The sequence below is a fragment of the Polyangiaceae bacterium genome (assembly GCA_015075635.1).
In the GTDB taxonomy this organism is placed as follows: Bacteria; Myxococcota_A; Polyangia; order Polyangiales; family Polyangiaceae; genus JADJKB01.
In genome coordinates this window covers 2,003,881-2,118,208 of record JABTUA010000001.1, presented here as the reverse complement: position 1 = coordinate 2,118,208, position 114,328 = coordinate 2,003,881, and the positions used below count along the sequence as shown (strand labels likewise).

At 70.4% G+C, this 114,328-nt stretch carries 99 protein-coding genes, 2 tRNA genes and 1 pseudogene (2 of these 102 running past the window's edge); 39 read left to right on the top strand and 63 right to left on the bottom strand.

Annotated features, from left to right (window positions below):
- Positions 1–173, top strand: the end of a protein-coding gene (gene lpxB / locus HS104_09490; protein MBE7480202.1) for a lipid-A-disaccharide synthase. 937 nt of this gene lie to the left of the window's left edge; the window shows 173 of its 1,110 coding nt (coding positions 938–1,110); the start codon falls outside the window, past its left edge; its stop codon occupies positions 171–173.
- Positions 161–1,744: a glycosyltransferase family 39 protein gene (locus tag HS104_09485; protein ID MBE7480201.1), complete on the top strand. Its 1,584-nt coding sequence runs from the start codon at positions 161–163 to the stop codon at positions 1,742–1,744. Before lpxB ends, HS104_09485 begins: the two co-directional genes overlap by 13 nt.
- Here the strand turns inward: HS104_09485 and bioB are convergent.
- From bioB to HS104_09470, 3 genes are all read right to left on the bottom strand, one after another.
- Entirely contained in the window at positions 1,651–2,607 is a 957-nt protein-coding gene (bioB, locus tag HS104_09480; protein MBE7480200.1) for a biotin synthase BioB, read from the bottom strand. The genes HS104_09485 and bioB overlap by 94 nt on opposite strands.
- A gap of 64 nt (positions 2,608–2,671) precedes the next feature.
- The gene (locus HS104_09475) at positions 2,672–2,935 is read right to left on the bottom strand and encodes a hypothetical protein (protein ID MBE7480199.1); all 264 of its coding nucleotides are present in this window, start codon (positions 2,933–2,935) and stop codon (positions 2,672–2,674) included.
- Positions 2,926–3,522, bottom strand: coding sequence for a hypothetical protein (locus HS104_09470; GenBank protein MBE7480198.1), 597 nt, complete (start codon positions 3,520–3,522; stop codon positions 2,926–2,928). Before HS104_09470 ends, HS104_09475 begins: the two co-directional genes overlap by 10 nt.
- Before the next feature lie 126 nt (positions 3,523–3,648).
- Between HS104_09470 and HS104_09465 the strand changes: the two genes are divergently transcribed.
- Positions 3,649–4,362, top strand: a complete 714-nt coding sequence (locus HS104_09465) for a hypothetical protein (protein ID MBE7480197.1) — start codon at positions 3,649–3,651, stop codon at positions 4,360–4,362.
- On the opposite strand, the gene HS104_09460 is transcribed toward HS104_09465, so the two are convergent.
- Entirely contained in the window at positions 4,341–5,834 is a 1,494-nt protein-coding gene (locus tag HS104_09460; GenBank protein MBE7480196.1) for a glycosyltransferase, read from the bottom strand. The two genes, HS104_09465 and HS104_09460, sit on opposite strands and share 22 nt — an antisense overlap.
- 40 nt (positions 5,835–5,874) lie before the next feature.
- Between HS104_09460 and HS104_09455 the strand changes: the two genes are divergently transcribed.
- Positions 5,875–6,474: a methyltransferase domain-containing protein gene (locus tag HS104_09455; GenBank protein MBE7480195.1), complete on the top strand. Its 600-nt coding sequence runs from the start codon at positions 5,875–5,877 to the stop codon at positions 6,472–6,474.
- On the top strand, positions 6,471–7,280 hold the full coding sequence (locus HS104_09450) for a ChbG/HpnK family deacetylase (protein MBE7480194.1): 810 nt from the start codon (positions 6,471–6,473) through the stop codon (positions 7,278–7,280). Before HS104_09455 ends, HS104_09450 begins: the two co-directional genes overlap by 4 nt.
- Positions 7,281–7,286: 6 nt before the next feature.
- Here the strand turns inward: HS104_09450 and HS104_09445 are convergent, their stop codons facing one another.
- From HS104_09445 to HS104_09435, 3 genes are all read right to left on the bottom strand, one after another.
- Complete coding sequence (locus HS104_09445) at positions 7,287–7,994, bottom strand: hypothetical protein (GenBank protein MBE7480193.1); 708 nt, start codon at positions 7,992–7,994, stop codon at positions 7,287–7,289.
- A 62-nt stretch (positions 7,995–8,056) separates the two neighbouring features.
- A complete protein-coding gene (locus HS104_09440) occupies positions 8,057–8,797 on the bottom strand; it encodes a glycosyltransferase family 2 protein (protein MBE7480192.1) in 741 nt (246 codons plus the stop codon).
- A gap of 2 nt (positions 8,798–8,799) precedes the next feature.
- Entirely contained in the window at positions 8,800–9,801 is a 1,002-nt protein-coding gene (locus HS104_09435; protein MBE7480191.1) for a glycosyltransferase, read from the bottom strand.
- Between the two features lie 49 nt (positions 9,802–9,850).
- Between HS104_09435 and HS104_09430 the strand changes: the two genes are divergently transcribed.
- Both HS104_09430 and HS104_09425 read left to right on the top strand, forming a co-directional pair.
- A complete protein-coding gene (locus HS104_09430) occupies positions 9,851–10,720 on the top strand; it encodes an ABC transporter permease (protein ID MBE7480190.1) in 870 nt (289 codons plus the stop codon).
- On the top strand, positions 10,713–11,468 hold the full coding sequence (locus HS104_09425) for an ABC transporter ATP-binding protein (protein ID MBE7480189.1): 756 nt from the start codon (positions 10,713–10,715) through the stop codon (positions 11,466–11,468). Before HS104_09430 ends, HS104_09425 begins: the two co-directional genes overlap by 8 nt.
- A gap of 4 nt (positions 11,469–11,472) precedes the next feature.
- Here the strand turns inward: HS104_09425 and HS104_09420 are convergent, their stop codons facing one another.
- Positions 11,473–12,684 (bottom strand): hypothetical protein, encoded by a 1,212-nt coding sequence (locus tag HS104_09420; protein MBE7480188.1) that lies wholly within the window; start codon positions 12,682–12,684, stop codon positions 11,473–11,475.
- Positions 12,685–12,713: 29 nt separating this feature from the next.
- Here HS104_09420 and HS104_09415 point away from each other — a divergent pair, with 29 nt between their 5' ends.
- The gene (locus HS104_09415) at positions 12,714–13,574 is read left to right on the top strand and encodes a class I SAM-dependent methyltransferase (protein MBE7480187.1); all 861 of its coding nucleotides are present in this window, start codon (positions 12,714–12,716) and stop codon (positions 13,572–13,574) included.
- A gap of 39 nt (positions 13,575–13,613) precedes the next feature.
- Here the strand turns inward: HS104_09415 and HS104_09410 are convergent, their stop codons facing one another.
- The gene (locus HS104_09410) at positions 13,614–14,681 is read right to left on the bottom strand and encodes a PilT/PilU family type 4a pilus ATPase (GenBank protein MBE7480186.1); all 1,068 of its coding nucleotides are present in this window, start codon (positions 14,679–14,681) and stop codon (positions 13,614–13,616) included.
- 95 nt (positions 14,682–14,776) lie between these two features.
- On the opposite strand from HS104_09410, the gene HS104_09405 reads away from it, so the two are divergent.
- The 3 genes from HS104_09405 to HS104_09395 all read left to right on the top strand — a co-directional run bounded on the left by HS104_09405 (position 14,777) and on the right by HS104_09395 (position 17,587).
- Positions 14,777–16,954, top strand: a complete 2,178-nt coding sequence (locus tag HS104_09405; protein ID MBE7480185.1) for a molybdopterin-dependent oxidoreductase — start codon at positions 14,777–14,779, stop codon at positions 16,952–16,954.
- 92 nt (positions 16,955–17,046) lie between these two features.
- Positions 17,047–17,119 (top strand) — tRNA-Phe (locus HS104_09400).
- Positions 17,120–17,278: 159 nt separating this feature from the next.
- The gene (locus tag HS104_09395) at positions 17,279–17,587 is read left to right on the top strand and encodes a hypothetical protein (protein MBE7480184.1); all 309 of its coding nucleotides are present in this window, start codon (positions 17,279–17,281) and stop codon (positions 17,585–17,587) included.
- Positions 17,588–17,596: 9 nt separating this feature from the next.
- Here the strand turns inward: HS104_09395 and HS104_09390 are convergent, their stop codons facing one another.
- On the bottom strand, positions 17,597–18,763 hold the full coding sequence (locus HS104_09390; protein MBE7480183.1) for a hypothetical protein: 1,167 nt from the start codon (positions 18,761–18,763) through the stop codon (positions 17,597–17,599).
- Positions 18,764–19,002: 239 nt separating this feature from the next.
- Entirely contained in the window at positions 19,003–19,416 is a 414-nt protein-coding gene (locus tag HS104_09385) for a hypothetical protein (GenBank protein MBE7480182.1), read from the bottom strand.
- 9 nt (positions 19,417–19,425) lie between these two features.
- Between HS104_09385 and HS104_09380 the strand changes: the two genes are divergently transcribed.
- The gene (locus tag HS104_09380) at positions 19,426–19,608 is read left to right on the top strand and encodes a hypothetical protein (protein MBE7480181.1); all 183 of its coding nucleotides are present in this window, start codon (positions 19,426–19,428) and stop codon (positions 19,606–19,608) included.
- A 631-nt stretch (positions 19,609–20,239) separates the two neighbouring features.
- Here the strand turns inward: HS104_09380 and HS104_09375 are convergent.
- The 3 genes and pseudogenes from HS104_09375 to HS104_09365 all read right to left on the bottom strand — a co-directional run bounded on the left by HS104_09375 (position 20,240) and on the right by HS104_09365 (position 24,830).
- Positions 20,240–21,433, bottom strand: coding sequence for an HNH endonuclease (locus tag HS104_09375; GenBank protein MBE7480180.1), 1,194 nt, complete (start codon positions 21,431–21,433; stop codon positions 20,240–20,242).
- Between the two features lie 323 nt (positions 21,434–21,756).
- Positions 21,757–22,980 (bottom strand): annotated as a pseudogene (gene ltrA / locus HS104_09370) (group II intron reverse transcriptase/maturase).
- A gap of 917 nt (positions 22,981–23,897) precedes the next feature.
- A complete protein-coding gene (locus tag HS104_09365) occupies positions 23,898–24,830 on the bottom strand; it encodes a hypothetical protein (GenBank protein MBE7480179.1) in 933 nt (310 codons plus the stop codon).
- 101 nt (positions 24,831–24,931) lie between these two features.
- Between HS104_09365 and HS104_09360 the strand changes: the two genes are divergently transcribed.
- The gene (locus HS104_09360) at positions 24,932–26,272 is read left to right on the top strand and encodes a hypothetical protein (protein ID MBE7480178.1); all 1,341 of its coding nucleotides are present in this window, start codon (positions 24,932–24,934) and stop codon (positions 26,270–26,272) included.
- Positions 26,273–26,495: 223 nt separating this feature from the next.
- Here the strand turns inward: HS104_09360 and HS104_09355 are convergent, their stop codons facing one another.
- The 14 genes from HS104_09355 to HS104_09290 are packed head-to-tail and all read right to left on the bottom strand — an operon-like array spanning position 26,496 to position 38,588.
- Complete coding sequence (locus tag HS104_09355) at positions 26,496–27,731, bottom strand: hypothetical protein (protein MBE7480177.1); 1,236 nt, start codon at positions 27,729–27,731, stop codon at positions 26,496–26,498.
- 25 nt (positions 27,732–27,756) lie between these two features.
- Positions 27,757–28,167, bottom strand: a complete 411-nt coding sequence (gene speD / locus HS104_09350; GenBank protein MBE7480176.1) for an adenosylmethionine decarboxylase — start codon at positions 28,165–28,167, stop codon at positions 27,757–27,759.
- Positions 28,168–28,180: 13 nt separating this feature from the next.
- Entirely contained in the window at positions 28,181–29,413 is a 1,233-nt protein-coding gene (locus tag HS104_09345; protein ID MBE7480175.1) for a DUF790 family protein, read from the bottom strand.
- On the bottom strand, positions 29,413–30,774 hold the full coding sequence (locus HS104_09340) for a DEAD/DEAH box helicase (protein MBE7480174.1): 1,362 nt from the start codon (positions 30,772–30,774) through the stop codon (positions 29,413–29,415). The genes HS104_09345 and HS104_09340 overlap by 1 nt, the downstream gene beginning before the upstream one ends.
- Complete coding sequence (locus HS104_09335) at positions 30,774–31,679, bottom strand: hypothetical protein (GenBank protein MBE7480173.1); 906 nt, start codon at positions 31,677–31,679, stop codon at positions 30,774–30,776. Before HS104_09335 ends, HS104_09340 begins: the two co-directional genes overlap by 1 nt.
- A complete protein-coding gene (locus HS104_09330) occupies positions 31,676–32,980 on the bottom strand; it encodes an outer membrane protein transport protein (GenBank protein MBE7480172.1) in 1,305 nt (434 codons plus the stop codon). Before HS104_09330 ends, HS104_09335 begins: the two co-directional genes overlap by 4 nt.
- On the bottom strand, positions 32,977–34,272 hold the full coding sequence (locus tag HS104_09325; protein ID MBE7480171.1) for a hypothetical protein: 1,296 nt from the start codon (positions 34,270–34,272) through the stop codon (positions 32,977–32,979). Before HS104_09325 ends, HS104_09330 begins: the two co-directional genes overlap by 4 nt.
- Entirely contained in the window at positions 34,272–34,754 is a 483-nt protein-coding gene (locus HS104_09320) for a hypothetical protein (protein MBE7480170.1), read from the bottom strand. Before HS104_09320 ends, HS104_09325 begins: the two co-directional genes overlap by 1 nt.
- Positions 34,755–34,802: 48 nt before the next feature.
- Entirely contained in the window at positions 34,803–35,117 is a 315-nt protein-coding gene (locus HS104_09315; GenBank protein ID MBE7480169.1) for a hypothetical protein, read from the bottom strand.
- 12 nt (positions 35,118–35,129) lie between these two features.
- Positions 35,130–35,591, bottom strand: a complete 462-nt coding sequence (locus HS104_09310; GenBank protein MBE7480168.1) for a hypothetical protein — start codon at positions 35,589–35,591, stop codon at positions 35,130–35,132.
- Positions 35,588–36,523 carry a hypothetical protein gene (locus tag HS104_09305; GenBank protein ID MBE7480167.1) on the bottom strand — a complete coding sequence of 312 codons (936 nt, stop codon included), beginning with the start codon at positions 36,521–36,523 and terminating at the stop codon, positions 35,588–35,590. Before HS104_09305 ends, HS104_09310 begins: the two co-directional genes overlap by 4 nt.
- A gap of 38 nt (positions 36,524–36,561) precedes the next feature.
- Positions 36,562–37,227 carry a histidine phosphatase family protein gene (locus HS104_09300; protein MBE7480166.1) on the bottom strand — a complete coding sequence of 222 codons (666 nt, stop codon included), beginning with the start codon at positions 37,225–37,227 and terminating at the stop codon, positions 36,562–36,564.
- A gap of 3 nt (positions 37,228–37,230) precedes the next feature.
- Positions 37,231–37,815 carry a hypothetical protein gene (locus tag HS104_09295; protein ID MBE7480165.1) on the bottom strand — a complete coding sequence of 195 codons (585 nt, stop codon included), beginning with the start codon at positions 37,813–37,815 and terminating at the stop codon, positions 37,231–37,233.
- Complete coding sequence (locus HS104_09290; GenBank protein ID MBE7480164.1) at positions 37,815–38,588, bottom strand: hypothetical protein; 774 nt, start codon at positions 38,586–38,588, stop codon at positions 37,815–37,817. The genes HS104_09295 and HS104_09290 overlap by 1 nt, the downstream gene beginning before the upstream one ends.
- Here HS104_09290 and HS104_09285 point away from each other — a divergent pair.
- The gene (locus HS104_09285; GenBank protein MBE7480163.1) at positions 38,488–39,582 is read left to right on the top strand and encodes a radical SAM protein; all 1,095 of its coding nucleotides are present in this window, start codon (positions 38,488–38,490) and stop codon (positions 39,580–39,582) included. The genes HS104_09290 and HS104_09285 overlap by 101 nt on opposite strands.
- On the opposite strand, the gene dinB is transcribed toward HS104_09285, so the two are convergent.
- Positions 39,583–40,824 (bottom strand): DNA polymerase IV, encoded by a 1,242-nt coding sequence (gene dinB, locus HS104_09280; protein MBE7480162.1) that lies wholly within the window; start codon positions 40,822–40,824, stop codon positions 39,583–39,585. It abuts the gene before it with no gap.
- An 88-nt stretch (positions 40,825–40,912) separates the two neighbouring features.
- Between dinB and HS104_09275 the strand changes: the two genes are divergently transcribed.
- The gene (locus HS104_09275) at positions 40,913–44,578 is read left to right on the top strand and encodes a S8 family serine peptidase (GenBank protein ID MBE7480161.1); all 3,666 of its coding nucleotides are present in this window, start codon (positions 40,913–40,915) and stop codon (positions 44,576–44,578) included.
- Positions 44,579–44,753: 175 nt separating this feature from the next.
- On the opposite strand, the gene HS104_09270 is transcribed toward HS104_09275, so the two are convergent.
- From HS104_09270 to HS104_09240, 7 genes are read right to left on the bottom strand one after another with little or no spacing between them, the layout of a single operon-like run.
- Complete coding sequence (locus tag HS104_09270) at positions 44,754–45,281, bottom strand: hypothetical protein (GenBank protein ID MBE7480160.1); 528 nt, start codon at positions 45,279–45,281, stop codon at positions 44,754–44,756.
- Complete coding sequence (locus HS104_09265) at positions 45,278–46,396, bottom strand: VWA domain-containing protein (GenBank protein ID MBE7480159.1); 1,119 nt, start codon at positions 46,394–46,396, stop codon at positions 45,278–45,280. The genes HS104_09270 and HS104_09265 overlap by 4 nt, the downstream gene beginning before the upstream one ends.
- Before the next feature lie 10 nt (positions 46,397–46,406).
- Entirely contained in the window at positions 46,407–46,898 is a 492-nt protein-coding gene (locus HS104_09260; protein ID MBE7480158.1) for an alpha/beta hydrolase, read from the bottom strand.
- A complete protein-coding gene (locus tag HS104_09255) occupies positions 46,895–47,800 on the bottom strand; it encodes a hypothetical protein (GenBank protein ID MBE7480157.1) in 906 nt (301 codons plus the stop codon). Before HS104_09255 ends, HS104_09260 begins: the two co-directional genes overlap by 4 nt.
- The gene (locus HS104_09250; protein ID MBE7480156.1) at positions 47,797–49,119 is read right to left on the bottom strand and encodes a CBS domain-containing protein; all 1,323 of its coding nucleotides are present in this window, start codon (positions 49,117–49,119) and stop codon (positions 47,797–47,799) included. Before HS104_09250 ends, HS104_09255 begins: the two co-directional genes overlap by 4 nt.
- Before the next feature lie 21 nt (positions 49,120–49,140).
- The gene (locus HS104_09245; protein MBE7480155.1) at positions 49,141–50,154 is read right to left on the bottom strand and encodes an S-adenosylmethionine:tRNA ribosyltransferase-isomerase; all 1,014 of its coding nucleotides are present in this window, start codon (positions 50,152–50,154) and stop codon (positions 49,141–49,143) included.
- A complete protein-coding gene (locus HS104_09240) occupies positions 50,151–50,855 on the bottom strand; it encodes an SDR family oxidoreductase (GenBank protein ID MBE7480154.1) in 705 nt (234 codons plus the stop codon). The genes HS104_09245 and HS104_09240 overlap by 4 nt, the downstream gene beginning before the upstream one ends.
- Positions 50,856–50,938: 83 nt before the next feature.
- On the opposite strand from HS104_09240, the gene HS104_09235 reads away from it, so the two are divergent.
- The gene (locus HS104_09235; protein MBE7480153.1) at positions 50,939–51,493 is read left to right on the top strand and encodes a helix-turn-helix transcriptional regulator; all 555 of its coding nucleotides are present in this window, start codon (positions 50,939–50,941) and stop codon (positions 51,491–51,493) included.
- Here HS104_09235 and HS104_09230 read toward each other — a convergent pair.
- The 3 genes from HS104_09230 to HS104_09220 all read right to left on the bottom strand — a co-directional run bounded on the left by HS104_09230 (position 51,460) and on the right by HS104_09220 (position 54,209).
- Positions 51,460–51,621 (bottom strand): hypothetical protein, encoded by a 162-nt coding sequence (locus HS104_09230; protein ID MBE7480152.1) that lies wholly within the window; start codon positions 51,619–51,621, stop codon positions 51,460–51,462. The two genes, HS104_09235 and HS104_09230, sit on opposite strands and share 34 nt — an antisense overlap.
- A 44-nt stretch (positions 51,622–51,665) precedes the next feature.
- A complete protein-coding gene (locus HS104_09225) occupies positions 51,666–51,947 on the bottom strand; it encodes a hypothetical protein (protein MBE7480151.1) in 282 nt (93 codons plus the stop codon).
- 1,305 nt (positions 51,948–53,252) lie between these two features.
- Positions 53,253–54,209: a sigma-70 family RNA polymerase sigma factor gene (locus HS104_09220; protein MBE7480150.1), complete on the bottom strand. Its 957-nt coding sequence runs from the start codon at positions 54,207–54,209 to the stop codon at positions 53,253–53,255.
- A 167-nt stretch (positions 54,210–54,376) separates the two neighbouring features.
- Here HS104_09220 and HS104_09215 point away from each other — a divergent pair, with 167 nt between their 5' ends.
- Entirely contained in the window at positions 54,377–55,429 is a 1,053-nt protein-coding gene (locus HS104_09215) for a hypothetical protein (GenBank protein MBE7480149.1), read from the top strand.
- Position 55,430: 1 nt separating this feature from the next.
- Here HS104_09215 and HS104_09210 read toward each other — a convergent pair whose 3' ends face one another.
- Both HS104_09210 and HS104_09205 read right to left on the bottom strand, forming a co-directional pair.
- Positions 55,431–59,885: a DEAD/DEAH box helicase gene (locus tag HS104_09210; GenBank protein ID MBE7480148.1), complete on the bottom strand. Its 4,455-nt coding sequence runs from the start codon at positions 59,883–59,885 to the stop codon at positions 55,431–55,433.
- A 4-nt stretch (positions 59,886–59,889) separates the two neighbouring features.
- A complete protein-coding gene (locus HS104_09205; GenBank protein ID MBE7480147.1) occupies positions 59,890–61,242 on the bottom strand; it encodes a thioredoxin family protein in 1,353 nt (450 codons plus the stop codon).
- Positions 61,243–61,410: 168 nt separating this feature from the next.
- Between HS104_09205 and HS104_09200 the strand changes: the two genes are divergently transcribed.
- The 4 genes from HS104_09200 (at position 61,411) to HS104_09185 (ending at position 64,685) form a co-directional block, all read left to right on the top strand.
- Complete coding sequence (locus HS104_09200) at positions 61,411–61,722, top strand: hypothetical protein (GenBank protein ID MBE7480146.1); 312 nt, start codon at positions 61,411–61,413, stop codon at positions 61,720–61,722.
- A 3-nt stretch (positions 61,723–61,725) separates the two neighbouring features.
- The gene (locus HS104_09195) at positions 61,726–63,105 is read left to right on the top strand and encodes a phenylacetate--CoA ligase family protein (GenBank protein ID MBE7480145.1); all 1,380 of its coding nucleotides are present in this window, start codon (positions 61,726–61,728) and stop codon (positions 63,103–63,105) included.
- A gap of 50 nt (positions 63,106–63,155) precedes the next feature.
- Positions 63,156–63,239 (top strand) — tRNA-Leu (locus tag HS104_09190).
- Between the two features lie 447 nt (positions 63,240–63,686).
- Entirely contained in the window at positions 63,687–64,685 is a 999-nt protein-coding gene (locus tag HS104_09185) for a hypothetical protein (protein MBE7480144.1), read from the top strand.
- A 1,177-nt stretch (positions 64,686–65,862) separates the two neighbouring features.
- On the opposite strand, the gene HS104_09180 is transcribed toward HS104_09185, so the two are convergent.
- The 3 genes from HS104_09180 to HS104_09170 all read right to left on the bottom strand — a co-directional run bounded on the left by HS104_09180 (position 65,863) and on the right by HS104_09170 (position 69,797).
- Complete coding sequence (locus HS104_09180) at positions 65,863–68,235, bottom strand: VWA domain-containing protein (GenBank protein ID MBE7480143.1); 2,373 nt, start codon at positions 68,233–68,235, stop codon at positions 65,863–65,865.
- Complete coding sequence (locus HS104_09175; protein ID MBE7480142.1) at positions 68,235–69,209, bottom strand: tetratricopeptide repeat protein; 975 nt, start codon at positions 69,207–69,209, stop codon at positions 68,235–68,237. The genes HS104_09180 and HS104_09175 overlap by 1 nt, the downstream gene beginning before the upstream one ends.
- Before the next feature lie 225 nt (positions 69,210–69,434).
- The gene (locus HS104_09170) at positions 69,435–69,797 is read right to left on the bottom strand and encodes a hypothetical protein (protein ID MBE7480141.1); all 363 of its coding nucleotides are present in this window, start codon (positions 69,795–69,797) and stop codon (positions 69,435–69,437) included.
- 363 nt (positions 69,798–70,160) lie between these two features.
- On the opposite strand from HS104_09170, the gene HS104_09165 reads away from it, so the two are divergent.
- From HS104_09165 to HS104_09155, 3 genes are all read left to right on the top strand, one after another.
- Positions 70,161–71,492, top strand: coding sequence for a serine/threonine protein kinase (locus tag HS104_09165; GenBank protein ID MBE7480140.1), 1,332 nt, complete (start codon positions 70,161–70,163; stop codon positions 71,490–71,492).
- A gap of 5 nt (positions 71,493–71,497) precedes the next feature.
- The gene (locus HS104_09160) at positions 71,498–73,456 is read left to right on the top strand and encodes a serine/threonine protein kinase (GenBank protein MBE7480139.1); all 1,959 of its coding nucleotides are present in this window, start codon (positions 71,498–71,500) and stop codon (positions 73,454–73,456) included.
- A gap of 660 nt (positions 73,457–74,116) precedes the next feature.
- Entirely contained in the window at positions 74,117–74,581 is a 465-nt protein-coding gene (locus HS104_09155) for a DUF1554 domain-containing protein (GenBank protein MBE7480138.1), read from the top strand.
- 106 nt (positions 74,582–74,687) lie between these two features.
- Here HS104_09155 and HS104_09150 read toward each other — a convergent pair whose 3' ends face one another.
- On the bottom strand, positions 74,688–76,820 hold the full coding sequence (locus tag HS104_09150) for a protein kinase (protein MBE7480137.1): 2,133 nt from the start codon (positions 76,818–76,820) through the stop codon (positions 74,688–74,690).
- A gap of 60 nt (positions 76,821–76,880) precedes the next feature.
- On the opposite strand from HS104_09150, the gene HS104_09145 reads away from it, so the two are divergent.
- Positions 76,881–77,108, top strand: coding sequence for a hypothetical protein (locus HS104_09145; GenBank protein ID MBE7480136.1), 228 nt, complete (start codon positions 76,881–76,883; stop codon positions 77,106–77,108).
- Positions 77,109–77,126: 18 nt separating this feature from the next.
- Here the strand turns inward: HS104_09145 and HS104_09140 are convergent, their stop codons facing one another.
- On the bottom strand, positions 77,127–78,440 hold the full coding sequence (locus HS104_09140) for a serine/threonine protein kinase (GenBank protein MBE7480135.1): 1,314 nt from the start codon (positions 78,438–78,440) through the stop codon (positions 77,127–77,129).
- Between the two features lie 1,113 nt (positions 78,441–79,553).
- Between HS104_09140 and HS104_09135 the strand changes: the two genes are divergently transcribed.
- Genes HS104_09135 through HS104_09125 form a run of 3 tightly spaced genes read left to right on the top strand, consistent with a single transcriptional unit; the run spans position 79,554 to position 83,783 of the window.
- On the top strand, positions 79,554–80,588 hold the full coding sequence (locus tag HS104_09135) for a PEGA domain-containing protein (protein ID MBE7480134.1): 1,035 nt from the start codon (positions 79,554–79,556) through the stop codon (positions 80,586–80,588).
- Between the two features lie 42 nt (positions 80,589–80,630).
- Complete coding sequence (locus HS104_09130) at positions 80,631–82,157, top strand: hypothetical protein (GenBank protein ID MBE7480133.1); 1,527 nt, start codon at positions 80,631–80,633, stop codon at positions 82,155–82,157.
- Positions 82,158–83,783 carry a hypothetical protein gene (locus tag HS104_09125; protein MBE7480132.1) on the top strand — a complete coding sequence of 542 codons (1,626 nt, stop codon included), beginning with the start codon at positions 82,158–82,160 and terminating at the stop codon, positions 83,781–83,783. It begins immediately after the preceding gene.
- A 108-nt stretch (positions 83,784–83,891) separates the two neighbouring features.
- Here HS104_09125 and HS104_09120 read toward each other — a convergent pair whose 3' ends face one another.
- Complete coding sequence (locus HS104_09120) at positions 83,892–84,959, bottom strand: tyrosine-type recombinase/integrase (protein MBE7480131.1); 1,068 nt, start codon at positions 84,957–84,959, stop codon at positions 83,892–83,894.
- 292 nt (positions 84,960–85,251) lie between these two features.
- On the opposite strand from HS104_09120, the gene HS104_09115 reads away from it, so the two are divergent.
- A complete protein-coding gene (locus tag HS104_09115) occupies positions 85,252–85,470 on the top strand; it encodes a hypothetical protein (protein MBE7480130.1) in 219 nt (72 codons plus the stop codon).
- A 104-nt stretch (positions 85,471–85,574) separates the two neighbouring features.
- Here HS104_09115 and ltrA (HS104_09110) read toward each other — a convergent pair whose 3' ends face one another.
- A complete protein-coding gene (ltrA, locus tag HS104_09110) occupies positions 85,575–86,921 on the bottom strand; it encodes a group II intron reverse transcriptase/maturase (GenBank protein MBE7480129.1) in 1,347 nt (448 codons plus the stop codon).
- Between the two features lie 676 nt (positions 86,922–87,597).
- Positions 87,598–87,792: a hypothetical protein gene (locus HS104_09105; protein MBE7480128.1), complete on the bottom strand. Its 195-nt coding sequence runs from the start codon at positions 87,790–87,792 to the stop codon at positions 87,598–87,600.
- Between the two features lie 119 nt (positions 87,793–87,911).
- On the opposite strand from HS104_09105, the gene HS104_09100 reads away from it, so the two are divergent.
- From HS104_09100 to HS104_09090, 3 genes are all read left to right on the top strand, one after another.
- Complete coding sequence (locus HS104_09100; protein ID MBE7480127.1) at positions 87,912–88,184, top strand: hypothetical protein; 273 nt, start codon at positions 87,912–87,914, stop codon at positions 88,182–88,184.
- 320 nt (positions 88,185–88,504) lie between these two features.
- The gene (locus HS104_09095; GenBank protein ID MBE7480126.1) at positions 88,505–88,837 is read left to right on the top strand and encodes a hypothetical protein; all 333 of its coding nucleotides are present in this window, start codon (positions 88,505–88,507) and stop codon (positions 88,835–88,837) included.
- Entirely contained in the window at positions 88,834–89,844 is a 1,011-nt protein-coding gene (locus HS104_09090; protein MBE7480125.1) for a hypothetical protein, read from the top strand. Before HS104_09095 ends, HS104_09090 begins: the two co-directional genes overlap by 4 nt.
- 202 nt (positions 89,845–90,046) lie before the next feature.
- Here HS104_09090 and HS104_09085 read toward each other — a convergent pair whose 3' ends face one another.
- The 4 genes from HS104_09085 to HS104_09070 form a co-directional block, all read right to left on the bottom strand.
- A complete protein-coding gene (locus tag HS104_09085; protein ID MBE7480124.1) occupies positions 90,047–90,229 on the bottom strand; it encodes a hypothetical protein in 183 nt (60 codons plus the stop codon).
- Between the two features lie 10 nt (positions 90,230–90,239).
- On the bottom strand, positions 90,240–90,560 hold the full coding sequence (locus HS104_09080) for an STAS-like domain-containing protein (GenBank protein MBE7480123.1): 321 nt from the start codon (positions 90,558–90,560) through the stop codon (positions 90,240–90,242).
- Complete coding sequence (locus HS104_09075) at positions 90,560–91,444, bottom strand: hypothetical protein (GenBank protein MBE7480122.1); 885 nt, start codon at positions 91,442–91,444, stop codon at positions 90,560–90,562. The genes HS104_09080 and HS104_09075 overlap by 1 nt, the downstream gene beginning before the upstream one ends.
- 992 nt (positions 91,445–92,436) lie before the next feature.
- The gene (locus HS104_09070) at positions 92,437–92,841 is read right to left on the bottom strand and encodes a hypothetical protein (GenBank protein ID MBE7480121.1); all 405 of its coding nucleotides are present in this window, start codon (positions 92,839–92,841) and stop codon (positions 92,437–92,439) included.
- 120 nt (positions 92,842–92,961) lie between these two features.
- Here HS104_09070 and HS104_09065 point away from each other — a divergent pair, with 120 nt between their 5' ends.
- Together HS104_09065 and HS104_09060 are read left to right on the top strand one after the other, a co-directional pair.
- The gene (locus HS104_09065) at positions 92,962–93,210 is read left to right on the top strand and encodes a hypothetical protein (GenBank protein MBE7480120.1); all 249 of its coding nucleotides are present in this window, start codon (positions 92,962–92,964) and stop codon (positions 93,208–93,210) included.
- A gap of 45 nt (positions 93,211–93,255) precedes the next feature.
- Positions 93,256–94,326 (top strand): hypothetical protein, encoded by a 1,071-nt coding sequence (locus HS104_09060; GenBank protein ID MBE7480119.1) that lies wholly within the window; start codon positions 93,256–93,258, stop codon positions 94,324–94,326.
- 27 nt (positions 94,327–94,353) lie between these two features.
- Here the strand turns inward: HS104_09060 and HS104_09055 are convergent, their stop codons facing one another.
- Together HS104_09055 and HS104_09050 are read right to left on the bottom strand one after the other, a co-directional pair.
- Positions 94,354–94,887 (bottom strand): hypothetical protein, encoded by a 534-nt coding sequence (locus HS104_09055; protein ID MBE7480118.1) that lies wholly within the window; start codon positions 94,885–94,887, stop codon positions 94,354–94,356.
- Between the two features lie 92 nt (positions 94,888–94,979).
- Positions 94,980–95,960 carry a hypothetical protein gene (locus tag HS104_09050; GenBank protein MBE7480117.1) on the bottom strand — a complete coding sequence of 327 codons (981 nt, stop codon included), beginning with the start codon at positions 95,958–95,960 and terminating at the stop codon, positions 94,980–94,982.
- Between the two features lie 90 nt (positions 95,961–96,050).
- On the opposite strand from HS104_09050, the gene HS104_09045 reads away from it, so the two are divergent.
- Positions 96,051–97,715 carry a hypothetical protein gene (locus HS104_09045; protein MBE7480116.1) on the top strand — a complete coding sequence of 555 codons (1,665 nt, stop codon included), beginning with the start codon at positions 96,051–96,053 and terminating at the stop codon, positions 97,713–97,715.
- Here the strand turns inward: HS104_09045 and HS104_09040 are convergent.
- Together HS104_09040 and HS104_09035 are read right to left on the bottom strand one after the other, a co-directional pair.
- Positions 97,705–98,631 carry a cyclic nucleotide-binding domain-containing protein gene (locus tag HS104_09040; protein MBE7480115.1) on the bottom strand — a complete coding sequence of 309 codons (927 nt, stop codon included), beginning with the start codon at positions 98,629–98,631 and terminating at the stop codon, positions 97,705–97,707. The genes HS104_09045 and HS104_09040 overlap by 11 nt on opposite strands.
- A complete protein-coding gene (locus HS104_09035; protein ID MBE7480114.1) occupies positions 98,624–101,362 on the bottom strand; it encodes a HEAT repeat domain-containing protein in 2,739 nt (912 codons plus the stop codon). The genes HS104_09040 and HS104_09035 overlap by 8 nt, the downstream gene beginning before the upstream one ends.
- A 45-nt stretch (positions 101,363–101,407) precedes the next feature.
- On the opposite strand from HS104_09035, the gene HS104_09030 reads away from it, so the two are divergent.
- The gene (locus tag HS104_09030) at positions 101,408–101,608 is read left to right on the top strand and encodes a hypothetical protein (GenBank protein MBE7480113.1); all 201 of its coding nucleotides are present in this window, start codon (positions 101,408–101,410) and stop codon (positions 101,606–101,608) included.
- A gap of 162 nt (positions 101,609–101,770) precedes the next feature.
- Here HS104_09030 and HS104_09025 read toward each other — a convergent pair whose 3' ends face one another.
- The 3 genes from HS104_09025 to HS104_09015 all read right to left on the bottom strand — a co-directional run bounded on the left by HS104_09025 (position 101,771) and on the right by HS104_09015 (position 109,618).
- Positions 101,771–102,184 carry a GNAT family N-acetyltransferase gene (locus tag HS104_09025; GenBank protein MBE7480112.1) on the bottom strand — a complete coding sequence of 138 codons (414 nt, stop codon included), beginning with the start codon at positions 102,182–102,184 and terminating at the stop codon, positions 101,771–101,773.
- Positions 102,185–102,249: 65 nt separating this feature from the next.
- Positions 102,250–104,277: a S9 family peptidase gene (locus HS104_09020; GenBank protein ID MBE7480111.1), complete on the bottom strand. Its 2,028-nt coding sequence runs from the start codon at positions 104,275–104,277 to the stop codon at positions 102,250–102,252.
- Between the two features lie 67 nt (positions 104,278–104,344).
- The gene (locus HS104_09015) at positions 104,345–109,618 is read right to left on the bottom strand and encodes a tetratricopeptide repeat protein (GenBank protein ID MBE7480110.1); all 5,274 of its coding nucleotides are present in this window, start codon (positions 109,616–109,618) and stop codon (positions 104,345–104,347) included.
- Between the two features lie 159 nt (positions 109,619–109,777).
- Here HS104_09015 and hutU point away from each other — a divergent pair, with 159 nt between their 5' ends.
- Positions 109,778–111,442, top strand: a complete 1,665-nt coding sequence (hutU, locus tag HS104_09010; GenBank protein ID MBE7480109.1) for a urocanate hydratase — start codon at positions 109,778–109,780, stop codon at positions 111,440–111,442.
- Between the two features lie 19 nt (positions 111,443–111,461).
- On the opposite strand, the gene HS104_09005 is transcribed toward hutU, so the two are convergent.
- Entirely contained in the window at positions 111,462–112,682 is a 1,221-nt protein-coding gene (locus HS104_09005) for a sensor domain-containing diguanylate cyclase (GenBank protein ID MBE7480108.1), read from the bottom strand.
- Entirely contained in the window at positions 112,679–112,915 is a 237-nt protein-coding gene (locus tag HS104_09000) for a hypothetical protein (GenBank protein ID MBE7480107.1), read from the bottom strand. Before HS104_09000 ends, HS104_09005 begins: the two co-directional genes overlap by 4 nt.
- A gap of 93 nt (positions 112,916–113,008) precedes the next feature.
- On the opposite strand from HS104_09000, the gene HS104_08995 reads away from it, so the two are divergent.
- Together HS104_08995 and HS104_08990 are read left to right on the top strand one after the other, a co-directional pair.
- Positions 113,009–113,242: a hypothetical protein gene (locus HS104_08995; GenBank protein ID MBE7480106.1), complete on the top strand. Its 234-nt coding sequence runs from the start codon at positions 113,009–113,011 to the stop codon at positions 113,240–113,242.
- The gene (locus tag HS104_08990) at positions 113,235–113,573 is read left to right on the top strand and encodes a type II toxin-antitoxin system PemK/MazF family toxin (GenBank protein MBE7480105.1); all 339 of its coding nucleotides are present in this window, start codon (positions 113,235–113,237) and stop codon (positions 113,571–113,573) included. Before HS104_08995 ends, HS104_08990 begins: the two co-directional genes overlap by 8 nt.
- Here HS104_08990 and HS104_08985 read toward each other — a convergent pair.
- Positions 113,550–114,328, bottom strand: partial view of a dicarboxylate/amino acid:cation symporter gene (locus HS104_08985; GenBank protein ID MBE7480104.1) — the 3' portion only. The gene runs 472 nt beyond the window's last position; 779 of the gene's 1,251 nt are visible here — the last part of the coding sequence; the start codon falls outside the window, past its right edge; it ends in the stop codon at positions 113,550–113,552. The two genes, HS104_08990 and HS104_08985, sit on opposite strands and share 24 nt — an antisense overlap.

The following is a 114,328-nucleotide window of genomic DNA, read 5'->3' as shown; positions in this document are numbered from 1 at the left end:
TCCTTCAGTCGGCCTTCACCGCGGACAACCTGGCCGAGGAGGCCGGTCGGCTGCTGGACGAGCGCGCGGCGTTCGTGCGTGCCTGCCGCGACGTCAAGGCCCGGCTGTGCCCCGGCGAGCGACCGGAGAGCTCGGCGCACGTGGCCCGGCTCCTCGCGCCGTGGCTGTCATGACGCCGAGCGACCGAGCGCCCTGGGCTCTGGCGCTGCTGTCGACGCTGGCGCTCGGCGCGGTTCGCCTGCACGTCGCGTGGGGCACGGGGTTCGGCGACGCCGAGGCGTTGTACGCGAGCTACGCGCTCCACCCGCAACCCGCCTACCTGGATCATCCGGGTCTGGTCGGCTCGATCGCGCGCCTGATCGGTCGCGGCGGCGCGCCGAGCCCGCTCGAGGCGCACCTCGTCACGGCTTGCGCGGCGGGGCTCGTGCCGTGGGTGGCAGGCTTCGCCAGCCGCGCCGCCGGCGCCACGACGCGCGGCGCGCTCGGCGTCGTCTTGGCGCTCACCTGGGTGCCGGAGCTCGCTATCGGGCTCTTCGGGCTGACCCCCGACCTGCCGCTGGCGCTCTGTTGGCTCGGCGCCCTCGCGCTCGCCGCCATGGCAGCCCGCGCTCCCGCCCAGAGCTTCCGCGCGCTCTTGTACACGCTCGGCGTCGGCGCGCTGGTCGGGCTCGCGACGCTGGCGAAGGTCAGCGGACTGCTGCTCGGCCTCGGCCTCTTCGCCGCCTCGCTCGGCCCGGGTCTGCGCTCCCGCTACCGCACGCTCGCGCCCTGGGGAGCGCTCGCCGTCGCGCTGGTGTTGATGGCCAAGGTGCTCCACTACGAGCTCAGCGAGGGCTGGCCGATGGCGCGCCACCGTTTGATCGCCACTCAGACCGCCTCGGGCTTCTCGCTCCGGAACCTGGGCGCGTTCCTGGGCGGACAGCTCGCCTACCTCACGCCTCCGTTCCTGGTCGGCGCTGCTCTCGTCGCCCGGGACCTGTTTCGCCGACGCCGGGAGGACGCCGTGAGCGCGCTGCTGTTCTGGTGCACGGTGCTCGTCGCGCTGCCGCTCGGCGGCATCTGCCTCTGGTCGCGGGTGGCGGAGCCGCACTGGTTCGCGCCGGCCTACCTCGCGCTCGCCGTCCACCTCGGGCGCGCGGAGGCGGTGGGGCCGAGGCTCTCCCGAGCCTCCGTCTACACCGGCGTCACCGTGGTCGCCTTCGCCTGGCTCTGGATCCGCACGCCCCTCGCCCCGCGCCTGCTCGGCGACGCGTACCGCGCGCGCTACGATCTGGCCAACGACCTGTACTCTTGGAAGCCCGGCGCGCTGCTCTTGGACGAGAGCCTCGAGGCCGCTCGGCGCGAGGGCGGTGGCAGCGTCGTGGTGGTCGGCCCGCACTGGATCGTGTGCGCCCAAGCGCACGCCCACCTGGGGCGGCGCGCGCTCGTGGGCTGCAACGGCCCGCGCCGCGACGATTTCGACGGCTGGCTGCCTCGGGCCCGCTGGGCTTCCGCACGCCACGTCCTCTACGTTCACGACAGCCGCTTCGCGCTCGACCCGGAGCGTGAGCTGCCGGGCCGCGTCGTGCGCAGCGTCCGCGAGGCGAACGTCGTGCGCGGGGGGCGCGTGGTCCGCACCCTCTGGGTCACGCACCTGGAGAGGCTCAGCGACTACGCCGGCAGCGCGGTCAGCCCGGCGCTCCGGAGCAAATCAGTGTCCTCGTCCGGGCCTGGATTCGGAGTGGTCAGGAGCTTCTCACCGTAGAAGATGCTGTTGGCGCCGGCGTACATGCAGAGAAGCTGTGCTTCGCGTCCCAGCTCCGAGCGCCCGGCCGACAGGCGAACCCGCGAGCGCGGCATCAGGATGCGCGCGGTGGCGATCATTCGCACCAGCTCCAGCGGATCGATCGGCGGCAGGCTCTCGAGCGGAGTCCCGGGCACGCGCACCAGCGCGTTGATGGGCACGCTCTCTGGATGGGGATCGAGGCGCGAGAGCTCGACCAACATGGCGGCGCGGTCCTCGACGCCCTCGCCCATGCCGATGATGCCGCCGGTGCAGACCGTGATGCCCGCCGCGCGGACGTGCCCGAGGGTCGCCAGGCGCTCCTCGAACGCGCGCGTCGTGACGATGGAGCGGTAGAACTCCGGCGATGTGTCCAGGTTGTGGTTGTAGGCGTCGAGGCCCGCCTGTTTCAGCCGCAGCGCCTGCTCGGCGCTCAGCATGCCCAAGGTGACGCAGGTCTCGAGGCCCTCGGCCTTCACGCGCCGGACCATCTCCAGCACCTGCTCGAAGGCCGGTCCTTCCTTCACCTCGCGCCACGCAGCGCCCATGCACAGGCGGGTTGCGCCGACCTCGCGTGCACGCTTGGCCGAGGCGACGACCTCGTCGACGCTGAGCATCTGCTCGCGGTCCACGGGGGTCTTGTAGTGGGCGGACTGCGGGCAATACGCGCAGTCCTCGGGGCAACCGCCGGTCTTGACGCTGAGCAAGGTGCAGAGCTGCACCTCCGACTGAGGGTGGTGCGCGAGGTGCACCGCGCGGGCGCGGTCGATCAGCTCGAACAGCGGCAGGTCGTGGATCGCGCGGACCTCGGCCCGGGTGTAGTCATGGCGGAAGCCGTCGGACATCGAGCGTGGAGATAGACCAGGACCGGCAACGGGTCCAGGTGAGTCGACGCAGAGCTTCGCAGTCTCAGAACGCGCCCGCGTCGTAGCAGTTGGCGACGCAGCCCTCGTAGGCCGACGGCAACGCAGTGCACTGGCACCAGCTCTCGCAAGCGGCGCAGCCCAGGCAGTCCACGCCTTTTTCGCACTTCGGCGCCGCCTCCCCCCCAGCGTCCGCAGGCTCCCCTTTGAGGCGGTCGAGGTCCGTGGTGAACGAGCACGCCGAGGCGACCAGTGTGATCGCCGCCGCGCACACCAGACGACGAACCGCCGCGGCGGGCCTCAGTTGCACAAACCGTTGGAGCTGCAGACCGCAAAGCCGGGACACGGCTTCTCACCGGCGGGACAGCAGCCCTCGTCCTTCTGGCCGTCGCAGTTCTCGTCCACGTCGTTGCCGCAGGTCTCGCTGGTGGCCGGCGTCTTGGCGCCCTTGCACTCGGCCTCCCACGTGCCGTTGGTGCAGGTCTGGGTGCCGCCGCAGTCGCCGGAGCCGCCGCAGGGCTGGGTCGAGCCATCCGGCAGCGTGGCGCCGGCGCCGTCCTTGCAGGGGCATCCTTCGTCGATCGAGCTGTTGCAGTCGTCGTCCTTGCCGTTGTCGCAGACCTCGGCACCGGACGGGATGGTCGGATCGTCGTCGTCGCAGTCGTAGACGGTACAGCCGGGGCCGACGCCCGCCTTGTCGCCGTCGTTGTCGATGCAGCCCTGCGCCACGCAGAAGCCCTCGATGCACGAGGCCGTCCCCTTCGGGCAGTCTTTCACCGTCGTGCAGGAGGTCGGCTTGGGGATGTCGTCGCCGACGTCGTTGTCACTACTCGAGCTGCAGGCCGCGACTACGATCGCGAACAGCCCGAACCAAAGCGAGTCTCTCGATGGGGCCACTGTTCAGATGATACCCTGAATCCGACCCAGATGTCGAAAGCGCCGCCGGACCGTGACATCGGGCTCGGGACCGCCTACGAAAGGCTGGCGATATACCGCCGCTTAGCCCGCTGGTTCGAGGGTGGCGTGGCAACTGCCGCCGAGGGGCCGGTGGACGGGTTCGCGGGCATCGGCGGGCTCCATCTCCTGCCCCTGGCGCGCCGCGGCTGCCGCGTCACGGTATGTGCGTCCGATGCCCGAGCCCTGGACGCGGTGGCGGCGGCGTATCGCCACGCCGGCGCGCTCGACCGCCTGACGCTGTTCCAAGGCGAGCGCCTGCCGGACGAGCGCTTCGACTTGGTGCTCGACTTCAACGGCCTGCCCCACGTCGAGAACTGGCGAGCCCACCTCGGCATGCTGGCCGCTCGGGCCCGCGAGCTGGTCGTGTTCGTGACCTACCCGTTCAGCTACGGGGCGTTCGTGTCCAGGGCGCTCTCGCTCCTCGAGCGCGGTCCCCGCGCCCCGCGGCAGTACCAGCACGAGACGACCCTCGCGAGCCGGCTCGTGCCGGAGCTCGAGCGCCTCGGGCGCATCCGCGAGCGGGCATGGGTGGACTGTCCCTGGTGGCCCGACTTGTTCGTCCAGCCGGGAGCCACGCTGGCCCAAGAGCTGCGCGACCGGCTGCACCTCCGCCTACCGGCCCCGAGCCCGCGCTTCGTCTACCCCGCCGACAGCTTCCCTTACGGAGGAGACCCACCGAGCGAGCTCGTGCGCGCGCTCGGCCGGCACCCGGCGTTCGACGACTCTGTCGTCGCGCCAGTGTTCGCGCACCACCGGGCCTACCGCGTGCTCGTGGACTGAGCCTTCTCCCCCACCCCGCGGCTGGCCAGAGTGGCGAGCCCGACCCAGCCGAAGCTCGCCGAGACGAGCCCGAAGAAGAAGGTGTAGGCGTGAATCCCCTGCTCGAGCGCCAACCACGCGAAGTATCCGTGCGCTGCGCCGAGCGCGAGCTCGAACAGCACCAGCGGGTCACGCGGGGCCAGATAACGCGGCCCTTGCCTGGTGCCTCCTTCGCTGCCCGCCTTGGGAGTGCGGACGAAGGAGCCGCCGCGGGCGCAGATGCCGCTGAAGAAGGCGACGGTGTAGAGCAGCGACATCCCCATGGCCAACGGCAAGATGAGCGGCACGAGCAGCGTCTCGGTCACCTTGGACCCGCCCCGCGCGAGCGCCGTGCCGTAGAACATCAGGCTGCTCAGGAGCACCAGCGCCACCAGGCCCGCGTTCCAGAACGTGCCGTAGTCCACCAAGAAAGGCATGCCCCAGAGGGTGGTGAACGGCGAGGTCAGGCAGGCGAGCAAGATCAGCGGATCGATCGCGTGCCTGCCGAGGTGCATGAACATCATCAGCTTGGCCCGCGCCGGCACCTTGGCCAGCAAGATGCGCGCGCCCAGCGTCCGGAGCATCTGCGCCGAACCGAGGGCCCAGCGGCGTTGCTGTGCGCGGAACGCCGCCATGTCTTCCGGCACCTCGGTGGGCACCGCGTAGTCGCTCATGTGCAGTACGCGGTAGCCAGCGAGGAAGGCGCGGAACGACAGGTCGGCGTCCTCTGCCAGGATCTCGGGGCTCCAGCCCCCGGCCGCGTCGATGGCCTTGCGACGCCACGCGCCGTTGGTGCCGTTGAACTGCAGGGGCAGGCGCGAGCTGGCGCGTGCGTGCTGGTCCACCACGAACAGTCCGTCGAGCACGATGGCCTGTAGGCGCGTCAGGAGCGAGTGCTGGCGATTGAGGAACCCCCAGCGCACCTGCACGCAGCCCACGGCGGAATCCTCGAAGTGCGGGATGACCCGGCGCAGGAAATCCCGCGGCGGTACGCAATCGGCGTCGAACATCGCCAGAAACTCGCCTTTGGCGCTCTCGAGGCCGTGGTTCAGCGCGCCGGCCTTGAAGCCGCTCGGGCGGGCCCGGTGCAGGTGAACGATGCTGAGTCCCTGGGCGGAGAGCTCGTCCACCAACTCGCGGGCTCGCTCCTTCGTCTCGTCGGTGGAGTCGTCGAGCACCTGGATCTCGAGCTTGTCTCGCGGGTAGTCGAGGGCGCAGGCGGCGCGGATCACGCGCTCCACCACGTAGTATTCGTTCTTCAGCGGCAGCTGCACCGTGACGCTGGGCCAGCTCCCCGGCGCCTTGGGCGTGACCGGCGGGCGTCGCCTGAGCGCGGCCCAGGCCGCGCGCAGGAAGTGGACCACGAGCACGACCAGGAGCCCGCGCAGCGCCAGCCGCAGCGCCTCGAACACGACCAGCAACGCAAAGGTCGCGCCGGTGGTCTGGGGATCCATGTGCCGAGCCGTTTAGCTCACGGGCGAATTCCTGTACACAATGCCGGACGTGGACGCCGTCCGGGAGCACTACGACCGCGCAGCTGGCGAATACGCGCGGCGCTTTTCCCGCGGTCCGCTCGGGGTCCTGCGCGCGCGCGAGTGGCGGGTCGTGCGCGCGCTGCTCGAGCCGCGGCGCGGAGAGAGCCTGCTCGACGCGGGCTCCGGCCCCGGCTCGTACGCGGTACGACTCGTCGCGCTCGGCCTCCGCGTTCGCGCCGTGGACCTGTCGCCGCGCATGGTCGAGGCCGCGCGCGATCGCGGGGTCGATGCCAGCGTCGCCGACCTCGGCGATCTCGACCTTCCCGAGCGCTTCGACAAAGTGCTCTGCGCCGGAGCGCTGGAGTTCTGCCCGGAACCGCTTCGGGTGCTCTCGCGCCTGGTCGCGCACCTCGCCCCCAGTGGCCGGCTGGTGTTGCTCTACCCGACCCAGACGCCGTGCGGGCGACTGTATCGCGCCTACCACTCACGCAGGGGCGTCCGCGTGCGCCTGTTCGACGTCCAGACCCTCGCCGGCACGCTCGAGCGGCTCGGCCTCGAGGTGCGGGCGTGCCGCGTCGCGACGCCGCTGTCCGCGGTCATTTCCGCCGAGCTGCCATGACGCGCGTCGTGTTCTGCGCGGACGACTTGGGCATGGGTCCGGAGCGAGACGAGGGGATCCTGCGCGCCGCGGCCACGGGCATCGTGCGCGAGGTGAGTCTGTGCGTGACGGGTGGCGGGGAGACGGCGGCGCTCGCGCGCGTGGCGAGGCAGAGCGACGCCCCAGGCATCGGCCTGCACGTCTCGTTCACCTACGGTCGCGCGCTGTCCGGCCCGATCGAGGGCCTGACCGACCCGAGCGGGCGCTTCCACGGCCTGCCGCGGGCCCTCGTCAGCACGGCGCTCGGGCGGCCTCGGCTCGATGCGGTGACGCGGGAGGTGCGCGCACAGCTCGCGCGCCTGCGCGCGCTCGGCGTCGAGCCGACGCACTTGAACGGCCACCACCACGCCCACGTCTTCCCGATCATCCGCGACGCCGTGCTCGAGCTCGCGCGCGAGCTGCCGGCGCTTCACCTGCGCGTACCGGCGAGCCCCGAGTGGTCGGCGCGGGGCGCCACGCTGAACGCCCTCGGGCGCGCCTTCGTGGGCCGGGCGCGCGCGCGTGGCGTCGCGCTCCGCAGCCTGCCCTGCCTGGGGCTCGATGCGGCGGGGGGCGACGCGCTCGACGCTTTCACGCGCACGCTCGAGCGGCTCGACGGCGCCGCCGAGTGGGTCTTGCACCCGCTCGCGGGGCCGGGCGAGGCCGACGGCGGCGGTGGGCTCGGAGCCCGCGCTCGGCAGGACGAGCTGCGCGTGCTCGAGAGCGCTGCCTTTCGCGCGCTGCTGGCGCGTCACGGCGTCGAGCCCAGCCGGTTCGGCGACGCCTGACCCGATTCAGGCGGCCACGCTCTGGACGGCGACGCTGGTCTCGGGCGCGGCGGCCCGGCGCAAGCCGAACAGCGGTCCCGGCACCGGGAACACCGCGCGCCCGACGACCGGGTTCACCAGCATCGCGAGAGCGATGTAGAGGGCGATGGCGCCGAGCACCAGCGTGGTCAGCGCGATCGGCAGCTCGAGGCCCGAGACGTGCCCGTAGCCGCGGGCGAGCTTGAGCACGTAGAGCACGTCGATGTCCAAGAGGAACGCGAACAGGATCTTCGAGTGGAAGCCGAACGCATAGGTGAGCGGAACGAAGAGCACCAGCGAGGCCGCCTCCGTCGCCAACAGGACGTGGTGATCCGGCGCGGTCCCCCGGCTGAGCGCCCAGAGCACCCAAGCGTTGACCGCCCAGTTGAAGGCGAAGGCGGTGAACACCGTGCCGCCGAGCAGGTTCTTGTTGGACAGGTTCAGGACGCCCGCCAGGAGCTGGCCTCCACAGCCGAACAGGATGCAGAACACCGCGCCGGTCTCCAGCGCCGCGCGGCTGCTGGTCACCCCGAAGGCCAGGGGCAAGAGGGCCGCGCAGGCCACGGCCAGGGAGATCAGCCCAAGCGGCGTGGGATCGGCGAAGGGCGGCGTCGCCGCGGCGGGGGGGGTCGGGGTCTCGTGCGCCTGCATGCTCAGCTCCTCGGGGCTCCTGCTGTTGCATCGCAACAGGAGCATTCCGGCCTATTTGCACGATACAGAGGCCTGGTCAAGGAAATTTGTTGCAGCGCAGCAAACCGTCAGCCCGGGTAGCGCCCCGAGAGCCGCCGGGCCAGCACCCGGATCACGTCGCCCAGCATGCGCGCGCTGTCCGAGCCGAGCTCCAATGTGCTCGGCTCGCTCTGGTACTCGAAGGTGACGGGCACCTCGGCGATCGCGAGCCCCAATCGGCGGGCCACCATCAGCAGCTCGACGTCGAACGAGAAGCGGTCCAGCGTGAGGTGCGGCAAGAGCGCCTCGACGGCAGGCGCCCGGAACCCCTTGAGCCCGGCCTGCGTGTCGTGGATGCCGGGGACCAAGGTGAGCCGCGTGAGCAGGTTGAAGGCGCGACCGATGGAGTGTCGGGTGTAGATGCGCCGGAAGAAGCGCGGCGACGTGACGTAGCGGCTCTCCGGATGGACTCGACTCGCGATGGCGAGGTCGGCGCCGCTCTCCAGTGCGTCCAGCACACGAGTGAAGTTCTCGACCGGGTAGGCCAGATCCGCGTCGGTGAAGATCGAGAGCTCACCGCGGGCCTCCGAGAGCCCCCGGCGCACGGCGAATCCCTTGCCGCGATTCTCGCGAGTTTCGATCAAGCGCAGCGAGATGCCCAGCGCGTCCTGCACGCCGCGCACGACGTCCGGCGTCCCATCCCGGCTGCCGTCGTCCACGACCACGATCTCGTGCTCGCCCGGCAGCTCGCGCAGGTAGCCCGCGATCGCCTCGAGTGAAGCACGCACCTGACGCGCGCCGTTGTAGACGGGGACGACGACGCTGACCACCGCTAAGCCTGCCCTTCCCGCACGCGCCAGCGCACCTGCCAGCGCTGCTCGAAGCGGCGCCGGTTCAGCTCGAAGGTGGCGAAATACTCGAACGGCGACAGCGCGCGCAGGGTCGTACCCGCCGCGTGGTGCACGAAGACCTCGGGCGCCAGCAGCACGCGCTTGCCGCGGGCCCCGAGCGCCATTGCCAGGTCGTCGTCCTCGAACATGCCGCGCCGGTAGCCCTGGTCGAGCCCTCCGACCGTCTCGAACGCGGCGCGATCTAGCAAGGCGCAGTAAAGGGCGAGCTTTTCGACCTCGCGCGGCGGACCGCTCGCCCGCGACGCGAAGGCCAGGAGCTCTTCCAGGGTCGAGTAGTCGGCGCCGACGCTGGCCTCGTCGCCCGTGTCGTTGCTGACCGGACCCACCCAGGCGACGCGCGGGTCGGCGCGGAGGCGCGCGAGGAGCGCGTCGAGCCAACCCGGCGTGACCACCACGTCGTCGTTCAACACCACGATGGACCCCGCCCGGCAGAGCGCCACCCCCGCGTTGACGCTGGCGGCGAAGCCGCGGCGCTGGTCACTGCGCGCGAGCCGAGCGCCCGGGTGCGCCGCGACGATCGCCGCCACCGCTCCGGCATCCGGCGTTGCGTCATCGATCACCACGACCTCGTAGCTGCCCGGCCGGGTAAAGGCGGCCACCGCGCGAAGGCACAGCTCGAGCCAGCGGACGGCTCCCGCCGTCGGCACGACGATGCTGACCTCCGGCGCCAGCGCGACCGGGACGCGCGCGTCGGCGAGCGCAGCGAGCGCGCGGCCGACTTCGATGCTCGCGCGCGGCCGGGCAAGCGGGACGCGCAGCGGGGCCGCGAGCCGGCGGAGCCGCCGGTGCGCGGCGCCGGGCAAGAGCGCGATCGCGAACGACACGGGCAGGTGGCTCGCTCCTAGCTGAAGCGCCGCGAGCCCCAGAGCGCGCGCGCGGGAGCGCCAGGGAAGCTCGGAGAAGCCAGGAACCGGGACCAGCACGAGGACGATTGTATACCGCGTCCGATCCCGCCTAAGAATCGGCGAGACGATGCAAGAGGCGCTGCTCTTCCGTCATCGCACGCGGTCGGGAACGACCCACGGCGACGAGCCGCGCCGGGCGGGCCCGGTGGTGCGCCTCCGGCGCTTCGTGCGCGAGCTCCGCCAACACCAGCACGCCCTCGAGGTGTTCACGCTCGGGCGCTTCCGCGCCACCTACCGAGCGCAGGCCCTGGGACTGCTCTGGCCCATGGCCAACCCGACCATCTTGATGATCGTGATGAGCGTGTTCTTCGGCATCGCCTTCCCCAGCGACCTGACGGCCTATCCCGTGTTCTTGATGCTGGGTCTCGTGCCTTGGCACTTCCTCTCCCACGCCTGGACGGACGGCACGACCTGCTTCTTGCACCACTCCGCGGTGATCAAGCACACGAGCGTGCCAGCCTACGTGGTGGCGAGCGGCACGGTCTTCTCGCACGTGTTCAACCTGGGCTTCGCCGCCTTGTCCCTGCTGCCGCTGATCGCCTTCTACCCGGAGGCGTTCCACGTCTCCTTCGCGCTCTTGGTGCTGCCGCTGGTCGTCGTGCTCCTGGTCGCGCTGGGGCTGGGACTGGCGTTGATTTCGGCCGTGCTCAACGTGGTGTTCCGCGACGTCGGGTACATCGTGAACTCGGCGCTGGTGGTGTTGTTCTGGGCGACGCCCATCGCCTACCCCATCGACCGCCTGCCGGGTCTCTGGAAGCAGGCCATGCTCTTGAACCCGATGGCGTCGCTGATCCACTGCATCCGCGACGTGATCCTGAAGGGTGCCTTTCCGCCCGGGAGCGTGCTGGGCGCCGCGGCGCTGTCGTGCCTGGGCCTCTTGGTCGTGGGTGTGCTCATCTACCGGCGCTTCGAGACGGAAATCGCCGACCATGTCTGAGCCCGAGCCGTGCATCGTGTTCGAGGCGGTCGACAAGGCCTACCGCCGCCAGCACATCAAGCCGTTCTTGCTGCGGGACATGCTGATGGGGCGGACCCGAGAGCTCAGCGAGCGCGACTGGTTCTGGGCGCTGAAGAAGCTCTCCTTCAGCGCGCGGCCCGGCGAGCGGCTGGCCGTGCTGGGCACCAACGGCAGCGGCAAGAGCACCACCCTGCGCTTGTTGGCCGGGGCGAGCTACCCGACCGCGGGCAAGGTCTCGGTGCGCGGTCGCGTGGCCCCGGTCCTGGCGCTGGGCGTCGGCTTCGAGCCCGACATGAACGCGACCGAGAACGCCTACATCAACGCCAGCTTGCTCGGCGTGCCTCGTGAAGACTGCGAGGAGCGCCTGAAGGAGATCCTGGCGTTCGCCGACCTCGGCGAGTTCGAGGACGTCCCGGTGCGCCACTTCTCCAGCGGCATGCTCGCGCGCCTTGGCTTCGGGGTCGCGATGCACGTGGACGCCGACGTGCTCTTGGTGGACGAGGTCCTGGCCGTGGGTGACGGGGCCTTCCAACAGAAGTGCCTGGCGCGCCTGCGCCAGCTCGGCAGCGAGGGGCGTACGCTGGTAATCGTGACGCACGATCTGCCGGTGGCTCGCGAGCTCTGCAATCGCGCGCTCTGGATCCGACGCGGCGAGCTGGCCCTCGACGGCCCCGCCGCCGAGACCATCGACGCCTACGAGACCGCGCTCGGTCGCGGCGAGGCCTGAGAGCTCAGAGGAGCTTCACCGGCGCGGGCTCGCTCTGCTCCGCGCTCTCGCCCATCTGCTGGGTCTTGTTGTCGCCCCAGCAGTAGAGCGCCTGGCCCCCACCGGTGAGCGCACAGGTGAACGCGGTGCCGGCCGCGACCGCCGAGACGTCGCCGAGCGAATGCAGGTAGGGCTGGAGCACGGGAGCGGTGACGTCGCCGTTGCCGATCTGCCCGGCGGCGTCGTCGCCCCAACAGGCGGCTGCGCCGACCGTGGTCACGGCAGAGCTGTGAGCGTCGCCGAGGGCGAGCTCCTTCGCGGCCAAGCCAGGCACCTGAGATGGCGCGACTGGCGCCGCTCCACTGGTGCCCAGGCCGAGCTGGCCTTTTGCGTTACTGCCCCAGCAGAGCACGCTGTCGTCGGTGGCGACGATGCAGCTGTGGCGTCCTCCGGCCGCGAGGCGTGCCGGAACGGCCGTCCCGAGGTCCACCAAGTGTGGCGCCTTCTGGTCCTGAAGCCCCGGCTCTCCGACCTGGCCGCTCTCGTTCGCACCCCAACACCAGACCTTGCCCTGGCCGAGGGCGCAGCTGTGGAGCGCGCCCAGAGCGAGCGCCCCGGCGGCGAGCGGCACGGTCTCGGGGCCCGCTGCGGTCGGATCCGCCACACCGAGCTGCCCGCGGGCGTTGTCGCCCCAGCACGTCACCGCGGTCTGCGACAGCGCGCAGGTGTGATTCGCGCCGGCGGAAACCGCGACCAGTGCTTCTTGGCCGGGCACCGCGGTCGGCGTCGGCGAGTCAGAGCTGCCGCTGCCGAGCTGCCCATCGGAGCCGCCGCCCCAACAGTAGACCGTTCCGGAGACCCCGATTGCGCAGCTGTGCCGTCCGCCACAGGCGATCGCCTTGGCCTTCTCGGGCAAGAGCGCGCGCCCGAGCTTGCCGCGCTTGCCGCCGAGCTCGCCGCTGCCGAGCTGCCCGTTCAGGTTGGACCCCCAGCAGAAGACGTCCCCCGCGCCGTCGAGCACGCAGCCGTGTTGGCCACCGGCGGCGAGCGCTGCGAGCGGCAACACCGGCTCGGGCTCCACCGGCGCGTCGCTGCCGGCGTCGCCGGGCGCGCCGGCGCTGCCGCCGCTCGCGACCCCGGCGTCCTGCCCCTTCAGGTCGTCCAGGTGATGGCTCAAGCTGCACGCCCCGGGGACCAGCAGCACGAGCGCTGCCGTCGGCAAAGTGCGGAGCCGCATCGAGCTTCAGCATATCATCGGCGGCCCCCTTGTCTCGAACCTCCGTGCTGCCCGCCTGCCCCGTGTGCCGCTCGCCGAGCCTCGTGTCGCGCTTCAGCGTCGGGGGCTTCGCCATCCTGCGCTGCCGCGGCTGCGGCGTGGGCCTCTCCTGGCCACGACCGCGGCAGGACGAGGTCAGCGGGCTGTACACGGACGCCAGCTACTTCCAGGGAGCAGGCTACTATCTCGACTACGTCGCCCACGAGGACAACCACCGGCGCCTGGCTCGACGCGTGCTCGCCGAGCTCGAGCCGCTGCTCCCGCCCGGCGGCCGCATACTGGACGTAGGCGCCGCCGCCGGCTTCTTCCTGGACGAGGCGCGCGCGCGCGGCTTCTCCGTGACCGGCGTCGAGCTGTCTCCCGAGATGAGCCGCCACGCCCGTGACGAGCTCGGGCTCGACGTCCGACGCTCGGCTTTCGAGCCGGGCCTGTTCGACCAGGCCCGCTTCTCTGCCGTCACCTTCCTCGACTCGCTCGAGCACTTCGTGGATCCCGAGGCGGCGCTCGCGGGAGCACGTTCGTTGCTCGAGCCCGGCGGGGTATTGGCCCTGCTCACGCCCAACGTGGGGAGCCCGCTCGCGCGCTTGCTCGGACCTCGCTGGCCCCACTACACACCGCCGGAGCACCTCTGGTATTTCAGCCCAGGCTCGCTGGCGCGCCTGCTCGCGCGGGTGGGCTTCGAAGAGCAGCGCCGCGGCTCGCTCGGTCACCACTGGTCCTTGGACGAGCTCTCGACCAAGCTCGCCCCGGGCGCGCGCCGCGCCGCTCGGGCCCTCGGTCTCGAGCGCCGGCTCGCTCGCTCGGTCTACTTGAACGTCGGCGATCTGTTCGTAATCGCGACGAAGGTCTGACTCGACTTGCGCCGTCTTGAAACCCGAGCCTGAGCCGCCTCAGAATCCGATGGCGGAGCGGGCGGTGTCCTTGTCCACCAGGCCCTCGCGCAGCATGGCCTTCACGGCCATCTCGAAGGTCTGCATTCCGTACATGTCACCACCCTCCATCAGGTCCTTCAGCGGCGGGTTGTTCGCCGGGCGCTTGATCGACTCGCGCACGATGCCCGTGGCGACCAGCACCTCGGCGCAGAGCACCATCCCCTGACTGTCCGCCCGCGGCAGGAGCCGCTGCGCCACCACGCCCTGGAGCACGTCTCCCAGGCGCTCGCGCACCTCGCTGGGATCGCCCCCGGACAGCGCCACGACGCGGTTCATGGTGCGCGAGACGTCCGGCGTGTGCAGCGTGGAGAGCACCAAGTGGCCCGTCTCCGCGGCCTTGAGCGCGATCTCCATGGTCTCGGAGTCGCGGATCTCGCCGACCTGGATCACGTCCGGGTCCTGGCGGAGCGAAGCGCGCAGCGCGTCGGCGAAGCTGGGCGTGTCGAGGTTCAGCTCACGCTGGCTGACCGAGCAGCGATCGTCGCCGTGCAGGTACTCGATCGGGTCCTCGATGGTGACGATGTGGCGCGACATGGCGTGGTTCATGTGCGAGATCATCGCGGCCAGCGTCGTGCTCTTGCCGTTGCCGGCGGCGCCGACCACCAAGACCAGGCCGCGGTCACGCTCGGCGAGCTCCTTGCAGGCTCGCGGCGCGCGCAGGTCTTCCAGCGTCGGGATTTCGAACGGGATGGCGCGCATCACGATGGCCAGGGTGCCGCGCTGCCGGTAGATGTTGACGCGAAAGCGCCCGATGTTCGGGGCCGCGTAGGACGTGTCGTACTCGGAGAGATGCGAGAGATCGTCCCGCACCGCAGGGTCGCGGATGATGTGGCGGGCCGCCGCCTCGGTGTCCTGCGGCCGGATGCGGTCGAGGCGGAAATAGACGAGCGAGCCACGGACCCGCGCGCCCGGCGGCTGGCCGACCTTCAGGTGGACGTCGCGGGCGCCCGCCGCGATCGCTTTGGCCAGGAGCTGATGCAGGTACGCTTCGCTCGAATAGGGGTTCGCTCCACTTCCAGGTGCCAGGCTCGCCAAGGGAGCGGCAGGATATCAGAACTCCAGGAGCCGTCATCGCCAAGGCGGCCCTTCTCGGGCACTATCCGTCCACCTGGGAGGGCTCGGTGCTCGAGACACGCACGACCTACTGCCGAATTTGCGAGGCGTGCTGCGGCCTGCTCGCCGACGTGGACGGCGATCGGCTGCTCGGGCTCCGGCCGGATCCCGAGCACGTGGTGTCCAAGGGCTTCGCTTGCGCCAAAGGCACTCGGTTCGGCGCTCTCCACTCGAGCCCCGATCGTCTGGATGCACCCCTGGTGCGGGACGGGGGCGCGCTCGTCCCCACGAGCTGGCAGCGGGCGCTCGCGGACGCCGGCTCTCGGCTCGCGCGCATCCGGAGCGAGCACGGACCCCACTCGGTGGCCGTGTACATGGGCAACCCCGCGGCCTTCGGTTACGCGCCGCCGCTCTTCACCCAGGCGTTCGTGAAGGCGCTCGGCACGCGGAACTTCTTCACCGCAAGCTCCCTGGACTGCAACAACAAGTTCGTGGTGGCGCGACGCATGCTCGGGTCCGCCATGACTCATCCGGTGCCAGATCTCGATCGAGCTCGCTTCGCGCTGCTGTGCGGCACGAACCCCGCGGTGAGCCAGAGCTCCTTCGTTCACGCCCCGCGCTTCGTCGAGCGCCTGGGCGAGATCGTCCAGCGCGGTGGACGCGTCGTCGTCGTCGACCCTCGCCGGACCGAGACGGCGCGCCTGGTGGGAGAGCACCTGCCCATAGTGCCGGACACGGACGCCGCGTTCCTGCTCGCGCTCTTGCAGGTCGTGTTCGCCGAGGGCCTCGAAGACGCGCGCTGCCTCGGCGCACACGCCCTCGGCACGCAGGCACTCCGCCGCGCGGTCGCGCGCTTCTCGCCCGAGCGCATCGCGGCCCTCACCGGCATCCCGCCAGAGCGCACGCGGGACGTCGCGCGGGCGTTCGCGGCGGCGGGCGGGGCGTTCTGCCATGTCTCGACCGGCGTGAACCAGGGCAGCTTCGGCAACCTGGCCTACGCGGCCAAGATCGCCCTGGAGCTCGCGACCGGGAACCTCGATCGCGCAGGCGGCGCGCTCGTGCCGCGAGGCGCCTTCGACACCGCGGCCCTGGCGCGGCGCCTCGGCGTCGACCGGGAGCCGGCCTGGACGAGCCGCATCGGAGGCTTCTCGCCGGTCTTGGGCGCGCTGCCCACCGGGATCTTGGCGGACGAAATCCTGACCCCGGGACCGGAGCAGATCCGCGCGCTGGTGGTCGTCTCCGGCAATCCGCTGTCGAGCGCCCCGGACAGCCTGCGCATGCGGCAGGCCCTGGGCGCGCTCGAGCTGTGCGTTTGCCTGGACCTCTTCGTGAACGACACCGCCGCGCACGGCACTCACGTCCTGCCTTGCACGGATTTCCTGGAGCGCGATGACCTACCGCTGCCGTTCCTGCAGCTCCAGCCCGAGCCGTACTTGCAGTGGACCGAAGCGGTCGTCCCGCCGGGCGGCGACCGCCGGCCAGAGTGGCGCATCCTGTCGGATCTGGCCGAGGCCGCCGGGCTCCACCTGCACGGCAGCCGCACGCTCGACCTGATCACCCGCGGCCTGTTGGCGCTCGGAGGGCCGCGGCGCTTGCTCGAGCCGCTGCTCTGGCCGTTGCTCGGTCCGCGGCCGCTCCGCGCGCTCGCCAAGCACCCCCACGGCCTACGCGTGCGCCGCGAGCGGCCCGGTGACTTCCTCGCTCGCCGCATCGCCACCCCTTCGGGCAAGGTCGAGCTGTTCCCGGAGGACGTCTTCGCGCGACTCGACGAGCTCGAGGCGGCGCTCGCCGTGCGCCCGCGGCGGAGCCTGCGCCTGTTCACCAAGCGCGATCGCCTGGGCCACAACAGCTGGATGCACGCCAACCCCAAGCTGCCGAGCGCCACGCACTCGGCCCACGTCTCGCCGGCGGATGCCGAACGGCTGGGTCTCTGCGAGGGCGATCGGCTGCGGCTCTCGACCCAGACCGGCAGCATCGAGCTGCCCGCCGTCGTCGATCCCGACGTCGGCTCGGGCAGCGTGGCGGTCCCGCATGGTTTCGGGCACGATCCGGCGAGCGGCTGGACCGACGCCACCCGGCGCGGCGGCCGGAACGTGAACGAGCTGGCCGCGTCGGGACCGGCCGCGCTGGACCCGCTCAGCGGGATGTGCCGCTTCGTCGGGCTCGAGGTCCAGGCCGAGGTCGTGGCGTCCGGGAACGTGGAGCGCGGCGACGCCGGAATGACGGGTGAAACCCAGGCGGACTGAGGAGAACCGCCAGGAAAACCCGCTGAACCTCGGCCTCGCTCGCGCCGAAGATTGCGCAGCCGGCCCCGGGTGCGCTAATAGCTCGCTCCCCCGCCCAGATAGCTCAGTTGGTAGAGCAGCGGATTGAAAATCCGCGTGTCGTTGGTTCGATTCCGACTCTGGGCACCGCGAGCGAAAGCCCCGCCGAGGGGCTTGAGATTCGGCCCGCTATCCGCGATAAATCGGAGGGTCATGCAGACCTGCGTTTCCTGCGGAAGACCCACCGACCGCCCGCGCCGGGGTCGCTGCCCAGCCTGCTATCGCCGCGCTCAACGCGGTCACGCCGTGGCCAAGCCCTGCGCGGTGTGCGGCATCGCCGACCTGCGCGTGCTGCGCAGGCACAAGCTCCGGGACGGCTTCGTCGTGCTGTGCGCGAACCACGCGGCGATCGCCGGGCGCCGCTCCCTCACCCTGACGGAGCTCCGAGGCGAGTGCGCGCCTCCGGGCGACCGGCGCGCAGGCGCGGAGCGCCGGCAGGCCGATCGGCGGCACGTCGATCGACGGCGCGTCGCCGCCAACCCGCCACCGGACGGAGTCGAGCGGCGCCGAACGGAACGTCGCGTCGCCAAGCGCGCCAGCTCCAGCCGCGCCTGAGCGCTGCGCTCAGGGACAGCTGAGCTTCACGATCGAGACATCGTCGACGTACCAGCCAGGCTTGTTCGGGTGGCAGAGCGGCTCCGCGCCGTAGCTCGCGAAATGGAACCGGAACTGGAAGGTCGAGACGGCGTAGCTCGAGATGTCGAACTCCACTTGTTGCCAGCCGGCCGTCGCGCCGCCGAAGCCCACCTGACCATCGAGCGAGCACGGCGAACAGGTCGCTCCCGCCTCGGGATCCAGGTAGTAGCAGTCGATGGCGGTGCCGTTGTAGCCCGTGGTCGGCGTGATCTTCGTCCAGGTCGAACCGTTGGTCGAAACCTCGACGACACCTCCGGAGTACGTGCTCTTGTCGAGCGCGCAGGGCAGCGCGCACAAGAACCCGCTGGGGTTACACGCGCGGAACTCGTAGAAGTGCCAGAACCTCAGCCGCAACGCCTGGCCGTTGTAGGCCGAGAGGTTCTGGATGGGCGAGGTCAGCGTCGAGTCCGCGCAGTTGTTGGCGTTGCCGGTGAGCTTCGTGCCCCAACACTGCCCGCCGCCGGTGTGATCGCCGTTGGGCGGGCCGACGGACGGCACGCCGCATTGCCAGTCGTTGTTGTTGCCGGCCGTCGTCCAACCGGTGGGACAGCCGGTGAACGGGTACGTGGTGATCGGACAGCCGCCGCTGCCGCCGCTGCCGCCCGTCGCTCCACCGGTTCCACCCGCGCCCCCGGTCGTGCCGCCGCTGCCGCCCGTCGCGCCGCCGGTTCCACCAGTCGTGCCGCCGCTGCCGCCCGTCGCGCCGCCGGTTCCACCGGTCGTGCCGCCGCTGCCGCCCGTCGCACCACCGCTGCCGCCCGTCGTGCCGCCGCTGCCGCCCGTCGCACCACCGGTTCCACCAGCGCCACCGCTCGCGCCGGTTCCGCTGCTGCCGCCGCTCGCGCCTGCGCTGCCCCCAGTGAGACTCCCGGCCGCGCCGGCCACGCCGCCGCTCGCCATTCCCGCGGCACCTCCCGTCGGCGCGCCACCCGCGCCGCTGCTGCCACCCAGGCTGGCGTCGCTGCCGCCGCCGCCGGCGGGTGGGTTGTCCGCGCCGATGCCCTCCGCTTGCGCGCACGCTTCGGCGACGTAGACCGCGGCGCCGAGGCCGATCAGAGCCCAGATCCGTCCGCGCCCGCGTTGCCCAACGCTCACTTCGCGGAGGATAGCGGCCGAGCACTGCCGGCGCCAGCCCAGTCTCGATCGGTTCTCCGCGAGTCGAACTGGGTCGCCACCACCGGCTGGGAAGTGGTGACCCGGGACGGGGCGGTAGAGAGGAGCCTGGGCCGCACAGGAGCAAGCGCCATCGAGCCGCTACGGGGGCAGGAGCCCGAGGGCAATGATCGAGGCGAAGTCTGTCAAAGAGCAGGTCGGCGCGAAGGCCTTGGGAGCGCTCACGCAGGCGCCGGCGGGAGCCGGCGGTCACTCGAGTTTCGAGGGGTCTCTGCGGTGGCCTTGACTGTGCAGAGCCAGATGTCGCGCATCAGGTCGCGCCAGGGCCGCCTACGCTGTTCGTCGCTGCGCAAAGTCACCCCGCGCCAGAGCGCGAGCAGCGTGTATGCGATGCGCCGCAGCACCATCACGACGACCGTGGCTCGCGGGTTCTGTTCGATCCACGGATGATGGTCCTCGGCGAAGGCGCCATCGAGAAGCTGATGGGCAGTCTCGACGCCCCAGTGGCGGCGCACGACGAGCAGCCATTGGACCTCGCTGAGTCGAGAGCGCGGCAAGCTGGAAACGAAGCAGCGGTTGTCGCTCGCGACCCGGACGCCCTTGGAATCGAGCGTCTCGACCTCGACGCGGAGCACGGTCCTGAGATGCTCCCAACCTTCCGGCGCGGCAAGGGCTTCACCGAGGTAGATGCGCCGCACGACGGAGCGACCGTGGTGGAGATCCGTGCTGGAGGCGGCGGCCTGGTCAGGCTCCAGGCCACCCTGGTCAGCGTGGCCGTGACGGTCCTGACCAGGCCGAGCAGGCGCGCCTCGGCCGGCGCCGTCTGACGCTGGGCGAAGAAGTCGTCGGCGGCAGGCACGCTGGTCGCCTTGCCGTCGAGCGAGACGACGCCGAAGGGTAAGCCATCGGGCTCGAGCGCCTTGCGGCGCTGGGCAGCGCGAGTCGCAGCGTGCAGCGCCGGGCGGACGTCGTCGGGCTCGAGCGCTGCGAGCGCGTCCCGCAACGTAGTGTCCGGAACACGACGTGCGATTCCGAGCTTCGCGCGCACCGCGGGCGTGAGCTCCGCGGTCAGCTGCTCGACCTCGCGCAGGCTCCTGCTCCCGGCCACCATCCCGAGCAGCGCGCTGGCGAGCAACCTGCCGAGCTCCCAGCGACGTCAAATGAGAGTCCGGCCGAGCCGGAGGAGTTCGCTCCCAGCGAGGCGTTTGTCGCGACAGCGCCACCTGGCGCGAGGCGCCGAACACGAAATGTACGGGTTGCGCGGTCGCGGACCTCGTCGAGGCGCGCGTCGCCGAAGCGTTTGACGAGCATGCCGATGACTCTGCGTTGAGTGCGACCTGTTCGAGGCACAGATGAGCTCCTTTCCTTCGTCCGCATGCGTGCCCACGGCGCTGCCGCTGACAAAGACCAATGAGGGCACTCCGAGCACACCCTTTGTCGGGGTGTGCCCGAACCGTCTCAGGGTGTGAGAATGGCGAGCGTCGCGCGAAGCATCGGCTCGAGCAGCGGCTCCACCTCGCGCAGCCGCGCTTGCTCGACGGCTCGCCGCGCGTCCGCTCGCTTGAACCCCATCCGAACCAGCGCTCCGAGCACCTTTTCGGACACGCCGCCCTCGGGCGCGGGCGTCGGCGCTGGTGGCGCCGGTGGCGTGCTCTGTCTTCGCCTCGCGCGCGCCTCCGAGGTCTTGTTCTGGATGTGGTCCTCACCGAAGACCTGGCGGGCTCGGTGGGCGTTGTGAGGCCTGCAAAGCAAGCAGCAGTTGTCCACCGTCGTGGGCCCGCCCTTCGCGAACGGGTCGATGTGCTCGATGGTGAGAAAGAGCTTGGCGGAGCACCGTCGCCCCTCGGCGTCGGTGAACGTACACTGGTTTCCGTCCCGCTCTCGCACTGCCCTCTCGACTTCCACCGGAACGTGTCTCGAGCCCGGCTTCGTCTCGCGGCGCTTGCGGGGCTTGCCCGCCCCGGAGCGGCGCTTCGTCTCCCGCTCGATGAGCAGGTCCAGCGCGCGCTCGAGGATCGTCGCGGGGTCGCCGCTGGGCACTTTGTGGCTGAGCAGAGCCCTGGCCTGCTCGAGCTTGTCGCGGAACGCGACGCTGGCTGTGAATTCCACGCGAACGCTCGCCGGCGAGAGCGGCTCGACGCGAGGGCGAGGCGCCGAGGCCGGCGGAGCCGGGTTACCTGCCCTGGACCATGTGGACAACTCCCCCTGCACCGGCTCGGGCGTGACCGGGGTGATGGTCGGCGGCACGTCCGGTCGCGGGAACCACCGCGCCAGGAGCTCTTCGAGCTGTCGCTTCGATTTCCCTCGCGCCTCCGCGAGGAGCTGCTCAGCGTTGTCGTCCGTCAGGTGGCCGGAGAGCAGGAACAGCCCCGTCAGGTGGAGCTCGCCGCTGGCGAGGTCATCGAGCACCTGGGGGAACTGCTGGGCCAGGCGGGCCACACGCACACGCTTGGTCGCGCTGTCCTCGGAATAGCCGAGGCGCTCGGTGCAGTAGGCGAAGAGGGAGGAACACGCATCGTCCAGGTACAGTTTGCGGCGGTCGAGCTCTGCCAGGTGGAAGATGACGTTGGCGCACGCCGACCGCTCCGAGCTCACGGCGGCCGAAAGTCGCTCGCGGAGCTCGTGGTCGGAGACCGAAGAGAGAGCGTTCATGCTTTCTGGCATATCACGCGATTTTTCGAGCTCGCTGCTGACACGCTGAGCGCGTTTCGGGCATCTGAACGCGTCGCGCGTCGTCGCGCGCACGAACGCGCACGAGCGCGTCACCACGCGCGAGCGAGAGGCCCTCACCCGCGTTGTCGTCGAACGCGAACGCGCGTCGCTCGAGAATGCGTCAAGAGAAATCGACGTCTCGATGCTCTTTCCTTCAGGTCACCGTACGCTGAAAATCGGGATAGGGGCGCCGGTTTCGCCCGGCGACCCCTCCCACACCACCGGACGTGCGGGACCGCATCCGGCGGTTCGAAAAGTTGAGGTCACGCGGCGAGCCGGGGTACGCCCAGCTCGTCGAAGAGCGAGTTTGGAAGTGCGATTTGGATGTCTCTGATTGCGCTCCGCCACCAACGGCGGTGGTTGGCAGCACCGCGACGAGAGCGCCACACGGTCAGACCGCGTGACACGAGCTCCCGAAACACGGTGCGACCGCGTCGCCACTGCTTGAGCTGGAGCATTCTCAGCCGGCGTCGAATCCAACGGTCGAGATCGGCGAAGACCTTCGGCGTTTTGGCCAGATCGAAGTATGCCTTCCATCCGGTTAGGAATGCTTTCAAGTCCTCGCAAACCCGCGCCAGGCTTCTTCCGCCGTTACGGCGGGTAGTCCGCCGCACTCGAGCTTTCATCGCTGCAACGGCCTTCGGTGCGACGCGGACTCGGATCTCGCGTTTGGGCGCTGCCCAGTATGCGAAACCGAGAAACTGTCGCTCGAAGGCATGTGCGACCGCGCTTTTCGACTCGTTGATTTGGAGCCGTTGCTTCGCGTAGAGCCGCCGGAGCAGCTCCATCACGCGCTCGCCGGCGCGCCGCGACCGCACGTAAACGTTGCAGTCATCGGCGTAGCGCACGAAGGCGTGTCCGCGCTTCTCCAGCTCCTTGTCGATGTCATCGAGCAGCACGTTCGCGAGCAACGGCGAGTGGCCCGCCTTGCGGCGTTCCCTCGTGCCGTTCCACCACCACTCCGCCGACCATGATGCCGGCGTTCAAGTAGCGGCGGATGAGTCCGAGCATCGTCTTGTCCGCGATCCGCTTCGCGAGCTTTCCCATCAGCACGTCGTGGTTGACGCGATCGAAGAATTTCTCCAGATCGACATCGACCACCCACCGCCGGCCCTCTTGCACGAAGCGTTGCGCTTCACGAACAGCGTCGTGTGCGCGCCGCCCGGGTCGAAAGCCGTGGCTGTGCTGCGAGAAGCTCGGATCGAACATCGGTTGCAGGACCTGAAGCAGGGCCTGCTGGATGAACTGATCGAGCACCGTAGGAATGCCGAGCTCTCGCATTCCGCCGGTTCCCTTTGGGAATTAGCTGCCGTCTCACCGGCGCGGGCCGATACGCCCCGTGAGCAACTGCTCGCGGAGCTCGTGCCAGTGAGCGCGCAGGTAGTCGGGCAACTCGCTTACGGTCATCCCATCGATACCAGGACTGCCCTTGTTCCTTTTCACTGGTTCAACGCGGCCTGAAGATTCTGGCGTTCACACACCTTCATCATCAGGTCGCTCGCTCCCGAGCGTACGAGCTCATGCGTCGCCATCGGCACTTCCTCGCTCCGCGGGTTGTTCGGGGCTTCACCCCTATCTGCCAGCGGGAGCTCCAGTTGCCCGGACATCTGAGACCTGGTGCCTTTGAGACCCACGTTCGTTCGCTCTCCTCTTCGTTCGGTCCTTCGTCGCCGAGCTCAGCGACTACTACGACCTCTGCTGACTTCTCGCTCCGCCGTTCGCACAGCGTCGCCCTTTCAGGCGCAAGGCGAGATCTCCCCAGGTAATGCACAACCCTTCACCGCACGACCGCCGGATCTACGTCGCCGGGTCTTGGTCATCCGAGCTTCGCAGAATACGGCCTGCTCGCTCACCCGACTCCGCCTCGTATCCGATTCCTGTTCGTCGGCCCACGGTTTCGCTCCCCGCTTCCTTCCCACGGTCGGTCACCCTTCCGCAGTTGCGGTTCGCTTCGATTTTGATGACCACCTTCGAGGACTTCCACCTCCAAGGTTGTGCCCATGCCGGGCGCACCGCTGCTCGCACGCCCGCAAACAAACGGGCGTGCACGGGATGCCCTTGGTGGTCTTTGTCAGCGGCAGCGCCGTGGGTCCGGAAGCTGCGCGTCGAGCTCGAGTCCGATGGCGCTCCCTCCAGGCAGCTGCACGCAGTGCCGCACTCGCGGTCATCGAGCTCTGCGTCGTGCGCTCGACCACTGCGCCGACGCCGCCAGCGCTTCACCAACGCCCGGCGCCACCCGAGAGCCACGCCCCGACCTCCAGCGCCGGCCCGTCCTGACCTCGAGTGCGAATTTGCGCCTGCTCGCGCGCCGTACCCGTGACCGTCCTCGACTCTTCGAGAACGCGTCGCTTCTCAACCTCTGTCCGGCCCGACACCGAGCGGGACTGGGCGCCAGCCCGCGCGCTCAGCTCAGCGGTTTGTCGGCGCCGAAGCTCCAGCTCTTGGGCGGAGCCGGAGAGAAATACGCCTCGGCCAGTGGGGCCGGCACCTTGTGCCAGCGCGTGTAGGCCTTCGCCACCCGCTTGCGCACGCTCCAGGCTGCCTCGTTCCGCGCGAGGCCCTGCGCCACGGCGTCGAGCACGTAGCCCTCGGAAGCGACCGGCCCGCGCGGCAAGAGGATCTCCCGCGACCCGCTGCGCTTCACCCAGGCGCCGAGCGTCTCGCGCGCGTGCGCCATGCTGGTGAAGATCGGGATGCCGGTGCCGGCGGCCGCCACGGGAAGCTCGAGCTTCTCCGGCACGCGGCCGTTCTTCAAGAGCGGGTTCCTGCCCATGAACCCCACCGCGTGGACGCGCTCCGATGCTCCGCCGACGCTGACGCTGCCGCCGCGGGCAGCGACCTCCAGGAAGCGCTCGAGCGCGTCACCACCGGAGTCGCCGTCGATGGCGTGGAGCACCACGTACACCTCCACGCTCCCGATGGTGCCCCAGGGCGCGCCGCTGACGCTGCGCTTGAACGCGACTCGCTCGAGCTCGAAGCTCTCGGCGGGGCCGGCCTCCACGCGCGCCCAGCCGGTGTCGCGGCGCGACAGGAAGCGATTGGCACCGAACACCGCGCCCCAATACAGGTTGTCCTCCAGGTTCCTCGGATCCCCGGCCCCTGGGTGCTTGCCGCAAGGCCCGCCCTTGGCGTCCGAGCACAGCGGAACGAACACCTCGATCACGAGCGGCTTGCCGGCCCGCACATCCTCGCCGATGCCATCTCGCTCCCCGAACGCCCCGGTCGCGGCCTTCGCCACCGCTACCGGCTTGGGCGCATCCGCGCCCGCCTCGGCCGACCAGAGCAGAACCGAGACCGAGAGCAACCCCAGAGCTTTGCGCAGGAACGATGAACCCACCCGAACCTCCTCCGAAACGTGACCCCCCCTTACGAGCGCTCGGGCCGACATCTTCCCCGGGCGATTGCAGGCAGCCCTGGGTTTGGAGGAGACTCGGGCCCATGCGTTCACACTGGCTTTCGGGCGTCCTCTTGGGTCTGTGTGCGGCGGGTGCCGCCATGAGCTGTGCGGGCGGCGACGACGCCGACGACAAGCCCAGCACCGGCGGCAAGGGGGGCACCGGTGGCAGCGGCGGGACCAACTTCGGCGGAGGAGGATTCGGTGGCGGCGTGGGCGCGACCGGCGGCAGCGGCGGCAGCGGCGGCAGCGGCGCGACCGGCGGCAGCAGCGGCAGCGGCGGCAGCGGCGCAACCGGCGGCAGCGGCGGCGACGCCTCGCTGGACTCCCCGAGCGACGTCTCCGCCGACGTGACGCCGGACGTCGAGGCCGGCCCCGACGCGGGCAACTGCATCCCTCCGGCAGACGCGGGCTCCGCGCCCGACGCCGGTTGCGCGACGGGGCAGTACTGGAATCCGTGCAAGCAGACCTGCGCGCCCTGCACCGATCTCTCCTGGCTCGCCTTCGGCGATCCGGTCGCCAAGGTCGCGGGCTTGAGCAGCAGCGCCGACGATCTCTTCCCACGCATCACCACGCTCACGAGCACCGATCGCGTCGTGCTGCGCCGGAACTCCTCCAACGAGCTGGATCTCTACACCGCGACGGCCCAAGGAACCGGCTGGACCGCGCTGACCAACAACCTCGGCAACCTGGTCAACTACCCGAACCAAGAGGACTCCGGCCCGGTGATCATCCCGACCGGCGCCGTCGATCCGTCGAACGGGACCACGACGACGGAGCCGTTCGTCTTGTTCGACAGCAAGCGCAACGGAAAGCTTCAGCTCTTCACGAGCCAGCTGTTCAAGAGCGCCGGCTCGCCGGCGCCGCTCGGCGCGCCGCTGAACCAGTCCACCTCGGGCTCGCGAGACTACAACCCCGCGTACGCCTACCTGGGCGGCAACGCGCGCCTCTACTGGATCAGCGATCGCAACAGCAAGCCGGGCCTGTACACCTTCCCGGTCGCCGGCGGCTCGGTCGCTCAGGTACCGCTGACGTTCGAGAACGGCTGCGCGGTGATCGACGAGGATCTCGAGCCTTGGGTGACGCCGGACGGCACGGTGCTCTTCTTCAGCTCGCCGCGCCACGATCAGCCGAACTGCGCGCTGGCCGTCAACGGCGGCGTGCGCGCGCTGTTCTACACCTACATGGATCCGACGACCGGCCAGCAGATCGGCACGGCCAAGGAGCTCAAGGCGGTGCGCACCGCCGTCGAGACGAGCGTCGCCAAGACCAACGTGTCGCTGCGCACTCCGTCTCTGAGCCCCGGCTTCTGCTCGCTCTACTTCTCGACGGACGCCCACGTCGAGGGCGGCGTGGACTTCGACGTGTTCACGGCGGCGCGCTAGTGGGGGGTCCCTAGTTCGGTCGGCGACCGAGCGGCTGGATTCGCGCCGCTCGGCGGTCAGCCGAGCCCCGGGATCACTCGAGCAGTCTTGCCATGATCAGATCTCGATCCGCCAATGAGACGTGAGTGCGAAAACCGGCTGGGCCCGGCGCCGGCCGTCTCGACCGCACGGAAGGGTCGCGTGGCGTTGGCGCTCGCCAGCGGAGCGCGAATTGGGGACCCCCCTAAAGCGGCACCACGATGAACGCGCGCAGACCCCAGAGCAGGTCCCAGTTGAGGGCCGGCGTGCTCTTGTCCTCTTCGCTGGTGGTCAGCGGCTTGAAATAGAAGAAGGTGGCGCCGCCCGCGGAGGCGGCGAGGCCGCCGAGCAGCGTGGGCCGGGTGCGCGTGAGCGGGTGGAGGTAGCCCGCCGTGAGCTCGCCTTGCGCGTAGCCGATGAGCCAGCCGTCCGGCAGCGTCTCGTTGACGGTGAAATTCCGGGTCAGGCGCACCTCGCCGATGCCGAGCTGGGTGGACACGTCCACGAAGAACGCCTCGGGCTTCTGCCCCGTCTCGAGCCCGAGGGCGAGCCCGCCGCCGCGCATGCGCGCGTCGAACAGGAGCTCGGAGAGCACCGCGCTGCCGACCCGAACCTGGTAGGGCTTGCTGTACTGCGTGAGGCCGACGCCGAAGTAGAGCTTGGGAAACGAGCCGCTCTCGCTGGAGATGATCCCGGAAGGATCGTTGTCGTGGTGGTAGCGCAGCCCGACCACGAACGTCTCGAAGGCGCTCGTCATGGTCAGCTCGGAGGTGGTCGCCGGGAACGTCGAGAGGTCGTCGTGCTTGCTGGCCGAGTGGGGGATCACGCGCACCGGCCGCTCGGGCTTCAGGTTGGTCTGAAAAGCGCGGGCTTCGTAGCGGATGATGGGCTCGAGCACCCAGTCGAACGGGAAGCCGATGGCGCCCAGAAACCAGGCTGCCGCGGGCGTGGCGGCGGCGGCGCGGGCGGCGACGCTGGCGCCGCCCCGGCGCGGCGACGAGAGGCCGTTGGACTCGTAGTAGGCGTGGTTGATGGAGATGAAGAACAGCTTGGCGCGGGCTCCCACGTGCCAGGTCAGGGCGTTCTCAGTGGAGACGTCCATGTCCTGGTAGCTCTGCGGGCGCCAGCCGCGGTAGGCGAGGCCCGTGGTGGGGTCGAGCTGGAACTTCTTGCCGAAGATCCGATGCGGGAGCTCGGACTGCTTGGGCTTCGGGCGCGGCGGCGCAGGGCCGGGCGGCGGCGCGGGGCCCGGCTCGGGCCCGGGACGCGGCGCGGAGTGGTGCTTCTTCTTCTTGTTCGACTTGGGCTTCTTCTTGCCGCCACCGTTCGGCAGGTTCTTGTCCACGTGCCGATCGACCTGCCCGCCGATGCTCTGCGCGGCGGCCGGCGGGGCGAACGCGAGCCCCGCGAGGGCGACGGCGACCGGTCCGAGTCCCCTCACCTGCCGCCTCGGCCTCCGAGCTCCCTCAGCCCTCGGCTCGGGGTAGCACCGGCCCGCTCCGCCGTTCGACCAGCTGCATCGAGCCCGTCACCAGCCGGAGCCCCCGCTCGACCAGCGCGACCTCCGCGTGCTTGGCGCGAAGCGCCCGGCGCAGCACCTCGTCGGCGCGCTCCGGCTCACAGTCGCCGCAGGTGTAGAAGTCGAGCGCCGCATACCCGTGCTCCGGCCAGGTGTGCACGGAGAAGTGGGACTCCTCGATCACCAGGACGCCGGTGACCCCCTGGGGTCGGTAGCGGTGGAACGCCTCGGCCACCACCGTCGCGCCGGCGGCCACGGCGGCCTCCCGCATCAGCGCCGTCATGCGCTCCAGGTCGTCCAGAATCGCCGGATCGCAGCCCTCGTACTCGACCAAGAGGTGCTTCGCGCGAGTGCCGATCACGCCGTCAGTTCTACACGACCCGCCGCTCGGCGCAAAGCCGTGCGCGGAGCTCGTCCAGGCGGCGCTCCACCGCCCGGGCGCTCATCACCCCCTTGTACACGTACAAGGCGCTCGCGCTCCGCTCGTCGAGGATCTCCTCGCTGACCCGGAGGCGGCTCGAGAGCGCGAACACGATGGGCTCGCGGAGCCCACCCAGGCAGAGCTCCGCCCGCCGAAACGCCGCGTCCCGACTCCAGTAGCCCAGCGCCTCGAGGTGGACCTGCTCGCCGGTCTCGGCGTGGGTGAACGTGAGATCGGGCACGCACACGCCGAGCCCCGGCACGTCGAAGACGCACTCCGCGGGAGCGGCGCGCCAGGGCGTGGAGAGCGACGCGAACGCCTCGAGCAAGGCCGCCACGTCGGAGCTCAGCGCGGGGGCCTCGTCGGCGCCGCTGTCGCTCCGCATCTCGTAGCGGAACGTGAGCCGCTCGCGGCGGCGACCCCAGCGGAGCTCCGCCGTGAGCCGGAGCTCGTCCACGGCCTCGAGCGCCGGCAAGACCAGCGCCAGGCCGAGGCCATACTTGGTCACGGAGTCGAACAGGCTGTGCGGTCCGTCGATGACGATCCGGTAGCCGCGCTCGGTGCGCTCGATGCGGTGCAGCAGGCGCCGGAACTTGAGCTTGCCGAACAGCGTTCGGTACGCGTTCGGCGAGCGGCACACGACGTCGGCCGTGACCCGCACCGCCCTGAGCAGGATGGCCTGGCGGCTCGAGCGCTCGTAGTCCTCGGCCAGGTGCTCGGCGCGCAGGCTCGGCACGCGCACCACCCGCTCCTCGCTCGCCAGATCCGAGTAGAGCGCCTCGTCCACTGCCTCGGCGCTCAGCCCGAATTCGGCGCCGGCGGCGTCGAGCATCACCTGACGGTCGAGCTTGGCCCCGGCATCGAGCGCGCGGCGCTCGCGAGCAGCGCGCTCGAACAGCGCGCGCCGGAGCGCGACCGCGTCCACGCCCGTCGGCATCTGGGTCTCGCAGGCGTCGAGCAGGAGCTTGCCCAGGCCGTCGAGCATGCGGCGCTCGCTGGGCTTGTGCTCGACCGCGGCGAAGGCCTCGGTGAAGACGCTCTTCCGCTGCCCGCAGAGCTCCTGGGCGATGAGCAGGATCTCCTCCGCCAGCGCCAAGGCCCGCGCCCGGCGCTTCTTGTCGAAGGCCGGCAGGATCAGCTCGTCGCCCTTGCGGCGCACGCGAACGTGGTCGGGGCCCAGCATCAGCGGTACGCCTCGTGGTCGCGGCGCCGCTCGCTGGTGGAGGTCTCGCTGGTGCCGCCGCTCACCAGCTCGTACAGGAGCGCCTGCTTGCCCTCGCGCTGGCGCAGGATGCGGCCCAGGCGCTGCACGTGCTCCCGCACCGAGCCGGAGCCGCTGATCACGATGGCCACGTTGGCGTCCGGGACGTCCACGCCTTCGTTGAGCACCTTGCTGGTCGCCACCGCGCCGTACACGCCGCTGGAGAAGCGCTCCAGGATCTCGCTGCGCTCGCGGATCTTGGTCTGGTGGGTGATCACCGGCACCAGACAGCGGCGCGACACGGCGTAGGCGGTGGCGTTGTCCTGGGTGAAGATCAAGACCCGATCGCGCCGGTGCTCGTGGAGCAGGTGCTCGACCAGATCGAGCTTGCCGGCGGAGGCGAAGGCGATCTCGCGCTGGCGCCGGTAGGCGCGCATCGCGCGGCGACCGTCGGTGCGCTGCGCGGACCGCATCACGAACTCGCTCCAGCCGCTCGGCGTGCCCATTCGGATGCCGTTGGCGCGCAGGAACCCGAGGTAGACGGCGCGCTCTTCCTCGTACTCCGCGCGCTCGGCGGCGCTGAGCTCGACGGAGAGACGCACCGTGTCGTACTCGGCCAGGAAGCTCCCGGCGATCGCGCCGATCTCGACCCGGTGGACGACCGGGCCGATCAGCTCGGAGAGGGCGGCCTCGCGACCGTCGGCGCGCTCCGGGGTGGCCGTGAGCCCGAGCCGGAAGGGCGCGATGCACTGCTCGGCCGCGAGCTGGTAGGTCGCCCCCGGCAGGTGGTGGCACTCGTCGAACACCACCAGGCCGAAGCGCGCGCCCAGGTGCTCCATGTGCAGGTAGGCGCTGTCGTAGGTGGTCACGGTCAGCGGCAAGACGCTGTGCTCGCCGCCGCCCACGATGCCGACCTCCGTGCCGAAGCTCGTGCGCAGGAGGTCGTACCACTGCCGCACCAGATCCAGGGTCGGCGCCACGACCAGCGCGCTGCGCTGCTTGTCCGCGATGCAGAGCACGGCGACGTGGCTCTTGCCGGCGCCGGTGGGTAGGACGACCACGCCGCGACCTTGGGCCTTGCGCCAGGCCGCCACCGCCTCCGACTGGAAAGGGCGCGGCTCGCGTCGGACCCGGAGCCCCTCGGCGAGCTCCACGTACCCCCGCGCTCGGTCGTCGAAGGGCACGCCGGCCCGCGTCAGCCCAAGCACCAGCTCGGCGTAGGCGCTGGCCGGGGCGCGGTGGCAAGCGGTGCGTGCGTCCCAGCGCACGCTCGCCGGCAGCGGCGCCCCCTCGGGCAGGTCTCGGATCTCGAGCGTGCCCGCTCTGAACTCGAGCGCGAGCATCAGCCGTCCCAGTACGCCCCGAACAGCTTGCTGGCGTTCACGCTGATCTCCGGACAGGAGACGTTGCCGTTGTCGTCCACGTCCTCGGCCTTTCCGACGCGCACCGCGCGGAACGGGCTGCCGGGCTCCACCAGGATGTTGATCTGCGCGGCGCTGGTCAGGCAGTCGTCGGAGAAGCCGATCACGGACTGATCGAGATCCACCTCCGCCTTGCCCTCGATGTGATCCGGGGTCATCACCTTGCCGGTCAGCTTGACCCCGGTGCGCAGCGCCACGAAGAGCTTCTCCAGCTTGTCCTCGCCGCAGGTGACGACGCTCGCCAGCAGCGTCACGCCGGGGTTGCCGTCCTGGTCCTCGTCGAAGGCGTTGGTCAGGTCGTCCTTGGTCGGCAGCTTGTCCTTCACCGGGTCCTTCAGGTTGGCCCCCACCACCAGGAGCGACGGCGGTGGCGTGTAGCCGGCGCCGATCAGGCTCTCGCTGGTCAAGAACTCCCCGCTCGACTCCACGTGTTTGGTCGCCATCAGCGCCTGGAGCTCCGGCGGGATGATCAGCGTGGCCAGGCCCTCGACCTTCGGCAGCTTGAAGGCGCAGAGCGTGGTCTTCTGCTGGAGCGTCTTGCCCAACTGCCGAATGCGCAGCCGAAAGAGCTGCCGCGTCTCGACCGGGATGCCCACCCGCGCGTTGATCGTGGTCTCGACCGCGAAGATCCCGCTGAGCAAGCCCTGCCCGGTCTCGTCCCATGGCTCCAGGGGCTCCGGCGGGATCACCACCGGGCCGCCGTCGCCGACGGTCGAGGCATCCTTGCAGCCGCCGACCGGGCAGTGGTCGTCGCGCAGGACGCGGACCTCGTCCTTCGGACCACAGGCGAGGAGGAGCAGCGCGGAGAGCAGCAGCGCGCGCTTCAAAACTTCGCCTCCAGGCCGAACGAGATCGCGAGCACGCTGCCGCCGTACACGTAGGAAGGATAGCCCGGGTTCTTCTGGAGCGCTGCGTCGCTCGGGAAACGCCGATAGTCCTTGGTCTCGCTCCGCTCCACGAGCACTATTTGCTCGAACGCGAGGTTCGCCTTGGCGTCGAAGCCCGGCGTGAGCCAGCGCTCGAGCTCGCTCTCGAGTCCCAGCGAGAGCACGTGCCGGTCGTTGTCGAGCAGGTTCGACGGGCCGCCGAAGTTGCCGAGGGGGGACTTCTGGAAGCGGTAGCCGCCGAGCAGCGAGAGCGCCTGGTTCGCGCGCCAGCGGCTGCCGAGGGCCGGCGTCCAGGTGTCGCCCCACACCGGGGAATTCTGCGCGTTCTGGTTGGTCGAGAGCGCTCGCGACCAGCGCGCCCAGGTCAGATCGAAGGAGACGTCGAGCTCCGGCAGGACGTCGGCCGAGACCGCCGCGGTGACCTGAGTCGGCTCGAAGTAGTGGGCAAATCGGTGGGTGTAGCCCATGTTGCTCAGAATCGGCACGTCGCGGATGCGCGTGTCGCCCCAGTCGTCCACGTAGCTCTCGTGGCGGTAGGTGAGCCCGAAGCGCAGCTCGTCGGCTGGAGTGATCAGCACGCCGGCGAGCGGGGCGACCCGGCCGAACACCTGCGCGTCGGTGCCGAGCTCGGTGTGCGTGCGCACCTTGCCGGTCTCCTGGTCGAGCTCCACGCTGGTCACCCGTCCGCGGGTCAGCGTCTGCACGTCGAACATGACGCGCAGGCCCGCCCCGAGCGATAGCCAGGGCGTGACCCGGTAGCCGAGGGAGGCGTTGGCGCTCACCACCTGGGTGCGATCGGTGAGCAGCGCCCACTGCACGTCGTCGTCCGGGCGAATCGTCCAGCGGAACAGGTGCTCGGGCACGTAGACGCTGAGCCCCATGTTCAGGCCATCGAGGTCGAAGGGCTGACCGACGCTGAAGCGCGCGCCGGCGACCACGCCGGTGTTCGACGGCACCGCCGGCGTGGCGATCTCGGCGCCGTCCGCCCCGGTGACGTAGAGGCTGGGCGACGCGTACAGGTACGCGAGCGAAAGCTCGAAGTACCCGCCGCGCTCCCCTTGCGAGCCGCCGGGCGCGAGGCCCGCCGGGTTGTAATACGCGGCGGCGAAGTCGCCGGGCCGCGCCGCGTAGGAGCTCCCGAGGGCCATGGCCCGGGGCCCGAGCCCGAAGGTGTCCTCGACCCCCGCGCGGGCAGGGCTCGCCGCGAGCAGCAAACCGAGGGCGAAGAGGACCCTCCTCATCGCGACTTCTCCCTGCCCACGAACAGCGTGAGCGAAAGGCCGATCTGCCAGAAGCTCGCGGTCGAGCTGAAGCCTGGGTAGCCCAGGTTGTCGATCTGCTGGCCGGGCAGCGACTCGCTCGCGTCGCTGAGCTCGGTCGGATCCTTGCCGGCCTGCTGCTTGCCACTCAGGTGCATCCGACCGAAAACGTCCACCGCGACCGGCACGCGAGGCCAGAGCTCTCGCAGGTTGGCCCCCGCGCCGAGCGCCACGACATGGGTGTCGGCGCCGAGGTAGTTCTCGTCCCCGGTCTGCTCCGGGATCGGCGACGGCTCGAGGGACCAGCCTCCTCGCGCGGCGAGCCACGGCAGCGCCTGCCACTCGAGGCCGGCCCGCAGGTTCAGCGTGTCCTCGAAGGGCGCGTCGATCTCGCGGTTGAACCCGCTGCGAAACTTGCTCCAGCGCGCCCAGCCGGCGTCCGCCGACGCGCTCAGGCCCGCGAACGGACCGGCGGCGACGCCCAGCACGACCTCCGCCGGATCCCAGAACTGGTAGTAGTCGATGGGATCGTCGGCGAGGATGCCGCCGGCCACCGTGCGCTGGTTGCCGCCCGCGCGGCTGACCGAGGCCGCGCGGTAGGTCAACCCCACGCCGAGCTTCTCGAGCGGCTGCGCGCGCGCCCCGAAGAACGGCGAGACGTCCATCTCCAGATCGCGGTCGAGCCGCACCATCACGTCCTTCTCGACGCCGTCGGCCCGATCCGCGTCGTAGGAGACCTCCGTGGGTGTCGCCAAGCTCGGCGCCATGACCACGCCGGCGCCGAGCTTGAGCTGCGGCAGGATCTCGTAGCCGAGCGCCGCGAGCGCGCTCATGCGATCCGGGCGCCCGTCGTAGATGGGGCTCTTGGGTTCATCGACCCGCTCGTCCACGGAGACGCGCAGCGCGTACTCCGCGGGCATGTAGAGCGCGAGCCCCACGCGCAGGCGCCGGAGCCAGTCTGGACCCGGCAGCGGCGTGGCGACCGCGAGGCCGAAGCCGCCCAGCCAGCGCGCGCGCTCCGACTCGGCCTCGCCGTCGCGCGCAAAACCGATGCTCAACCGGCCCACGCTCGCGCCCAGCATCACCTGCGGCTCGGACACGTCGCCGAGTCCGCCGGGGTTCTCGCGGATGGAACCGGCGTCCCCGGGACGCCCGACCACCGAGGTCCCGAGCGCCGCGACCCTCGCGCTCTCGCCGAACGCCGTGCCGCTGGTCGCGCGGGCCTCGGACGCACCGAGCGTGAGCACCAGGGCGAGGAGGGCAGCGCGCTTCATCAGAGTCCTGCGGGTCCGATCGCGAGGCAGTCGTCGCTCGAGTCGTCGATGGGAGCGGGCAGCGGACACGCGCCTTGTTCGTCGAGCGGCGTCACCGAGATGGTCTTGAGCGCTTCGCTGACGCCGCCCGCGGAGTTCTCCACCCGGAGGCCCACGTGCAGCGGGCGGTCGGCAGCCATGCTCACCAGCACGTCCGGCTGCGTCGCCACCCCGTCATCGTCGAACAGCCAGGCCGAGCCGCTGAACGACCAGCGCACCTTCAGGGGCGGCTCGTTCGGATCCGGGGGCGCCTGCACCAGCGTGAGCCGCGGCGCGCTCTTGGTCGCGTCCAAGTGAATGCTGGTCGCGAAGTCGTCGCCGACACACAGGCTCGACGGACAGGCTCGGATCACCGCCGAAGGCGCCGGCGGCGGAGGCTCACCGCAGCCCGCGAGGGCACAGAGAGCGACGCACACCGCGAGCCACGACCGTCCCCGGACCATTGCTGCCCGATGAATGCCTGCGTTTTCGCCTCGGCACAAGCCGGGTGATCACTTGCCGAGCAGGGTCATCAGCTGGTTCAGGCCCTCGGTCATCGTGGAGGTCGAGGCCGCCCCGCCCGAATAGCTGCCGAAGCCCTTCCACACGATCTTCATGGTCTTCAGATCGATCACGTAGGTCCACTCGCGGCTGACCAGCTGGCTCAAGGTCTCGCCGTCCTTGGGCTTCACCACGCTGATGTGCAGATCGTAGGCGGTGCTCCAGGCGACCAGATCCCCGGAGTGGAGCACGTCCACGACCACGCCCCCGGCGAGGACCGCCGCTTTCCCCTTCTGCTGCGTCCCGCCGAGGACCTCGGCGGCCAACTTGCAGCCGGGTCACGTGAACGCGGAGATGTGGATCAAGCCATAGGGCTTGCCGCTCTTCCGCATCTCGTCGGTGGAGTAGTCGCCGTAGGGCAGCGTGTGGGCCGGCGCCGCGCCCGCGGTGTTCACGTAGCCTTCCCAGGCCAGGTTGGCGATCGTGTCGCCGACCTCGTTGCCGTAGGGGCCGGCCGGGTACGGACCGTAGTTCACGGGCGCATCGGTGCCCGCATCCATGCTGCCGCCGCTGCCCGCCGCGCCGCCGCTCGCGAGCCCGCCGCTGCCGGCGCCGCCGCTCGCGAGGCCGCCGCTCCCGCCGGACTGTTGCGTGCCGCCGCTGCCGCCACCGGACTGCGCCGTACCGCCGCTCCCGCTGCTGCCGCCGCCGTCGTCGGAGCCGCACGCCGCCGCGCCGAGCCCGAGCGTCATGGCGAGCGCGAGGCCCGCGGAGACTCGACGCAAGAGCTTGGGCGTCATGGCTTCTTCCGCACTCCCAGCCAGGTAAGGTAGCGGACCCCCTGCCCCGCGTCCATCTCGATGCGCGTGCCGTCGGTGCTCACCTTGCCACTGGCCACCACCTCGAAGGCCGCGGGCTTCACCCAGTCCGCGAACAGGTAGCTGCCGAGCGCGAGCCACTCGACGGCGGTATCCGCGGGCAGCCCCAGCGTGTTGTCGGCACTGATGCGGGCGAGCGCGGGCGAGCCGCTCTGCTCGTCGATGACGGCGGCTTCGAAGGGCGTCAGCGCCCAGAGCGCGCCGAGGCCGAGCGCCTCCCCGGCGAAGGCCGGGCGCTTCGCCGCCGGGATGCCGAGCGCGCGGAACTGCTTGCCCTCGTCACCGAGGGCCACGTCCTCCACGTCGAGCTTCACCTGAGTCCCCGCGCCGATCTCGAGCGTCAGCTCACCGCTCGTCACGGTCTGGGCCGGCGCGCCCTGCTTCTCGTGCCAGACCACCAGTGACGGCCCGCTCGGCGGCAGGTCGAGCAACGGCAAGTCCCCGACCTCGACGCTCTCCGAGGTGACCTCCGGCAGCGCGAAGTAGAAGCTCGTGCGCGTCGGGCGACCGTGCGGCAGGGTCGAGAACTCCGTCGGCACGATGCGCTCGCCGATGCTCACGCTGAACGCGCCGGTCGCGTCCGACTCGCCGTACCAGCAGATGAAGCCGCACACGCTGGTGGAGATCTGCCCGAGCGGCGCGCCCTGGGCGTCCACGGTGCGCCCCTTCACCTCCATCACGCACACGGCGCCGGGACCGTGGTCCTCGCTGCACGGGGCCTTGCCCGCGCTGCCGCCGGTTGCAGCGCCGGCGCTCCCGCCCGCGCCGCCGGTGCCCCCGGACGTCGAGGCGGACTCTCCGTCGCCGCAACCGAGGGCCAGGAGACACGACGCGATCGCGAGCCGCCCGAGCATGCGACAGAGAGCGTAGGGCCCGAGGCTGGGAACGGCAACTACCGGAACAGCGCCCCGGTGTCCGCCGACTCGACCATGCCCATCATCTCGATGGGCAGGTGGAACACGAGCTCCCCCATGAACGTGCCGCGGCGTTCCCGCAGCTTGACCTGCGTCACGCTGCAGTTGCCCATGCGCACGATGGCGACGCGGGGTACGGGCAGGCAGATCAAGCGCTTCAAGAGCTGGAAGTTGATGCCGCCGTGGGCCACCACCAAGAGGCGCGCGTTCGCCGCCCGGTAGTCCCGGGTCCAGCGTTCGATGAGCCGCGTGGCGCGCTCTTGCACCTGGTCGTAGCTCTCGCCGCCGAACTCGGAGAAGTCGCCGAGCTGGGTGACGCTGCGCTTCATCCACTCCGGGTGCTTCTCCTGCATGTCCTCCCGGGTGAGCCCTTCGAGGGCGCCGGCCCGGAGCTCCGCCAGATCCGGCTCGATGCTGGCGGCGGGACGCCCGTCGATGGCGCACAGGATCTCCGCCGTCTGCTTGGCGCGCAGGAGCGGCGAGCAGAACGCGAAGTCCCAGCCCACGCCGTTCTTGTCCAGCCAGCGTGCGAGCTGCCCGGCCTGAGCGCGGCCGCGCTCCGAGAGCGGGTAGTCGAGCGACCCCTGCAAGCGGCCCTCGGCGTTGGCCTCGCTCTCGCCGTGTCGAACGAGCAGAAGGTCCATCGGCTAGGCGCAGGTCCCGAGGCTCGGTGTCCCCGCGCAGCTCGGCACCGCGGGCGCCGGAGCGGAGCCGCAGCTCAGCACGTACTCGTGGTCGGTGCCGTTGCAGCTCTTCTTCGTCACCACGCCGCCGGCCTTGAGCGTCGCGAAGTCCTGAGCGGTGAGCGTGACCTGATGGCAGTGGTTGGCGCTGCCCTTGGCGCTGTACGTCTTCTCGACGCCGGCCTCGATGTCCGCCATCGGTACCGTGAGCGCGTGACCATGGTTCTGCGAGATGGCCGCCACGACGTCGCCGCTGCACCCAGCGCCGCCGCCGCCCGCGCCGCCGCTCGCGCTGCCCGCGCTACCGCCGGCGCCCCCCGGCGCGCCTCCCCCACCCGGCGAGCCACCGCCGCCGGCCGCGCCGCCACCGCCCGGCGAGCCGCCGCCGCCCGGCGAGCCGCCGCCGCCCGGTGCGCCACCGCCACCGGACGCGCCACCGCCACCGGAAGCACCCCCGCTGCCGTCGCCGCCGTCGTCGTCACCACCGCAGCCGCTCGCGACGAGCAGGCCGACGCAACCGAGGAGGAATTGCTGGCGCGAGAGCTTCATCAGCGGGCCCTCGGCTCGAGCTCGGGATCGGCTTCCTGCGCGGTCGCGACGCCGCTGCACACGAAGCCCTTGCCCTTGGCGGCGCAGTGCAGGTCCACCACGTCGGAGGCGCCCATGCGGCCGGCAGCGGCCAGCAGCCCGAGCCGCGCGCCGTCCTTGCTGCAGCCCTGGCGGCAGCGCGTGACGATGTCGCCCAGGCGCAGGTTGGCGCCGGGCATGTAGGGCACCTCGCGGACCAGATCGGCGCGGCGCGGCGGCCGGAGGGGAACGCCCGGGGCCGCCGCGAAGTGCACGCGGATGTGCCACGCCTCCTCCGCCCGCGGCGCGTCGTCCTCGCCCAAGACGCTGGAGACCAGGGGCCGGCGCACCAGCGAGTCGCCGGTCGGGCGCGCGACCTCCGCGTCGCAGCTGATGTCCAGGGTGGTCGAGCGCTCGTCCTGCCCGGAGATGCGCGAGCGGCAGCGCCGGCCAATCAGCACCTCGCCGCCCACCTCCGCTGCCCGCTCGCGGATCGCGGTCATGAGCCGACTCTCCGTGCAGTCCACGTCCACCAACCGGCTGCCGTCGTCGGGGCGCGCGCCCTCGACCAGCGTGCAGCGCGCGACCAGGCGGCCCACGCGCTCGTAGCCCTCCGGCAGGGTCTCGAGCTCGGTCAAGTCCTGGGCCCGGGCGATGCGGGGCTCGGCGTGGCCGTCGAACAGGACTCCCTGGGTGGCGCAGGCGGACAGGCCGGTCGCGGCCAGCGCGAGCGCGGCGAAGCGGAGCAAGGTCATTTGCGCGGAGCATAGCGGCTTGCGCCGCGGAAGCGAAGCCGTCACCTTCTTCGCCGTGTCCGAAGCGAGCGCTGCCTACCTCCGGCTGGGGAGCGGGGAGCTCCTGCGGCGCGCGGACGAGGCGCTGGCCGCGCTGGCCCGGTGCGAGCTCTGTCCGCGCAACTGCCGCATCGACCGCCTGAAGGACGAGAAGCGGGTTTGTGCCACCGGACGCTACGCCACCGTCAGCACCTGGTTCGCGCACCACGGCGAGGAGGACTGCCTGCGCGGCACGCGCGGCTCCGGCACCATCTTCTTCGGGTTCTGCAACCTGAAGTGTGTGTTCTGTCAGAACCACGACACCTCCCAGGCCGGCCGCGGCGCGGAGCTGTCACCGGAGCGGCTGGCTTCGGCGATGCTCGATCTCCAAGATCAGGGCTGTCACAACATCAACTTCGTCACGCCCGAGCACGTGGTGCCGGAGATCCTCGAGGCGCTGCCGATCGCCGTGGACCGAGGGCTCCGGCTGCCGCTGGTCTACAACACCAGCGCCTACGACGCGCTCGAGTCGCTCAGATGGATGGACGGCGTCGTGGACATCTACATGCCCGACTTCAAGGTTTGGACCCGGGCCAGCGCGATCCGCTACCTGAAGGCCAAGGACTACCCGGAGGTCGCCTGCCGCGCGCTCCGCGAGATGCACCGGCAGGTCGGCCCGCTCGAGCTCGACGAGCGCGGCCTCGCCAGACGCGGCGTGCTGGTGCGACACCTGGTGATGCCCGGGCTGCTGGAGGAGACCCGGGAGATCTTCCGCTTCCTGTGCCGCGAGATCTCGCCGGACACCTACGTGAACGTGATGGGCCAGTACCGGCCCGAATACCGCGCCAGCGAGTACCCGGAGATCAATCGCCGCCCCACCCGGCACGAGCTGGAGGAGGCCCGCCGTCTGTTCTTCGAGGCGGGGCTCCGCCGCATCGACGAGCGCAAGCAGTCCCGGTTCTTGGACCTCTTCTGATCACTCCCCGCGCTTCTTCGTCATCCCGGGCGTGAGCTTGCCCGGCGCGTCCACGGCGCGCCGGATCGCACCCTTGCCGAAGCGCTCCTCGATGGCGTCGAGGGCGGGGCCCAGGCGGTCCAGGGGGCGCCTGGGCGCGAACAGGTCGAGCTGCGCGTGATCTCGGCGCTCGAGGCCGGACAGCGACACTCCGAGCAGCCGCACCGGCTCTTCGAGGGCGGTCTGGTCCCAGAGCGCGAGGGCGGCCTGGCGGATCACGGCGCCGTCGTCGGTGGGCTCGGCCAGGGTTTTCCGTCGCGTCAGGAGCGGGTAGATCGGCTCGGCGTCCTCGCCGGCGAGGCGCGCCCCGCGTGACCCGCGGCGCGTCCCGAGCTTCATCTTCAGCGTGACCACGCGCCCGCGATAGCCATCGTGGCGCAGGCGCCGCGCCACCGCCTCCGCGTGGGCGGTGAGGGCCGCGCTCACCAGCTCGCGGTCGAGCACGTCGCGCTCGAAGGTGCTCTCCTCGCCGTAGCTCTTCGGCTCGCGATCGCTCACCACGTCCCGCGGGTCCTCGCCGCGAGCCAGCGCTTGGAGCTCGTGCGCTCGCTCGCCCAGCTCGCGCTCCAGGGTCTTCGGATCGAAGCGCGCGAGATCGGCGATGGTCTTGATGCCGAAGCGCTCGAGCTTCTGCGCGAGCACCGGCCCGACGCCCCAGATGCGGCGCACCGGCAGCGGGTCGAGCATCCAGCGCACGGCCTGTCGCGGCACCAGCAAGAGGCCGTCGGGCTTGCCCAGGGTGCAGGCGATCTTGGCGACCTGCTTGGTCGGACCGAGGCCCACGCTGATGGGTAGGTCCAGCGCCTCTCGCACCCGCCGCTTGAGGTGCCGAGCGAGCGCGAGGGGCCCGCCGAAGAGCCCCACCGAGCCGGTGATCTCCAGGAACGCCTCGTCCAGGGCCACCGGCTCGATCTCGGGGGTAACCTCGCCGAACACCGCGTGGACCTCGGCGCTCACCCGCGAGTACTTCTCGATGTCGCTCGGCAGGAACACCCCCTCGGGACACAGGGCCCGGGCGCGAAAGCCCGGCATCGCCGAGCGCACGCCGAAGCGGCGCGCCTCGTAGGAGGCCGCTGCCACCACGCCCCGCGCGCTCACGGCGCCCACGATCACCGGTCTGCCACGGAGCTCCGGCCGGTCGCGCTGCTCGATGGACGCGAAGAAGGCGTCCATGTCCGCGTGCAGGATCCAGCGCTCGGCCATGGCCGCGAGGGAGGGTTCCCCGGCCGACCCGCACCGTCAACGCGCCGCGTCTCGCCTCGCGGCCATTCCTGCTTTATACCGCCTCGCCATGCGCCGACTCCGGACCGCCCTCCCCCTCGCCCTCGCCCTCGCCGCCGGAGCCTGCGCCGACGCCCCGCCGAGGGAGCCCGTGACCCGCTCGGCCGCGGCGCTGGGCGGCCCGCGCGCCGCCTACTACGTGGTGCTGACGGGCGCGCCGGCGGTGGCGCGCATCCCGGCTGGGGTCGATCCCCGCTCCGACGAAGCTGCGCACGTCGCCCAAGCACGCCTGCGCGAGCTCGACACCCAACACGCCGCGCTCCGGCCGGAGCTCGAGCAGCACGGCGCCGTGGTGATCGCGGAGATGTCGCGGCTCGCCAACGTGATCCAGGTCCTGGCCACGAAGCAGCAGGTGGAGCGGATCCGACGTCTCCCCGGGGTGAGCCGCGTGGAAGAGGTGCCGCTGGTCTACCCGACCCTCGCGTCGCTCATCCCGGTGGTCGGCGCGCCCACCGCCTGGGCCATGACCACGCCGCTGCAAGGCGACGGGGTAACGATCGGGATCATCGACTCGGGCCTCGACTACACCCACGCCCACTTCGGCGGCCCCGGCACGGCGGCCGCTTACACCAGCAACAACTCGACGCTGATCGAGGCGGGCACGTTCCCCACCGCGCGCGTGTTCGGCGGCTGGGATTTCGTCGGGGACGACTACAACCCCACCACCAACAACGACGTGCCCGCACCGGACCCCGATCCGCTCGACTGCACCAAGCCCGAAAACACCGTCGTCGCCGGCGGGCACGGCACCCACGTGGCCGGGATCGCGGCGGGGAACGGCGTCGCCAAGAACGGCTCTGCCTACCTCGGGCCCTACGAGGTCAGCTTCAACCCCACGGCCTTCAAGATCGCGCCGGGCGTCGCGCCCAAGTCCAAGCTCTTCGCGCTGCGCGTGTTCGGCTGCGACGGCGCGACCACGATGCTCGGCTCGGCGCTGGAGCGCGCGGCGGATCCGAACCAGGATGGCAACTTCACCGATCGCCTGGACGTCGTGAACGGCTCCCTCGGCACCGGCTACGCGCTGAGCTCGCCGATCACCGGCGAGCTGGTGGCGAACCTGACCAAGGTCGGCACGCTGGTGGTCGCCGCCGCCGGCAACGACGGCCAGACCTTCTTCGCCACGGGCTCGCCGGGCTCCGTCCCGGAGGTCTTGAGCGTGGCGGCCAGCGCGGACAACGAGTTCTTCGCGCTCAGCATCACCTCGACCTCGTCGGGCGCCGCGAAGTACGCCGCGGCTGAGGGCGGCTTCAGCAAGCTCTTGAACGACAACGGTCCGCTGAGCGGCGAGCTGGTCGCGACCCAGCCCGCGAACGGCTGCACGAGCTTCTCGAACGCCGCCCAGGTCGCCGGCAAGATCGCGCTCATCGACCGCGGCACCTGCCCGTTCGTGCAAAAATTCCAGAACGCTCTCGGCGCCGGGGCGCTCGCGGTCGTGATCGTGGACGACGAGGACGAGCTCTTGCCGTTCGCCATGGGCGGCGGCGATCCGGGCTCGGTGCCGATCCCGGGCGTGATGATCCGCATGGCCGACGGCCAGACCGTCAAGCAACTCCTGGCGCAAGGCAGCGTCACCGCCGGCCTCGATCCGAGCGACAAGTACACCGGCGTCGGGGCGGAGCTCCTGGCGAACTTCAGCTCCCGCGGCCCGAGCGCGACCGACGGGCGGCTGAAGCCGGAGATCGCCGCGCCCGGCTTCTCCATCGACTCGGCTCGGGTCGGCTCCGGCAACGAGGCGCGGCGCTCGCAGGGCACGAGCCAGGCCTCCCCGGTGGTGACGGGCGCGGCAGCCTTGGTGCGGCAAGCGCGCCCCGGCTACTCGCCGATGGAGGTCAAGGCCGCGCTGATGAACAGCACGGAGCCGCTCTTCGACCTGACGTCGCAGCTCTATCAGACGTCGATCGTCGGCAGCGGACGCGTGGCCGTCGAGCGCGCCGTCGCGCAGCTGATCACGGCCGGCGCCGACGTCGCCGCCGGCGAGATCGGCGTGGCCTTCGGCGCGGTGGTCAGCGACGTGCCGACCAGCGTCGAGCGCAGCATCACGCTGACCAACCATCACCCGAGCGCCGAAGCGGTGCTCGATGCCGAGGTGAAGCCCACCCACTCCCTGCCCGGCGTGACCGTGACGGTGGAGCCAGCGCAGGTGAAGATCCCCGCGGGCCAGAGCGCCAGCGTGAAGCTCGTGCTCGCGCTCGATCCGGTCGCCCTCGGCGGACCCGGCCCGGACCCCGGGACGGCGCCCATTCAGAGCCAGACGCCTCGACAGTACTTGAACGAGGCCAGCGGCAACGTGCGCTTCTCGCACGGCGCCCCCGGCGCCGAGGACGTGCAGGTGCCGTATCACGCCAGCCTGCGAGCCGCCGCCAAGCGCCAGGCCAACGCCTCGAAGAGCTGCGGCTCGCTCGGCTCCACGGTGGACGTCGAGCTGGAAGGCGACTCGGCTCACCCGAACCCGGTGGTGACGGCGTTCCAGCTCGGCATCCTCGACGACGAGCACAGCGACTCGGCCACCGATCCGGCGGTCGCCACGGTAGACCTCCGCGCCATCGGCGCGGCGACGGATCTGGCGACGGCCGCGAGCTTCGACGACGCGCAGGTCTTCTTCGCGGTGGCGGTGACCGGTCAATGGACCACGCCCGCTCGCGGACCGCTCAGCGTCGTCAACGTCGAGATCGACTCCGACAACGACGGCAGCTCCGACTACGAGGTGCGCGCCGAGCCGCGCAACAAGCAGTTCGGATACCGCGACGCCCTCGCCTCCGCGACCTACAAGAAGGGCAGCGAGCAGCGCCTGCGCCGCCTGCCGCTCAACCTGGTCACGCCGGACGTCGCTCAGACGCACCCGTTCAACAACTCCGTGCTGGTGTTCACCGCGCTGCTCAGCGACCTCGGATTGACGGAGGACAGCGCGGCGTTCTCCTATTTCGCGGGCAGCGAGAACCCGGCGAAGCTCCTGGTCGGCGAGGAGACGGGCTGGGCCACCTTCGACGCCAAGAAGCCGCTGCTCGACGCCGCTCCGCACGGCAAGGACGGCCTGCCGCTGTTCATCGGGCCCGGGCCGGTGAAGGTGAACGTCTCGCCGGAGGGCCGCGCGGGCCAGGGACCGCTCGATCTCCTGCTCCTGCACCACACCAACGTCCAGGGCTCGCGCTTCCAGGTGGTGAGCCTGACGCCAGGCGCGCCCGGAAACCTGACCCTCGCGGCCAGCGCCGGCGAGGGCGTCACCGCGGGAGAGACCGCGGAGATTTCGTTCACCGTCACGAACACCGGCGCCGAGCCTGCGCCCAGCGTGAAGCTCTCCGGCAGCGTCAGCGACGCCAGCCTGGTGTCGGCCAGCGCGAGCGCCGGCTCCTGCGCCACGGGCGAGGCGCTCGACTGCGATCTCGGTGAGATCGCCGCCGGTGCGAGCGTCAGCGTGAGCGCGGTGGTGCGCGGGGCTGCCGACAAACCGTCCGTCGTGGCCAGCGCCAGCCTCGAGGGCGACCTGGGCTGCGAGTCCACGACCGACGACAACTCTGCGCAGGTCACCCTGGCGATCACCGACAAACCCAAGGCGCCCGAGCTCCGCGCCGCCGGCGGCTGCGACTGCCGGGCTGCGGCTCCCAGCGGAACGACTCCATGGGGCTGGCTGTCGCTGGCGGTCGCCGGTCTCTGGGGCCTCCGCCGTCGCTGCACCTGACTCGGGTTTCGCGCTTTCGCGCCCCGCGTTTGCGGCCGCGCTCCTGCTTCTTAGTACTCGTCGAGACCCGCTCAGGAAGCGCTCGGCGAATACCTCCACCTGACGACGGAGTGCGCCGGCCTCGCCGGCATTCTCGTGGGTCTCGACCTCAGTGGCAGATCGCGATCTGCTCGTGTCAAGACGGCGAGAAGTCGAGCCTGAGCTTGGCGAGCTCCGCCTCGGCGGCGAGACGCGCGCGAGACGCCTGCCCGAGCGCCTCGAGGGCCTGCTCGAGCGCGCGCCGCGCCCCTGCGATCTGCGCGTCGGCGGCGCGGATCTCTTCTCCCGCGCCCTCGACGCCGGCTCGCGCGGCATCGAGCTCCGCGCGCACGTCGACCGTCCTCGGCTCCGTCAGCGCGGGACCCGGATCCACGCCACGCTCCCGGAGGAACGCGGCGCGCTCGGCCTCGATGCGCTCGACGTCCGCTCGCCTCGCCTCCGGATCCTGGCGCTCCTGCACCTTCCCGAGCGCCTCCAGGTGCCGCACCAGGTTCACGTGCGCGCCGAGCTTCTGTGACGCCGCCTCCCTCGAGGCCTGGGCGCGGACGAGGCCGACCTCTGCGTGGTGCTTGTCCGCCAGCGCTCGTGCTTCGCGCGCGTGGGCCTCTTGGAGGAGCTCGAGGGCGATCTCTCGGGGATCGCGCCGCTCGCGGTAGCCGCTCATTTCACGCGCGTGATGCAGCCGAGCTGAACCTCGATCTTCGCCGTGTAGTCCTGCTTCACCTTCGCGCAGGTGCTCGGGCAGAGCACGATCTTCTTCGGGGTCGTGCTCGTGTAGTACCAGTCGCCGCCGGCGTTGCAGTCCTGGGTCTGGAACAATTTCTGCGAGCTGCCACTGCCGGGGGTCAGCACGACGTTGACCATGTTGTAGGCGATCTCGCCCTTCTGCACCTTCTCCGGGATCTCGTACTCGCAGGGCAGCGCCTGCCCGCGCACCTTGGCCAGCGCGTCCTGGAACTCCTTCTGCACGTTGGTGTTCGAGACCAGGATCGCGCTCGTGCTGCCGCCGGCTTGCGCCACGGCGTTCGCGAAGGCCTGATCCACCCCGGGCAGACCGATCACGTAGGTCGAGACCGGCGGGTTGAAGGCGAGGCCCGTGGCCGCCAGCTTGGCGATCTCGGAGGTCAGCGTCGGATCGACGCCCTGGCAGGTGGCCGCCGGGCCCTGGGGCACGCCGTCCGTCACCAGGAGCACCGCGGAGGTGTGGCCCGGGTTGTTCTGCGCGAGCTCGATGCCCTTCAGGATGGCGCCGCCGAGCGCCGGGTAGACCGGAGTGCTCAGCCCGTCGGGCGTCGCCGCTGCGAGGGCAGCCTCGATCGCGCTGGCGTTGCCCGGCAGGATCGCGAACGGCGTATCGGTGATCGAATACGCCTGCTGATCGCAGGCGGGCGTCGCGTCCGGCGCGCGCGGGAAGAACTTCAGGCCGACGTACACGCCGGCGGAGGCTTGGTCCTTGACGAACGCGGTGAGCCCCGCCTTCGCCGCATCCCACTTGAAGCCGAGCATGCTGCTCGACTTGTCCATGGCGATGAACAGGTGGAGCGGCGTGCTGGTCCCTTGCTCGGAGGTGTAGAAGCAGCCGCCGTCCGGATCGATGGCGTCGTTGACGCCGGTGTCGTTCAGGCCGCCGCCGCTGCCCGACGTCGAGCCGAAGCCGACGAGCCCGCCGCTGCCGGAGCTGCCACCCGACCCGCCGGAGCCGGGGGCTTCGTCCGCCTCGGAACCGCAGGCGAAGAACGCCGCACCGGCCCCGACCAGTGCCAAGACGCGCCAATCCATACCCGCGAGCTTAGCCGCGATCGCTCCCAGCTCCCAGGGCCCGCACGAAATCCGCGAGAGCATCGCCCTCGAGCAGCGATCCGAGACGGTGCTCGTCGTCCACCTCGACCAGCCGGACCAGCGCCGGGCTACCCGTCCGGGCGAGCGCGCGGCTCCACTCGATGGGGCAGATCTCGTCGCGCGTACCGTGCACCAGGGTCACGCGAACACCGTCCGGGATCCGGCCCTCGACGCCGAAGTGCCCGACCGCCGGCGCGAGCAAGAGGGTAGGCCCCCGCCAAAGCCCGCGCTGCATGAGCGCCAGCGCCACCGCCCCGCCGAACGACGAGCCCACCAGCACTTCTGGTCGGTGCTCCTGCACAGCGGCGGCCTGCGTCGCGACCGCGCCCTCGAAGTCTCCGGTGTCCATCCCAGGTGCCCTGAGCTCGAAGTGGCGCCCGAGGTACTTCGCCTTGGCGCCGGTGGGGCTGCCCTCGAGGCCGTGGATCAGCTGCACCTTCACGGGGCGCGCTCTTCGAACGTCGCAGCGCCGGCGACGAAGCGCAGCGGCACGATTCCCGTCGGACCGGTGTGGTTCTTCTTCACCACCAGCTCGACCGGACGCGCGCCGAGCGTGAGCTGGCGCTCGTTCAGCGGCGACCCCGAGGTATCCACGCCGCGGAGCTCGGCGCTGATGGTGGCTGCCGGCGCCACCAGCTCCATGTGCCGAGCCTGAGCGGTGACCAGCACGGCGCAACCGCCCTCGGCGATGCGGCGGAGCTCGAGCGCGACCTCGCTCACGCGGTTCTCCAGGCTGGAGTTCGCATGTCCGGCGCGCGTCGCGTCGCCGCCCACCGATGCGCTGAAGGCCTCGATGCCGTCGAGCACCAGCACCACGCGCTCGTGGCGCGCCCAGAGCTGCGCGGCGACCGCGGCGATCGAGGCCGTGGCCTCGAAGGGCTCGCTGCGGTGGACGTGGAACATGCTGCCCACCTTCTTCACCACCGTCTCCACCGCCGCGCTCACCGCGCCGTGCGTGGCCTCGTCCTGCCAGGCCTGGCCGGTCCAGAGGGCGCCGTAGCTCACCTTGCTGTCCGGGTGATCCCGGTGCAAGGCCCGGGTGGCGAGCCGGGCCACGACCTCCGTCTCGTCGAGCACGGGGCTCGCGAACACGGTGGCGGCCCGGGCCCGCGCCGCCATGTACGCCACCAGGAGCGCGAAGGCCGTCTTGCCCACGCCCGGCTGCCCCGCGATGGCGAACAGCGTCCCGGTGCGGAGCCCGCCGGCCAGCATGCGATCCAGGATGGGCAAGCCCGTGGCCGTCGCCGGGTGCAGCGCGCCCATGCGCGTGGTCACGTCGACCTGCATGCTGGCGAGCGACTGCGGCGCGCGGCGAGAAGGCGGGAGATCCGACGGCGTGGTCACCCCGGCAGGATAGGCCGCGAGTCCTCGCCGTACAACATGCGCCTGAGATCGGAGCGGGTGACGATGCCGACGAGCTGGCCATCTCTCAAGACCGGGAGCCGCCCCACGTCGTGCTCCTGCATCAGCTCGAGCGCGCGCTCCGGCGCCGCTTCGGCGTCGATGGTATGGAGCGCGTGGCTCATGGAGCTCGACACCGGCAGGTTCAACCTGCCGTCGCGCTCGGCGCGCTCCACGTCGCGGCGCGACACGATCCCCACCAGCGTTCCGTCGCGGACCACCGGGACGCCCGTGTGACGCCAGGTGGCGAGGGAGCGGGCGACCTCGTGGAAGGGCAGCGACGGCGGCACCGTGCGCACAGGGCTCGACATCAGCTCCGCGACCCGACGCGCCTTCGGCGGGTGGGCGCGCACGCTCTGGCGCAGCTCCTCCAGCACCGCCAGCGAGTCCCCGCGCCTCAGCATGCCGGAGGCAGCCCCCGGATGGCCTCCGCCGCCGACCTCCGAGACCCGAGCGCCAGCGTCCACCAGCGGCGAGCGCGAGCGCGCCACGACCTGCACCCGCTTGTCCCCCACCCCGAACACCGCGAACACCGCGGCGTGGCCCGACAGGTTGGTGAGCTCGGTGATCACCTCGGCGAAGCCGTCCACTGCCCGAGCCAGATCCCGGTGCACGAAGGCGATCTCCAGGTGCCCGACGCGCTCGGCCTCGAGCGCGCCGAGCAGATCGGCGAGCAGCGCCCGCTGCTCCACGGAGAACGCGGGTCTGAGATAGCGGCTCATCACCGGCAAACGCGCGCCTTGCTCGAGCAGCCGCGCGAGCGCCCGGGCGTCCCGCGCCGTCGTGCCGGAGTAGGTGAGCGAGCCAGTGTCGGCGTGGATGCCGAGCGAGAGCAGCGTCGCCTCCACCTCGTCGAGTTGCACGCCCTGCTCGTCCATCAGCTCGACCAGCAGCGTCGTCGCCGAGCCCACGGGCTCGACCACCACGCGATCGGCCCGGAGGTCGTCGTCCGCCGCGGGGTGATGGTCGTACACGGTGACCCTGACCTCACCCCGCTCGGCGCGCTCGATCACGCGGGAAAAGTCGCCGAGCCGGCTCTTCTTGCGGACGTCCACGACGATCAGGTGCTCTACGCTCTCGGGGTCGAGATCGGTGTAGAACGAGGTCGCGATGCGGTCGTCGTGCAGCGACAGATAGTCGCGGACCTCCCGGCCCAGACGCCTGCCGAGGACGATCACGGCGCCCGGATGGAGCTTCTGCGCGGCGACCGTGGCCGCCAGCGCGTCGAAGTCCGCCATGTCGTGCGTGACGATGATTTCCATCGCTCGGCCGCAGCGTATCACTCACGCCGCGCGGGCGTCGGAGCGGCTCGGCGGCAGGAGCAGCCACGAGTCCCCGAGCTCGTGCGCCAAGTAGCCCGCGCGCTCCGAGTGGGCGAACGCCTGCTCGAGCAGCGCCCTGGGAGCGAAGGCCTCGAGCAGCTCGAAGTGGCTGGTCCCGGGCTCGTGGACGCCGGTCAGGAGCCCGGTCACCACGCGCGGGACGTGGCTCCGGTCCAGTCGCAGCCGCGCGATCCCCGGCCCCGCTCGGAGCGCGCCGTGCTCCGCGAACGAGGCCTCGAGCGCGCGCACCACGCTGGTCCCGACCGCGATCAGCCGCCCCGCCCCGCGCACGAGCGCGAGCGTCCGCGCCGGGATCTCGTAGCGCTCCGGCAGCGGCAGCGACCCGTCGAGCGCCTCCGACCCCGTCGACGACAGCCCCGCGGCGTGGGTCAGCGTGGCGAGGCGGACGCCGCGGCGCGCGAGCCCGCTGAGGATCCCGAAGGAGAGCGGCCGGCCGGCGCTGGGCATCTCGACGGCCCAGGGCCGCGCGGCGAAGCGACTCTGCACGTGCCAGAGGGCCAAGTCGCCGACCAGATACGAGTACTGCACGGGGCGCCCGCTCGAGTACAGGCCGCGGTAGAGCGCTGCGCCCTCTTCCGCGAAGCGCAGCCGGACCAGGCGCTCGCTCTCGACCTGCTCCACCCGCGCCGAGAGCGCAGCGAAGTCGAGGCGATCGCCGGGCGCGAGGACCGGCGCGGGGCTTCGCCGCTCGGTCGGCGTGCGCCAGCTGCCGGCCCCGAACACCACCGCCAGGGCGCGGGAGCCGTCGAGACCCGTGAGGCGGGCCTCGAGTCGCTCGCCACGCGCCGTCACGCCGCGTAGCGCTGCCGGCAGCGTCGCGGCGTCGTTCAGCACCAGGACGTCGCCGGGACCGAGCAGCGACCGCAGCTCGCCGAGGCGCGTGTCACGGAGTGGATCCACGACCAGGAGACGCTCGGCCTCTGGCGACGAGCGCGGCCAGGTTGCGGGCCTCATGCGACCTCCAAACGCGCGCCATTCGCCGGGGCCCGTCCGAGCAAGCTCAGAACACGCTCGGCGACCGCCTCCGGCCGCGCGAGCGCGGCGCGATCCGCGTCGGGCAGAGCGGCGGCGTGCATCTCCGTGTCCATCTCGCCGGGATCGATGCTCACGAAGCGCACCCCCAGCTCGCCGAGCTCCACCGCGAACAGCCGGCTCAGGTGATCGAGCGCAGCCTTCGACACCGAATACGCGCCCCAGCCCTCGTAGGCGCCGACGGCCGCGTCGGAGCTCACGTGCACCACCAGCCCCTCCCCGCGCACCGCCATCGCGCCGGCGACGGCCTTGGTCAAACGGAACGGCCCGAGCAGGTTCACGCCCAGCACGCGCTCGAAGTCTTCGCAGTCGGTGTCCAGCAAGTGCCTGAGCGGGGTCGGCCCGAGGGTGCTGGCGTTGTGGATCAGCACGTCGATGGGTCCGACCAGCGCTTGGGCCGCGCCCGCGAGCGGGTAGATCGCGTGCTTGTCGGCGACGTCCGCCGGAAGCGCGTGGGCCTCGCCGCCCTCGGCACGGATCCCCGCGACGACCTGGTCGAGCTCCGCCTCGCCCCGCGCCACCGCCACCACCCGCGCCCCGCGCTTGGCGAAGCCCCGCGCCAGCGCCGCGCCCAACCCGCGGCTCGCCCCCGTGATCAGCACTGCCTTGCCTTCGAGCACCATGGACCTACCTCCTGGCTCCCAGTCTGGGGCGGCCCTGAGATTCTGCTGTCACTCTTGCCAATGCATTGGCAGAATGCTCCGCGATGGGCGACGACCTGGCCTCCCGGCTGGCCGAGAACGTGAAGCAGCTGCGCCAGGCCCGCGGCATGACCCAGGCGCAGGTCTCGAAGCTCGCCGGCTTGCCTCGCGCGACCTGGGCGAACTTGGAGTCGGGCCTCGCCAACCCCACCCTGGCCGTGCTGCACGGCGTCGCCGCCGCCCTCGAGGTCCCGCTCGAGGAGCTGGTCGCCGCGCCGCGCGCGGACGTGGCGCTCTACCCGAAGGGTACGCTGCCGAGCCGAACGCGGGGCCGCGTCCTCGTGCGCTCGCTCCTACCCGACAACCTGCCCAACACCCAGATCGAGCGGCTGGAGCTGCCCGCCGGCGCGCGCCTCAGCGGCGTGCCCCACACGCCCGGGACCCGCGAGTACCTGACCTGCGAGAGTGGTGAGCTCGACCTGACGGCCAGCGGCGAGACTCTGCGGCTCGCGCCCGGCGACGTCGCGGTCTTCCGGGGCGACCAGAAGCACTCCTACGCGAACCCCGGAAGCAAGGCGGCCATCGGCTACTCGGTGGTGCTCTTGAAGCCGGGACGGTAGCTCAAAGGGCTCCCCCGCACGCCGAACCGCACGCCGAACCGCACGCCGAACCGCACGCCGAACCGCACGCCGAACCGCACGCCGAACCGCACGCCGAACCGCACGCCGAACCGCACGCCGAACCGCACACTTCGCTCTCGCCAGCCTCTCCCCCGCGGGCCGAGCCGCACGCTCAACCGCACACTTCGCTCGCGCGGGCCCCCCGTGCACACCCAGCGCGCACTTCGCTCCCGCGCGACTCCCCCGTGAACACCGAGCGCGCGTTTCGCTCTCGCAAGCCTCTCCCCCGCGGGCCGAACCGCACGCCGAACCGCACGCCGAACCGCACGCCGAACCGCACGCCGAACCGCACGCCGAACCGCACGCCGAACCGCACGCCGAACCGCACGCCGAACCGCACGCCGAACCGCACGCCGAACCGCACGCCGAACCGCACGCCGAACCGCACGCTCAACCGCACACTTCGCTCGCGCGGGCCCCCCGTGCACACCCAGCGCGCACTTCGCTCCCGCGCGACTCCCCCGTGAACACCGAGCGCGCGTTTCGCTCTCGCAAGCCTCTCCCCCGCGGGCCGAACCGCACGCCGAACCGCACGCCGAACCGCACGCTCAACCGCACACTTCGCTCGCGCGGGCCCCCCGTGCACACCCAGCGCGCACTTCGCTCCCGCGCGACTCCCCCGTGAACACCGAGCGCGCGTTTCGCTCTCGCAAGCCTCTCCCCCGCGGGCCGAACCGCACGCCGAACCGCACGCCGAACCGCACGCCGAACCGCACGCCGAACCGCACGCTCAACCGCACACTTCGCTCGCGCGGCCCCCCCGAGCACACCCAGCGCGCACTTCGCTCCCGCGCGACTCCCCCGTGAACACCGAGCGCGCGTTTCGCTCTCGCAAGCCTCTCCCCCGCGGGCCGAACCGCACGCCGAACCGCACGCTCAACCGCACGCCGAACCGCACGCCGAACCGCACGCCGAACCGCACGCCGAACCGCACGCTCAACCGCACGCCGAACCGCACGCCGAACCGCACGCCGAACCGCACGCTCAACCGCACACTTCGCTCGCGCGGGCCCCCCGTGCACACCCAGCGCGCACTTCGCTCCCGCGCGACTCCCCCGTGAACACCGAGCGCGCGTTTCGCTCTCGCAAGCCTCTCCCCCGCGGGCCGAACCGCACGCCGAACCGCACGCTCAACCGCACACTTCGCTCGCGCGGCCCCCCCGTGCACACCCAGCGCGCACTTCGCTCCCGCGCGACTCCCCCGTGAACACCGAGCGCGCGTTTCGCTCTCGCAAGCCTCTCCCCCGCGGGCCGAACCGCACGCCGAACCGCACGCTCAACCGCACGCCGAACCGCACGCCGAACCGCACGTTCAACCGCACACTTCGCTCGCGCGGGCCCCCCGTGCACACCCAGCGCGCACTTCGCTCCCGCGCGACTCCCCCGTGAACACCGAGCGCGCGTTTCGCTCTCGCAAGCCTCTCCCCCGCGGGCCGAACCGCACGCCGAACCGCACGCTCAACCGCACACTTCGCTCGCGCGGCCCCCCCGTGCACACCCAGCGCGCACTTCGCTCCCGCAAGCCTCTCCCCCGCGGGCCGAACCGCACGCTCAACCGCACGCTCAACCGCACGCCGAACCGCACGCCGAACCGCACGCTCAACCGCACACTTCGCTCGCGCGGCCCCCCCGTGCACACCGGGCCTCACTCTTCTGGTTGCGCGGTCAGATGGAGGCGCAATCGCTCCCTGAAAGTCGGTCAGCCCGGCAGGTCACCGATCATCTCCCGGATCCTGTTCACGAAGCGCTCGCTCGGCTCGGCGTCGCTCGCGCCCAGCGCTGCGGCGAACGCCGTCGGCGGCGCGGCGATCTCCAGGGCCGGCCCGGCGAAGAAGTCGCGCACGCGACCGATGAAGCCGCCAGCCTTCGCCGCGCTGCGCGCGGGAGCTCCCGCCAACGGCGGCGGCGGCGGCGCGCCGGTCGGGTAGGGCGCACCGGGCGCGGGCGGCGGCGCTCCGCGCGGCGGTGGCGCATCGGCGCGGGGGCGCCGCGAGCGCGGGCGCGGGGCCGCGGACGCCGGCGGGATGTGCGCGGGGGCGCGCGGGCGTGCCGCGCCTTCGGGCAACGACGCGCGCGGCGCTGGGGCCGCTTCGCCGAGCTCGCGCTGCTCGAGCCGCTCGCGCATCTTGGTGAGCGCGCGCGACAGGCGCATGCGCACCGTGCCTTCGCGCAGTCCGAAAACGCTGGCGAGCTCCGGGTACTCGAGCCCGTGAGCGAAGCGCAGCACGACCAGCGCGCGCTCGTTCTCTCCGAGCTCGCCCAGGGCGGCATCCACGTCGCCGCGCCGGCCGAGCAGCTCCGCCGGCAGCGGTGCGTCGTCGGAGAACAGATCCGGCTCGTTCGACTCGTCGGCGTCGTCCCAGGGCTCGCGCTGGGTGCGCCGCAGGTGATCGATGCAGCGGTTGCGGGCGATGCTGAGCAGCCAGGTGCGCGGCGCCGCCTCGGCGCGGTAACCCCGAATGTTCGTGAACGCCTGGGCGAACACGTCCTGCGCCAAGTCTTCCGCCAGCTCGCGCTCACGCACCATGCTGCGGCAAAGACCGATCACGTCTCGGGCGTAGCGCGCCACCAGCCACTCGCCGGCGCGGCGCAAATCGCCCTCTGCGAGCAGAAGAGAGAACTCTCGGGCCGGCGCCGGGGCGTCCACGGAGAGCACTAGACGACGGAGCGCCGGATCTGTCACACCCCGCGCGATTCGCCCCGACCGCGCGCTGCGATTTCGAGCACTTGCGCGAATGACGGGGAACCCCGGTGACGGGCTGGGGGCGGGGCCCGTCGGTTCTCGGGAGAGGCCACGAAGGCCCTCGTGAAGGAGACACGAAGATGAAGCTCGACGTTCAGGTGAAGAACGACTGCGTGTCGTTCGGCGACGATTTCAGCATCCGCTTCCAGCGCACGCTGCGCATCCCGGACGACGGGCGCACCTACCCCTTGCCCCCCGGACTCGGCGCCTTCCCCGTGCGTCGCGTGGACGACTACAAGGACCGCGTCCCGGCGGAGTGGGTCGAGCAGGGCGGCGTCTTCTTGCCGATGTACCAGCGCGAGGCGATGTGGCTCTCGTTCGGCAGCCTGGTCCCCCACGCGGTGAAGATCGCCGTGGGCAAGGTCTGCGCGCTCACCGGCAAGAGCTGGTCCGAGAGCCTGCACGAAGCTCCGCAGGACTACCTGGTCGCGCCGCCGCAACCTTGGCTCGACGGCATCGCGGTGGGCGACGGACGCATCAAGCAGTTCATCGCGATGCCCCTCGGCATGGGCTACACCGTCGAGGGCCAGGTCACCGGCGAGGAACGCTTCGGCGGGATCCAGATCAAGGTCCACGCACCGAAGGCCGGTCGCTTCCGCAAGGTCACCCCGCCCGCTCCGACGGGGACCTTGTACGAGTCTCTCGGCGCCTGCCCCCCTCCCCCGTGCTGCGCCGCACCCGCGCCCGCCGGCCCGTACCGCAGCTCCTCCGCGCCGAAGGGCGGTCGCGCTCGCGGCGCCGGCTCGATGGGGCTCGCCGCCGGCGGCAGCATGGAGCAGAAGGTCTATCCCGATCCGCATGGCATCGACAGCTGGGATCTGGAGCGGAGCGCGCGTGTGTTCGTGCACATCGTCAACAGCGAGCTGTGGCGCGAGATCACCGGTGAGCGGCCGCCGGAGTCGCCGGTCACCGCCAAGGAGTACAAGAAGCACGGCCTGCCCTGGTTCGAGCTCTACGACGAGCACCTGCCCACGCTCGGCGGGACTTCGGCGCTGAAGCAGGTGAAGAGCGTGAAGGAGCTCGATCAGGACAAGAGCGCGCTTCCGCTCCAGGACGACGACAGCGTCGAGCCCGGCGTGGTGAAGAAGCTCTACCTGATGGCCAAGCACATGGTCCGCGACGGACAGTGGTGAGTCACGACGACTCGAGCTCGGCGCCGATCGGAGCGCGCCCGGCGGCCCGCGCGTGCAGGCCGCCGCTCGACGGGCTGAAGCCTGCGTCGGTGAAATACGGCGCGAGCGCGGAGTGCTCCGCGGGCGCGCCGTCGATCTCGGCGATCAGGAGCGCGCGCCGCCCGCGCCCGAACAGGTCGAAGAGCGCCCGCCCGAGGGCGCGTGCCGAGAGGGTGCGCTCCGGATCGCGCTCGGGCAGGTAGGTGAAGAGCCGCGCGTCGCCCCGCGCCAGGTAGCCGACCAGCGCACCGTCGAACAGGACGACGCTCGCGCCCGCGGCCCGCGCGGGCCGCAACGCCTCGCCGCGGTCGGGCCAGGGGATCACCGCGCCGTAGGGATTCGCCGGGTCCGTCGCCGCGAGCACATGCGCGCGCGGGCGCTCACCGGGCGCGCGCAGGCTGCGCAGGCGATCTTCGGCGCCGGGCCGCGCGAACTGCGTGCCGCCGAGCCCGGCCACGAAGTAGCCGCGCCGCACGCGACCGCGTTCCTCCAGCTGCTTCAGCACGTCGTAGACCAGTGAGAACCCGCCGGCGAGGCCCTCGGAGTGGACCGCCTCTCGGGTCAAGACGCCGTGGCGCTCGAGCAGCGACTCCGCCAGCCCGAGGCGTCGCTCCGTCTCCGAGCGCGCGCCGACCGGCGGCAGGAGCGACCAGCGCCCCTCGCTGCCCGGCGGTCCCAGCCGGTGCGAGCGCCGCGTCGCGATGCGCTGGCGCCGGCCCTTGTTCGGGTCGTCGGCGAGCCGCGAGCGCAGGGGCCCCAGCGTGTCGTTCGTCACCTCGCCCGCCCAGACCATGTCCCAGAGCGCGTCGAACACCTCGGGCGCGAAGCCGCCGCTCGACGCGACCAGATCCTGGAAGAACGAGGCCCCGCGGTTCGCGATGTGCTCGCGCAGCTTCGCCGCCAGCTCCCCCTCGACGCGCCCGGGCTCCGGCGCGAGCAGCGCGTATTGATCGGCGAAGTAGAAGGCGACGCGCCCGTCCTTGTCGCCGATGGGCTCGAGCCCGCGCCACACCAGCTCGCCGCTCGCGCACAGTTGATCCAAGAGGGCGCTCGAGTAGCCCGCGAGCCGAGCCGGCAAGATCTCGCTCTCGACGACCGAGGCCACCAGCGGCGCGCCCTGCAGGCGCTCGAGCACCGTGGCCAGCGAGTCGGGGCCGACCGCGTGCCGGCCGAGCTCGTGCCACTCGCAGAGGAACCGGCCCAGCGTCGCGCCGTCGACGGGCTCGATCTGGTGCCGCAGCTTGGCCAGCGAGCGCCGCTTGAGCAGGCGCAGGACCTCCGCGTCGCAGAGCTCGCGCCCACGGCCGCCGGGCAGAAACTCGCCCTCCACCACGCGCCCCTGAGCGATCAGGCGCCCGAACGCCTCGCGCACCGGATCTGCGCCGATGCCGAAGCGACGCGCCACCGCCTCGGCCAGGAAAGGCGTGTGCGTGCGGGCGTAGCGCGAGCACAGATCGCCGAGGGCGTCCGCCACGGGCTCGAGGAACGTGCTCGGCACCCCCACGGGGGGCACCGCCCCGAGCGCGTCGCGCAGCCGCGCCATGTCCTCGACCGCAGCCAGACGCCGCTCCCCGCCGACGGCCAGCTCGAACACGCGGCGCTCCCGCGACAGCTCGCCGACCAGCGCCCCGAGCTCCGCGCCCGCCGCCGCCCTCTGGCCGAGCTCCGAGTGCGAGAGCGGGCCGAGGGCGAGCAGCAGGTCGTGCAGCTGATCGGCGTGCGCCACGTTGGGCAGCGCCAGGCGCTGGAGCTCCCGCTCCGTGGTCTCGATGGCCTCGGCGTCGAGCAGCTCCCGGAGCTCCGCCTCGCCGAGCAGCTCCCGGAGCTCCGCCTGGTCGATGCTCAGCGCCCGCGCCCGGCGCTCGGCCAGCGGCGCGTCACCGTCGTAGATGAAGTTGCCGACGTAGGAGAAGAGCAGCGCCGAGGCGAAGGGCGAGGCCCGGCGCGTGTCCACGGTGTGCACGCGGACGCGGCGCGAGGCGATGCGGCGGAGCAGCTCCGCCAGCGCGGGCACGTCGAACACGTCGCGCAGGCACTCGCGATAGGTCTCGAGCAGGATCGGGAAGCTGCCGTAGCGGGCCGCGACCGAGAGCAGATCCGCAGCCCGCTTGCGCTGCGCCCAGAGCGGGCTGCGCTTGCCCGGGTGGCGCCGCGGCAGGAGCAGCGCGCGCGCCGCGTTCTCGCGGAAGCGCGCGGCGAAGAGCGAGCTTTGGCCCAGGCTCTTCACCAAGAGATCCTCGACCTCGTCCGCGCTCGGGATCAGCGCCGCCACGTCCGGAGGCGCATCGCTCTCCGGAAAGCGAAACACGATGCCGTCGTCCGACCAGATGCTCTCGATCTCGGCGGCGCTCTGCTGCCGGAAGCGCTCCACCATGCAGAGCGAGAGCGGCGCGTGCACCCGCGAGCCGAGCGGGCTCAGGAGGCAAACACGGTAGTCGCCGATCTCGTCCACGAAACGCTCGACGACCAGGTGCTCGTCGCTCGGCACGACGCCGGTGGCTTCGTGCTGATCGGCGACGTAGGCCGTGAGGTTCGTCGCGGCCTTCTCGTCCAGGGCGTGCTCGGACACGAGCCGCGCCGCCGCGTCGCCCTCGGGATCGCCGAGCTCCCGGCAAAGCGCGCCCATCGCGTAGCCGAGCTCCGGCGAACGTCCGGGGCGGTCCCCGTGCCAGAACGGCATGCGGCCCGGCTCCCCCGGCGCCGGCGTGACCAGCACGCGGTCGTGGCTGATGTCGTCGATGCGCCAGGACGACGCGCCGAGCACGAACACGTCCCCGGGTCGCGACTCGAACACCATCTCCTCGTCCAGCTCGCCGACCCGCACGGGCTTGTCCTCGGTGCCGGCCAGGAACACGCCGTACAGGCCCCGATCGGGGATGGTGCCGGCGTTGACCACGGCCAGACGCTTGGCGCCGCGGCGCGCGCGCAACACTCCGCCGACGCGATCCCAGGTCAGGCGCGGGCGGAGCTCCGCGAACTCGTCGGACGGATAGCGCCCGGCCAGCATGTCGAGCACGCCCTCGAAGGAGCCACGCGGCAGCTCGGCGAACGGCGCCGCGCGCCGCACCAGCGAGAACACCTCGTCCACGCTGACCGCGTCCATGCTGGCGATCGCCACGAGCTGCTGCGCCAGCACGTCGAGCGGGTTGCGGAGGTAAGCCGTGGGCTCGACCTTGCCCAGAACCATGCGCGGCACCGCGGCCGCACAGGCCAGGAGATCGCCCCGGTACTTCGGCACGATCACGCCCTTGGACGGCGCGCCCACCTGGTGCCCGGCGCGGCCGATGCGCTGGATCCCAGAGGCGACCGAAGGTGGCGCCTCGATCTGGATCACCAGATCGACCGCGCCCATGTCGATGCCGAGCTCGAGGGAGCTGGTGGCGACGATGGCCGGTAGCTTGCCTGCCTTCAGCCGGTCTTCGATCTCGCGGCGCCTCTCCTTGGCGACGGAGCCGTGGTGCGCCAGCGCCAAGGTCTCCCCCGCGGTCTCGTTCAGCGCGCCGGCCAAGCGCTCCGCCAGGCGCCGGTTGTTCACGAAGATCATCGTGGAGCGGTGCGCCCGCACGAGCTCGACCAGGCGCGGGTAGATCGAGGGCCAGATCGACGGATCGCCGTCCTCCGCCACGCCGCGCAGGCGCGCCATGTCCTCGATGGGCACCTCCACGCGAAGCTCGAGCTGCTTGCCCGCCGACGCATCCACGATCTCGACGGGCCGAGGCGTCCAGCCCTCGCCCGCAGGTTCTCCGCCGCCGAGCAGGCGCGCGATCTCCTCGAGCGGGCGCTGCGTCGCGGACAACCCGATGCGCTGGAGCGGCGGGCGGCCCGCGCGCAGCGCTTCGAGCCGCTCCAGCGACAGGAACAGGTGGCTCCCGCGCTTGGTCGCGGCCAGCGAGTGGATCTCGTCCACGATCACCGAGTCCACGCTCGCCAGGCGCGCCCGTGCCTCGCTGGTGAGCAAGAGGTACAGCGACTCCGGCGTCGTGATCAGGATGTCCGCCGGCGCCCGGGCGAAGGCGCTGCGCTCCTTGGCGGGCGTGTCTCCGGTGCGCACCGCGACGGCGAGCTCGCGGCACGGCACGCCGAGCCGCTGGCTGACCGCCCGGATCCCGGCGATGGGCGCCCGCAGGTTCTTCTCGATGTCGGCGGCCAGCGCCTTGAGCGGCGAGACGTAGAGCACGCCGAGACGCTCCTTCTTCGGCGGCTCCGTCCGGAACGCCAGTCGATCGAGCGCTGCCAAGAACGCAGCCAGCGTCTTGCCCGAGCCGGTCGGCGCCAGGAGCAGCGCCGAGCGCCCCTCGACGATTGGTTTCCAGCCGCGTTCCTGCACGCGCGTCGGCGCCCCGAGCGCCTCTTCGAACCAGACGCGCACGGGCTCGTGGAATCGAGCGAGCGGAGCCTTCGACACGGGGCCGATCAGCGTATCACTTCGACTGGAGCAGCGGCATGAGCTCCCGCTCCAGATCTTCCAGGGTCGTCACGGTCGCGCGCCGCTTGCCGGAGCCGTCGAAGATCCAGAGCTGCGGCAGGCTGTTCTCCTTCGGCAGGTGCTCGACGGCCGCCCGCGAGTCGAAGTCCGGCACCTCTACCCGGCGCACCGCCAGGTTCGGGTGCTTCGCCGCGAGATGATCGAGCCGCGCGTCGATGTGCTTGCACGGGTGGCACCAGGTCGCCCAGAAGTCGACGACGGTGACCTTCCCGGGCGCGAGCGCCTGGCTCAGCACGAAGCTCTCCCCTCCGCGGGCCGCGTCGCGCACGTCCCCCGCCTTGGCGGGCTCTTCCCCGTGGTCGTGCTCGTCTGCGTGCTCGTCTGCGTGCTCGTCACCGTGCTCGTGCCCGCTCTCACCCTCGTGGTCGTGCTCGTCCTCGCCACCGCCGCCGCCGAACGACACGCTGAGCGACGCCATCAGCGAGAACGTCTCGCTGATCTGCTGTCCCTGCACCTGGGTGTGGACCGGCACCCGCCCGCCCACGCCGAACGCGACGCGCTCGCTCGCGCGCACGCTGGCCGACGCCGTCGCGAACACCGCGCGGCCGCCCGAGTTCAGGATGCGGCCCTCGACCTCCTCCTCCGAGTGCGGTCGCACCTGGAGGAGCCCGCCGGCGCTCACCACCAGCCACGGCACGGGTACCGCGAGCGCGTCGAGCCCCATCAGGTACGTGCCCCCCATGGTGAGCCCCGACTCGCTCGCGCCGAAGGGCTCGCGCGCGGAGACGCTGGGTGAAACTCCGAAGTAGCGCGAAGCGAACTGCGTGAGCCGCAGCTCGGCGCTGCCGCTGTACGCCCCGTAGCCAATCGCCAGGATGTTCGGCGGCACGCTGCCGTGCCCATCATCGGTGTGCCCGGGATCCTCCTCGCCGATGGTGCCCTGGCGCCCGGTGGGCAGCCCGAGCCCCAGCCGGAGCGTCAGGCTCGGCTGGTACCCGCCAGCGCCCCAGACGGCCGCGAAGTCGTAGCTCGCGCCGAGCTCCAGATCGCCGAAGCCGGACAGCCGTCGGGTGGGCTCTCCATGGCCGGGCTCGACCCAGATGGTGCCCGCCGGCAGCGCCAGGTCGGCCGCGAAGCCCTGGCCGAAGTAGTGCCGCAGCGACAGCTGCGTGATGAAGGCGTCGAGCTCCGGCTCATCCTCGTGGACCTTCTCGCTGCCGCGGTACTCGTCGGCGAAGCGCGCATAGGAGAACGCGAGCCCGAGCTGAGTCAGGCTCGCGGGCAGCGCTTCGCGCGCGCCGAGCTGCAGGTTGAGAGCGGACCCCCCGACCGGGAGGTTCGGATTCACTCAAGCCGTTCAGGTGGCGAAGGCTGGCGCCCAGACCAGCAGCGCCGCCACTCCACCCGCGATGGCCACGAATACGTGCTTCAAAACCCGCTGCTTCTAAGGCTCTCCCCCCGAAGGCGCAAGCGTCGATTGCGGACCACCTGGGACTGTGGGATGGCAACCGGCGGGATGGGACTCTCGCTCCGCGCGCTGATCGCCTGGATGACGCTGACGGCGTCGGCGCTCGCGCAGGGGGCGCCGCCGCGGATGGATCCGCCACCCGCCCAGGAGCCCGCGCCTCCCGAGCGCCACGGCGCCAAGGCGAAACACGCCGGCACGGCGACGACCAAGGCGAAGCCGAAGGCGAAAGCCAAGGCGAAAGCCAAGGCGAAGCCCAAGCCCAAACCGGCGCTCGCGCACAAACCCAAGCCCAAACCCAAGAAGCCGCTCGCCGCGAAGCCGAAGGCCAAGCCCAAGAAGCCGGCGACCCGGCGCAGCTGACGCATGCTCGGCGCCTGGCTCGAGCGCGCTCGGAACATCGGCTGGGCCCTGGCCAATCAGCGCGCCCATGACGCCCGCACGCGTCTTCCCCGCCCGGATCTCGAGGCGCTCCAGCGTGCCCGCGTCCGCGAGCTCGTCTCCTACGCGAGAGCCCACTCCAGGTTCTACCGCGACCTCTACGGTACGGCCGAGCTCGAGCTCGGCGAGCTGCCGGTCGTGACCAAGGACATGATGATGGCGTCGTTCGACGACTTCGTCACCGACCCACGCCTCCGGCTCGACGCGCTCCTCTCTCACGTGCAAGGCGTCGAAGGCGACGACCGCTACCAAGGCGAGTTCCGGGTGATGGCCTCGAGCGGCAGCTCGGGCAGGAGCGCGGTCTACGTCTACGACCGCGCCGCCTGGCGTGAGCTCGTCGCTGCCAGCCTGCGCATGGGCACGATGGGTGGCCTCGCGCCGCGCCTGCCGCGCCGCACGCGCATCGCCACGGTGGCGGCCCCGAACGGCAAGCACATGACCTTCCGCGGCGGGGCCTCGATGGACGTCGGCCTCTACCGAACGCGGCGTTTCTCCGTGCTCTCGCCGCTCTCGGAGATCACGCGCGGGCTCGACGAATACCAGCCGGATTTCCTGTTCGGTTACCCTTCGGCCCTCGCGCGCCTGGCGGAGGAACAGCTGGACGGTCGCTTGCACATCGCGCCCCGGGCGGTGACCACGTCGAGCGAGGTGCGCACCCCGGAGATGACCGAGCGCATGCAGCGCGCGTGGGGCATCACGCCCTTCAACTGCCTCGGGCTGACCGAGACCGGCATCACCGCGATGGACTGTGCCGAGCACCGCGGCCTGCACCTGTTCGAGGATCTCTGCATCTACGAGGTGGTGGACGCGGAGAACCGCCCGGTACCGAGCGGGCACCCAGGCGCCAAGGTGCTGGTGACCAACCTCTACAACCGCGTCCAGCCCATCATCCGCTTCGAGGTGAGCGACTTGGTCACGGTGGAGGACGACCCTTGCCCCTGCGGTCGGACCCTGCGGCGCATCGTCGCCCTCGACGGCCGCAGCGACGACATCCTCGAGCTCCCCGGGCCCTCCGGTCCCGTGCGCGTCTTCCCATTCACGCTGCGGAGCGCCATCGGCAAAGAAGAGTCCGTGGTCGAGTACCGCATCACCCAGGACCAAGCCGGGCTGACCGTGGAGGTCGTCCTCGGCCAGAGCGCCCCGCACGACGCCGCCGCGCGCGTCGAGCAGGCGCTCGCTGCCGCCCTTCGGGCCGAAGGCTCGACCGCCACGGTCCGCGTGCTCCCGGTCCCGGCAATTCCGCGGGAAACCGGCGCAGGAAAGCTGAAACACGTGCGAGCGCTCGGGCGGGCGAGGCCGGCTTGAACTCCTCGCTTGCACCAGTCCCCACGAGTGAGCTAGATCCGCGGCCCCTCGCGAAGGTGGCGGAACTGGCAGACGCGCTGGATTCAGGTTCCAGTCCTAGTAATAGGGTGGAGGTTCAAGTCCTCTCCTTCGCACTGAATGATCTCGTGGTGATGCGCGACGCTGAGTGAGCGTCGCGCTGAGACTGCCCCGGAATTCTGCCCCGAAACTCTGCTCGCGGGTCTGCACCGTGGTGCCGGCGCGACCCCTTTGTGGGGGGTCGCGCTGGAGGCGTCTTGGGGCATGCGAACGCGCCCCGCCTCTGTTGTCGCGCGCCGCTGCGCCCATGCAGTCGGTTCGCGCCGCCTGGATGAGCCCGGCGTCAGCGTGTGGCGCCGCGTCCTTACCCTGATGCCCACGACATCGCCACCACGACACGTGCAGACCGCCTCGAGCCCGAATCCAGGGACCGAAGCGGACAGCAGGGGCGGCCCCCGCGGGGAGACGCCCCCTCTGCCCTTGCGCCCGCCCTGCCTGCCAGCGATGGTTCTCGTGGCCCTCCTCGGATGCCTCTCCCCCCCTTTCCCCCGTATCCCCCGCCGGTGGACTTCGACCACCGTGGCCACTCCCGCGCCGCGGGGACATCCCCCGCGCGGCTGCTGGTGAGGCTGATGATGCTGGTACTTTGCGCGATGCTCCTGTCTCGCGTCGCTGTCGCCCAGAGCGCAGATGCGGGGAGGGCAGACGCCCTGTTCCGCGAGGGGCGCGCCCTAATGAAGAAGAACGACTTCGAGCCCGCCTGCCAGAAGTTCTCCGAGAGCCAACGACTCGACCCAGCCGCGGGCACCCTGGTGAATTTGAGCGAGTGCATGGAGGAGCGGGGACGCCTCGCAGACGCGATTCGGGCTCTGCGCGACGCGCTGACTTTGCTCAAGGCCGGCGACGACCGAATCCCGAAAGTGAGGCAGCAGATCGCCACGCTCAGCGGGCGGGTTCCGCGGCTCATCCTGAGGGTACCCCCTGACTCCCTAACGGGGACCAAAGTCTTTGTGGATGGCGTCGAGTACGACGCGGAAAGCTTGGGCGCCTCCATCGAGGTGAACCCGGGCGAGCACGTCGTGGAGCTCGCCGTCCCTGGGAAGCCACGGCAGCGCCGAGGCGTGGACGTGAAGGAGGGGCAAGAGCTCGACGTGGCCGCTGGCGACGCGGAGAAAAAGCCCGTCGAGCCTTCGGGGCGGAAGCCACCATATCGGACTCTGGGATACGTACTCGGTGGCGTCGGGCTGATCGCACTCGCGCTCGGCACCGGCTCATACCTCGAGTTCAGGGACACAGAGTCCGAGCGGGAGGGGATCTGCCCATCGGAGCAGAACTGCACGAAGGAGGAAATCGCACAAGACGCACGGCTCGAGCAGGATGCGGATGCCGTCGGGCGCCTCGCCGCAATCGAGATCGGAACGGGTCTGGTCGCCGTGGGCGCCGGAGTATTCCTTCTGGTGTACACGCCGAGCGGTGGAGATAAACGACGGGTGGGATCGGTCCGCGTGGCACCTGTCGTTGGTCGCTCCAACCTCAGCGCCGTCCTCGAGGGCACGTGGTAGCGCGGACTGTCGTAACGTGACTGCGTCAGCGATGGCCGTCGCATGCAGTAGCAGGGAGCGGGATCCTGCGTGGTTGGTCGCGTCGGATGACTGCACCCTGTGGCTGTCGAGCGACATGATCTACGAGGCATCCCGTGGCACCTGAGGCACCGGCACGGGTCGTCGCACGATGGGCCGCGCTGGTCGTGCTTGCGGCCCCAGCATGCAGCGCATCGGACCGCTCTCTCCAAGAAGGCGACGCGGGCGATGACGGTTGCGGTCCGCTGATGTTCAGGTCCGGAGCGATCTGCATCGACCAACGCCCAGCGCTGCTCGCCGACGGCTCTCAGGCGCCCGCGCTTTCATGGGATGCAGCCTCCGCCGCATGCGCTACTCGCGGGGCGCGGCTCTGCACGGAGGCGGAGCGCGAGGCGGCGTGCCCCGGCGGACCGGAGCCCTCGAATGGCGCCAACTACACCTTCTGCAACGGTCCGGCAGACACGTGGGAGTGGTCGAGCGCCGCCTGCTCGAGCGCGGGCCACTGTCGGTCGCCGTGCTGCAACGGGGGGTCGGCTTCTGGGTACGCCTGCAACTACGACGCGTGCGATCAGACTACGCCCGCGGCCAGCTACCATTGTTGCAGGACGTGGCCGTGATGAAGCTGCGGGGCGGCGGCGTGGGCACTTCGGTTGCCGCGCGAAGACCCGGAACTGGGAGACGTTGTGCTGAGACCAGGCATTCCGCGTTCGCCCCGAGAAGTCAGTGGCTTGCCGAGGAGCAACACCACCACCAATTGCTGGCGACGTACCCGTGACTCTCGCAACCGGTCATGGCGCTGCATTTCACCGGGCAGGAGCAGCAGAAGCTCTTGCTCGGCGGGCACAATTCCGGGTCGGCAGGGGCGCATTGTTGCGACTGCTTGTACGTGCACGTGCAGGGCGGACAGGTGGGCACGCCGGAGTCCACATCAGCACTCGCATCGGCGACGTCCACGGAAGCATCGAGCGCCCCGCCCCCGAACCCAGCGGAGGCGCCCATGCCACCACCAGCAGCGCTGCCTCCGCCGCCATCAGGCGCAGCATCGGACGCGCTCAGGTTGCGCTCGGACGCACTGCACGCAGCAATGCCCACCACGGCCAGAGGCAGGGCAAAGCGACTCACTGCGCAGGCTCCCCACGGACAGACGCAGGGTCGATCATCACGGGCAACCGAAGCTCACCTTTACCCGCGAGCCCGCCGCTGCGTTCAGGTCGTCGCAGCTCTTCGGGCAGAGCGCGACCTTCGCGGGCGTCACGTTGTTGTCGTAATACCAACCCGTGTTCGAGCCGCAGGCCGCCTTGTCGGTTCGCTTTGCCAAAGCGCTCGCGGAACCTTGGGTCGGCTCGAACACGACCGAGGTCTTTCCCACGTCGTAGAAGCCGGCGGGCGGAACATCGGACTCGCACGCCATTGCGGAGGCGGCGATGTTACCGAGCGCGGTCTGAAGTTCGCTGGCCATGTTCGCCGCCGACACGGAGATCGCGGCGATCGTGCCACCGGCAACCGCGACGGGGTTCAAGTACGTGGTCGATGAGCCTGGCATTGCTATCGCATAGGTTCTTACTCCCTTGGTGGTGTAGGCGTTTGCGGCCAGCGCCGCGGCGGCCGTTGAACTGGTGTCGCAGTTGGACGGGTCTCCATCGGTGAGCAGGACCACGTCGAACTGCTCGGTCGGCGCCGCGGTCACTTTGGCCATCGCCCAATCAAGCGCGCCCTGGAGCGCCGGATGCGTCGGCGTGCCGTACCCAGTTCCCGCGGCAGCGTCTCCCGGGTTGACCAAGGCGAAAGCATCGATCAAGGCCTTCTCCTGCGCGTCGGTCGGCGCCGCCGCGGAAGTCAGGACACCCAAGGGGACCATCGGGTTGCTGCACGGAGGCGCGTTGCAGTTTCCGGCTGCGCACCCGTCTCCGCGCGCGCCTCCAGACGACATCGGGAAGAACTCCATCGCAACGCCGAGGCCGGCGTTGGCTGCGGACTGGAAGAATGCGGTCATGCCCGCGACCGCCGGGTTCCAGAGGCCGGAGCTGACCATCGAACCGGAGCGGTCCATCACAACGAACAGACGTCGCTGCTTCGCCTGAATGACGTTGATGGTCTCGTATCCGCAGACGGCGGCGACGCACGCGCTCCCCGAGTAGACCGTCCAGTTGTCCTGGCAGCCGCACTCCGTGATGTAGCCGGCGTACCCAGACGGCGTCGGCTTTCCGCTCTGAGCCTGGGGGTTCACCATCATCTCGCGATTCCCAGCCAGCTGGTCGCAGCCCGGCGTCCACGCCGAGCCGTTCCAGTACTGAAGGTCGTTGACGCACTGGCCCGGCGGAATCGGCTTCGTCGTGAAGCACTCGACCATCTGCGGATGCGCCTGGTCCGGGCTGCACTTCGGGTACTGGTTCGAATTCGCAGGATAGTGAACGACGCGGATTCCGGCAGGCGCCGTCGAACTCCCGTGGTTGCACACTGGGATGCCATTCGCGCACGTGATCCCGAGCGCGAGGTCCACACCTGCGCAAGTTGGGTCCTTCTGGCCGGGCACCCACGGCTTGCACTTTCCTTCCTCGGGTAGGGGCGCGCCGGTCCCACAGATTGCGTCGCAGACCGACGCAACTTTGCTGACGCATGCAGAAGTCCAAGTTCCGGTTGGCGGCAACGGACAGCTCAAGCCGCAGGCCGACCCGACAGCGGCGACGCAGCTCGCATCCCAACTCCCAGCATTCTGGCAGCAGTACTCCAGGCCGGTCGTGTTGCAGATCTTGGTGGTGCAGTCTGCAGACGCCGAGTCGCAGCCCTTGACGAGACGCGCGCCGGTGCTGCACGGGCTGTGGCTGCAACTGTGGTTGTACGTGCAGCAACTCGGGTCCGCGTCGCAGATCTGCTTGACGCACGGGTCGCAGGCCCAATCGAGCTTCGCACCGGTTTCACACTTGCTGTGTGCGCAGGTCGCGGCCGTCTTGGGATGCCAGCAGTAGGTGTGCGCCTGGCAGTCCGAACCGCTCGAGCAGGGTTGGAAGAAGGCCTTTGCGACCAGTCCACTCGGCAGGTCGAAGTAGTCGCCGGTGACCCAACCACCCGAGCCGCCCACGCCCCCGGTGCCGCTCGAGCCGCCCGACGCTCCCGCGCCCGCGGCACCGCCGGTGCCACCGCCACCGCCACCGCCAACGCCACCGGCACCTCCGACTCCAGCGGCTCCACCGCCTCCGTCGGCACCACCAGCAGCTCCGGATCCGGCGACTCCGCCCGCGCCACCAGCAGCGCCAGCCCCTGCGGCTCCGCCCGTGCCCCCGCTTCCCCCGGTGGCAGATGTTCCACCTCCTCCGGGTCCCGCGTCTCCGCCGCCTCCCGAGACGGCTCCCGTGCCCGCGGTTCCACCTGCCGCGCCGCTGCCCCCTCCGCTGGTCGATGTCCCGCCGCTCCCGCCTGCACCGCCGGCCGGTGCGCCGCGTTCGTAGTCGAGGTCGTGACCAAACGGGCAACCGCTCAGGACGAGCGCCGAGAGTCCTCCGATGATGATCGGCCGGGCTCGCCGAATGGACATCAGAACCGCCTCGAAACGCTCAAGAACGCGCCGTCGCGGGAGGCCACTCCGTTCACCGCGGTGGCGGGCGCCTTCGAAGGGCCGGCCAGGAAGAGGAAATATCCCCCCGCAGCGATCCCCGCGAGCCCGATCCCCCAGCCGACGAAACTAACGGTCCGAAGCGTCTTGCCGTCCTGCGCTGCGGAGTACCCTTCATCGTTGCAGAGCTTCGTCGTCGAGTCGCAGTTCGCGTCCACTGTCGATTGACGCTCGTCCAGCATCAACCCCGTGACGACTCCGGTACCCAGTGCGACCACGCCGACTCCGCCGAAGATCCACCCGACCGTTCGTGAGGAATCGGGGGCGCTCGATGTGTCCGGTGCCGCTGCCTTCGGCGTTGGACTTGCCGCTGCGGGCGGCGGCGCAGGCCCGAGTTCTTCCGTGCTCGCTCCGGGCGACAAGACCTTGCCAACCGTCACGGTGATCTCGCGCGCCTGTCCTTCGGAAATCGCCACTGGATAGGCCTTCTTGGCGCGGCCGGAAGCCGTAACGACGATCAGATGCTCGCCGGGGTTCACCGGAATTGGCATGCCCAGACTCGCTGCCCCGTACTCCACCTGGTCGCGCAACACCCTGGCGTCCTCGGGAGTGTCAGGCGCCAGGCGGATCGTGAGCCTCGGGACTCGCTTCTCCAGCGCCGCCATTTCCTCCTTCACCGGCCCGACCCGCGAGTCCGTCGGGGACAGCATGTCGAGTGCATCACGAAGAGCCTGCAAGGCGCTCGCAAGCTCGCCGGTCTTCTGGAAGCAGTCGCCGAGATTAATCAAGGTCCCTGCGGCCGGGTCCAAGCGCTGGCTCTCGGCGAGCTTCGGACACGCGGCCGTGTACTTCCCCTCCTTCATCAGCGAGCGAGCTTCTCGGAACAGCGCGTCCGCGGCCGCTGGATCACGAACTTGCGCACTCACCCACGATGCCGTGGTCAGCGCAACCGCCAAGACCATGGGTCGAATGGCGAACATGGCGTCTGCTGCTTTCATCGTGTCCCCGGTCGAGCCAAGCGCTGGCCGTTCGTGACCAGCGTCACTCCATCAGGCGATGGTCGCAAGGCCTGACGGCGCAACTCCTTCGGGCCCGTTCTGCCCGCGCCTCCGCCCGCGCCCTCCGTGACTCAGTCGCTGCTCCTGACGGGCTGCAGCCACTCCTCGTGAGTGGCGCCCAAGTCAGATGCAGGGTCCCGGCTTGCAGGAGCAGAAGTTGCCGGAGCAGGACCCACCCGCGCAGGGGCACTCTCCCGAAAGGCCGCAGTTCGCCCAGCAGGTCACCGTTCCGCCGCAACCGTCGGAGGCCGTACCCGCGCACTGGTTCGAGGGACAAGGATCGGGGTTCGGCACGCATGTTCCACCTTCTCCGGGTCCCGCGTCTCCACCCGCCGCGCCTGCGCCTCCACCGCTGGGTGCAGTCCCGCCGCTTCCGCCTTTTCCCCCGCCCGGCCCGCCGCGCTCGTAGTCGAGGTCGTGACCGAACGGGCAACCGCTCAGGACGAACGCCGAGAGTCCACCCATGATCGTCCGTCGAATCGCCATCTGAACCACCTCGAGACGCGGCGGTAATTATCAGGGTCCCCGCGGTCGGGTCCAAGCGCTGCCTCTCGGTGAGCTTCGGGCGTGCGACATCATGGGTCGCATGGCGACCATTGCGCCGCCCGCTCGTAACCAGCGCAATTCCATCAGTGGATGGTCGCGAAGCTCGCGCCCAGGCGCGCACGCTCCCGCCACATTGCACCCCCGTGCCGCCGGACTTGCATTCTCCGGTCCGAGGGGGGACCCTTGAACGGCGTGCATTCCGAGCTCGAGGGCGTTGACCCGGCCGTGTCCCGCGCGCGCCAGCGAACGGGGACGGTCCTCCATGGCAAGTGGCACCTGGACACGCTGCTCGGCGTGGGAGGCATGGCGGCGGTCTACGCCGCCACACACCGAAATGGCACCCGCGCAGCGGTGAAGGTCCTTCACCCGGAGCTCGGCGGCTACGGCCACGTTCGCTCTCGCTTCCTCAAGGAAGGCTATGTCGCGAACAAGGTCGATCACCCCGGGGTGGTTCGCGTGCTCGACGACGATACCGCGGACGACGGTTCGCTGTACCTGGTGATGGACTTGCTCGAGGGAGAGTCGCTCGAGACTCGCCGTCTTCGGAAGGGGGGCAGTCTCGTGGTCGATGAGGTCCTCTCCGTCGCCGACCAGGTGCTCGACGTGCTGGCGGCCGCACACGCCAAAGGCATCGTCCATCGAGACATCAAGCCCGAAAACGTGTTTCTGACCCGGCAGGGCGTGGTCAAGGTTCTCGACTTTGGGATCGCGAGGCTACGGGAGCTTTCGACCGCCAGCAACGCGACTCAGGCGGGAACGACCATGGGGACTCCGGCGTTCATGGCACCCGAGCACGCGCGTGGACGATGGGAGGAAGTGGATGTCGAGAGCGACTTGTGGTCGGTGGGGGCGACCATGTTCACGCTTGCGACGGGCAAGTTGGTCCACGAAGCGAGCACCCCCAACGAGCAACTCGTCGCTGCGGTGACGCAGGCAGCTCGGCCGATGAGGGAGGTCGCGCCGGAAACCCCCCTGCCCCTCGCCGAGGTCATCGACAAGGCGCTCATGTTCCGGAAGTCCGACCGCTGGCCGACCGCCGCAGCCATGCAAGACGCCGTTCGCACCGCCTACGATCGCATTCGACACGCCCCGATCCACAGCTACCCTCCCCTCGCTGTTCCAGAGTCGGTCGATGACGAGCCCGTGACGACAATCGATGCCCGTCCGGTCGGAGCGCCGAGCCCGACCGGGTCGGAGGCGGCAGTGACGTCGGGGCGGACCGGAGTCCCGCTTCAACCCACACGTTCGCCGCGTCCTTCTCGCAACGTCGTGCTAGCGGCCGCAGCTGCCGCTGGCGTGTCCGTGCTCGTCGTCATCGGTGTCGGGGTGACCTTCTTGGGATCGCGAATGCAGGCGGAGTCACCCTCACTCTCGGCGTCTGTGCCGTCCGTGCAAACACCCGCGATGCAGACCCAGCAGCCGACCCAGCTCGCCGTGCAACGCGACTCGGGGGCAAATGAGCCGACCGTAGCTCCGTCCGCATCGACACCGGTGGTCTCCTTGACCGACCTGCCCACGACGCGGACGCCGATCGCCAAGCCACCGGCGGCGGGCGCGGCAGGCGCCAAGCCACCTCTGGTTCCAGTCGCGCCGCAGCCGAAGCCGCAGAGCGACTGGAAGGACAAGCGTCGATAGCCGCGATGATTGCGCTCTCACCTCGCGACGACGTGCTGGCCGGTCTCGAAGGCCAGTCGTTTGCCTCGGAGCTCGAGCCCGCCGTTCGGTATCGGCTCGACCGGGTCCTCGGGGCCGGCGGAATGTCCGTGGCATTCTTCGCTCTCCGAATCGCGCCCGACGGCGAATCCCCCGTCGTCATGAAGATCATGCGCCCGGCGATCGTGGCTGGCTCGCAACGCGCGGCAGCACTGCTCGTCGCCAAGGAAGCGGTTGCGCTCGGTCGCTTGAACGAGCAGGTGCCGACGACTCCATTCGTCGTGCGGCTGGTCGATACGGGTGCGCTGCCGGTGTCGCTCGGGCAGTCGCGAGCCGACCTGCCCTGGATCGTGGTCGAGTACGTTCACGGCGGGCCAGACGGCACTACGCTGGAGCAGCGGGTCGGAACCAGCCTACGCGTCACCGGGCAAGCGTTCGATCCTGAACGCGCCAGTCTGGCCATCGAGTGCCTTGCGAGCGGCCTCTCCGCAATCCACGACGTCGGCGTGATTCATCGTGATCTCAAGCCGGCCAACGTCTTGTGTTGCGGCTTCGGGGACAGCGAGATCTTCAAGATCGCCGACTTTGGGATCGCACGACCGACCGGAATGATCGCCACGTTCGGCGGGGTGTCGATCGGCACTCCCGGCTACGCGCCTCCCGAGCAGTTCGGCAACGACTCCGCGCAGGTTGGTCCCTGGAGCGACGTATTCAGCTTCGGCTGCGTCATCTACTACTTCCTGACGGGCGAGGATTACTTCGCCGTCCAGACTCCCGCCGAGGGTGTCCTCGCCGCGCGGGAAGCGGGCCGGCGGCGCTTGTTGGAGGCGCGCGCTCTCTGCTCCGAGCTTCGCCAGCGCCAGTCCGCATGCGAAGCCATCGACGCCGCGCTGGCGCAAGCGTCTTCGTACAACTTCGAGCATCGCCCTCCGAGCGCGAAGACGCTCGCCCAGCTAGTGGTGCCATCGTTGCGGCCGCCGAGCAGGGCTCGTCCGACCGCACGCAAATACTCGACGTTCGCCGGCGAGGACTTGACCGTGGCTGGCGGATGGCGCTGGACCGTGCGTCACACACCGGGCGGCGATCGGGTCGTGCGTTGCGTCGCGTGGGAGAGCGGCGGCAGGTGCCTGGCGGCCACCAGCCACGGGCTCGACTTCTGGAACGGAACGTCGTGGCAGCTCACCAAGGCTGCCGGCCTTCCCGATGCTTCGAGCATCCGCGTCGTGCGTCGCCTGCCAGCCGGACAGTGGCTAGTCGGTGGCGACCGTGGCTACCTCTCGGTGCTTGGACCTGACGGCGTGAAGGAGGAGCTCTCCAGCGGCGATGCCGAGATCTCGTTCACGGATGCCGACGGCGACCTGGCCGACTTGGCTGTGCTAGTCGGGTCTCGGGAGTCCGCGACTCCACTTCTGTACTCGGTGTGCGGGCGCCGCTGGCTGCGACCCGCGGCACTCAGCAAAGCCGCCCGCGTCTCCGCGGTATGCCGCACGGAGGACGAAGCCTGGCTCGTGGCTGGGCGCGGCCCCGATGGTGGGTTCTTGGCGCGTTTCGAGCCGTTGATGTGGAACGTGACGCTTCTCAAGGCCCCAGACTGCCGAGCCTACCTGGCCGCCGCCGCCAGGCCCGACCTCGGAGTGGCCGTCGCCGTGGGCTCGCAGGGTCGGACTCTCATGTTGCTGCCGAACGGGCGGATCGACGCGACCATTCCCGGAGAGCCGGACGTGTCTGCGGTTGCGATCGACCCCGGAGGCGGCGTCTGGGCCGCGAGCGCCGGCAGGCTCTGGCTGCAACGCGCCCACCACCCGCAGGCGTGGAACTCTGTCTGGCACGACGCCACGTGGGAGGGCGTTCCAATCGTGAGCGTCCACGCCGACCTCGGGGTGGTCACGGCGATGACGGTCGATGGCGGGATCATAGAGGGAAGCCTGCCGAATCGGGTTCAATAGAACGGATGCTCGATGCCGCGCGCTATTCCGCTTGTTCGCTTCTTGCACGCAGCCGCCGTGGCCACCCTCATGAGCGGATGCCCGTTGGGGCACGACTTCTCGGGGTACGAACACCGCAGCGAACAGGCTGGGGGAATCGGAGGCGCTAAGACGGGCGGAGGCGGTGCACCGGTGACCGGAGGAGCAAGCTCCGGAGGAGTCGTCGGTGTCGGTTCTACGGGTGGCGAGTCGGGGACAGGCGGCCTCGGAGGCGCGGGCGCCGGCGGAGTTGCAGGGGATGGAGGACCTGCGGGCGGAACGGGGGGTGCCGGTGGGATCGCGGGAGGCGGTGGCAGTGGGGGAGGGACAGGCGGGAGCAGTGGTTCGGGCGGTGCGTGCGGCAATCAGTTCAAGCAGTGCGGCACAGGGTGCCCAAACGGCTACTTCCCGAGCGCGGTCACCTGCTCCGGAAGTTGCGGCAGCCCAAGCGGTCCACAAGCCACGTGCGATCCCTTCTGCAGCGCGAGCGCTAGCATTACGGTCTGCGCGGTGACGTGCCCACCCGGCTGGCACCAATCATCACAGTCCCAATCGTCGGCGTGCGGTTGCCCGACCGGGACCTTGACAGGTTGTGCGCGCAACAAGCGGGTCTTCGTCACGAGCACGACATGGAACGGCAACATGGTCGCTGCGGGCGGGCTGCCCAACGGACTAGAAGCGGCGGACAAGCTCTGCCAGAACGCTGGCAGCGCCCTCGGTGGATCGTGGCGCGCGTACCTCTCCGGCAAGGGCTCGAACAATCTGGCGACCAATGCCATCGACCGAATCATCGACGTGAGTCCATGGTACTTGCTCGACGGCACAAGTCTGGCGTTTCCGAGCAAGCAGAGCCTGACCACCGGTCCCACCGTCCCGGTGAAGATCGACGAAAAGCTCAAGGTCTACGACGTATCCGAACCTGCCAAGTGGGTCTGGACCGGAACGGCCGCAAACGGGACGCAGTCATCCGAGCGCTGCGGCGAGTGGGCGAATCAATCGACCATGCTCGGTCGGTACGGAACCTTGATGGCGACGGACGCCACTTGGGTCACGCTGAACACGCACTACTGCTCGGACATTGGCAGGCTCTACTGCTTCGAGCAGTGAGCGCTATCACTGTCAGCTTCAGCGAAGGATTGGCCGACCCGACCCGCCGCAGGGTAGCAACCGACGGCAGCGTAACCCGGGAGGCTCATCCAGTTGAACAGATCATTCACAACCCCGACGCCGGCAAGCGTGTCGCCGAGGCCGTGGGACGGGGCGCCCTTCGCGCCGCCGGCACATCCGCCGCCGGACGCGTCTCTTTGGGCTTCGGAGCGACTACGGAACTTGCGGAATCACTAGGTCGCGGCTCAGCCACGCTTGCTGTCGGCACCGCGCTCGCGATCGGTGGCGGGGGCGTTTCCGCGCGCTCTTCCTCTGCGGCCGACGCTTCGGGCGCCGCCGGCGCGTTGGCGCGCGACTTCATGGCGAACCCACCCGCGAGCACGAGCCCCGATGCCAGAGCGCCGATCCCGATCACCCATCCGATCTTCGCCGGTGCTGGCGGCGGCGACGCTTTTCGCACCGGCTGAGCCATTGCCAGGGGCGGTGATGCCACCGTCGGCGCCATTGGCGTGGCAGCGGGACGCCGGGGTGCGACCGGTACTGCGGCGACCCGCGGCGGCGCGGGACCACTTGCGGCGGCCGCGTTCAGCACGAACTGCGCGAGCTCCGAGTGAGCGAGCTCCGAGTCCTCGGGGCCGCCGAGCAAGAGCGCGAGGAGGGCCCCGCGTGGCGCGGGGTGCAGCGCAGCCGGCGTTCGCGCGAACGCGACCATGACCGAGACCGCCAGGCTCTGCACATCGTCGCCGAGGTCTCGCAGGCGAACGAGCGCGTTCTCGGCGGAGTCGAGGCGTCGTTCGGGGTCGAGCAGCATCACGGCGCCGAGCGCGAGATCCGCGTGCCACAGTGGCTCGATCCGATCGCCGGCGGGTTTCCAGCCGCGTTTCTCGAGCGAGCGCACCAACTGCTGGAGGGCTTGCTCGTGCTCGGGACCCTCGGAGCGCCCGATCCAACAAATCACGCGGCGCACAGACTCTCGCCACTTCGGATTGGCCTCCGCGGACGCGTGCGCGATTACGCGCAGCATTCCGCGTCGCGCCGGATCCGCGACCTCGGCTAGCGCGGTCGCTTTCAGGCCCTTCTCGAGCTCATCCGGCTCTGTCGACCCAGCGGCGAATCGCGCAGCGCCACAGACCAGGAGCGCATCGATACGCGCGCGATCCTCGAAGGCTTGCTGCGGCGGCCTCGATGCCACCCAAAGAGGCTGCTCGCGTGTGGTCGCCTCAACCGTTTCGCCTGCCGGCGCAGCGGTCTGAACCCTGCGAGGTGGTTCGACTGGGTGTTCGCGCTTGTAGCGCTCGAGTGCAGAGCGGAGCGCCGCGGCCATCTCCTGCATCGTCTGCTGCCGGTGATCCGGATCCTTTGCAAGCGCCGTGAGCACCAGCGCCTCGATGAACTCCGGGACGTCGGGGGCGTGCTCTCGCAGCGGGCGGGGGATGGTGTAGATCTGCCGGAGGCCGAGCTCCTGCGGCGGCGGGAGATCGAGCGGGCCCGGGCCTTCGCTCCAACAGTGCCGGCCCGCGATCATCTCGTAGAGCATGTGACCGACCGCGTAAACGTCGGCCCGCGCGTCGGCGAGCCCGGCGCGCAGCCGTTCGGGCGGCATGTACGCCTGGGTGCCGATGAGTCGGAAGCGATCGGTGGTCTTCAGCATCTGTGACCGCCGCTGCTTGCTCGTGATCTTGCTGGTGCCGAAATCGAGGATCTTGATGCTGTCGCTCTCGGCGACCACGAAGATATTCTCGGGCTTAAGGTCGCGGTGGATGACACCAGCGGCATGAGCGACCGCGACTCCCTCCGCGACTTGCATCCCGAAGCGCAGGGCGCGCGCGATGCTCAGCGGGCCTGCGCGGAGGATCTCCTCTCGTAGCGTGCGCCCGTCGAGCAGCTCCATCGTGAACCACACCGTGCGGTCGGTCACTCCACCGTCGGTGATCTGCACGATGTTTGGGTGTCGCATCTCGGCGAGCGTTCGGGCCTCGGCTCGCATGCGCTCCGGGTTGTCCCCGCTCTGGTTGTGCAGGGCCTTGAGCGCGACGTGCATGCCGGTGAAGGCGTGCTCGACCTCGTAGACTGCACCGACTCCGCCGGCGCTGAGGCGCCGGATCACCTTGTAGCGGCCCTCGACGACATCCCCGGGCTTGAACGGGTCATCACCTCGGTCGGAGTAGCCGCTCGCGTCCACCATCACGCCCACGTCCCAGGTGCCGAGCGAGCATACTCCTGTCGCACGGCACGACAATCAGCGCGCGAATCTCGCGGCGATCGTCGAAGAAGCTGCGTGGTGATAGATTTCAAGGCGATGAGGCACGCGCATATCCACCCACTGCCCCGGGAGCCCCGGGTCGGCGACATCGTGTCGTTCCCCTTCGGGAGCTACACGGCGCGCGGTGACGTCATCGAGGATCGAGGGCATCTCGGTCGCGATGGGGAGCGGATCATTCGCGTGCGTGTGGAGGTTGGCAACGATCTCGAGCCGCTATTGACCGAGATCCCGTCGCGAGTGGCGACGGTCGTGCGCTCCCGCTGATCGCGGTGGGATCGAGACTCAGCGCGCGAATCTCGCGGCGATCGTCGCCGCCAGCGCGGCGGCCACGACGCTGGCCACGAGCACTCCGAGGATGGCGAAAGCCGACGGCGCCTGGACCACCCAGAGCCCCACGAAGGATGTCGCGATCGCAGCGAAGATCCCGGCCGCATAGGTGCTGGCGGGCGTCGAACCCGAAGCGGGCGCGGGCGGGGGGTCGGGCACCGGCACGGGTGAAGGCGGGACGCCCGGGGCGGTCCGCGTCGAGACCTCGGGAGCTGACGGCGGCGGGCGGTCCTCCAGGACTTCCGTCGGCACGACTCGGCGGGCGGCCGGGCGGTCTTGCACCGTGTCTTCGAACACTGGCGCGCCGGTTCGGATCGTGGCGGTTGGTAGGGCCGTCGCCGCAGCCGGCGTTGGGCTTGGCTCGGTCTCGAGCCATCCCATCGGCGTGCTTCGCTTCGAGGCGATCGATGCCAGGGCCACCTCGAAAGCCTGCGCGGTTTGAAAGCGGTCGTCCGGCGACTTCTGGAGCGCACGCAGAATCGCGGCGTCCAGCTCGTGTGGCACAGCCTGCTCCGAGTATTTCGACGGCGGCTCGGGATCGTCAGTCAGATGGGCGATGAACAAGTCATCGCGTCCGTTTACGTGATCGAACGGGCCACGCCCGGTGATCAACATGTAGAGCATCAGCCCGGCGCCGTAGATGTCGGCTCGCTGATCGACATCCTTGCCCCGTACCTGTTCGGGACTGACGTAACGCGGCGTACCCACGATCACGCCTTCTGCTGTCGGGAGCGAGGGTGGCGCCGGTGCCCTACCTCCGTGGCCGCCGAGCACCTTCGCGACACCGAAGTCGAGGACCTTGACCACGCGCTCGCCGCTCGGAGTGCGGTGCAGGAACACGTTGTCGAGCTTGATGTCGCGGTGCACGAGACCGAGGCCGTGAGCGGCGGAGAGCGCACCCAAGACCTGTCGCATGATTTCGATCGCCTTCTCGACGCTGAACGGGCCAGCTTTCCGGAGCTCCTGCCCCACGGTGCAGCCCTGAAGCAGCTCCATGACGAAGAAGGGGCGGCCGTCCGCGGTGGTCCGGAAGTCGCTGACGCTGACGATGTTCGGGTGCTCGAGCCGCGCAAGGACCTGGGCCTCGACCCGCATCCGATCGACGGTCCCCGCGTCCTTCGATAACTCCGCCCGAAGCACCTTCGCGACCATCAACTTTCCGACGATCTCGTGCTCCACCTCGAAGACCTCGCCCATGCCACCTGCGCCGAGGCGGCGCAGGGCCCGGTAAGGGGTGCCTTCGAAGGGGTTCTTTTGCAGTGCGGTCATCAGATGCCCGGCCCGGACAATGAGTCTACCGAAGAAATCGAGCAACCCGCGCGGCGCGCGCGCCGAGGAGGCGCCATCGAATCAGGCGCCGCCCCGGCCTGCCGCCCAACCCTGGCCGGCTCCCATTCCTTGGCTCGCAGCCGTGGTCGCGCTACTCCTCCGTCCGGGAGAACGGCGGGGAACGGGCGATGACCGAACGAGCCTCCAAGCCAGCCGAGCCGGGAAAAGCCGGCCCGACGCATCTGGAGACCGTGGAGTTCGAGCCCGGGGCCTTCAGCGACGTCGCGCCCGAGGACATCGAGCGACTGAAGCGGGGCGAGGCGCTGCCGCCGAGGGCACCGTTGCCGCTGGCGGGCGGGGACCTGCGGGAGGTGCCCCCCGACGCCACGCCGATCGACCTTCCGAGCCAGGCGGCGGCGTACGAAGGGCCGCGTGAGCTTCCAGGCCGAACGAATCACAACACGTTCGAAATGCAGACGGTCGCCGTGGAACCCGACGTCGATCCGCGAAAGGTGCCGACCCAACGCAAGCTCCGCAGCCCGATCGAGAAGGACACCATCCGAGACTTGGTCCGACGCGAGCCCACGCTTCGCGGCTTGCACGCAGGCGCGCCAGGCGCAGACGAGGCGCCGCCGAGTGCGGGGCCGGCGCCTGTCGTGGTGCCCGGACCGGAGACACCAGAGTGGGCCGATGAGGCACCAGCCAGCGAGCACGGCGTCGAGCCCCCGGCGCGGCCTCCGACCAAGCCGCGCGGCATCGCTCTGATTTTGGTCGTGCTTGCGATCGCGGGTGTCGTCGGGACCGTGGTCGCGCTGGGCAGTCCCGACCCGGTACCCGCACCTCGCGCGAGTGCGGTCGAGCCGCTTGAGCCACCCGAACCCGTAGTTCCGGCCACCCAGACGGCGCCCGTCGTCACTACCTCGATCGAATCCGCCTCGCCGGCGACGCCCGCCGCGGCGGCCCCGGCGGCGCCCACGAAGCGGATTCCGGCCGGGCCTGCGTCTTCCGCGCCGGCCCTCGGTGCGAAACCCCGAAGCTCGGCTCCCTCCGCGAGCCCCTCGCCACCGGCAGCGCCCAGTACCGACAACCCGTTCGGCCCCAGTGTTTTCTGACATGCGCACGCTACTTCCCCTCTTCGCCGTCATCGTGTCGTGCTCCGTGCTCTTGTCGCATGGCGCCCAGGCCGACCCACTCAAGCCGACTCAAACCGAGATTGATCGCGCACACGAGCTCTTCCAGCGCTCCAAGCCGCTTCAGGACGCGAAGAAATACGAAGAAGCCGCTAAGCTCCTGACGGAAGCGTGGTCGCTCCAACACAGCCCGGACATCGCGACCAACCTTGCGATGTGCGAAGGCATGCTCGGGCGATATCGCGATGCGGCAGAGCACCTGTCCTTCGCCCTGCGCAATATGCCGCCGAGCGCCGACGCTGCCCAGCGCGAGCGCGTCGCGAAGGCCCACGCGGAGGCGAAACGCGAGGTGGTCGAGCTCAACCTGACGGTCGCGCCAGAACGCGCCGAAATCTCGATCGACGGGCGCACCGTGGGCTCCGCACCCTTTGACGGACCGCTTTACGTCGAGCCCGGCGAGCGAACGATCACCGCAACCGCGGCGGGATTCGTGCAAAAAGCCGAGGTGGTGAGAGCCAAGAAGGGGCAAAGCGTGAACGTCGCCCTCGTTTTGGAGCGCGTCGCGTCGAGCCCAGCGAGCTCGGAGCAACCGGCCAACGGCGTTCCGCCCAGTCCCAGCTCGGCACCGGCACCAAAGAGCATGCTGCCTGTCTACATCGCGGGTGGCGTCGCCCTGGTGGGTCTCAGCGGCGCCCTGGTCTTCGAGCTCTCGCGCAGCTCGAATGCGACGGACGCCGCAGCCCTCTCCGACGCAGTCGATCCCAAGGGCTGCGGGACCGGCACAGCTACTCCCAGCGAGTGCGCCGACCTTCACGACAAGAACCTGGCAACGAATCGCGCCGCCGATCTCCGTAACCTCTCGCTGATAGTGGGCGGTGCCGCAGTCGCGATCGGCATCGGCTACCTGCTCTGGCCAACGTCCGGGAGCCCGTCTGCACGAACAAGCGCGAAGACCATCACCGCAATGCCCGCGGTCTCGCCGTCCCAAGCGGGCCTCTTCCTGTCCGGAACTTTTTGAGAAACACCAATGCGAACGAAGACAATTGTCCTTGGAAGTGCCTTGATTCTCGCATTCTCGTCCGGCTGCTCCGGCGACCCCTCCTGCGAGGATGACAAGACGTGCAATCCCGCCACCGGTGGTGCGAGCGGCGGCGGAAGCGGGGGAACCGGAGGCACCTCGGGAACCGGGGGCACGGGCAACACGGGGGGCACAGGCAACACGGGCGGTGCTGGCGGCACCGGCGGTGTGTCGGGCTCCGGCGGTATCAGTGGCACCGACGGGGGGCAGTGCGACACGAGCAAGACTCCGAGCGAAGAAGTGTGCTTGGTGGACGATCAGCACGCGGTGTTCGTGAACGGCACGGTCGCGACGACGGGCACGGGGACGAAGGCCAGCCCGTTCAAGACGATCACCGAAGCGCTCGCGGCGGCGAGTGGAAAGTTGATTCTGGTGTGCGACACCACGTACGCAGAGCAGGTCAAGGTCACCGCCGGCGTGAAGGTGTTCGGCGGATTCTCGTGCACGGACTGGAGCTACGAGACGGGTAAGCGCGCGGTGGTGAAGCCGGCGGCGAAGGGAACGGCGCTAGACATCAACGGCGTGAGCGCGACGGTCCTAATCGAGGACGTCGAGTTCGGGTCAGCTGACGCGACCGCGGCCGGCGAGAGCAGCGTGGCCGCAACCATCGCGGCGAGCACTGACGTGAAGCTCCACCGTGTGAAGCTCGCGGCGGGCAAGGGCGTCACGGGCACGAACGGAGTCCTAGGCCCATTCACCTATCCCGCGCAAAGCACGTTGAACGGAAACAGCGCATCTGGGATCGCAGGCGGAGCGCCAAAAGCCTGCAGTTGTCCGGCAGGAGATCAGACCACCGGAGGCGCCGGTGGAAACGCACCAACGCCGCAGGACGGTAATCCTGGACTCCCCGCGCTCGGCGGCGGCCAGGGCGGCGTAAAGCTTGTCGGTTGCGGTTCAGGAGGCACCGGCAAGGACGGCGCGGCGGCACCCGCGGCGACTTCAGCCCCCGGCGCCTCTACCCTCGGCACGCTGGCCGGCACGACCTGGATGCCAACCAAAGGCGCGAACGCCACTCCCGGCGGCCCAGGCCAAGGTGGCGGTGGCGGCGCAAGCTCGGTCTCCGGAGGAGGTGGCGGCGGCGGCTGCGGCGGCTGCGGCGGAGCAGGCGGGCCGGGTGGCGGAGGTGGTGGCGCGAGCATCGCGCTCGTCACGGTGGACTCCACGGTCTCCATCGACGCGGGCAGCGAGCTCGCGACCGCGGATGCGGGGAACGGTGGCGCGGGCGCGGCGGGACAGGTAGGGCAGCCCTCCGGAGGTAACGGCGGACTGCCTGACGTGAGTGGGGGATGCCAGGGAGGCGCGGGCGCTGCCGGCGGAGCAGGCGGAGCAGGCGGCGGCGGTGCCGGCGGCATCAGCGTGGCCGTCGTCTGGAAGGGCTCAGCCGCACCGTCCATCGACGGCAGCGCAAAGGTCACGCTGGGCCCGAAGGGCAACAAGGGCGCCGGAGGCAAGGCCGGCAGCAACGATGGCATCGACGGCCTTGCGCAGAACACGCTCGAGGTGAAGTAGGTGCACTATCCGACCCGCTCTTCCCCTCCCGCGGCCGCCGCGAGCGCAGAGCGCGAGCGCGGACGCATGGGAGGGGCAGCGCCCGCAGCCGCCCGCAGGGCGGCGAGCACGCTGGGAGTGGGCATCATCGCCTGCACGCTCTCCTGCTCGAGCGGGGAATTCGAACCGTCGAGTGCCACCGGTGGTGCGAGCGGCGGCGGGGGCGGGGGGACCGGAGGCACCTCGGGAACGGGGGGCACGGGCAACACGGGGGGCACAGGCAACACGGGCGGTGCTGGCGGCACTGGCGGCGTGTCGGGGTCCGGCGGTACCGCTGGCACCGACGGCGGGCAGTGCGACACGAGCAAGACTCCGAGCGAAGAAGCGTGCTTGGTGGACGATCAGCACGCGGTGTTCGTGAACGGCACGGTCGCGACGACGGGCACGGGGACAAAGGCCAGCCCGTTCAAGACGATCACCGAAGCGCTCGCGGCGGCGAGTGGAAAGCTGATTCTGGTGTGCGACACCACGTACGCAGAGCAGGTCAAAATCACCGCCGGTGGGAAGTTGTTCGGCGGATTCTCGTGCACGGACTGGAGCTACGAGACGGGTAAGCGCGCGGTGGTGAAGCCGGCGGTGAAGGGAACGGCGCTGGACATCAACGGCGCGAGCGCGACGGTCCTAATCGAGGACGTCGAGTTCGGGTCAGCTGACGCGACCGCGGCCGGCGAGAGCAGCGTGGCCGCAACCATCGCGGCGAGCACTGACGTGAAGCTCCACCGTGTGAAGCTCGCGGCGGGCAAGGGCGTCACGGGCGCGAGTGGGGTGCTGTCGGCTTACACCTACCCGACCCAGGCGAGCTTGAACGGCAACAACGCGAGCGGGCTCGCTGGCGGCGCAGTGAAGCAATGTGTTTGCCCTGCCAGCGACAACACGATCGGGGGAGCCGGCGGGAGTGCGCCCACGCCACAAGCAGGAAACCCGGGCCTCCCGGCTTTGGGCGGCGGACAGGGTGGTACGCCCGGCAGTTGCGGCAGCGGCGGCGCGGGCAAGGACGGTTCGCCTGCCTCTGCGGCCTCTGACGCCGCCGGGGCGAGCACCGTCGGCACGGTGGTCGGTACGGCCTGGTCACCAGCGAAAGGAGCCAGTGCCTCCCCCGGCGGACCGGGCCAAGGCGGCGGAGGGGGCGCGAGCTCTGCCACGGGCGGTGGTGGCGGAGGAGGCTGCGGCGGGTGCGGCGGTGCGGGTGGACCAGGCGGCGACGGGGGCGGCGCCAGCATCGCACTCATCGCCCTCGACTCAACCGTAAGCCTCGATGCCGGCTGTGAGCTCGTCGCGAGCGATGCGGGCAACGGCGGGAATGGCGTTGCGGGGCAAGCCGGTCAGACCTCCTTTGGTGGGGGTGGCATCCAAGGCTCACTCGCCTGCCAAGGGGGAAACGGAGCAGCCGGGGGCTCTGGCGGGGCCGGTGGCGGTGGTGCCGGTGGCATCAGCGTCCCCGTCGTCTGGAAGGGAACTGCCGCACCGACGATCAACGGCAGCGCCAAGCTCACGTTCGGGAAGAAGGGCACGAAGGGAACGGGCGGCAAGCCCGGCTCCAACGACGGCATCGACGGCGTCGCGCAGAACGTCCTTCAGGTGAATTGAGCCCGATGCGCAGCGAGTACACGCTCGAGAACGGCCGGCCCAATCCCTATCTCCGGAAGCTCGGCAAGCGCGGTCGGATGGCACTGATCGCCTGGTGGCGTCGCCTCGTCACGCGGCGACGCTGAGCTCCCACGTGGGCCGCGCCACGTCCTTCACCCCCAACACCCTCCTCGCCGCCGCCTCATTCGGCTTGGTGTACCGATTCGTCGTGCTGATGTGCTTGTGCCCGAGCAGGAACGCGACCCCGACGAGGTTCCCCGACTCCGCCCATTCCGTCGCCCGCGAGTGCCGCAGGTCGTACGGCGTGAACGTCGCAGCCTTCTCCGGCGGCAGCACCGCTCGGGCCGCCGCGGTGAGCCGGTCCCGGCAGTGGTGGCGCCCGAAGATGACTCCGACGTCTGGGCAGACCGAGTCGATCGCGGCCCGCGCCGCTTCCGTCAGGGGGATCTCCCGACCGAAGCGCGCCTTGTCGATCTCGTCAGTGATCAGCAGCGTGGCCGATCCACGAGTGTAGTGCTCGGGCACGTTCAGGTTGTCGATCGTCTTCGGACGGAGCGCGGTCTCCCACGCGAAGCGGATCCGCGCGCGGACCGGGAACAGCTTGCCGCCGGGCTTCTTCGACCACTCGGGCAACGCCTCGATGATCGCCAACGCCTCCGCGGGCGTGATTACCGTCGCTTTGCTTCGCCGACGCTTGAAGTACGCCGTTCCCGTGGCGCGGGGCGGCGGGTTCGGGATGTGCGGCTCGCGCGAGAGCACCCCCTGCTGCACGCACCAGCGCACGAAGCGCCGGAGTGCGCTCAGCTCCTTGCGGACGGTCTGGCGCTTCACCTTCCGCAAGCGCTCGCGGCTGTACTGGGCGCAAGCGGCGTCGGTGATCCCCGCCATCGAGCCGAAGAAGGCCTGGAAGTGGCGCGCGTAGATCACGAAGGTGTCGAGGGTCGCGGCGTCGAGCTCGCCTTCGATGTCGGCGATCCAGGTCGCGGCGATCTCGACCAGCGCGAGCTCCGGGCCCAGAACCTTCAGCCGGCGCGCCGGTGCGGAGAGCTGGTGCTCGGAGTAGAGCTTGGACGCACGCCTTGCAGCTTCTTCAGAATCTCTTGCGCCCGTGGCGAGCTCCACGCGCTCGCCCGCGACGGTGAAGCGGACGAAGTAGCGCCCGCCGCGCTTGCGCAATTTCCAGCCTTCTGACGGTCGAGCCATGCTGCGAGATCCTCCTTCTTGAAGAGCGGTTTCCGGCCGATGCGGTGCTCCGCCACGCCCGCCCGCACGTGCGCGTCGAACGTCCGCACGCTGACGCGCAGGTAGCCGGCCGCCTCGCGCCGAGTCAGGAACGGCGACGCGGGATCCTCCGCGCACCAGAAGAGCGGCGCCGGTGCGGCAACGACGTAGTCCATGCGAACCTCCCCAATACTGACCGCCAGTATAGTGGTTGCGCGATGGCTAGTCAAGTAGCTACTGTATTGGCATGGCTACGAAAAAGCGGCGCCCGCGCCTCGAAGTCGAGATCGAAGAGCAACCCGCGCCGAAGAGCCGATTGTACATCGATGACGACGTGGCCGACGCGCTCCGCAAGGTCGCGCGCGCGGAGCGGATGGAGCTCACCCCGATGATCGAGATGCTCCTCCGCTACTGGCTTGAGCGCGAGCGCCCCAAGTGGCGGCTCGTCGAGCGGCGCCCCAAGTGACCGCAGGAGCAAAAGAATCGGGATAGGGGCGCCGGTTTCGCCCGGCGACCCCTCCCACACCACCGGACGTGCGGGACCGCATCCGGCGGTTCGAAAAGTTGAGGTCACGCGGCGAGCCGGGGTACGCCCAGCTCGTCGAAGAGCGAGTTTGGAAGTGCGATTTGGATGTCTCTGATTGCGCTCCGCCACCAACGGCGGTGGTTGGCAGCACCGCGACGAGAGCGCCACACGGTCAGACCGCGTGACACGAGCTCCCGAAACACGGTGCGACCGCGTCGCCACTGCTTGAGCTGGAGCATTCTCAGCCGGCGTCGAATCCAACGGTCGAGATCGGCGAAGACCTTCGGCGTTTTGGCCAGATCGAAGTATGCCTTCCATCCGGTTAGGAATGCTTTCAAGTCCTCGCAAACCCGCGCCAGGCTTCTTCCGCCGTTACGGCGGGTAGTCCGCCGCACTCGAGCTTTCATCGCTGCAACGGCCTTCGGTGCGACGCGGACTCGGATCTCGCGTTTGGGCGCTGCCCAGTATGCGAAACCGAGAAACTGTCGCTCGAAGGCATGTGCGACCGCGCTTTTCGACTCGTTGATTTGGAGCCGTTGCTTCGCGTAGAGCCGCCGGAGCAGCTCCATCACGCGCTCGCCGGCGCGCCGCGACCGCACGTAAACGTTGCAGTCATCGGCGTAGCGCACGAAGGCGTGTCCGCGCTTCTCCAGCTCCTTGTCGATGTCATCGAGCAGCACGTTCGCGAGCAACGGCGAGAGTGGCCCGCCTTGCGGCGTTCCCTCGTGCCGTTCCACCACCACTCCGCCGACCATGATGCCGGCGTTCAAGTAGCGGCGGATGAGTCCGAGCATCGTCTTGTCCGCGATCCGCTTCGCGAGCTTTCCCATCAGCACGTCGTGGTTGACGCGATCGAAGAATTTCTCCAGATCGACATCGACCACCCACCGCCGGCCCTCTTGCACGAAGCGTTGCGCTTCACGAACAGCGTCGTGTGCGCGCCGCCCGGGTCGAAAGCCGTGGCTGTGCTGCGAGAAGCTCGGATCGAACATCGGTTGCAGGACCTGAAGCAGGGCCTGCTGGATGAACCGATCGAGCACCGTAGGAATGCCGAGCTCTCGCATTCCGCCGGTTCCCTTGGGAATTAGCTGCCGTCTCACCGGCGCGGGCCGATACGCCCCCGTGAGCAACTGCTCGCGGAGCTCGTGCCAGTGAGCGCGCAGGTAGTCGGGCAACTCGCTTACGGTCATCCCATCGATACCAGGACTGCCCTTGTTCCTTTTCACTCGTTTCAACGCGGCCTGAAGATTCTGGCGTTCACACACCTTCATCATCAGGTCGCTCGCTCCCGAGCGTACGAGCTCATGCGTCGCCATCGGCACTTCCTCGCTCCGCGGGTTGTTCGGGGCTTCACCCCTATCTGCCAGCGGGAGCTCCAGTTGCCCGGACATCTGAGACCTGGTGCCTTTGAGACCCACGTTCGTTCGCTCTCCTCTTCGTTCGGTCCTTCGTCGCCGAGCTCAGCGACTACTACGACCTCTGCTGACTTCTCGCTCCGCCGTTCGCACAGCGTCGCCCTTTCAGGCGCAAGGCGAGATCTCCCCGGGTAATTGCACAACCCTTCACCGCACGACCGCCGGATCTACGTCGCCGGGTCTTGGTCATCCGAGCTTCGCAGAATACGGCCTGCTCGCTCACCCGACTCCGCCTCGTATCCGATTCCTGTTCGTCGGCCCACGGTTTCGCTCCCCGCTTCCTTCCCACGGTCGGTCACCCTTCCGCAGTTGCGGTTCGCTTCGATTTTGATGACCAAATTTCGAGAGGACTTCCACCTCCAAGGTTGTGCCCATGCCGGGCGCACCGCCGTTAGCTCGACCCCCCTACAAAGGGGTCGAGCACGGAACCACCTCAGGGGTCTTGGAATTCTGGGGCACTGCCCCAAAACCCATGCTCTCCCCAACGCTCAAGCGCCTCCCGCTGCATCACGATCCCGCAGAAATCCCGCTGCTCCAGCGCGCTTTCTTAGATTCAGGTTCCAGTCCTAGTAATAGGGTGGAGGTTCAAGTCCTCTCCTTCGCACCAACGAACCCTGCCGGCGAGACGATCAGGCCGGCGCCTGACGTGACGTCACCTCGACGCGCGAGGCTTGATGCGCGCGGCCTCGCGCTCGACCACCTCTCGAGTGATCCGCGGATTTTCGATCGCGACGTTGCCGAAGGCGAAGCTGACGCGTTGGGCCCGGAGCTCGGCGGGGGTGGCACGGCGCGCGTTGCGGATGAGCTCCGCGAAATCGGCCGTCGTGGATGCGTCTCGGGGTGGCACGGCACTGACGGTAGGGCCATCGAGCGGCGTCGGCAACGTCGCCGCCAATTCGCACGTACGGCGGCGTCCCGCGCAGCAGGGGCAATCGAGACTCCGGCGCGGTCCAGAGGTATTCTCAGGTGCCCGCCGCGCAAGTGGCCACGCTTGGGTCAGGTTTCAGCAAGATGAGTCACGCGCGCGCCCGCCCAGCATCCCGCAAGCCTCGCGTCGGCGACATCGTTTCGTTCCCGTTCGGGAGCTACATGGCGCGCGGCGAGGTCATCGAGGATCGAGGGCATCTCGGCCGCGACGGCGAGCGGATCATTCGCGTGCGCGTCGAGCTTGGCAACGACGCGGTGCCCCTGTTCACCGAGATCCCGTCGCGAGTGGCGACGATCGTGCGTTCCGGTTGAACGCGCAGCGTTCGGGTCGGCCTGGTCAATGGCGCCCCACCGCCGGCCGCGGAGCGACCGTGCACCGACCGCGCGCCGACTCTGGTCGAGCGCCTCGGCCAGCTCGGCCCATGTCGCTTCATCGTACCCGGAGAGCACGCACTCGTTCCCGGCGCAGCGCCGCCAGGATCCCGATGCCGCGGTCGATGACTGCGAGCCTCTCCCTCTCCAGCGCCACTCGCTGGCATCACGAACCAGCACAGATCCTGCCGCTCCGGCGCGCTCTCGTAGTGGACGTCCGGCAAGCAATCCTGGCCCGGCGTATGCTGTGTGGTGCGCCAATGGCTGTGGTTCGGATCGAGGTGGGGGCGAGCGTGCTCGCCGTGGCGTTAGCGCTCCCGCTGATCGGATGCGGCGACGAGAAGGTCGACCGGCTGTCGGGTTGGAAACGCCACTTCGGCCCGCATGCGCAGAACCACGCACTAGCCGTCGGGGCGGATGGCCGGATTGCAATCGCGGGCAACGTCGTAGGCCCGGTCGATTTCGGGGCGGCTGGCGTGATTGAGCAGTCGGGCTCGCGACGCGGGTTCGTTGCCATGCTCGATGAGTCGGGTCAGCCCATCTGGACCTTCGCGACCGACGCCTCGCATCCGGGCGACGTGGCGATGCCGTGACGGTCGACCCCGCCGGTAATGTGTTTGCGCTGGGAGTCGCTTCCTTTGGCACGAACGTGGGAGGGGAAGAGGTCCCGCCGTCGGGGTACGTGGTCGCGCTTTCGGTGAGCGGCAAACCCATTTGGAAGCAGCTCATCGTCAATGCCACCGGAGGCTACCCCTTCAACCCCGTCAATACCGGGTTCGACATCGCAGTCGATGCATCGGGCAACGTGTTCGTTGCGGCCGCCTGTTTCGATGCCGCGAAGGTCGGCCAGATCGAGACGTCGCCTCCGCCGATTCCTCACCCGGGCGCATGGCCCTACCTGTGCCTCTTCGCGCTGGACCCACAGGGTGCGCCACGCTGGGGGCGAGCGTTCACCGCCGATTGGACCTTCGGCACACCGCGGCCGAAGCTCGTCGTCGGCCCGAACGGCCACTTGTATGTCGCAGGGCACGCCAACAACCAGATGGACCTGGGGTCCGGGATCACACCCACACCAGGAATGAACGCAGCCTATGTGCTGGCTCTCGACGCTGAGGGAGAGGTCCGATGGTCTCGGGTGTTCGGCGGGACCATCGCGGACGGCGGTTCACTCGCGATCGACCCGACCGGCCGCCTCGTGGCGACCGTGATCGGAGGCGGTGACGTCGTGATCGAGGGCGAAGCGCTGGGCGGGGGTGCCTACGTCGAGCGCTCGGTGCTCGTTTGGCTCGACACCGATGGAGCGGTCCTCAGCCGGCGCGTCATGTCGTCGAGCATTCTGTTCGACACCGTGGCCGCAGGCTCGCACGGCCTTGCTCTCTCGGGGACCGTGGGCAAGGACACGTATGCTCCGACGCCGGTGGCGCATTGCCGCGCCGACGGCACCGCGTGCAGGATCGCAGACCTGGGAGAGACGTGGGATCTCTACCGAGGAATGGCCTGGCACCCGGACGGCGACTTCGTCGCGGGAGGAAGCTATTTCCGCGAAGGGAACAGCGTCGTGGACGAGCTTTCCGCAGTCGGCAAGTTCCGCTTCGAGTGACCCAGCCGCCGGATGCGGACTGCCGCGCGCGCAGGTGGTGCGGGGCGCAGGGCGAGCTGACCGGTCGCATACGCGGAGCGGACCGAGCTCGCTCCGACGATCGAAGTGCTCCTCCGTTCCTGGCTCGAGCGCGAGCGGCCGAAGGGGACGCTGATGAAGTCGGGTGGGCAGCGATCGGGCAGGCGCGGCCTCGCGCCCAGCTTCACCGCTCGCCGCGGAGTGGACCTGCGCCGACGGCGCGCCGACTCTCATCGAGGGCTTCGACCAACTCCGGCCACGTCGCCTCGTCGTACCCGGACTCGTCCGCGAGCCACTCTCGGATCAGGGCTTCGGCCAGGCGATTCCGCTCGCGAATCTCCCGACCTTTGTCGGTGACATCGACCACGCTTGCCTCCTCACCCAGGCAGTGGAGCCGAATCGGACTCCGTTCGTTCCCGCGAGCGCGAGCGAACGATGTCGTCCAGAAGCCGGCGATCCGCCGGATCGATGTTCTCGACCTTCACCCGCGTCGTGAGCTCATCGACCGGATGCAGAAGCGCCAGGCGTCCCAAGCTCTCGTCGAAGAAGGATACCGAGGCGATGCGGACCCCTGCGAAGTCGAGCACGACCGGCTCCGCGTCGGCCCAGTGCTTCTCGATCGCCGCGCGAAGCTCGGCGCCATCGCTGCGCGTAACGCGCTTCGACTGGTACTCGGTCGCGATGTGAATGCGGGCCATTAGAACAGTGGGGTGTAACCGGGCTCGTCCGGGACCTCCGCGTCGGGCCTGAAATCGATCTCGATTGCGGTTCCGCGCAGTGGTGGGCTCTTGAAGCGAGACAGGCGATCGCCGGACCATGTGAGTTTGGCCGCGAGCGACACGATGGTCAAGCGGCCGCGACGACTGCACACGGTCTCACGGATCGTCTTGAGCCCGAGCCCCCCGACCTGATTGGCACGCGAGGTCAAGCGAGGCGCCGTGACGGCCGCCTCGATCACATCGGCGTCGCTCTGTCGGTGGAGGGCACGGATACGTTCGCGGCGAAGTGCAGCCGGGATCCCGATGCCGCGGTCAATGACCGCGAGCCTGACCGAGCGGGTTTTCTTGTACCAGCGGGCGAGCACGACGCACCCGATCGGCGACTCCGACCACTCGAACACGTTCTGCAGCAGCTCGTTCAAGCAAAGCTGGATCGTGTAGGAGCTCTCGGATGTCATTCCCGGCACCCCATGCGTGAGCATCGAGGTGACAGAGTCGGTGTACACGGCATCGAGCGCGGTCATTTCGCGCAGCTCGAGGGTCCGGAGCCCGGTCGGATGCCCCGCCGCGAACTTGGTGAGCCCAACTTCCTCGGCGAACGCGCTCGCGTCGGGGTCATGTGGGCGTGTGAGACCCGTGGGCCGGCCAGACTTCCGCCGCGTGGAAAACACCGATGCAATCAATGCCACCCCGAAGGGCCCGAAGAGCTTCGTGTGCGAGCAGTCGATCTCGACCTCGCCCACCTCGCGCTCTGCTTCGTTGCAGAGCTCGATGAGCTGGAAGCTCTCGCCCACCGTGGCACGCGCTGGCAACGTCAACCGGAGCACGCAGGCATGGTCGTCGTTGGCTCGTCCGAAGTCCACTTCCGCTACCGCTTCGGCGGCACCGCTGACCCAAAAACGTTCGTGGCTCGACCCGCGCCAGCAGGGTCGAGCACGGAACCGCCTCAGTGGTCTTGGAATTCTGGGGCACTCCCCCAAAACCCATGCTCTCCCCTACCCTCCAGCACCCTTCCCCGCATCACGATCCCGCAAAAATCCTGCTGTTTCGTCTCGCTCTCGTAGATTCAGGTTCCAGTCCTAGTAATAGGGTGGAGGTTCAAGTCCTCTCCTTCGCACCAATCTTCAGCACGTCGTGCAGCGACAAACGGCACCGCACGTCACACTCGGCTTCGAAGCACCTCCGCAGGTCACGGAGCAGTCGTTCGAGCCACAAATGAGCTTGCTGTCCTGGCGCACGTTCGCCGTGGCGCCGCAGCTCATCGCGCAGGTGCCGGCCGCACAGGTGACCGTGGCCGCCTTGCAGCCGTCGGTTTGCTTGCAGTCGATCTGACACGCGTGCGGGCCGACGGGGCAAACGATCCTCAGCGCGGCGGCGCTGCCTGGGACTGCGGCCAGGAGCAGCGACTGCCACCATCGCCGGTGGGTAGACACTTACCGCCCGCAGCCACGCACGCGTCCCACCGATCGCGCTTCGTGCTGCACTCCGCCCACGGGTCGGCGGGGCGGCACTCGATCAGCATCGTGCCAGTCCTGTCAACCTTTGCATGGGCATGACCTGTGTCGCCGGTGACCCAGGCCCGTCCGCGCCCTTCGTAGCTCTCGTCCCGGTCGAGCAGCCAGTACCCGTGGGGGCACGCGCGCCCTGCCAGTTCGAAGCAGTCTGCAGACTTCCTGCAAGTGATGGCCGCCGCGGGTCTGCCATTGGGGCCGGTGACCATTCGAGTGCCCGTGCCCCGCGCGCACCCGAGGATCGCGAGCGCGGCGACGATTGGCGCGATTCGACCGAGCGAGGACATCTTCGAGACAGTCCACTCCGGCGTGGCAAGAAGGTCAATCCGGCCGTTCACTTCCGCTCAGCGATAGGGCGTCGCTCCGTTCGCTTCCACGGCGCTCACGTTGGGGATCTTCCCGACCGTCGCGGCGAGCGCGCCGAGCTCCTGGGCGTACCACTCGGTGTAGCCGCAGGTCAGGCAGACGTGAGCGCGAAAGCTGCCCCCGGTCAGGACCTGCCAGCGGGCCTCGAGCCCGGAGGCGACGGCCATCGGCATCACGCTTCCGTTGTTCTGCACGTCCGGCAGGTAGAAGGGCGAGACCACGATGAGCTGGCCGTGCTGGCACTTCGCGCACGGCTCGGGGCTTGGCGCCGCGGCACGCGGCGCTTCGGGTGTGCTGCCGCTGGGGGTCAACGACCCGCCGCAGTGCAGGCATACCTTGGCGTAGATGTTCACGGCCTTGGAGCAGGTCGGGCAATTGAGCATGCCCAGAATGTTTCACGGGTCCACGCTGTGCGCGACCGCGAACGCTGCGCCGCCCGGGACAAATGACCATGGCGTGCCGCGGGTGCGAGCCCTTTGCCAGCCCTGGGGCTCCGCGCGGGAATGCCGATCGGCGGCGCGGTCATCGGCTGCGCGGCTGAAGGGGACTCGTCCGGAGACTTCGGCTGCCTTGGTGGTGCAGCCGCCGGCTTTGCCCTCGGCATCGTCGGGGCGATCATCCTGGACGCCACGGTCATCGCCAGGGAGGACGTTCCCCGGGAGCGCCCGCCCGAGCAAGCGAAGGTCCGAGTGTATCCGCGGCTCACCGTCACGGGTCAGAAGGGTGAGCTCGGCATCTTCGGGCAGTTCTGATCCACCGCCTTCCAGCTCGGCCCCAACCGCAGCATGCTCCCGCACATGCGTGCTGCCCGCCTCTGTCTAGCGCTCCTGCTCGGCGCCTGCGGCTCGCGCTCCGGGCTCTCGTCGCCGCCCGCGGAGACGACCGACGCCGACGCCGGCGGCTCTGGTGGCGGCGCGGGCGCGGGTGGCAGCGCGGGCTCCGGCGGCGGCGCAGGCGCTGGCGGCACGCCGAGCTGCGCGTTCGGCGCAGAGCCGGTCACGCTCGCGGCGGGGATTTCCCGCGCGTACGCCATCGCAGTGGACGAGGCGTTCGTGTTCGTGACCAGCGCCGTGGACGGCGGCGAGCTCTTGCGCATCCCGAAGGCGGGTGGACCGGCGCTGGCGCTCCTGACGGGTCTGGGACGGCCGCGGCACCTGGCGCTCGACGCGGAGCGCGTCTGGGTCACTTCTCCGATGGACGGCCGCGTCCTCGCAGCCACCAAGGACGGCGCGGCAGTCCAGCAGATCGTGGCCGCGTCGCCGGGTCATCCGGCGGGGATCGCCCGCGCGGGCACGACGACGGTCTGGGTTCGGCAGGGGCCAGGCGTGAAGGGCGGCGCGCTCTTCGCCTGGGAGCCGGAGAGCGTGGCGCCCACGCTCCTGGCGAGCGGGCTCGACAGCCCGGGAGCGCTCGTGGTGAGCGAAGGCCACGCGTTCTGGATCGACAACACGACCGGTAACACGCCGGGGATCTGGCACTTCGCGCCGGCGACCACCGCCGTCCCACAGCTGCTCGCGCCGCTGCCGGCGGCCAACGGCAACGACCTCGCTCTGGACGACAGTCACGTCTACTACGCCATGAACGCCGAGGTGGGACGGGTTCACCGCGACGGCGGCGCGCGCCAGGTGCTGTCGAGCGGGGCGTTCGCCCACGGCGTCGCGCTGGGCGGGCCGCACCTGTACTGGGTGGAAGGCGGAGCGACCAGCTCGGGCCGCCTGGCGCGCGTTCCCCGGGCCGGGGGGAGCGTGGAGACGCTCGCGACCGGGCTCGTCGTGCCGCGGGACGTGGCGCTGGACGAAGCGTGCGTGTACTGGACGAACCAAGGTGTGGGCGACGCGAGCGGTTCGGTGATGGCGCGCGCGCGTTGAGCTCGGCGCGCGCCTCTTTCAGCGGGTTCAGAGCGGGTCGGCGAAGTTCGCGACCATGTAGAGCGTGTCGCCCTTGCGATAGGCGCCGATGCCCACGTAGCGGAAGCGCTTCCGGTCGATGTTCTGGTGGTGCGGCGAGCTGGCGAGCCAGGCCTTGAAGATGGCGGGCTCGTCGGGACCGTAGGCGATGTTTTCACCGACGAGCTCCCACTTCCAGGCGCACTGCTTCGTGATCTGCTTGGCGAAGCTCGGGTTGTGCTCGAACGCGCCGCTCTCGCCCAGGTGCTTGGCCCAGGCCCGGGCGATGTTCTTCAAGCATTTCCGGTTCTCGAGCGCGACGGCGCCCACGTGCTTCTTGCGATGCGCGTTGTGCCGCAGCCGATCGTCGTACTCTGCCGCCGGATCGAAGCCGGCTTCGAGCGCTCCCTCGTAGTCCGCGAGCTCTTCGTCGGCGGGCTCGCCGAGGTCGTCCGAGGCCGCAGGGCCGCAACCCACGAGTGCCAACGCCAGGGTGGCAGCGAGTGTGGCTTTGGCGAGGGAGTCCGTCGTTCGTCGGCGCATGCGCTGACGAGAGCAAGGCCCGGGCCAGACTGGTTTCGGGCGAAACCCCGAGCGAGCTGCGCACCCGCCCGCTCAGCTGCGCAGGCGCACGCTCAGGGCTTGGGCTCCCACTCGCAGATGGCGTCTTCGCTGTCGTCTTCGCTGCGATCTTCCCACTTGCCGTCGGTGGACTTGATCGCCACCCGATGCTGGTAGCACCCGGTGCCGCACGGGCCGTGTTCGGGCTGCCCGGAGGCCCAGTTGAGATACGACATCGTCTCGCCGGTGATCCAAGAGTACGGGGCCTCGGTCGCGGACGATTTGGTCTGACCGTCGGTGCCGCCGATCCAGCAACGGGGATCGGCGGTCGGGCACAGGCCGAGCACGAACGCGTTCTCGCCGCTGGTGAGGATCGTCGCCAGGTGCGCGCCCGAGCTCTGACACTTCATGCTGCTGTCGGCGAAGCTGTTGCTGCTGCCGACGCGCCAGTAGCAGTGCACCCGGCCGTTGACCGTGTAAGGCACCGCGGTCGAGGCCTTCTCGGTGCACACGACCTGGCAGGTGGGGTTGCAGCCGTCGCCGGCGTTCTTGTTGCCGTCGTCGCACTGCTCGCCGGCTTCGAGCTTGCTGTTGCCGCAGACCGGCGTCGTGCCGCCGGTGCCGCCGCTGCCGCCGGTCGCGCCGCCGCTGCCGCCGGTCGCGCCGCCGCTGCCGCCGGTCGCGCCGCCGCTGCCGCCCGTCGCGCCGCCGCTGCCGCCCGTGGCGCCGCTGCTGCCGCCCGTCGCGCCAGCTCCGCCGCCTCCCGTCGTGCCACCGCTGGCGCCTCCGGTGTTTCCGCTGCCGCCTCCCCCGGTCGTCCCTCCACTGCCTCCCCCGCCGGTGGTCCCGCCGCCGCCGCCGGCGTTGCCGCTTCCGCCGCCGCCCGCCGCTCCGCCCGTGTTCCCGGTCCCTCCGCCGCCGAGACCCGCGGCACCACCACCTGGCGCAGCGCCGCCGCCGGCCGACCCGCCGCTGCTGTCGTAGTCGTCGAGATTGCGGGCGGAACAAGCGAGCAAGAACAGCGGGAGCGAGAGCAAGCCAAGGCGCACGGACATCACCCGAATTGTCGCCGAAGCCGGCCCCGGGCAGGCTGAAAATTCTGCTCCCCGGCCGAGCCCGCCAAAATGCTCTAGAATCTGGGATCCATGGGCTTCCTTCGGCGGATCGGGGCGTGTCTCTTGGTCTTGGGCTCTGCCACCTTGGGCTGCGCCACGGGCAGCAGCGAGGACGTCGGCGGAATTGGCGGGGGCTCCTTCGGCGGCTCCGGCGGCGGGACGGGGCAGTGCCAGCCGCCGAACATCCAGTGCAGGAGCGCCTGCATCGACCCCATGGCGAACCCGAGTCACTGCGGTGTTTGCGACAACCTCTGCCCGAGCAGTCAGGTCTGCTCGCAGGGTGTGTGTGGCGGCTTCTGCTCAGGCGGCACCACCAACTGCGACGGCAAGTGCGCCGATCTACAGACCGACCCGGCGAACTGCGGGACCTGCGGCAACATCTGCGCCGCCGGTGAGATGTGCACCATCGGCCAGTGCGCGAGCGAGTGCCTGGGTGGAACGACGAACTGCTCGAGCTGGGGCCAGTCGGGCAAGTGCGCCGACCTCCAGGTGGATCCGCAGAACTGCGGCACCTGTGGCAACGCCTGCGCGACGGGTGAAGTCTGCTCGCAGGGGCAGTGCGGCGTGGTCTGCTCCGGTGGCTCGACGAACTGTGGCGGCAAGTGCGTGGACACGGCGGTGGATCCGCAGAACTGCGGGGCTTGCGCCAACGCGTGCGCGAGCGGCGAGGCGTGCCAGAGCGGCACGTGCGGGCTGGTCTGCTCCGGCGGCCTGACCAAGTGCGGTAGCAAGTGCGCCGATCTGACCAAGGACCCAGCCAACTGCGGCGCCTGCGGCACGGCGTGTACGACCGGGCAGGGCTGCGTGAGCAGCAAGTGCACGCTCATCTGCAGCGGCGGCACGACCAACTGCAACAACGCCTGCGTGGACATGCAGGTGGATCCGAACAACTGCGGCAGCTGCGGCAACGCCTGCGGCTCCGGCCTCACCTGCCTCTCCGGGGTCTGCACCTTGGTCTGCCCCACTGGCCAGACCAAGTGCGGCACGACCTGCGTCGACACCAAGAACGACGCCAACAACTGCGGCGTTTGCTCGAACAAGTGCCCGACGGGCCAGGTTTGTCAGAACAGCGCCTGCACGCTGGTCTGCCCCAGCGGCCAGACCAAGTGCGGCAACAGCTGCGTCAACACCAGCACCGACGCGAGCAACTGCGGCGCCTGCGGCAACGCCTGCTCCGCCAGCCAGACCTGCCAGGGCGGCAGCTGCGTGTCGAGCTGCAATCCGTCCACCAACGTCGCGCTCACGGCCACGGCGCTCTCGAGCCCAGCGGGGTCCAGCGGTCAGGTGAGCTTCAACGTCGGCCCGAACAAGATGAACGACGGCTACCTGGAGGCCTCCTGCAACACCGAGAAGTTCCACTGGGTGGACGCCGGCAGCTCGCCGGGCTCGGCCTACATCCAGCTCGACTGGCCGAGCAGCGTGACCGTCAAGCGCATCAGCATCGACACCGTCCCGGCGAGCGCGAGCACCTGCGGCGTCTCCAGCGGCCGGAACCTGGCGGGCGGCACGATCCAATACTGGAACGGCGCTTCCTGGGTCGGCGCCGGCACGGTCTCGGGCCAGACCAACGACTGGAGCCACACGCTGACCACCGCGGTCAGCACCACCAAGCTCCGCATCTACGGCGTCCACACCTCCAACACCGGCCAGGGCTCGAACCCGGTCATCTTCGAGTGGCAGGTCTTCAGCTGCTGAGCGCGCGCCGGCGGGCGATGAGCTCCATGAGCCGGCCGCGTTCCTTCGCCATGTAGGCGAAGACGGCCCGCGCCAGATCGAAGTGATCGTCCATCGCCTCGAAGAAGTCGTCGTCGTCGAGCTCGAGCACGACGGCGTCCGTCGCGGCCGAGAGCGTCGCGTCGTGGCGCGGCCGCGCGAGCATGCCCAGGCTCCCCGCCACGCTGCCGGGGCCGAACCGACCGACGGCGGGCTCTCCTTCGCGCGCCAGCTGGAGCTCTCCCTGGCCGACCAGGCAGAGGCTGGTGCGAGCCTCGCCCTGCTTGTGCAGAAGGCCGCCCTGGCGGATCAGACGCGGGCGGCCGAGGCGCGCCAGCACGGCCACGGCTTGAATGCCGGCGCGCGCGAGGAGCGGCGCGTCGGTCAGCATGAGCATGCGGTCCACCAGCCCCGGCGGGCGGCCGAGGTCGGCGGGCTCGCCGGGGCCGGGCGGCGCGAAGGCGGCATCGAAGCCGAGCTCGTCGATCATCCGGGACACCGCCCGCGCGTGGCCCATCACCGCGCCGCGGCCGAGCTCGGGGTTGCCCTCGAGCACGTCGAACCAGTCCTCGACGGAGAAGGCCAGCGCGTGCACCGCGCTCAGTGCGCGGGCGGTGCGGGTGTGGGCGCTGTCTTGCATCGCGTCCTGGAAGCCGATGCCGTCGCGGGCGCCGAAGGTCCAGGGCGCGAGCCCCTCGGCCTCGAGCACGACCTGCCCCTTGACGATGAAGTAGATCTCGCGGCTTGCTTCGCCCTTCCGGTACACGGTCTGGCCGGCATCGAAGTAGACGTCGCTCATCAGCGCCACCACCTGCTCCACGCTCGGGCCGCTCTGGCTGCCGAACAGCGTGCGCATGAACAGCGAGCGTTCGAGGCGCTCGACCGCGGAGTCACTCATTGCTGCGGCCTCCGAACAACGCCGAGGCGTCGGCGTCGAGGGGCATCCAGCGGCGCTGGCTGAACACCTCCGCGGCCTCGTCGTCGAGGTCGGTCACGGCAAGGGCGCGCACGTGGTAGGCGGCGAGGGTCGCCAGCGCGTCGTCGGAGTCCCCGAGCATCACGCCGAGCGCCGCGTCCAGGGTTCGCGGCCTACCGGGTAGTCGCGCCTCCGAGCGCTCGACGCGCTCGCGGAGCGAGAGGTCGTCCACCACCCAGCTGAGCAGATCGCGAAGCTCTTCGCTGGCGCGCAGGATCAGCGCGTCGACCAGCTCGAGAGCGTTGGCGCGCACGCGTTTGTCCGAAGACTCGAGCGCGAAGTACACACTGCGCAGATCCTCGCTCCGGTACAGCATCTGCAGGATGCGGAAGGCGCGCTCCCGCGCCTGGCGCTGCTTGTCCGCGATCAAGCCGCGCAAGAGCCGATCGCTCGGCCGCGCGCGCTCTGGCGGTGGGCCGCTCTCCTCGAACACCAGCGCGAGGGCGGCCAGGCGCAGGCTCTCTTCCAGGTTTCTGAGCAGCTCCGGCTCGAGCCGCTCCCGCGGGACGCGCACGCCGTGTCGTCGGACCAAGCGGCCGAGCGCGCGCAACACGCGGTAGCGCACGAGCCCGGGCAGCTCGCCGACCAGCGCGTCGGAGAGCAAGCCCGCGGCGCGCTCGCTGCCGAGCTCGCCGATCGCTCGCGGGATCTCTCGACGCACGCGCTCGGTGAAGCGCCCGTCGGTGAGCGCGATCCCGAGCGCCTCGAGGGCTCGATCGCCGAAGCGCACCAGCGCTTGCCGCGCGGCCGCCCGCCGCCGTGGGTCGGCGAGGGTCTCGATCAGAAACGGAATGCTCTCGTCACTTCCCAGGGATGCGAGCGCACCGAGCGCAGCCTCGGCGACCTCCCCATCGGCGTCGCGGGCGAGCCGCTCCACTACCGGCGAGAACCTCGGGTCCTTGGCGTCGGCGATCGCGTCGGCGAGCGCCAGGCGGGCGCCGTGACACGCCGGCGTGGTGCCGGCGATCATCGCGGTGAGCTCGGGATCTGCGGCTGGGTCGGCCGAGCGATCGCGCCCGAGGCGGCCCACCGCCAGGTACGCCCGCAGGGGGCCGATGGCTGCGGCGACCTCCGGCAACCTGCCATGGCGCCCCAGCGCCCGCGCCGCCCGTGTCGCCACGCGCTCGGAGGAATGCTCGAGCAAGCGACGCGCGAGCGGCACCCAGTCCTCCCGGGTCGCGTCCGGGACGACCTCGAGCGCGCGGAGCAGCACCTCTTCCTGGTCGTGGTACAGGATGAGCGCAGGGATGAGCCGCGTGCGCTCCGCGTCCGCGAGCAGGTTCATCGCCGCCAACGCGCGCGCCGGCTCCGGGCTCGAGAGCGCCTCGATCACGGTCTGAGCCGAGCCCAGATCCAGGTCGCTGAGCGACAGCTCCGCGTAACCCGAGCCGCGGCCCAGGGACTGCCGGAACAGGTCGAGGTACGGGCGTCGAATCGCCAGCGCCGCCACCAGCCAGACCAGGGACAGCGCGGCGACCAGCGCGCCGAGCACGGTCGGGCTACCGAGGCCGTAGGTCGCCAGCAAGAACAGCCCGCCGGCGCCGAGCGCCTGCGCCACGCGCCCGATCACCGAGTCGATCAGGGGCTTGGCGCGGTCGCGCAGCTCCGGGTCCATCGGCAGGTAGGTGAGCTCCACGCCCACGCGGTGGACCGAGTGCCGCAGCGCCCCGTCCGCGCCTTTGGTCAAGAGCAGGAGCGCGAAGGCGCCGCCCAGGACCACCAGGCCCGCCGCGCCGAGCGCCAGGCAAACCGGCAGCACCGCGAGCGCCGCCGCGATGCCGAAGCGGCGCACGATGCGCCCGGCGACCAGGAGCTGCACCACAAGCGCCGCGGTGTTGAGTGCGCCGTAGTAGCGCGCGAAGAACGGGCCGAGCTCCTGCTTCGGCAAGGCCGCCGCGGCCGCGCTCTTGAACAGGTAGTCGAGCGTGAGCAGCGCCAGGGTCGAGCTCACGACCAAGAGCGCCACGCGACGCACGTAGCCATCGTGGAGGAGGAGCCCGACGCTGCCACCGAGCGCCGGCGCCGGAGCGCGCTGGCGCGGCGCCAGGGCCTCCGGCTCGGAGCTCGACGCGGCCAAGAACGCCGTGCCGAGCGAGAGCGCGGCCGCCGCCAAGAGCAAGCTGCCGACGGGCAGCAGCCACAGCAAGAGCACCGCCAGCGCCGAGCCGACCACCGCCCCGAGCACGCCGCCGGCGGAGACGACCGGGAAGAAGCGCTTGCTCTGGGCCGAGGTGAAGACCTCGCCGGCCAGGAGCCAGAACTGCACCACGCCGAGCGATCCGGCGAGGGCGCTCCAGACGTAGAGCCCGAAGGCGAGGCCCGGCGTGACGGGTCGGAAGTGCAGCCAGGCCGTCCCGAGCGAGAGCAAGGTGGTGGTGACGACCAAGGCGTTCCTGCGACCGAAGCGCCGGATGAAGCGCGCGTTGAGATCCGTCAGCCCGACGCCCACCAGCGCGACCACCAGGTACACGAGCGGCAAACGGCTGGCCGGGAGCTGGCCGAGGAACAGCGCGTCGCGCGCCGTCTCGAGCAGGCTGTGGGCCGCGACCAGCCCGAACAGCGTGGCGGTGGCCGAGAGCAGCGGCCTGCCCTCCCCCGCGCGCACGTCGATGAAGGAGCTGAGCGCGGCGCGTCGGGGTACGGGCTCGGTCACGGGGCCACTTCCGCCGCGGGAGCGGCGCGCTAGACTTAGTACTCGATGGCTTCGGAAGCCACGGCCAACCTGAGCCCGGCCTGCAGCGCCCGGGGTCTGCGCTACGGAGTCGTCACCGTCGCCGTGGCGCTGATCAGCGCGGTGATCTTGGCCAAGCTGGGGGTCCCCTGGGCCGCTCGCCTGCTCCTGGTGGTGCCGTTCTACATGGCAGCGAACGGCTTCCTTCAGGGCCTGTACGGCACCTGAAGCTACAAGGCCTCGCGCGGTCTGCGCGAGACGGACGAGGGTGTCGAGCCCATCGTGTCGCCGCTCGAGCGCGAGCGCGTGCGCCGGCGCGGCCGCTTCACGTCGCTCCTGGCCTGGGGACTGGCGCTCGGCGCGACCGCGCTGTTCGTCTGGGCGTGAGGGTCACAGGTCCCGCGCGTACCAGGCGTCGCAGCCGAAGTGGCCGGTGTGACCCTCCGGTCTGGCGAGCCGAGCGAAGCCGTGCCGCTCGTACAAGTGCCGCGCAGCGGTCATGTTCTCCAGGGTCTCCAGGTAGCAGCGCCGAAAGCCACGACGCTTCGCCTCGGCGAGGCAGAGCTCCAAGAGCTCGCGTCCCACGCCGTGACCGCGTGCCTCCGGCAAGAAGTACATCTTGCGCAGCTCGCAGGTGTCGGGCGCACCGCCCTCGAGGGGCGCGAAGCCGCCACCGCCCACCAGCCGCCCGTCCTGCTCGGCCACCCAGTAGCACGCGCGCTCGCCCGAGTAGGCGCGGCTCATGAAATCCACCTCGGGATCGTTGATGGCGAAGCCCTCGCCCTTGGCGCCGAAGCTGGGCATCACCTCGCGGATCACGGCGGCCAAAGCCGCGTCGTCCCGCGGCTCGATGGGGCGCAGCCGCGGCTTCACTTCGCCGCGGCCCCGAGGTGCTTTTCCAGGAACATCACCGTCAAGAGGGAGAAGGTGTCGCGGTTCTCCTTCTTGGTGAAGCCGTGGCCCTCGTTCTTGGCCAGCATGTACCAGACGTCCTTGCCGGTCTTGCGCACGGCCTTGACGATCTGCTCGGCCTCGGAGGCCGGCACCCGCGGGTCGTTCTGACCGTGGGCCACGAACAGCGCGCTCCGGATCTTGCCCACGTTGGTCGTGGGCGAAATCCGCTGGAGCAGCTCGCGCATCTTCTTGTCGCGCTCGTCGCCGTACTCCGCGCGCCGCAGATCGCGGCGGTAGGCGCTGGTGTTCTCGAGGAAGGTGACGAAGTTGCTGATGCCCACCACGTCCACGCCGGCCACGATGCGCTCGGGGAAGTGCGTGAGCGAGGCCAGCACCATGTAGCCGCCGTAAGAGCCGCCCAGCACCGCCACGCGCTTCGGGTCGAGCTCCGGCTGCTTGCCCACCCAGTCGAGCAACGCGCCGATGTCCTTGACGCTGTCCTCGCGTTTTTCGGCGTTGTCGAGCAAGAGGTAGGTCTTGCCGTAGCCGTCGGAGCCGCGCACGTTGGGCACCAGCACGCTGACCTTGCTCTGGGTGACCAGGTACTGGATCAGCGGCGAGAACTCCGGCCGCGCCTGCGCCTCCGGTCCGCCGTGGATCCAGACCACGACCGGGCGCGGGCCGTCGGCCTTGGCCGCGTAGTAGAAGGCCGGGATCGAGCGACCGTCGAAGCTCGGGAAGCGCACCAGCGACGGCTCGACGAAGCGGCTCCGCGGCAAGCCGCCGATCTCGCTCTCGGTCCAGCGCTCGAGCTTGCCGCGGCCAACGTCGTAGCTGAAGGCGTCGCCGGGGCTGGTCGCGCTGGCGAAGGTGAAGCCGAGCACGTTGGCCTTGCGCGCGAAGCCGAGGCCCGAGATCACGCCCTTGGGCACGCCCGGCACCACGCGGTCCTTGCGCGTGGCGGTGTCGAGCAGGCGCAGCACCGAGAGGCCGTCCTCGTTGACCGTGAACGCCAGCGTCCGGCCGTCCGGCGAGAGCGCGAGCCCTTCGACGTTCCACTTGATGTGGCGGCTCAGGGGCTTCCAGGCCGACTCGGGCTTGGTCAGATCCACCTCGTAGAGCTCGGTGAACTCCCCTTCCCGATCGCTCGTCAGCCAGAGGCGCTTGCCGCTCGCGTCCAGCGTCGCGGCGCGATACGCCGCCAGCGGCGTCTCCGGTCCGATGCGCGTCACCGTCTTCGACTCGATGTCCGCCAGGTGGACGCGCGAGTCGTTGATCGAGATGTACTCGATCAGGAGCAGCTTCTTGCCGTCGCGGGAGAACTCGAGGGGCACCCAGTGCCCGCTGCGCTCGAGCAGCAGCTTGGCGCTCTCGGCGCTCTTGCCGTCGCTGAGCCAGATGTCGATGTCGCGGCCGTTGCGCGCGTTGCTCGAGAACGCGACGCGGTCGCCCTGCCAGGACCAGACGTAGGCCTCGTTCCGGCTCTTGCCGTTGGTGAGCCGGGTGGTCTCGCCGGTCTTCAGATCCTGGCGGTGCAGCTGGTACTGCTCGTTGCCGCCGCTGTCGCTGGTGAAGAGGATGGCGTCGGTCTGCCCCGGCGCGAAGGTGGGGCGGCTCACGGGCTCCGCGTTGAAGGTGAGCTGGGTGCGCGCGCCGAGGGGCTGCCGGACCCAGTGGGTCTGGGCGGTCTGGCCGAAGCGCGTGGTCACCAGCATCGATCGCCCGTCGTCCGAGAGCGCCCCGAGGGAGGCCACCCGCGTCTCCAGGTAGCGGCCGAGCCGCCCGCGCAGCGCGTCCGGCACCGCCGGCACGCCGTCGAGCACGAGCTGGCCGCCGGCGGCGGCCTCCGCCGGTGCGGCAGCCGTCGCCTGCGCCGGCACCTGACTCACGCTGACCGGCGCGGGCGCCGCGCTGGGCGGCGGGGGCGTGCGGGGCTCTTCGAGGGGCGGCGACGCGCAGCCGCTGGCGAGGACGATGGCGAGGACGATGGCGCTCGGTTTCATCACCCGGGCGTCGTAGTCGCGAGCCGCGCCGGGCGCTACTGCAAGCTCAGCTCGACTCCAGCCCAGGCTAGAGCAGCCCGATCCTGCGCCTGAGCGCGAAGGCCGCGTCGCTCACCCAGAAGCGCAGGAGATCGTGCGTCAGCGCGATGCCCTGGGCCAGCGCCGCGCCGCGCAGGCCGGCCAGGTCGCCCTCCATGCGCCGCACCAGCGCGATGCTCGACGGCAGCTCGTCGGCCAGGAGCGCGGCGGCTCGGGCGGCCGTCTTCTTGTGCTCGAACGCCCACTGCTCCCAGTCCGGGCGCGGCGCGCTCATGAACGCGGGCGCCACCTCCTCGAGCGTGCGCCGGGACCGGCGCGAGATCGCCTTCTGCACGCGCTTCGCCTGCTGCTGGAGGAAGTCTTCGTCGGAGACGCCGGCGCCGAAGCTCGGATCGAGGACGCGGCAAGCCGCGATCACGAGCAGCGCGATCTCCGCCGGGGCCAGCCGCCCCAGGGCGTGTCCGCCCCGCGCCAAGAGCGCCAGCGGTCGCGCGAACAGGAACACCTGCTCGGGCTCGCGCAGGCTCTGCACGTGCGCGGGCACGAGGAGCGACGGCGGATCCGTGAGCTCGATCTCGAGCCCGCCCTGGTGTGCGCGGTGCAGGTAGATGTCGAACTCGAGCGGACCGAACACGCTCGCGACACGGTCCGCCAGCTGCTTCAGCGGGTGCCCCGAGCGGCTGGTGATGCGGTCACGGCTCCCCAGGCCGTAGCGATCGAGCTCGGGCGGGTAGACCTTGCCGAGCCCCTCGGCGATGGCCGCGAGGACGGCGAGCGCCGGATCCACGCCGCGCGCGTCCACGCCGCGGAACGCCGTCTCGTCGAAGGACTGCGGGCGCGAGTGCGCGAAGCGGGGCAGGCGCGACGACACGGTGGCGCGCTCCAGATCGCTGGCGAAGCCGAGCGCGACCAGCGGAGCCATGGCCAGCTGCGCTTCTTCCGTGCGCTGCATGGCCTGGAAGCACTCCAGGATGGCGCTCCAGGTCTCGACCTTGGTGACGTCCACCTCGAGCAGGCGCCGCAGCTCGATCAACGCCTGCGGGTAATGGCCGGCCAGCTTGAGCCGCTTCGAGAGCTCGGTACGGAGCGGCGTGCTGTCGGGATCCGCGGCGAGCGCGCGTTGCAGGGTGTGCAGCGCGCGATCCGGTATCTCCATCTCGTCGGCGAGTACCTGCGCGATTTCGAGCTGGATGCTGGAGCGCTTCCGCGGGTCGCTCTGCATGTCCGAGTAACCGCTGAGCGCGCCGATGTAGTAGTCCCAGCGCGGATCCTCGCCGAGCAGCTTCTGCTCGAGCAACAGGTCCTTGAACTCCGCGGCGATGGTGCCCTCGGTGCCGACCATGCTCACCGCCTGCTCGAAGGCGTTCGCCGCGGCGTCCAGGTTCTTGTTCTGGCGGTTCAGGCGCGCGAGCAGCGCCAGCGTGTCGGCTCGCTCCTTGTTCGAAGAGGCCACCGCGACCAGCTCCGCCGCGGTGTTCGCGGCCTCGCTCATCTGTCCCCGGCGCATCTGGATCTCGAGCACGCGCGATAGGGCCTCGCGGTTCTTGGCGTCCAGGATCAGCACGCGCTCCAGGCTCGCGAGCGCCCGGGCCTCGTCCCCGAGCTCGTCTTTCAGGATGCGGGACAGCATCAGGTGCGCGGCGATTTCTATCTCCGGCGGCGGCCCGGCCGCGAGCGCCTGCTTCAGCCGGTCCACGGCTTCGGCCCACTGCTTGTCGCGGGTGTAGAGGTCGCCGAGCCGCATCAGCGTCGGCACGTGCCGCGGCAGGTGTTCGAGCGTCCGGCAGAGCGCTGCGATGGCCGCGGGCACGTCCTTCTTCTCGTCCGCGAGCAGCTCCGAAACGTCCAGCCACAGCGACGCCATGCGCTCCCGGTCCTGGGCCCACTGCGCCGCTTGGCAGAGCGTGTCGAACAGCCGATCGACCTCGCGGCGGCCAATCAAGAGGCGGCGGAGCTCGGCCGCGGCCTCGGCGCTGTCCGGGTGCTTCTCGAGCGCCGCCTCCAGCGCCATCACCGCGCCCTCGACGTCGGAGATCTTCATCAACGCCTGCGACGCCCGTACCAGCAGGCCCGCGCCGAGCGCCTTGTCGGCGAGCACGCGGAAGGCCAGATCCGCTGCCTCGCCGAGCAGCCCTGGATCTTCGCTCTGCTCCGCGATGCGCGTGACGCCGAGCGCGGCCGCGAGGTTGTCGCGGTCGCGGGCCAGCGCCGCGCGGAAGGTCTCGAGCGCGCTCGGATCGCCGAGCGCCTCCAGCGCCTCCGCCAGCCGCGTCTGGTGGACCGCCGCCAGCGCCGGCGAGGACAAGGTGGCGCCGAGCTTCGCGTCCACGTGGGTCAAGAGCTGCGAGTCCCCCGCCCCGAGCGCCACCCGCTCCAGCGCCGCGAGCGCCCCGGGATCCGAGGGCGAGAGCTGGAGCACGGCGATGTACGCCGCCCGGAGCTCCTCCGGCTTGCCGACGCCTCGAGTCTCCTCCAGTCGCGCCAGCTCCTTGAGCGCCGCCACCCGTGCGCCGACGTCGGAGAGCACCCGCGCCTCGGTGGCGAAGACGCGGGCCAGCGCCTCCCAGGCGCCGATCTCGGCGTACAGCGGCTCGAGCGCGAGCAGCGCGCCCAAGTGCGAAGGATCCCGCGAGAGCACGGCCTCGAAGGCCTCGATGGCGCGCCGCGGGTCGTTGAGCTCGTCGCGGTAGAGCTCGCCCTGCCGGAACAGCGCGACCATCGCCACGACGGGGTCCCGCGCGCTGGTGATCTCACGCGACAGATCTTCGCCGAGCTTCTTGTACTCCTTGGCCAGCGTGAGCAGCCGGGCTCGGCCGTCCGAGGCCGGCCGGAACTCCGGCACCGAGAGGAGCGCCTGCTCATAGGCCTGAAGCGCCCGCTCGGGCTGCGACAGCCGGTTCTCGTAGACCTCGCCGAGGTGGAAGGCGCTGCGCGCGCGCTCAGCAGGGTCTTTCAGCCCGGACAGCTCGAGCTCGATCAGCTTCACCAGCTCCGCCCACTGGCCGCGCTCCGCCAGCTTGCGACCCAGGGCGTGCAGCGCCGGCCGGTGGAACGGATCGGCGTCGATGGCGCGCCGGTAATACCCCATCGCGTCGTCGTCGCGACCGATGCGCTCCTCGCTGAGCTCGCCCATCTTGTAGAGCAGCGCCGCGGCCGCCGGGCCCTTGCCGGCTACCTCGAGCTCACGCTTGTAGGTGTCGAGCAGATCTTCCCAGCGCCCCGCCTGGTAATACAGGCGTCCCAGGCTGCTCAGCGCGGGCTGGTAGCCCTTGTCGAGCTCCACCACGCGCCGGTAGCGCGCGAGCGCGCCTTCCAGGTCGTCGAGGCAGTCCTCGAGCACCTCGCCGGCGCGGTGGTAGAGCATCACCGCCTGGCGCTTGTCGTTCACCTTCTCGGCCTCGAGCTCCAGCGCCCAGACCAGCTCCTTGTAGCGTCCAGCCCGCTCCGCTGCGCGCTGCGCCGCGTGGATGCCGCCGAAGTGGTTGGGCGAGACGTCGAGCACGCGCTTGTAGGCACCCAGGGCGTGGACCGGCGAGCCGAGGGCGTCTTCCCAGGCGCGCCCGATCTTGAACAGGTAGGTGATCTTGGTCTCGGCGTCCTTGGCGTCGTCCACCACGCGCTCGAACAGCTCGACCAGCTCGCGCCACTTGCCGGCCTGCTGGTAGATGCGGGACAGGGCCTTGAAGCTCGGGGCGTAGCCCGGCAAGAGCCCGAGCGCGCGGGCGTGGTGCTGGGCGGCGTGCTCGACGTTGCCGAGGCGCTCCTCGTAGATGGCCGCGACCCGCGCGTGGGAGCTGGCCTTGCGCGCGGCGTCCGCGGTCGCGCCGGCCTCCGCCAGGTGCATGCCGATGAGCTCCGCCCATTGCTGCCGCCGCGTGTAGATCTTGCCGAGCGCCTGGAGCGCCGGCAGGTAGGTGGGGTCGAGCTTGAGCGCGCTCGAGAACCAGGTGATGGCCCGGGTCTCGTCGTTCAGGCGCTCCTCGGCCAGCTGACCGATGCGGTGCTGGATGCCGACCTTCTCGTTGTCCGACCGCGCCAGCTCGGCGAGCCGCTCCAGCACGCCGGTCAGCGAGTCCCAGCGCTTGCCCAGCTCGTACAGACGCGCGAGCTCCTCGAGCACCATCGGCTCGCCGGGCAGCTCCGAGGCCGCGCGCTCGAAGGCGCTGAGCCCTTCGTCCAGGTGCCCGAGGCGGTCGCTGAGCACGCGGCCCATGCGGTAATAAGCCATGGCCCGCACGTTGGGATCGCTGGCCTGCTCGGCCTCGCGCGCGAGCACGAAGGTGAGATCGCGCCAGCGCTGGTGCGCGTAGTGCAGGCGCTTCAGCGCCTCGAGCGCGGCGGGCGCCCGCGGATCGAAGCCCAGCGCCTCGTTGTAGAGCTCGGTGGCGGTGCGGCTGTCGCCCTTCCGGGTCTCGACCAGCCGGGCGCGCTCGACGATCAGGGCCGCGCGGTGCCGGGAGTCGCTGGCGACGGCGTTCGCGGAGCGCTCCAGGGTCTTGTCGAGGGCGTCCCAGGATTTGGCCTGGGTGTCCACCCGCTCCAGCGCCTTCAAGTAGGCCGCGTTCTGCCCGTCGAGATCGGCGGCGGCGGCGTAGGCGTCCCGCGCTTCCCGGCGCTGCGCCAGGTGATCCTCCAGGATGCGACCCTTCTCGTAGAACAGCTGCGCCTTGAGCACGGGCTCGGCGAGGTAGCGCGCCTCGGCGTCGAACAGCGGCAGCGCCGCCTGGAAGCTCTTCTTCGCGCAGAGCACGCGCCGCGCGCCGCGCAGCGTGGGCAGGTGATCCGGACAGGTGGCGTACGCCTTCTGGTAGTGATCCGCGGCGTTGGTGAGATCGCCGAGCGGCGCCTCGTACAGGCGCGCGACCTCGTAGTGCAGGCGCCCGACGCGCAGCGGATCGCGCTCGCGCGCGAGATCGGCCTCCAGCTTCTTGAGCGTGCGCTGCGCCCAGAGCGGCGCTTCGCTCGGGCGCTGAGTGCCGATGCCCGCGTCGGTCTTCAGGTGCACGGCGGCCGGCGGTGGCGGCGACTGCGGCAGCGGCGGCGGAATCGACTTCGGCTGCGCGCGCACCTGGGGCTTCGGGGTCTCGGTGGCGCTGCCGACCGCGACCGGCGGCGGCGCGACGCGCACCGGTTCCTTGGGAGGCGGACCGGCGGGGCGTCGCTGCGGCGGCGGAGGTACCGCGGCCTTGGGGTTCGAGCCCGGCGGTGCGGGCGGGGGCACGACCTTGCGGGGAGGCGGCGGCACGGAGCGGCCTGCCGGCTTGGGCGGTTTTTTCGAGCCCGATGCGTCGTCCTCGGCCATGGCTGAAGCGACAGAGGACACTATCACGCCCACGGCGGGGCCAGCGGATTATGCTCCGCGCCCATGCTGGATCGGGAGATCGTCGAGCACGAGCACGCGAAGTACGGCTGCGCCTGCGACATCGAGGGTGAGCTCTCGAGCCACGGACGGCCGCTTCACATGGCCGCCCAGCCGGCCGCGCCGCCCCGCGCGCCGAGGGGCACCGCCCGCACGGCGCGGAGCTGGGACGCCGAGGCCGCCAAGCGGATGCTGATGAACAACCTCGACCCCGCGAACGCCGTGGACTGGGAGCACCTGGTCGTCTACGGCGGCAGCGGACGCGCGGCGCGCAACTGGCACGAGTACGACAAGCTCACCGGCATCCTCGATCGGCTCGCGCCGGACGAGACGCTGTGCGTTCAGTCCGGCCGCGCGGTCTACGTCGCGAAGACCCACGAGCACGCCCCGCGGGTGCTCATCGCCAACAGCAACCTGGTGCCGAAGTGGGCGACGCAAGCGAGCTTCGATCGGCTCGATCGCATGGGGCTGACCATGTACGGGCAGATGACGGCCGGCTCCTGGATCTACATCGGGACGCAGGGCATCTTGCAGGGCACGTATCAGACCTTCCTGGCCGCGGCCGAGAAGCACTACGGAGTGCCCAGCCTGAAGGGCAAGCTGATCCTGACCGCAGGCCTCGGCGGCATGAGCGGCGCGCAGCCGATGGCCGTCACCATGAACGAAGGCGTCGTGATCGACGTCGAGGTCCGCGCCGAGCGGGTCGAGCGCAAGGTGGCCGAGGGCTACTGCGACAAGATGACGCGCTCGCTCGACGAGGCCCTGGCCTGGGCGGATGAGGCCAAGCGCGCCGGGTGCGGCCTCTCCATCGGCCTGGTGGGCAACGCCGCCGAAATCTACCCGGAGCTGGTGCGCCGCAACGTGATCCCGGACATGGTCACCGATCAGACCCCCGCGCACGATCTGGGCGCCTACGTGCCCGAGGGCGACCTAGCGGAGCTCGAAGTGCTGCGAGGCAAGGATCTCGCCGAGTACCACCGGCGCTCGCTCGCAGCGATCGCCAAACACGTCACGGCCATCCTGGAGATGCAGGCTCGCGGCGCCATCGCCTTCGACTACGGCAACAACTTGCGCGCCCAGGCCGAGCTCGCCGGCGTCAGCGTGCGCGCCGACGACGGCGCCTGGAAGTACCCGGGCTTCGTCCCGGCCTACATCCGCCCGCTCTTCTCGCAGGGCATGGGCCCCTTCCGCTGGGCCGCGCTCTCCGGCGATCCGAAGGACATCCACGTGCTCGACGAGGAGCTCTTGCGCGTGTTCCCGGAAGACGAGGGCCTCCGCCGCTGGGTGCGCCTGGCCAGCGAGCGCGTGCCCTTCTTGGCCCTGCCCACGCGCATCTGCTGGCTCGGCTACGGTGACCGCGCGAAGTTCGGCGAGGCGATGAACCGGCTGATCCACGACGGCAAGGTCAGCGCGCCCGTCGCCATCGGCCGCGATCACTTGGATTGCGGCTCCGTGGCCTCGCCGGATCGCGAGACCGAGGCGATGAAGGACGGCTCCGACGCCATCGCCGACTGGGCGCTGCTGAACTTCGCGCTGAACACCGCCTCGGGCGCCTCCTGGGTCAGCTTCCACCACGGCGGCGGCGTCGGCATCGGCAACTCGCTCCACGCCGGGATGGTGATCGTCGCCGACGGCACCAAGGAGCGCGCCGAGCGCTTGAACCGCGTGCTCACCGTCGATCCCGGCATCGGCGTCGCGCGCCACGCCATCGCGGGTTATCCGGAGGCGATCGCCACGGCGAAGGCGAAAGGTGTCGTGATCCCCTGAGTATCCAAGGCGACCTCGCTCACGGGCGCTGCCTCCGCCGTGCGGCGCGGAGCTCCGCCTCGCTCAAGGCGCCCTGCTCGCCCTCCCACTCCCGGACGACGTCGAGCAGGCCCGCCACCACCACCCGGTTCTTCCCCGCCGCCTTCGCCGCGAGCAGCGCCTGGTCGGCGCGGTCGATCAGCGCCTCGGAAGAGTCGCCGGGCTCCCTCGCCGCGACCCCCACCGAGCAGGTGGCGGTCAGGCTGCGCTCGGCGTCGATGGCGCAGGGCGAGTCGGCGACGGCCCGGCGCAGCCGCTCGCCGATGGCGTGCAGATCCCCGGCGTGCGCCCCCGGCAGGAGCACGGCGAACTCCTCGCCACCGTAGCGATAGGGGCGCTCCCCCGAGCGCAACACCGAGCGCAGCCGCTCGCCGAGCCCGCACAGCAGGGCGTCGCCGGCCAGGTGTCCGTAGCCGTCGTTGACACGCTTGAAGTCGTCGAGATCGATCATGGCCAGGCCGAAGGGCGCATCGGGCTCGCCGCCCAGCGCCGTGTCGAGGGCCTCCATCATGCGCCCGTGGTGCTCGAGCCCGGTCAGCGCGTCGAGCCGCGCGCGCATCGCCAGCTCCTCGTAGTGGTGCGCGTGCTCGATGGCGCGCCCGGCCTGATCGGCGATCAGCGAGAGCACCAGCTCCGCCGCCTCGTCCAGCGGGCGTTCGGTGTAGCAGTTGTCGGCGTAGAGTACGCCGCGCACGCTCTCCGCCCCCCGGAGCGGTGCCGCCACCGCGGTGGGTAGGTGCAGGAGCCCGCCCAGATCGTCGGTGCCTTCGCCCTGCACCAGCGCCGTGCGCCGCAGCGCCAGCGCGATGGGCGTGTCCCCGCCGATCGGCACCGAGAGCGCGCGCACGCGCCGATCGAGCGCGCTCCGCTCGGCGCGCTGACGGAGCCCGGCCTGGTAGAGCGTGTCGAGATCCGGGGCGTCGCTCTCGATGGACTTCCAGATGCGGTCGGCCTCGTCCCGATCCGCCGGGCCCACTGCGGCGACGCCGCGCAGCGCGGAGCGATCGCGATCGTCGGCGAAGAACAGCATCGCCCGGTTGAAGCCCAGGCCCACTCCGGCGGTGACCCCGGTCAAGAGCGCGTAGCAGGTCGGCTCGAGCTCGAGCGACTGCCGCACCAGGTTGCTCACGCGGTGCAGGAGGTCCACCGCCTGCCGGAGGGCAGCGTTCTCGCGCTCGAGAGCTGCTTGGGTCAGGGTCACTTCTTCTCGCACTCGGCGCGGCAGTCCGCCTCGATCTGCTGCGGACTGATGGCTTGCATCTGGCGGCGCTCGACGCAGCTCTCGACGCAGTCGCTCGCCGCGCTCGCCGGAGGCGCCGGTGCGCTGCTGGTCGTGGGCGCGGGGCGAGGCGGCGCCGGCTCCGCCGCAGGGGCCGCGCCCGGGCTCTGATTGCAGCCGAGCGCGAGCCAGAGCAGGCCAGAGAGAGCTCGCATCGCGCGATGGTGGCGCGACCCCGAGCAGCCGGCAAGGGCCTCGCGGGACCGTTGACATCCTCGGTGGCATCCTCCATCATATCCTCGATCAGGATGGCCCTGGAACGCATCAATCTCAACGTGCCCGAGGAAGCGCGCAAGCGGCTCAAGGCCGTCGCCAAGCGGCTGGGCCGAACCGAGACAGAAGTGGCGCGGGAGCTCTTCCTGCGCGGCCTGGGCATGGCCGAGCGCGCCGAGTTCTACGAGCGGGTCTCCGCGGAGATGACGCCGGAGATCCGCGCCCGCATGATCAAGATCGCGGAAGCCCTCGAGCGCGTCAATGGCTGAGCGCGGAGACGTCCTGCGCGTAAAGCGCCGGTTGGGCTTCGGCAGCGAACGCTCCGGCGAACGCGTGGTGGTGATCCAGGCAGATCCGCTGAACTCGGCGCTGCCGACGACCCTGGTCGTGCCGCTCGACACGGATCCCAACGCGGCTCCCCCCTCCCTCGCGGTCCGCGTCTCCGCCGCGGAAGCTGGCGCTGAAGAGGACCACGTCGCGGTCCCGACTCAGCTCCAGGTCACGCTGCTCGACCGCCTGGCAGCCGGCAGAGTAGGCCGGCTGCGCGCCGGCACCCTGGCGCGCCTCGACGAGAAGCTACGTTTGGTCCTCGACCTCTGACTCCCCCCGCGCCACGAACACCGCCGCCGCCAGATCACCCGTGACGTTCAGCGTCGTCCGGCACATGTCGAGGAAGCGGTCCACGCCGAGGATCAAGCCGATGCCCTCCACGGGCACCTTCAGCATCCCGAGGATCATCGCGATCACGGGCAAGGAGCCCGCGGGCACGCCGGCGGTGCCGATGCCGGCCAGGATGCAGACGACGACCACCAAGACCTGCTGGCCGAAGCTCAGCTCCACGCCGTAGACCTGCGCCAAAAACAGCACGGTGACTCCCTCGAAGAGCGCCGTGCCGTTCTGGTTCATGCTGCTGCCCGCGGTCAGCACGAAGCGGCTCACGTGGCGCGGCAGCTTCAGGTTCGTCTCGGCCACCTCCAGCGCCGCCGGCAGCGACGCGTTGCTGGACGCCGTCGAGAACGCGGTGGCCATCGCCAGCCGGATGGAGCGGAAGAAGACCAGCGGGCGCATGCCGCCGAAGAAGCGCACCGACAGCGAGTAGACCACGAACATGTGCAGGCCCAGGCCGAGCAGCACCACCGCCACGTAGAGCGCGATCAGACGGAGCAGGTCCAAGCCCAGCCGCGAGGTCGCCGTGAACATCAGCGCGCACACGCCGAGGGGCGCCAGCCGGAGGACGCCGTGGATGAGGCGCATGCTCACGTCGAAGAGGCCGCTGATGACCTGCTTGAGCCGCTCTGCGCCCTCGGTCTTGGTGAGCGCCAGCCCGCCGCCGAAGATCAGCGAGAAGGCGATGA

What these genes read in the sequence shown, in the direction of transcription:
- HS104_09240 (MBE7480154.1), bottom strand. Translation starts at nt 50,855, where the DNA reads ATGGTGCTCGAAGGCAAGGCAGTGCTGATCACGGGGGCGAGCCGCGGG.
- HS104_09140 (MBE7480135.1), bottom strand. Translation starts at nt 78,440, where the DNA reads ATGACCGCACTGCAAAAGAACCCCTTCGAAGGCACCCCTTACCGGGCC.
- HS104_09060 (MBE7480119.1), top strand. Translation starts at nt 93,256, where the DNA reads ATGCGTGCTGCCCGCCTCTGTCTAGCGCTCCTGCTCGGCGCCTGCGGC.
- HS104_09430 (MBE7480190.1), top strand. Translation starts at nt 9,851, where the DNA reads ATGCAAGAGGCGCTGCTCTTCCGTCATCGCACGCGGTCGGGAACGACC.
- HS104_09080 (MBE7480123.1), bottom strand. Translation starts at nt 90,560, where the DNA reads ATGGCCCGCATTCACATCGCGACCGAGTACCAGTCGAAGCGCGTTACG.
- HS104_09310 (MBE7480168.1), bottom strand. Translation starts at nt 35,591, where the DNA reads ATGACGCCCAAGCTCTTGCGTCGAGTCTCCGCGGGCCTCGCGCTCGCC.
- HS104_09000 (MBE7480107.1), bottom strand. Translation starts at nt 112,915, where the DNA reads ATGCGAGCTCTCTCTGGCCTGCTCTGGCTCGCGCTCGGCTGCAATCAG.
- HS104_09180 (MBE7480143.1), bottom strand. Translation starts at nt 68,235, where the DNA reads ATGTCCATTCGGCGAGCCCGGCCGATCATCATCGGAGGACTCTCGGCG.
- HS104_09345 (MBE7480175.1), bottom strand. Translation starts at nt 29,413, where the DNA reads ATGCTGGGCCCCGACCACGTTCGCGTGCGCCGCAAGGGCGACGAGCTG.
- HS104_09195 (MBE7480145.1), top strand. Translation starts at nt 61,726, where the DNA reads ATGCTCGGCGCCTGGCTCGAGCGCGCTCGGAACATCGGCTGGGCCCTG.
- HS104_09300 (MBE7480166.1), bottom strand. Translation starts at nt 37,227, where the DNA reads ATGGACCTTCTGCTCGTTCGACACGGCGAGAGCGAGGCCAACGCCGAG.
- HS104_09375 (MBE7480180.1), bottom strand. Translation starts at nt 21,433, where the DNA reads ATGAACGCTCTCTCTTCGGTCTCCGACCACGAGCTCCGCGAGCGACTT.
- HS104_09330 (MBE7480172.1), bottom strand. Translation starts at nt 32,980, where the DNA reads ATGAGGAGGGTCCTCTTCGCCCTCGGTTTGCTGCTCGCGGCGAGCCCT.
- HS104_09030 (MBE7480113.1), top strand. Translation starts at nt 101,408, where the DNA reads ATGGCTTCGGAAGCCACGGCCAACCTGAGCCCGGCCTGCAGCGCCCGG.
- HS104_08990 (MBE7480105.1), top strand. Translation starts at nt 113,235, where the DNA reads ATGGCTGAGCGCGGAGACGTCCTGCGCGTAAAGCGCCGGTTGGGCTTC.
- HS104_09015 (MBE7480110.1), bottom strand. Translation starts at nt 109,618, where the DNA reads ATGGCCGAGGACGACGCATCGGGCTCGAAAAAACCGCCCAAGCCGGCA.
- HS104_09425 (MBE7480189.1), top strand. Translation starts at nt 10,713, where the DNA reads ATGTCTGAGCCCGAGCCGTGCATCGTGTTCGAGGCGGTCGACAAGGCC.
- HS104_09295 (MBE7480165.1), bottom strand. Translation starts at nt 37,815, where the DNA reads ATGAAGCTCTCGCGCCAGCAATTCCTCCTCGGTTGCGTCGGCCTGCTC.
- HS104_09445 (MBE7480193.1), bottom strand. Translation starts at nt 7,994, where the DNA reads ATGCTCCTGTTGCGATGCAACAGCAGGAGCCCCGAGGAGCTGAGCATG.
- HS104_09305 (MBE7480167.1), bottom strand. Translation starts at nt 36,523, where the DNA reads ATGCTCGGGCGGCTCGCGATCGCGTCGTGTCTCCTGGCCCTCGGTTGC.
- ltrA (MBE7480129.1), bottom strand. Translation starts at nt 86,921, where the DNA reads ATGTCCGGGCAACTGGAGCTCCCGCTGGCAGATAGGGGTGAAGCCCCG.
- HS104_09065 (MBE7480120.1), top strand. Translation starts at nt 92,962, where the DNA reads ATGCCGATCGGCGGCGCGGTCATCGGCTGCGCGGCTGAAGGGGACTCG.
- HS104_09050 (MBE7480117.1), bottom strand. Translation starts at nt 95,960, where the DNA reads ATGTCCGTGCGCCTTGGCTTGCTCTCGCTCCCGCTGTTCTTGCTCGCT.
- HS104_09380 (MBE7480181.1), top strand. Translation starts at nt 19,426, where the DNA reads ATGCTCCCAACCTTCCGGCGCGGCAAGGGCTTCACCGAGGTAGATGCG.
- HS104_09095 (MBE7480126.1), top strand. Translation starts at nt 88,505, where the DNA reads ATGGCTGTGGTTCGGATCGAGGTGGGGGCGAGCGTGCTCGCCGTGGCG.
- HS104_09200 (MBE7480146.1), top strand. Translation starts at nt 61,411, where the DNA reads ATGGGACTCTCGCTCCGCGCGCTGATCGCCTGGATGACGCTGACGGCG.
- HS104_09040 (MBE7480115.1), bottom strand. Translation starts at nt 98,631, where the DNA reads ATGAGTGACTCCGCGGTCGAGCGCCTCGAACGCTCGCTGTTCATGCGC.
- HS104_09340 (MBE7480174.1), bottom strand. Translation starts at nt 30,774, where the DNA reads ATGCTCGCGCTCGAGTTCAGAGCGGGCACGCTCGAGATCCGAGACCTG.
- HS104_09115 (MBE7480130.1), top strand. Translation starts at nt 85,252, where the DNA reads ATGGCTACGAAAAAGCGGCGCCCGCGCCTCGAAGTCGAGATCGAAGAG.
- HS104_09155 (MBE7480138.1), top strand. Translation starts at nt 74,117, where the DNA reads ATGGTCGCTGCGGGCGGGCTGCCCAACGGACTAGAAGCGGCGGACAAG.
- HS104_09165 (MBE7480140.1), top strand. Translation starts at nt 70,161, where the DNA reads ATGGCGGCGGTCTACGCCGCCACACACCGAAATGGCACCCGCGCAGCG.
- HS104_09420 (MBE7480188.1), bottom strand. Translation starts at nt 12,684, where the DNA reads ATGCGGCTCCGCACTTTGCCGACGGCAGCGCTCGTGCTGCTGGTCCCC.
- HS104_09135 (MBE7480134.1), top strand. Translation starts at nt 79,554, where the DNA reads ATGCGCACGCTACTTCCCCTCTTCGCCGTCATCGTGTCGTGCTCCGTG.
- HS104_09215 (MBE7480149.1), top strand. Translation starts at nt 54,377, where the DNA reads ATGAAGCTCGACGTTCAGGTGAAGAACGACTGCGTGTCGTTCGGCGAC.
- HS104_09055 (MBE7480118.1), bottom strand. Translation starts at nt 94,887, where the DNA reads ATGCGCCGACGAACGACGGACTCCCTCGCCAAAGCCACACTCGCTGCC.
- HS104_09025 (MBE7480112.1), bottom strand. Translation starts at nt 102,184, where the DNA reads ATGCCCAGCTTCGGCGCCAAGGGCGAGGGCTTCGCCATCAACGATCCC.
- HS104_09020 (MBE7480111.1), bottom strand. Translation starts at nt 104,277, where the DNA reads ATGAAACCGAGCGCCATCGTCCTCGCCATCGTCCTCGCCAGCGGCTGC.
- HS104_09265 (MBE7480159.1), bottom strand. Translation starts at nt 46,396, where the DNA reads ATGGATTGGCGCGTCTTGGCACTGGTCGGGGCCGGTGCGGCGTTCTTC.
- HS104_09320 (MBE7480170.1), bottom strand. Translation starts at nt 34,754, where the DNA reads ATGGTCCGGGGACGGTCGTGGCTCGCGGTGTGCGTCGCTCTCTGTGCC.
- bioB (MBE7480200.1), bottom strand. Translation starts at nt 2,607, where the DNA reads ATGTCCGACGGCTTCCGCCATGACTACACCCGGGCCGAGGTCCGCGCG.
- HS104_09275 (MBE7480161.1), top strand. Translation starts at nt 40,913, where the DNA reads ATGCGCCGACTCCGGACCGCCCTCCCCCTCGCCCTCGCCCTCGCCGCC.
- HS104_08995 (MBE7480106.1), top strand. Translation starts at nt 113,009, where the DNA reads ATGGCCCTGGAACGCATCAATCTCAACGTGCCCGAGGAAGCGCGCAAG.
- dinB (MBE7480162.1), bottom strand. Translation starts at nt 40,824, where the DNA reads ATGGCCGAGCGCTGGATCCTGCACGCGGACATGGACGCCTTCTTCGCG.
- HS104_09070 (MBE7480121.1), bottom strand. Translation starts at nt 92,841, where the DNA reads ATGCTCAATTGCCCGACCTGCTCCAAGGCCGTGAACATCTACGCCAAG.
- HS104_09290 (MBE7480164.1), bottom strand. Translation starts at nt 38,588, where the DNA reads ATGACCTTGCTCCGCTTCGCCGCGCTCGCGCTGGCCGCGACCGGCCTG.
- HS104_09460 (MBE7480196.1), bottom strand. Translation starts at nt 5,834, where the DNA reads ATGGATCCCCAGACCACCGGCGCGACCTTTGCGTTGCTGGTCGTGTTC.
- HS104_09270 (MBE7480160.1), bottom strand. Translation starts at nt 45,281, where the DNA reads ATGAGCGGCTACCGCGAGCGGCGCGATCCCCGAGAGATCGCCCTCGAG.
- HS104_09045 (MBE7480116.1), top strand. Translation starts at nt 96,051, where the DNA reads ATGGGCTTCCTTCGGCGGATCGGGGCGTGTCTCTTGGTCTTGGGCTCT.
- hutU (MBE7480109.1), top strand. Translation starts at nt 109,778, where the DNA reads ATGGCCGCCCAGCCGGCCGCGCCGCCCCGCGCGCCGAGGGGCACCGCC.
- HS104_09325 (MBE7480171.1), bottom strand. Translation starts at nt 34,272, where the DNA reads ATGAAGCGCGCTGCCCTCCTCGCCCTGGTGCTCACGCTCGGTGCGTCC.
- HS104_09285 (MBE7480163.1), top strand. Translation starts at nt 38,488, where the DNA reads ATGCGGGGCTCGGCGTGGCCGTCGAACAGGACTCCCTGGGTGGCGCAG.
- HS104_09360 (MBE7480178.1), top strand. Translation starts at nt 24,932, where the DNA reads ATGCGTTCACACTGGCTTTCGGGCGTCCTCTTGGGTCTGTGTGCGGCG.
- HS104_09245 (MBE7480155.1), bottom strand. Translation starts at nt 50,154, where the DNA reads ATGAGGCCCGCAACCTGGCCGCGCTCGTCGCCAGAGGCCGAGCGTCTC.
- HS104_09455 (MBE7480195.1), top strand. Translation starts at nt 5,875, where the DNA reads ATGCCGGACGTGGACGCCGTCCGGGAGCACTACGACCGCGCAGCTGGC.
- HS104_09450 (MBE7480194.1), top strand. Translation starts at nt 6,471, where the DNA reads ATGACGCGCGTCGTGTTCTGCGCGGACGACTTGGGCATGGGTCCGGAG.
- HS104_09145 (MBE7480136.1), top strand. Translation starts at nt 76,881, where the DNA reads ATGAGGCACGCGCATATCCACCCACTGCCCCGGGAGCCCCGGGTCGGC.
- HS104_09235 (MBE7480153.1), top strand. Translation starts at nt 50,939, where the DNA reads ATGGGCGACGACCTGGCCTCCCGGCTGGCCGAGAACGTGAAGCAGCTG.
- HS104_09160 (MBE7480139.1), top strand. Translation starts at nt 71,498, where the DNA reads ATGATTGCGCTCTCACCTCGCGACGACGTGCTGGCCGGTCTCGAAGGC.
- HS104_09250 (MBE7480156.1), bottom strand. Translation starts at nt 49,119, where the DNA reads ATGGAAATCATCGTCACGCACGACATGGCGGACTTCGACGCGCTGGCG.
- HS104_09170 (MBE7480141.1), bottom strand. Translation starts at nt 69,797, where the DNA reads ATGGCGATTCGACGGACGATCATGGGTGGACTCTCGGCGTTCGTCCTG.